General features: G+C 70.8%; 76 protein-coding genes, 4 tRNA genes and 1 pseudogene (1 of these 81 only partly in view). 18 read left to right on the top strand and 63 right to left on the bottom strand.

Going from position 1 to position 92197, the window contains the following annotated elements:
* The 9 genes from ACH4U8_RS06495 to ACH4U8_RS06535 all read right to left on the bottom strand — a co-directional run.
* Positions 1-3060 carry the 5' portion of a DNA-directed RNA polymerase subunit beta' gene (locus tag ACH4U8_RS06495; RefSeq protein WP_360308752.1) on the bottom strand. It extends 816 nt beyond the left edge of the window, so only the first 3060 of its 3876 coding nucleotides appear in the window; it begins with the start codon at positions 3058-3060; the stop codon falls past the left edge of the window.
* A 138-nt stretch (positions 3061-3198) separates the two neighbouring features.
* Positions 3199-6678 (bottom strand): DNA-directed RNA polymerase subunit beta, encoded by a 3480-nt coding sequence (rpoB, locus tag ACH4U8_RS06500; protein WP_360308749.1) that lies wholly within the window; start codon positions 6676-6678, stop codon positions 3199-3201.
* A gap of 672 nt (positions 6679-7350) precedes the next feature.
* Complete coding sequence (gene rplL, locus ACH4U8_RS06505) at positions 7351-7731, bottom strand: 50S ribosomal protein L7/L12 (protein WP_360308746.1); 381 nt, start codon at positions 7729-7731, stop codon at positions 7351-7353.
* A gap of 93 nt (positions 7732-7824) precedes the next feature.
* A complete protein-coding gene (gene rplJ / locus ACH4U8_RS06510; RefSeq protein ID WP_360308743.1) occupies positions 7825-8388 on the bottom strand; it encodes a 50S ribosomal protein L10 in 564 nt (187 codons plus the stop codon).
* A 397-nt stretch (positions 8389-8785) separates the two neighbouring features.
* Positions 8786-9502, bottom strand: a complete 717-nt coding sequence (rplA, locus tag ACH4U8_RS06515) for a 50S ribosomal protein L1 (RefSeq protein ID WP_360308740.1) — start codon at positions 9500-9502, stop codon at positions 8786-8788.
* Between the two features lie 130 nt (positions 9503-9632).
* Complete coding sequence (gene rplK, locus ACH4U8_RS06520) at positions 9633-10067, bottom strand: 50S ribosomal protein L11 (RefSeq protein ID WP_020549250.1); 435 nt, start codon at positions 10065-10067, stop codon at positions 9633-9635.
* Between the two features lie 172 nt (positions 10068-10239).
* The gene (gene nusG / locus ACH4U8_RS06525) at positions 10240-11097 is read right to left on the bottom strand and encodes a transcription termination/antitermination protein NusG (protein WP_395775951.1); all 858 of its coding nucleotides are present in this window, start codon (positions 11095-11097) and stop codon (positions 10240-10242) included.
* Positions 11098-11164: 67 nt separating this feature from the next.
* On the bottom strand, positions 11165-11575 hold the full coding sequence (gene secE / locus ACH4U8_RS06530) for a preprotein translocase subunit SecE (protein ID WP_380017837.1): 411 nt from the start codon (positions 11573-11575) through the stop codon (positions 11165-11167).
* 35 nt (positions 11576-11610) lie between these two features.
* Positions 11611-11683: transfer RNA gene (locus tag ACH4U8_RS06535), tRNA-Trp, on the bottom strand.
* 205 nt (positions 11684-11888) lie between these two features.
* Between ACH4U8_RS06535 and ACH4U8_RS06540 the strand changes: the two genes are divergently transcribed.
* Together ACH4U8_RS06540 and ACH4U8_RS06545 are read left to right on the top strand one after the other, a co-directional pair.
* The gene (locus ACH4U8_RS06540; RefSeq protein WP_360308734.1) at positions 11889-13133 is read left to right on the top strand and encodes a pyridoxal phosphate-dependent aminotransferase; all 1245 of its coding nucleotides are present in this window, start codon (positions 11889-11891) and stop codon (positions 13131-13133) included.
* Between the two features lie 113 nt (positions 13134-13246).
* Positions 13247-14320 (top strand): adenosine deaminase, encoded by a 1074-nt coding sequence (locus ACH4U8_RS06545; protein ID WP_360308731.1) that lies wholly within the window; start codon positions 13247-13249, stop codon positions 14318-14320.
* 24 nt (positions 14321-14344) lie between these two features.
* Here the strand turns inward: ACH4U8_RS06545 and ACH4U8_RS06550 are convergent, their stop codons facing one another.
* The 11 genes from ACH4U8_RS06550 to ACH4U8_RS06600 all read right to left on the bottom strand — a co-directional run bounded on the left by ACH4U8_RS06550 (position 14345) and on the right by ACH4U8_RS06600 (position 29365).
* On the bottom strand, positions 14345-15397 hold the full coding sequence (locus tag ACH4U8_RS06550) for a UDP-N-acetylmuramate dehydrogenase (protein ID WP_395775952.1): 1053 nt from the start codon (positions 15395-15397) through the stop codon (positions 14345-14347).
* Positions 15398-15430: 33 nt separating this feature from the next.
* Positions 15431-15859 (bottom strand): MaoC family dehydratase, encoded by a 429-nt coding sequence (locus ACH4U8_RS06555; protein ID WP_360308725.1) that lies wholly within the window; start codon positions 15857-15859, stop codon positions 15431-15433.
* Between the two features lie 2 nt (positions 15860-15861).
* Positions 15862-16323 (bottom strand): MaoC family dehydratase N-terminal domain-containing protein, encoded by a 462-nt coding sequence (locus ACH4U8_RS06560; protein WP_360308722.1) that lies wholly within the window; start codon positions 16321-16323, stop codon positions 15862-15864.
* A 115-nt stretch (positions 16324-16438) separates the two neighbouring features.
* Positions 16439-16603, bottom strand: coding sequence for a 50S ribosomal protein L33 (rpmG, locus tag ACH4U8_RS06565; RefSeq protein WP_004571794.1), 165 nt, complete (start codon positions 16601-16603; stop codon positions 16439-16441).
* Between the two features lie 76 nt (positions 16604-16679).
* Positions 16680-16755 (bottom strand) — tRNA-Met (locus ACH4U8_RS06570).
* Between the two features lie 45 nt (positions 16756-16800).
* Positions 16801-16873, bottom strand: a tRNA-Thr gene (locus ACH4U8_RS06575).
* Positions 16874-16938: 65 nt separating this feature from the next.
* Positions 16939-18795, bottom strand: a complete 1857-nt coding sequence (locus tag ACH4U8_RS06580; RefSeq protein WP_395775953.1) for a hypothetical protein — start codon at positions 18793-18795, stop codon at positions 16939-16941.
* Positions 18792-22460, bottom strand: coding sequence for a DUF5682 family protein (locus ACH4U8_RS06585; protein ID WP_395775954.1), 3669 nt, complete (start codon positions 22458-22460; stop codon positions 18792-18794). Before ACH4U8_RS06585 ends, ACH4U8_RS06580 begins: the two co-directional genes overlap by 4 nt.
* 4 nt (positions 22461-22464) lie before the next feature.
* Positions 22465-23625, bottom strand: a complete 1161-nt coding sequence (locus ACH4U8_RS06590; RefSeq protein ID WP_360308716.1) for an AAA family ATPase — start codon at positions 23623-23625, stop codon at positions 22465-22467.
* Positions 23625-28517 (bottom strand): hypothetical protein, encoded by a 4893-nt coding sequence (locus ACH4U8_RS06595; protein ID WP_395775955.1) that lies wholly within the window; start codon positions 28515-28517, stop codon positions 23625-23627. Before ACH4U8_RS06595 ends, ACH4U8_RS06590 begins: the two co-directional genes overlap by 1 nt.
* A complete protein-coding gene (locus ACH4U8_RS06600) occupies positions 28514-29365 on the bottom strand; it encodes a DUF4132 domain-containing protein (RefSeq protein ID WP_395775956.1) in 852 nt (283 codons plus the stop codon). Before ACH4U8_RS06600 ends, ACH4U8_RS06595 begins: the two co-directional genes overlap by 4 nt.
* A gap of 224 nt (positions 29366-29589) precedes the next feature.
* On the opposite strand from ACH4U8_RS06600, the gene ACH4U8_RS06605 reads away from it, so the two are divergent.
* The 3 genes from ACH4U8_RS06605 to ACH4U8_RS06615 all read left to right on the top strand — a co-directional run bounded on the left by ACH4U8_RS06605 (position 29590) and on the right by ACH4U8_RS06615 (position 30740).
* Positions 29590-29886: a hypothetical protein gene (locus tag ACH4U8_RS06605; RefSeq protein ID WP_360308707.1), complete on the top strand. Its 297-nt coding sequence runs from the start codon at positions 29590-29592 to the stop codon at positions 29884-29886.
* Positions 29887-30002: 116 nt separating this feature from the next.
* Entirely contained in the window at positions 30003-30245 is a 243-nt protein-coding gene (locus ACH4U8_RS06610) for a chaplin (protein ID WP_360308705.1), read from the top strand.
* A 132-nt stretch (positions 30246-30377) separates the two neighbouring features.
* Positions 30378-30740 carry a VOC family protein gene (locus ACH4U8_RS06615; protein ID WP_360308702.1) on the top strand — a complete coding sequence of 121 codons (363 nt, stop codon included), beginning with the start codon at positions 30378-30380 and terminating at the stop codon, positions 30738-30740.
* Positions 30741-30828: 88 nt separating this feature from the next.
* Here ACH4U8_RS06615 and ACH4U8_RS06620 read toward each other — a convergent pair whose 3' ends face one another.
* From ACH4U8_RS06620 to ACH4U8_RS06630, 3 genes are all read right to left on the bottom strand, one after another.
* Complete coding sequence (locus ACH4U8_RS06620) at positions 30829-31803, bottom strand: sugar kinase (protein ID WP_395775957.1); 975 nt, start codon at positions 31801-31803, stop codon at positions 30829-30831.
* 124 nt (positions 31804-31927) lie between these two features.
* On the bottom strand, positions 31928-33124 hold the full coding sequence (locus ACH4U8_RS06625) for an alanine racemase (RefSeq protein WP_360308696.1): 1197 nt from the start codon (positions 33122-33124) through the stop codon (positions 31928-31930).
* Entirely contained in the window at positions 33121-33978 is an 858-nt protein-coding gene (locus ACH4U8_RS06630; RefSeq protein WP_395775958.1) for an IclR family transcriptional regulator, read from the bottom strand. The genes ACH4U8_RS06625 and ACH4U8_RS06630 overlap by 4 nt, the downstream gene beginning before the upstream one ends.
* A gap of 511 nt (positions 33979-34489) precedes the next feature.
* Between ACH4U8_RS06630 and ACH4U8_RS06635 the strand changes: the two genes are divergently transcribed.
* The 5 genes from ACH4U8_RS06635 (at position 34490) to ACH4U8_RS06655 (ending at position 39803) form a co-directional block, all read left to right on the top strand.
* Positions 34490-35782 carry an extracellular solute-binding protein gene (locus ACH4U8_RS06635; RefSeq protein ID WP_360308690.1) on the top strand — a complete coding sequence of 431 codons (1293 nt, stop codon included), beginning with the start codon at positions 34490-34492 and terminating at the stop codon, positions 35780-35782.
* A 4-nt stretch (positions 35783-35786) separates the two neighbouring features.
* The gene (locus ACH4U8_RS06640) at positions 35787-36752 is read left to right on the top strand and encodes a sugar ABC transporter permease (RefSeq protein WP_360308687.1); all 966 of its coding nucleotides are present in this window, start codon (positions 35787-35789) and stop codon (positions 36750-36752) included.
* A gap of 56 nt (positions 36753-36808) precedes the next feature.
* Positions 36809-37639 (top strand): carbohydrate ABC transporter permease, encoded by an 831-nt coding sequence (locus tag ACH4U8_RS06645; protein ID WP_360308896.1) that lies wholly within the window; start codon positions 36809-36811, stop codon positions 37637-37639.
* A 4-nt stretch (positions 37640-37643) separates the two neighbouring features.
* Complete coding sequence (locus ACH4U8_RS06650; RefSeq protein WP_395775959.1) at positions 37644-39254, top strand: beta-N-acetylhexosaminidase; 1611 nt, start codon at positions 37644-37646, stop codon at positions 39252-39254.
* A 105-nt stretch (positions 39255-39359) separates the two neighbouring features.
* Complete coding sequence (locus ACH4U8_RS06655) at positions 39360-39803, top strand: nuclear transport factor 2 family protein (protein ID WP_395775960.1); 444 nt, start codon at positions 39360-39362, stop codon at positions 39801-39803.
* 98 nt (positions 39804-39901) lie between these two features.
* On the opposite strand, the gene ACH4U8_RS06660 is transcribed toward ACH4U8_RS06655, so the two are convergent.
* Positions 39902-40918: an NUDIX domain-containing protein gene (locus ACH4U8_RS06660; protein WP_380021155.1), complete on the bottom strand. Its 1017-nt coding sequence runs from the start codon at positions 40916-40918 to the stop codon at positions 39902-39904.
* A 308-nt stretch (positions 40919-41226) separates the two neighbouring features.
* Positions 41227-41309 (bottom strand) — tRNA-Tyr (locus tag ACH4U8_RS06665).
* Positions 41310-41482: 173 nt separating this feature from the next.
* On the opposite strand from ACH4U8_RS06665, the gene ACH4U8_RS06670 reads away from it, so the two are divergent.
* Entirely contained in the window at positions 41483-41971 is a 489-nt protein-coding gene (locus ACH4U8_RS06670; protein WP_360308675.1) for a YajQ family cyclic di-GMP-binding protein, read from the top strand.
* A 161-nt stretch (positions 41972-42132) separates the two neighbouring features.
* On the opposite strand, the gene ACH4U8_RS06675 is transcribed toward ACH4U8_RS06670, so the two are convergent.
* The 13 genes from ACH4U8_RS06675 to ACH4U8_RS06735 form a co-directional block, all read right to left on the bottom strand.
* Positions 42133-43113 (bottom strand): glycosyltransferase family A protein, encoded by a 981-nt coding sequence (locus ACH4U8_RS06675; RefSeq protein WP_360308671.1) that lies wholly within the window; start codon positions 43111-43113, stop codon positions 42133-42135.
* 282 nt (positions 43114-43395) lie between these two features.
* Positions 43396-43800, bottom strand: a complete 405-nt coding sequence (locus tag ACH4U8_RS06680; RefSeq protein WP_360308668.1) for a YccF domain-containing protein — start codon at positions 43798-43800, stop codon at positions 43396-43398.
* A 123-nt stretch (positions 43801-43923) separates the two neighbouring features.
* Positions 43924-44784 carry a zinc metalloprotease HtpX gene (gene htpX / locus ACH4U8_RS06685; protein ID WP_360308665.1) on the bottom strand — a complete coding sequence of 287 codons (861 nt, stop codon included), beginning with the start codon at positions 44782-44784 and terminating at the stop codon, positions 43924-43926.
* Positions 44785-44952: 168 nt separating this feature from the next.
* A complete protein-coding gene (locus tag ACH4U8_RS06690; RefSeq protein WP_395775961.1) occupies positions 44953-46491 on the bottom strand; it encodes an NADH-quinone oxidoreductase subunit N in 1539 nt (512 codons plus the stop codon).
* A gap of 1 nt (position 46492) precedes the next feature.
* Positions 46493-48004, bottom strand: coding sequence for a NuoM family protein (locus tag ACH4U8_RS06695; RefSeq protein ID WP_395775962.1), 1512 nt, complete (start codon positions 48002-48004; stop codon positions 46493-46495).
* Between the two features lie 52 nt (positions 48005-48056).
* Positions 48057-49949, bottom strand: a complete 1893-nt coding sequence (locus ACH4U8_RS06700) for an NADH-quinone oxidoreductase subunit L (RefSeq protein WP_395775963.1) — start codon at positions 49947-49949, stop codon at positions 48057-48059.
* Complete coding sequence (nuoK, locus tag ACH4U8_RS06705; RefSeq protein ID WP_360308653.1) at positions 49946-50269, bottom strand: NADH-quinone oxidoreductase subunit NuoK; 324 nt, start codon at positions 50267-50269, stop codon at positions 49946-49948. Before nuoK (ACH4U8_RS06705) ends, ACH4U8_RS06700 begins: the two co-directional genes overlap by 4 nt.
* A 7-nt stretch (positions 50270-50276) precedes the next feature.
* Entirely contained in the window at positions 50277-50837 is a 561-nt protein-coding gene (locus tag ACH4U8_RS06710; RefSeq protein ID WP_360308650.1) for an NADH-quinone oxidoreductase subunit J, read from the bottom strand.
* A complete protein-coding gene (locus tag ACH4U8_RS06715) occupies positions 50834-51388 on the bottom strand; it encodes an NADH-quinone oxidoreductase subunit I (protein WP_360308647.1) in 555 nt (184 codons plus the stop codon). Before ACH4U8_RS06715 ends, ACH4U8_RS06710 begins: the two co-directional genes overlap by 4 nt.
* Positions 51388-52344: an NADH-quinone oxidoreductase subunit H gene (locus tag ACH4U8_RS06720; RefSeq protein ID WP_395775964.1), complete on the bottom strand. Its 957-nt coding sequence runs from the start codon at positions 52342-52344 to the stop codon at positions 51388-51390. The genes ACH4U8_RS06715 and ACH4U8_RS06720 overlap by 1 nt, the downstream gene beginning before the upstream one ends.
* Entirely contained in the window at positions 52341-53186 is an 846-nt protein-coding gene (locus ACH4U8_RS06725; RefSeq protein WP_395775965.1) for an NADH-quinone oxidoreductase subunit C, read from the bottom strand. The genes ACH4U8_RS06720 and ACH4U8_RS06725 overlap by 4 nt, the downstream gene beginning before the upstream one ends.
* Positions 53183-53785 (bottom strand): NADH-quinone oxidoreductase subunit B, encoded by a 603-nt coding sequence (locus ACH4U8_RS06730; RefSeq protein ID WP_395775966.1) that lies wholly within the window; start codon positions 53783-53785, stop codon positions 53183-53185. Before ACH4U8_RS06730 ends, ACH4U8_RS06725 begins: the two co-directional genes overlap by 4 nt.
* The gene (locus ACH4U8_RS06735) at positions 53776-54147 is read right to left on the bottom strand and encodes an NADH-quinone oxidoreductase subunit A (protein ID WP_360308635.1); all 372 of its coding nucleotides are present in this window, start codon (positions 54145-54147) and stop codon (positions 53776-53778) included. The genes ACH4U8_RS06730 and ACH4U8_RS06735 overlap by 10 nt, the downstream gene beginning before the upstream one ends.
* A gap of 269 nt (positions 54148-54416) precedes the next feature.
* Between ACH4U8_RS06735 and ACH4U8_RS06740 the strand changes: the two genes are divergently transcribed.
* The 5 genes and pseudogenes from ACH4U8_RS06740 to ACH4U8_RS06760 form a co-directional block, all read left to right on the top strand.
* Complete coding sequence (locus tag ACH4U8_RS06740; protein ID WP_395776002.1) at positions 54417-55751, top strand: sensor histidine kinase; 1335 nt, start codon at positions 54417-54419, stop codon at positions 55749-55751.
* Positions 55752-55869: 118 nt separating this feature from the next.
* Entirely contained in the window at positions 55870-56514 is a 645-nt protein-coding gene (locus tag ACH4U8_RS06745; protein WP_395775967.1) for a response regulator, read from the top strand.
* Between the two features lie 279 nt (positions 56515-56793).
* A complete protein-coding gene (locus ACH4U8_RS06750; RefSeq protein WP_360308626.1) occupies positions 56794-58656 on the top strand; it encodes a 2-oxoacid:acceptor oxidoreductase subunit alpha in 1863 nt (620 codons plus the stop codon).
* Complete coding sequence (locus ACH4U8_RS06755) at positions 58649-59719, top strand: 2-oxoacid:ferredoxin oxidoreductase subunit beta (protein ID WP_360308623.1); 1071 nt, start codon at positions 58649-58651, stop codon at positions 59717-59719. Before ACH4U8_RS06750 ends, ACH4U8_RS06755 begins: the two co-directional genes overlap by 8 nt.
* Positions 59720-59849: 130 nt before the next feature.
* Positions 59850-61805 (top strand): annotated as a pseudogene (locus ACH4U8_RS06760) (APC family permease); the annotation flags it as partial.
* Between the two features lie 350 nt (positions 61806-62155).
* Here the strand turns inward: ACH4U8_RS06760 and zapE are convergent.
* The 3 genes from zapE to ACH4U8_RS06775 form a co-directional block, all read right to left on the bottom strand.
* Positions 62156-63295, bottom strand: a complete 1140-nt coding sequence (gene zapE / locus ACH4U8_RS06765; RefSeq protein ID WP_395775968.1) for a cell division protein ZapE — start codon at positions 63293-63295, stop codon at positions 62156-62158.
* 86 nt (positions 63296-63381) lie between these two features.
* Positions 63382-63654, bottom strand: a complete 273-nt coding sequence (locus ACH4U8_RS06770) for a hypothetical protein (RefSeq protein WP_360308617.1) — start codon at positions 63652-63654, stop codon at positions 63382-63384.
* Positions 63655-63896: 242 nt separating this feature from the next.
* Positions 63897-64445: a Uma2 family endonuclease gene (locus ACH4U8_RS06775; protein WP_395775969.1), complete on the bottom strand. Its 549-nt coding sequence runs from the start codon at positions 64443-64445 to the stop codon at positions 63897-63899.
* A 153-nt stretch (positions 64446-64598) separates the two neighbouring features.
* On the opposite strand from ACH4U8_RS06775, the gene ACH4U8_RS06780 reads away from it, so the two are divergent.
* Complete coding sequence (locus tag ACH4U8_RS06780; RefSeq protein WP_360308611.1) at positions 64599-64940, top strand: VOC family protein; 342 nt, start codon at positions 64599-64601, stop codon at positions 64938-64940.
* A 103-nt stretch (positions 64941-65043) separates the two neighbouring features.
* Here ACH4U8_RS06780 and ACH4U8_RS06785 read toward each other — a convergent pair whose 3' ends face one another.
* On the bottom strand, positions 65044-65526 hold the full coding sequence (locus ACH4U8_RS06785; protein WP_395775970.1) for a hypothetical protein: 483 nt from the start codon (positions 65524-65526) through the stop codon (positions 65044-65046).
* 124 nt (positions 65527-65650) lie between these two features.
* Positions 65651-66157 carry a hypothetical protein gene (locus ACH4U8_RS06790; protein ID WP_395775971.1) on the bottom strand — a complete coding sequence of 169 codons (507 nt, stop codon included), beginning with the start codon at positions 66155-66157 and terminating at the stop codon, positions 65651-65653.
* Positions 66158-66353: 196 nt separating this feature from the next.
* Here ACH4U8_RS06790 and ACH4U8_RS06795 point away from each other — a divergent pair, with 196 nt between their 5' ends.
* A complete protein-coding gene (locus ACH4U8_RS06795) occupies positions 66354-66896 on the top strand; it encodes a DUF6058 family natural product biosynthesis protein (protein ID WP_395775972.1) in 543 nt (180 codons plus the stop codon).
* Here the strand turns inward: ACH4U8_RS06795 and ACH4U8_RS06800 are convergent.
* The 20 genes from ACH4U8_RS06800 to ACH4U8_RS06895 all read right to left on the bottom strand — a co-directional run bounded on the left by ACH4U8_RS06800 (position 66883) and on the right by ACH4U8_RS06895 (position 89846).
* Positions 66883-67605 (bottom strand): signal protein, encoded by a 723-nt coding sequence (locus ACH4U8_RS06800; protein WP_395775973.1) that lies wholly within the window; start codon positions 67603-67605, stop codon positions 66883-66885. The two genes, ACH4U8_RS06795 and ACH4U8_RS06800, sit on opposite strands and share 14 nt — an antisense overlap.
* A gap of 24 nt (positions 67606-67629) precedes the next feature.
* The gene (locus ACH4U8_RS06805; protein WP_395775974.1) at positions 67630-69072 is read right to left on the bottom strand and encodes a S8 family peptidase; all 1443 of its coding nucleotides are present in this window, start codon (positions 69070-69072) and stop codon (positions 67630-67632) included.
* Between the two features lie 95 nt (positions 69073-69167).
* A complete protein-coding gene (locus ACH4U8_RS06810) occupies positions 69168-70091 on the bottom strand; it encodes an ABC transporter permease (protein ID WP_379988516.1) in 924 nt (307 codons plus the stop codon).
* On the bottom strand, positions 70078-71031 hold the full coding sequence (locus ACH4U8_RS06815) for an ATP-binding cassette domain-containing protein (RefSeq protein WP_395775975.1): 954 nt from the start codon (positions 71029-71031) through the stop codon (positions 70078-70080). The genes ACH4U8_RS06810 and ACH4U8_RS06815 overlap by 14 nt, the downstream gene beginning before the upstream one ends.
* On the bottom strand, positions 71028-72107 hold the full coding sequence (locus ACH4U8_RS06820) for an outer membrane lipoprotein carrier protein LolA (RefSeq protein ID WP_395775976.1): 1080 nt from the start codon (positions 72105-72107) through the stop codon (positions 71028-71030). Before ACH4U8_RS06820 ends, ACH4U8_RS06815 begins: the two co-directional genes overlap by 4 nt.
* Before the next feature lie 241 nt (positions 72108-72348).
* The gene (locus ACH4U8_RS06825; protein WP_360308584.1) at positions 72349-73359 is read right to left on the bottom strand and encodes a polyprenyl synthetase family protein; all 1011 of its coding nucleotides are present in this window, start codon (positions 73357-73359) and stop codon (positions 72349-72351) included.
* A 43-nt stretch (positions 73360-73402) separates the two neighbouring features.
* Positions 73403-74989, bottom strand: a complete 1587-nt coding sequence (gene nuoN, locus ACH4U8_RS06830; protein ID WP_360308581.1) for an NADH-quinone oxidoreductase subunit NuoN — start codon at positions 74987-74989, stop codon at positions 73403-73405.
* 2 nt (positions 74990-74991) lie between these two features.
* On the bottom strand, positions 74992-76629 hold the full coding sequence (locus ACH4U8_RS06835; protein ID WP_360308578.1) for an NADH-quinone oxidoreductase subunit M: 1638 nt from the start codon (positions 76627-76629) through the stop codon (positions 74992-74994).
* Between the two features lie 64 nt (positions 76630-76693).
* Positions 76694-78592 carry an NADH-quinone oxidoreductase subunit L gene (nuoL, locus tag ACH4U8_RS06840; RefSeq protein WP_395776003.1) on the bottom strand — a complete coding sequence of 633 codons (1899 nt, stop codon included), beginning with the start codon at positions 78590-78592 and terminating at the stop codon, positions 76694-76696.
* A gap of 106 nt (positions 78593-78698) precedes the next feature.
* Positions 78699-78998 carry an NADH-quinone oxidoreductase subunit NuoK gene (nuoK, locus tag ACH4U8_RS06845; protein WP_020549317.1) on the bottom strand — a complete coding sequence of 100 codons (300 nt, stop codon included), beginning with the start codon at positions 78996-78998 and terminating at the stop codon, positions 78699-78701.
* Positions 78995-79999 carry an NADH-quinone oxidoreductase subunit J gene (locus ACH4U8_RS06850; protein WP_360308575.1) on the bottom strand — a complete coding sequence of 335 codons (1005 nt, stop codon included), beginning with the start codon at positions 79997-79999 and terminating at the stop codon, positions 78995-78997. Before ACH4U8_RS06850 ends, nuoK (ACH4U8_RS06845) begins: the two co-directional genes overlap by 4 nt.
* Positions 79996-80577: an NADH-quinone oxidoreductase subunit NuoI gene (gene nuoI, locus ACH4U8_RS06855; RefSeq protein ID WP_360308572.1), complete on the bottom strand. Its 582-nt coding sequence runs from the start codon at positions 80575-80577 to the stop codon at positions 79996-79998. The genes ACH4U8_RS06850 and nuoI overlap by 4 nt, the downstream gene beginning before the upstream one ends.
* Positions 80578-80581: 4 nt before the next feature.
* The gene (gene nuoH / locus ACH4U8_RS06860) at positions 80582-81910 is read right to left on the bottom strand and encodes an NADH-quinone oxidoreductase subunit NuoH (RefSeq protein WP_360308890.1); all 1329 of its coding nucleotides are present in this window, start codon (positions 81908-81910) and stop codon (positions 80582-80584) included.
* Between the two features lie 11 nt (positions 81911-81921).
* On the bottom strand, positions 81922-84477 hold the full coding sequence (locus ACH4U8_RS06865; protein WP_360308569.1) for an NADH-quinone oxidoreductase subunit G: 2556 nt from the start codon (positions 84475-84477) through the stop codon (positions 81922-81924).
* Between the two features lies 1 nt (position 84478).
* Positions 84479-85816: an NADH-quinone oxidoreductase subunit NuoF gene (nuoF, locus tag ACH4U8_RS06870; protein ID WP_360308566.1), complete on the bottom strand. Its 1338-nt coding sequence runs from the start codon at positions 85814-85816 to the stop codon at positions 84479-84481.
* Complete coding sequence (nuoE, locus tag ACH4U8_RS06875) at positions 85813-86688, bottom strand: NADH-quinone oxidoreductase subunit NuoE (RefSeq protein WP_360308563.1); 876 nt, start codon at positions 86686-86688, stop codon at positions 85813-85815. The genes nuoF and nuoE overlap by 4 nt, the downstream gene beginning before the upstream one ends.
* The gene (locus tag ACH4U8_RS06880) at positions 86685-88022 is read right to left on the bottom strand and encodes an NADH-quinone oxidoreductase subunit D (protein ID WP_360308560.1); all 1338 of its coding nucleotides are present in this window, start codon (positions 88020-88022) and stop codon (positions 86685-86687) included. Before ACH4U8_RS06880 ends, nuoE begins: the two co-directional genes overlap by 4 nt.
* Entirely contained in the window at positions 88022-88786 is a 765-nt protein-coding gene (locus ACH4U8_RS06885; RefSeq protein WP_379988518.1) for an NADH-quinone oxidoreductase subunit C, read from the bottom strand. Before ACH4U8_RS06885 ends, ACH4U8_RS06880 begins: the two co-directional genes overlap by 1 nt.
* Positions 88783-89403, bottom strand: coding sequence for an NADH-quinone oxidoreductase subunit B family protein (locus tag ACH4U8_RS06890; RefSeq protein ID WP_360308557.1), 621 nt, complete (start codon positions 89401-89403; stop codon positions 88783-88785). The genes ACH4U8_RS06885 and ACH4U8_RS06890 overlap by 4 nt, the downstream gene beginning before the upstream one ends.
* A gap of 83 nt (positions 89404-89486) precedes the next feature.
* A complete protein-coding gene (locus ACH4U8_RS06895) occupies positions 89487-89846 on the bottom strand; it encodes an NADH-quinone oxidoreductase subunit A (RefSeq protein ID WP_360308554.1) in 360 nt (119 codons plus the stop codon).
* Positions 89847-92197: the final 2351 nt, after the last annotated feature.

A 92197-nucleotide genomic window follows, 5' to 3' on the forward strand; every position in this document is an offset into this window, starting at 1 on the left:
CTCGACGACACGCGGCAGACCCTGCGTGATGTCGTCACCCGCCACACCACCGGTGTGGAAGGTACGCATCGTGAGCTGGGTGCCGGGCTCACCGATCGACTGGGCGGCGATGATGCCGACCGCCTCGCCGATGTCCACGAGCTTGCCGGTCGCCAGGGAGCGGCCGTAGCACATGGCGCAGGTGCCGACCTTGGACTCACAGGTCAGGACCGAACGCGTCTTCACCGACTCGACGCCTTCGGCGACGAGGTGGTTGATGATCACGTCGCCGAGGTCGGCGTTGGCCGGGGCCAGCACCTTGCCGTCGACGACGACGTCCTCGGCCAGGTTGCGGGCGTACACGCTGGTCTCGACGTCGTCGTCCTTGCGGAGCACGCCGTCGGCGCCGCGGGTGGCGATCGACAGGACGAGGCCGCGGTCGGTGCCGCAGTCCTCCTCGCGCACGATCACGTCCTGCGACACGTCCACCAGACGACGGGTCAGGTAACCCGAGTCGGCGGTACGCAGCGCGGTGTCGGCCAGACCCTTACGGGCACCGTGCGTCGAGATGAAGTACTCGAGGACGGACAGACCCTCACGGAAGGACGCCTTGATGGGACGGGGAATCGTCTCGTTCTTGGCGTTCGACACCAGACCACGCATACCCGCGATCTGACGCATCTGCATCATGTTTCCGCGGGCACCCGAGTCGACCATCATGAAGATGGGGTTCGTCTTGGGGAAGTTCAGGTTCATCGCCTCGGCAACCTCGTTGGTCGCCTTGGTCCAGATCTGAATCTGCTCCTGCTGACGCTCGTCCTTGGTGATCAGGCCACGCTCGTACTGCTTCTGCACCTTCTCGGCCTGGGCCTCGAAGCGCTCCAGGATCTCCTTCTTCGCCGGCGGCACGACGACGTCGGAGATGGAGACGGTGACACCGGAACGGGTGGCCCAGTGGAAGCCGGCCTCCTTCAGGTTGTCCAGCGTTGCCGCCACGACCACCTTCGGGTACCGCTCCGCCAGGTCGTTCACGATGATCGACAGCGTCTTCTTGCCGATCTCCTCGTCGACGAACGGGTAGTCCGCCGGCAGGAGCTCGTTGAACAACGCGCGACCGAGCGAGGTGCGCACGCGCAGCGGCGAACCGGGCTCCCAGCCCTCGGGCGCGACCCAGCCGCGCGACGGGACGGTACCCGCCGGCAGCCGCAGCTCGATCTTCGCCTGCAGGTCGAGCTCACGGGCGTCGAACGCCATGATCGCCTCGGCCGTGGACGCGAAGACGCGCCCGTCGCCCTTGGTGATCTCCCGCTCGGAGGTCAGGAAGAACAGCCCGAGCACCATGTCCTGGGTCGGCATGGTGACGGGGCGACCGTCGGCCGGCTTCAGGATGTTGTTGCTGGACAGCATGAGGATGCGGGCCTCGGCCTGCGCCTCCGCGGAGAGCGGCAGGTGAACGGCCATCTGGTCACCGTCGAAGTCCGCGTTGAACGCGGTGCACACGAGCGGGTGGATCTGGATGGCCTTGCCCTCGACGAGCTGCGGCTCGAACGCCTGGATGCCCAGACGGTGCAGCGTCGGTGCCCGGTTGAGCAGCACCGGGTGCTCGGCGATGACCTCTTCGAGCACGTCCCACACCACGGGGCGGGCGCGCTCGACCATGCGCTTGGCCGACTTGATGTTCTGCGCGTGGTTGAGGTCCACCAGGCGCTTCATCACGAACGGCTTGAACAGCTCGAGCGCCATGGCCTTCGGCAGACCGCACTGGTGCAGCTTGAGCTGCGGGCCGACGACGATGACCGAACGCGCGGAGTAGTCCACGCGCTTGCCGAGCAGGTTCTGACGGAAACGACCCTGCTTGCCCTTGAGCATGTCGGACAGCGACTTGAGCGGCCGGTTGCCCGGGCCGGTCACCGGACGACCGCGGCGGCCGTTGTCGAACAGCGCGTCGACGGCCTCCTGGAGCATCCGCTTCTCGTTGTTCACGATGATCTCGGGGGCACCGAGGTCGAGCAGACGCTTCAACCGGTTGTTGCGGTTGATCACGCGGCGGTACAGGTCGTTCAGGTCGGAGGTCGCGAAGCGGCCACCGTCCAGCTGCACCATCGGACGCAGGTCCGGCGGGATCACCGGGACGCAGTCCAGGACCATGCCGTTGGGGCTGTTCCGGGTCTGCTGGAACGCGGAGACGACCTTGAGGCGCTTGAGCGCGCGGGTCTTCTTCTGGCCCTTGCCGGTGCGGATGATCTCGCGCAGCTTCTCGGCCTCGGCGTCGAGGTCGAACGACTCCAGCCGACGCTGGAGCGCCTGCGCGCCCATGCCGCCCATGAAGTACGTGCCGAAACGGTCACGCATCTCACGGAAGAGGATCTCGTCGCCTTCGAGGTCCTGGACCTTGAGGTTCTTGAACCGGGTCCAGACGTCGTCGAGACGGTCGAGCTCGCGCTGGTTGCGGTCGCGAAGCTGCTTCATCTCACGCTCGGCACCTTCGCGCACCTTGCGGCGGACGTCGGACTTGGCGCCCTCGGCCTCCAGCTCGGCGAGGTCGGTCTCGAGCTTCTTCTGGCGCTCTTCGACGCTGGCGTCACGACGCTGCTCGATCTGCTGACGCTCGACCGAGATCTTGGCGTCGAGGGACGGCAGGTCGCGCTGGCGACGCTCGTCGTCGACGTACGTGATCATGTACGCCGCGAAGTAGATGACCTTTTCGAGGTCCTTCGGGGCGAGGTCGAGCAGGTAGCCGAGGCGGCTGGGCACGCCCTTGAAGTACCAGATGTGCGTGACGGGCGCGGCGAGCTCGATGTGGCCCATGCGCTCACGACGCACCTTGGCGCGAGTGACCTCGACGCCGCAGCGCTCACAAATGATGCCCTTGAAGCGGACGCGCTTGTACTTGCCGCAGTAGCACTCCCAGTCCCGGGTCGGACCGAAGATCTTCTCGCAGAAGAGCCCGTCCTTTTCCGGCTTCAGGGTGCGGTAGTTGATGGTCTCGGGCTTCTTGACTTCACCGTGCGACCACTGGCGGATGTCGTCTGCGGTAGCGAGGCCGATACGCAGCTCGTCGAAGAAGTTGACGTCGAGCACTGTTTCGTCAATCCCTCTTTCGGGGTTTGGTCCCGGCGGTCACGGCTGGGGCTGTGCCGTGCTCACCAGTGTGTGTCTTCATCAGGACTGGGGTCGAAATCCCGGGGCCGGCCTCACGGCCGGACCCGGGAGGGAGCCTCAGACCTCTTCGACGCTGCTCGGCTCACGCCGCGACAGGTCGATACCAAGCTCCTCCGCAGCGCGGAAGACGTCCTCGTCGGTGTCGCGCATCTCGATCGACATACCGTCGCTGGAGAGGACCTCCACGTTGAGGCAGAGCGACTGCATCTCCTTGATGAGCACCTTGAAGGACTCGGGGATGCCCGGCTCCGGGATGTTCTCGCCCTTGACGATCGCCTCGTAGACCTTGACTCGGCCGAGGACGTCGTCGGACTTGATGGTCAGCAGCTCCTGGAGCGCGTAGGCGGCACCGTATGCCTCGAGTGCCCACACCTCCATCTCACCGAAGCGCTGGCCACCGAACTGGGCCTTACCACCCAGCGGCTGCTGGGTGATCATCGAGTAGGGACCGGTCGACCGGGCGTGCAGCTTGTCGTCGACCAGGTGGTGCAGCTTGAGGATGTACATGTACCCGACCGACACCGGGTGCGGGAACGGCTCGCCGGAGCGGCCGTCGTACATCTTCGCCTTGCCGGTGCCGTCGATCAGACGGACGCCGTCGCGGGTCTTGTTGGTCGAGTCGAGGAGACCGGTGATCTCCTCCTCGCGCGCACCGTCGAAGACCGGGGTGGCGACGTTGGTGCCGGGGGCACCCTGGTCGGCCGCGATCGCCCGGAGGCGACCCTTCCAGTCCTCGTCGTCGCCCTCGACGCTCCAGCCGGTCTTGGCGATCCAGCCGAGGTGCGTCTCCAGGACCTGACCCGGGTTCATGCGGGACGGGACACCGAGCGGGTTGAGGATGATGTCGACCGGGGTGCCGTCCTCCAGGAACGGCATGTCCTCGACCGGCAGGATCTTCGAGATGACGCCCTTGTTGCCGTGTCGACCGGCGAGCTTGTCACCGTCGGTGATCTTGCGCTTCTGCGCGACGTAGACGCGGACCAGCTGGTTCACGCCCGGCGGCAGCTCGTCGCCGGCCTCGCGGTCGAAGACGCGCACGCCGATGACCTTGCCGGACTCGCCGTGCGGGACCTTGAGCGAGGTGTCGCGCACCTCGCGCGCCTTCTCGCCGAAGATCGCACGGAGCAGACGCTCCTCCGGGGTCAGCTCGGTCTCACCCTTGGGCGTGACCTTGCCGACCAGGATGTCGCCGGGTACGACGTCGGCGCCGATCCGGATGATGCCGCGCTCGTCCAGGTCCGCGAGGACCTCTTCGGAGACGTTCGGGATGTCCCGGGTGATCTCCTCCGGGCCGAGCTTGGTGTCCCGGGCGTCGACCTCGTGCTCCTCGATGTGAATCGAGGAGAGCACGTCGTCCTGCACCAGACGCTGCGACAGGATGATCGCGTCTTCGTAGTTGTGACCCTCCCACGGCATGAACGCCACGAGCAGGTTCTTGCCGAGGGCCATCTCGCCCTCTTCGGTGCACGGACCGTCGGCCAGCACCTGGCCGGCCTCGACCCGCGCGCCCTCGTCGACGACGACCTTCTGGTTGAAGGACGTGCCCTGGTTCGAGCGCATGAACTTCTGCACGCGGTACGTGGTGTACGTCGCGTCGTCGTTCATCACGGTGATGTAGTCGGCCGAGACGTCCTGGACCACACCCGGCTTCTCGGCGGTGATCACGTCGGCGGCGTCGACCGCGGCGCGGTACTCCATGCCGGTGCCCACCAGCGGGGACTCCGCCTTCAGCAGCGGCACGGCCTGGCGCATCATGTTCGAGCCCATGAGCGCGCGGTTCGCGTCGTCGTGCTCGAGGAAGGGGATCATCGCGGTCGCGACCGACACCATCTGGCGCGGCGAGACGTCCATGTAGTCGACTTCGTCGCCGGGGATGTAGTCGATCTCGCCGCCGCGGCGACGCACGAGCACACGGGCCTCGGCGAAGACGTCGTCTTCCTTGAGCGGCGCGTTCGCCTGGGCGATGACGAAGCGGTCTTCCTCGTCGGCCGTCAGGTAGTCGATGCCGTCGGTGACCCGGCCCTCGATCACCTTGCGGTACGGGGTTTCCACGAAGCCGAACGCGTTGACCCGACCGTAGGACGCGAGCGAGCCGATCAGGCCGATGTTCGGGCCTTCGGGGGTCTCGATCGGGCACATCCGGCCGTAGTGCGAGGGGTGCACGTCACGGACCTCGAAGCCGGCCCGCTCACGCGAGAGGCCACCGGGGCCCAGGGCGGAGAGACGACGCTTGTGGGTCAGGCCCGACAGCGGGTTCGTCTGGTCCATGAACTGGGACAACTGGCTGGTGCCGAAGAACTCCTTGATGGAGGCGACGACCGGCCGGATGTTGATCAGGGTCTGCGGCGTGATCGCCTCGACGTCCTGGGTGGTCATCCGCTCGCGGACGACGCGCTCCATCCGGGCCAGGCCGGTACGGACCTGGTTCTGGATGAGCTCGCCGACGTTGCGCAGGCGACGGTTGCCGAAGTGGTCGATGTCGTCGACCTCGACCACGATCTCCTGGCCCGACGCGCCTTCCATGGCCTCTTCGCCGGCGTGCAGCTTGACCAGGTACTTGATGGTCGCGATGACGTCTTCGACGGTCATGACGCCGGCGTCCAGCGCCTGCTCGACCCCGAGCTTCTTGTTCACCTTGTAGCGGCCGACCTTGGCGAGGTCGTAACGCTTCGGGTTGAAGTAGAGGTTCTCGAGCAGGGTCTGCGCGGCCTCGCGGGTCGGCGGCTCCCCCGGACGCAGCTTGCGGTAGATGTCCAGCAGCGCGTCGTCCTGGCCCTGGGTGTGGTCCTTCTCCAGGGTCTGCCGCATCGACTCGTACTGGCCGAACTCCTCGAGGATCTGGGAGTCGGTCCAGCCGAGCGCCTTCAGCAGCACGGTGACGCTCTGCTTGCGCTTGCGGTCGATGCGGACACCGACGGTGTCGCGCTTGTCGATCTCCAGCTCCAGCCAGGCACCACGCGAGGGGATGACCTTCGCGCTGAAGATGTCCTTGTCGGACGTCTTGTCGACCTGGCTGTCGAAGTAGACACCCGGGGAGCGCACGAGCTGGGACACCACGACACGCTCGGTGCCGTTGATGATGAAGGTGCCCTTGTTCGTCATGAGCGGGAAGTCGCCCATGAAGACCGTCTGGCTCTTGATCTCGCCGGTCTCGTTGTTGGTGAACTCGGCCGTGACGAACAGCGGCGCCGAGTACGTGAAGTCGCGCTCCTTGCACTCCTCGATGGAGTTCTTCGGAGGCTCGAACCGGTGGTCCCGGAACGTCAGGGACATCGAACCGGAGAAGTCCTCGATCGGAGAGATCTCTTCGAAGATCTCTTCGAGGCCGGACTTGGTGGGCACATCCTGTCCGCCCGCGAGGGCGGCCTCGACCCGTGCCTTCCACGCACTGTTGCCGAGCAGCCAGTCGAAGCTCTCGGTCTGCAACGCGAGAAGGTTCGGAACCTCCAGGGGTTCCCTGATCTTGGCGAAGGAGATGCGGAGCGGGGCAGTGGCGGCGCCGGGGTTGGTAGCGGAGGCGGTGCGCGAGGCGGCCAAGAGGGGTCCTTCCGAGGGCTCGGACTCACTATGCGCATACAAGACGGCCCGGGTTCATACACCGGGAGAAGTCGATAGGCAGCGCAAAGGGTCAGTGTAGCCACAAGGCACACCGCTGTCCAGCCCCTACGAAGGGCCGGTCCACCACCCGGATTCAGAAACCATCCGGCAACCGTGCTTCAGGGGTGCGTCCGAAGAATTGCGCGCCCCGATCCGTTCGTCAAGGGGTTGCTTTCCCCCTCAGAGCCGACGGAACCCTTCCGCGCCCCGGGAAAACCGGACGGAGGTCCCGATCCTGCGGCCTGCGACGAGAGTCTCGTCACATCGGCCGACCGGGTTCGCGAGGAGCCTCGGGAAGCCTGGAAAACACGGTAGACCGCCCGTCCGACAACGACCGGATCCGGCGGCTCACGAGAGGGTCCGCGCGCCCTGGCGCGCGCCCTCGGCGAGGCGCGACGGGCCTGGTACGAGCGGGTTCGGCGGACGCCGAGAGTGTTGGGAGTATCACCCTTTCGAGCGAGGCCGAGAGAGGTATGTCCGACTCTGGGCGGCTCGCCGCGGGGGTCGCCCGGCGCCGTCGAACGGTCCGTGATCCGGTCCGGAAAAGCCCGAAGGCGATCGCCCTGACGGACGATCGCCTTCGGTGATGCCGCCCGAAGGGGCGGCGTCGAATTACTTGACCTCGACCGAGGCGCCGGCGCCTTCGAGGGCAGCCTTCGCCTTCTCGGCGGCCTCCTTCGAGACCTTCTCCAGGAGCGCCTTGGGGGCGGAGTCCACGAGGTCCTTGGCCTCCTTCAGACCGAGGCTCGTGAGCGCGCGCACCTCCTTGATGACCTGGATCTTCTTCTCGCCGGCACCCGTGAGGATGACGTCGAACTCGTCCTGCTCCTCGGGCGCGTCCGCGACGGCGACCGGGCCACCGACGGCGACGGCGGCCGGGGCGGCAGCCTTGACGTCGAAGGTCTCCTCGAAGAGCTTCACGAAGTCCGAGAGCTCGATGAGGGTCATTTCCTTGAACGACGCAAGCAGCTCGTCGTTGCTGAGCTTCGCCATGATCGGCGGTCCTTCCTGATCAATTCGGCTGGTGCCGGGTGGTGTGGGATGGCGGGGGCGCTGCCCCCGGCGACCAAGGTCGCGACTGCCGAACTACTCGGCGGTCTCGGCCTCGGCGGCGGGAGCCGGCTCGCCGGCACCGCCCTGCTCGACCTTCGCGCGCAGCGCGTCCGCGGTGCGGACGAACTCCGTGAGCGGAGCCTGGAAGGTCGCCGCGGCCTTGGCCATGGTTCCCTTCATGGCGCCCGCCAGCTTGGACAGCAGCACCTCGCGGGACTCGAGGTCCGCGAGCTTCTTGATCTCGTCGGCGCTGAGCGCCTTGCCCTCAAGGACGCCGCCCTTGATGACGAGAAGGGGGTTCGCCTTGGCGAAGTCACGCAGGCTCTTCGCGGCCTCCACGGGGTCACCCGTGACGAACGCGATCGCGGACGGGCCTTCGAAGAGGTCGTCCAACTGAGCGATGCCCGCCTGGTTGGCGGCGATCTTGGTCAGCGTGTTCTTCACCACGGCGTACTGCGCGTTCTCACCGAGCGAACGACGCAGCTCCTTGAGCTGCGCGACGGTGAGTCCGCGGTACTCGGTCAGCACTGCGGCGTTCGAGTCACGGAACTGCTCCGTGAGCTCGGCGACCGCGGCCGCCTTGTCGGGCCTCGCCATAGGGCTGGCCTCCTTCCGCGATGCGATTGCCGATCGACCGTGGCGGTCGATCGTGTGCCGGATGAATACGCCGGTCCGCAGGGCGGAAGGGGTCCACATACAAAAACGCCCCGGCGCAGGCGCACGGGGCGTACATCCTCGAAACACGCGGAGTCCGCGGGTCTCGGGGGCAACGTCTCACGTTCACACCTGCGCAGGCCGTCCGCGATGCGGAACCTTCGTTTGCCGACCCTGCCTTACGGCACGACGACAACGACCGACGGTCTTTGGCTCGGTGCCAAGGTACGCGATGGCACTCGTTCGGAGCAAATCGGTTCGCGGCGGGCGGGCCGACGGCGAACGTGCCGAGGCCCGGCACACCGCGGGGTGTGCCGGGCCTCGTTCGCGTGCGGGCGGATCAGACCGCCTCTTCCTCCACCAGGAGGTTGCGGACGCGGTTCGGGTCGACCTGGATGCCGGGGCCCATCGTGGTCGAGACGCCGACCTTCTTGATGTAGCGACCCTTGGCGGCCGACGGCTTCGCGCGGAGCACCTCTTCGAGGGCGGCGGCGTAGTTCTCGACGAGCTGGGTGTCGTCGAACGTCGTCTTGCCGATGATGAAGTGCAGGTTCGAGTGCTTGTCGACGCGGAACTCGATCTTGCCGCCCTTGATCTCGTTCACGGCCTTCGCCACGTCGGGCGTGACCGTGCCGGTCTTCGGGTTGGGCATGAGGCCACGCGGGCCGAGCACACGGCCCAGGCGGCCGACCTTGCCCATCAGGTCCGGGGTGGCGACGACGGCGTCGAAGTCGAGCCGACCCTTCGCGACCTCGTCGATCAGCTCGTCGGAGCCGACGATGTCGGCGCCGGCGGCCTTGGCAGCCTCGGCACGGTCACCGGTCGCGAAGACCAGGACCCGGGCGGTCTTGCCGGTGCCGTGCGGGAGGATGACGGTGCTGCGGACCATCTGGTCGGCCTTGCGCGGGTCGACGCCCAGGCGCATGGCCACCTCGACGGTGCCGGCGAACTTGGAGGGCGAGGTCTCCTTGGCCAGGCGAACGGCCTCGAGCGGCGAGTAGAGCCGGTCGTGGTCGACCTTGGTGTCGGCCTCGCGGTAGGACTTGCTGCGCTTCACTGAAAGCTCCTGAAATTCCGAAAGGAGTTGTGGTGGGAGCGGGTCGCGCGGACCCTTCCACTCCGCCAGGTCGTGGGCTTTCGCGCACGTCCTCGCGTCGGTTCTGGTACTGCCGGACTGCGGGGCTCGATCAGCCCTCGACCGTGATGCCCATCGAACGCGCGGTGCCGGAGATGATCTTCTCCGCGGCGTCGATGTCGTTGGCGTTCAGGTCGGCCATCTTGGTCTGCGCGATGCCGCGGATCTGCTCGCGGGTGACCTTGGCGACCTTGGTCTTGTGCGGCTCGCCCGAGCCCTTCTCGACACCGGCGGCCTTGAGGATCAGGCGCGCGGCCGGCGGCGTCTTCGTCACGAAGGTGAAGGAACGGTCTTCGTAGACCGAGATCTCCACCGGGACGATGTCGCCACGCTGCGACTCGGTCGCCGCGTTGTACGCCTTGCAGAACTCCATGATGTTGACGCCGTGCTGGCCCAGAGCGGGACCGACCGGCGGGGCCGGCGTGGCTGCGCCGGCCTTGATCTGCAGCTTGATGATCGCTGACAGCTTCTTCTTCTTGGGAGGCATTTTTTCCGGGTCCTTCGACGAGATGTACGTCCCGATCACCACGCGGAGCGCGGACGTGTTCGGGCCCGCCACGCGGTGCGGCGCCCCCTCAACGATAACCACCGTTGTGAGGGCGCCTTGTCCACCACCCGGATGCGACCCCGGCGAAACGGGGTCCCACCTGGGGGAAGTATCAGTTCTTCTGGATCTGGCTGAACGAGAGCTCGACCGGCGTCTCGCGCCCGAAGATCTCCACCAGACCCTTGACCTTCTGCGAGTCGGCGTTGATCTCGTTGATCGTCGCCTGCAGCGTCGCGAAGGGACCGTCGATGACGGTGACCGAGTCGCCGACCTCGAAGTCGAGCACCTTGACCTCGGTCGTGCTCTTGGCACCGCTGCCGCCGCCGGCCGCCTTCTCCTCCTCGGGGGCGAGGATCTTGACGACCTCGTCGAGGGTGAGCGGGAAGGGCTCGTGCGCGTTGCCGACGAAGCCGGTCACCCCGGGGGTGTTCCGGACCGCGCCCCACGACTCGTTCGTCAGGTCCATCCGGACCAGCACGTAGCCGGGGAACTTGTTGCGCTTGACGGTCTTGCGCTGGCCGTTCTTGATCTCGACGACCTCTTCCTGCGGCACCTCGACCTGGAAGATGTACTCCTCCATGTTGAGCGAGGTGGTGCGGGACTCGAGGTTGGCCTTCACGCGGTTCTCGTAGCCCGCGTACGAGTGGATGACGTACCACTCGCCCGGGGCGCGGCGGAGCGCGTCCTTGAAGTCCTCGACCGGGTCGCCCTCGGGGGCGTCCTCGAGCTCGGCGTCGTCGTCCTCGGCCTCGGCGGCTTCGGCGTCGTCGTCCTCGAACTCGTCGTCCGCGTCCTCGGCGTCGTCGTCCTCGGTGGCCTCGGTGTCTTCCACTTCGTCATCGGTGGAGACGGCCGGGGCCTCGGCCGCGTCTTCGAGGTCTGCGTCCTCGAAAGCTGCGGCCTCCGCCTGCTCCGACAGGGCCACCGTCTCGTCGGCGGAGTTGTCGGCGGACAGGTTCGGGTCAGACACGTTGGGTACTTCTTCCTGGCTGGGGGTCGAACGGTCGTTGCAGGCGCGCTGCGAAAAGGGGTGAGGCTCAGCCGAAGATGGCGAGCGCGGCCTTCGCGAAGCCGAGGTCGAGTCCGTAGACGATGCCGATGATCATCAGGCAGAACACGATGACCACCGTGGTGTACGTGCTCAGCTCGTTGCGGGTCGGCCAAACGACCTTGCGCAGCTCGGCGATGATTTGCCGGTAGAAAAGAGCCGCCCGCGCGAACAGGTTCTTCTTCTTCTGCTCCGGCTTGCCCGAAGAACCCTTCGGGCGGTTCGCCCGGCGACCGCCGGGGGGCTCGTCGTCGGAGCCGCGGCCATCAGAGCTGCTGTGCTCAGGCGTAGCCGTGGAGCCGTGGGCCTCCGTCAACTCGTCCTCACCTGATCCGGTCCGACCGTGATCACCGACGGGGTTGTCGGCGCCGACAGTTTGCGCTGACTGCGTACGAGCCACGGTCGATCCGAGGATCGACAGCGGTTCGCACATCGCAGGGCACGAGGGACTTGAACCCCCAACCCCCGGTTTTGGAGACCGGTGCTCTGCCAATTGAGCTAGTGCCCTTCACGTGGTCATCAACCTAGCGGAGACACCGACCCGAGAACACAACATTTTCGGGCGCGGCAGCATGCAGGTTGGGACCGCCAAGCGTCGAGTGTACGGGGTCCGGTGCGTCAGGTCGAACCCGTGCCGCGCGGGTCCGCCGGATCGACGCGCCGGCGCGAAATCGACAGGCCCGCGCCGAGGCGGAAATGCGACCATGGCCGGCATGACGGCTCCCACCCCCAGCTCCCCGTCCGGGCCCACCGCCAAGCGCCGGGTCTCGGCCCTCGTCGGTGCCATCGCCGAGTCCGCGACGCTCGCGGTCGACGCCAAGGCCAAGGCGCTCAAGGCCGCCGGTCGACCCGTGGTCGGCTTCGGCGCGGGCGAGCCGGATTTCCCCACGCCCGAGCACATCGTGGAGGCGGCGGTCGCGGCCTGTCGCGAGCCGAGGTTCCACCGCTACACGCCGGCCGGCGGGCTGCCCGAGCTGAAGGCCGCGATCGTGGCCAAGACGCTGCGTGACTCGGGCCTGGTGGTGGACCCGGCCCGGGTCCTGGTGACCAACGGCGGCAAGCAGGCGATCCACGAGGCGTTCGCGGCCGTCCTGGACCCGGGCGACGAGGTGCTCGTGCCGGCGCCGTACTGGACCACCTACCCGGAGTCGATCAAGCTCGCGGGCGGGGTCCCGGTGGCCGTGGTCGCCGACGAGGGCACCGACTACCTGGTGTCCGTCGAGCAGTTGGAGGCGGCGCGCACCGAGCGCACCAAGGTGCTGGTGTTCGTCTCGCCGTCGAACCCGACCGGCGCGGTGTACTCGCGGGAGCAGACCGAGGCGATCGGGCGCTGGGCCCTCGAACACGGGCTGTGGGTGTTGACCGACGAGATCTACGAGCACCTGGTCTACGACGACGCCGAATTCGTGTCGATGCCGGTGCTGGTGCCCGAGCTCGCGGACCGCTGCGTGATCGTCAACGGGGTCGCCAAGACGTATGCGATGACCGGCTGGCGGGTCGGTTGGATCATCGCTCCCGAGGACGTGATCAAGGCGGCCACCAACTTCCAGTCGCACGCCACCTCGAACGTGTGCAACGTCGCGCAGGCCGCCGCGCTCGCCGCGCTGACCGGCGATCCGGCCGCGGTGGAGACGATGAAGGTCGCCTTCGACCGGCGCCGGCGCACGATCGTGCGGATGCTGAACGAGATCCCGGGCGTGCGGTGCCCCGAGCCCAAGGGCGCGTTCTACGTCTACCCGTCGGTCAAGGGGGTGCTGGGCAAGGAGATCCGGGGGGTGCGGCCGGCGACCTCGGCCGAGTTGGCGGCCCTGATCCTGGACGAGGTCGAGGTGGCCGTGGTGCCGGGCGAGGCGTTCGGCACCCAGGGCTATCTGCGGCTGTCCTACGCGCTCGGGGACGAGGACCTGGTCGAGGGGATCGAGCGGATCGCCCGGCTGCTGGGCGAGGCGAAGCGGTAGGCGCGGCGCCAGCGCGGTCGTTCACGTGCCGGCCGCCGAAGTTTCGGCTCTCCTTCAGGGGATCATCCGCAGTACCCCTCACGTGCGAGGGGCCGGTGGTCCATGATCTGTGGATGGATCGTCCCGCACGCGATGTCCGCACCCTCCCGAAGGCTCATCTCCACCTGCACTTCACGGGATCCATGCGGTCGCAAACCCTGTTGGAACTGGCGGATCTGCACGGAGTGCGGCTGCCCGACTCGCTGACCTCGGGTCGACCACCACGATTGCGGGCCACCGACGAGCGGGGCTGGTTCCGGTTCCAGCGGCTGTACGACATCGCCCGCTCGTGTGTGCGCACGCCGGACGACATGCACCGGCTGGTCCGCGAGGCGGCGGAGGACGACCGGTCCGAGGGTTCGGGCTGGTTGGAGATCCAGGTGGATCCGACCTCGTACGCGCCGCGCCTGGGCGGGTTGACGCCGGCGGTCGAGATCGTGCTGGACGCGGTGGAGGCCGCCCGGGAGGCGACCGGGATCGGGATCGCCGTGGTGATCGCGGCGAATCGCACCAAGCACCAGTTGGAGGCGCGCACGCTGGCCCGGCTCGCCGCGCAGTACACCGACCGGGGTGTGGTCGGCTTCGGGCTGTCCAACGACGAGCGGCGGGGGCGGGCGCCCGCGTTCGAGCGGGCCTTCGAGATCGCCCGGCACGCCGGGCTGTTCGCGAACCCGCACGGCGGCGAGTTGGACGGGCCGCGCAGCATCCGCGAATGCGTGGACATATTGGGCGCGCGCCGGCTCGGGCACGGGATCCGGGTGGTGGAGGATCCCGAATTGATGGCGCTGCTCGCGCGGCGGCGGATCGTGTGCGAGGTGTGCCCGGCGTCCAACGTCGCGCTCGGCGTCTACGACAAGGCCGCGGATGTGCCGCTGCGGAGGTTGTTCGACGCGGGGGTGCCGATCGCGTTGGGCGCCGACGATCCGTTGTTGTTCGGTTCGCGGTTGGCCGCGCAGTACGAGTCGGCTCGCGACGATCACGGTTTCGACGACGCGGAGTTGGCCGAGCTGGCCCGGCAGTCGATCCTGGGCTCGGTGGCGCCGGCGCACGTACAGCGCGCGCTGCTGGACGGGGTGGACGGGTGGCTGGCGGCGCCCGGTGTCGCGGCGCGGGCGGATCTGCTGCCCGCCCGGCCGCCGGCTCGGTGACCGAAGGGCGCGGCCGGCCCCGGGTCAGAGCTCGGCGTTGATCAGGACCGGTTCGTTGATCAGGGTCACGCCGAACACCTCGTGCACGCCGTCGCGCACCTCGCGGGCCAGGGTGAGCAGGTCCTCGGTGCTGGCCTCGCCGCGGTTGGTCAGGGCCAGCGTGTGCTTGGTGGAGATGCGCGCCCGGCCCTGTCCGTAGCCCTTGGTGAAGCCGGCCCGCTCGATCAGCCAGGCCGCGGAGGTCTTCACGTGGTCGGCGCCGGAGGGGTAGCGCGGCGGGGTGACGTCGGGGCCCAGGTGCCGCGAGGTTCGGGCGGTCAGCTCGGCGAAGGCGTCGTGGGTGAGGATCGGGTTGGTGAAGAACGAGCCCGCGCTCCAGGTGTCGTGGTCGGCCGGGTCCAGCACCATGCCCTTGCCGCGCCGCAGGCTCAGCACCGCCGTCCGGGCCGCCTCGACCGGGACCTGCTCGCCCGGCTCGACGCCGAGCGTACGAGCCAGTTCGGCGTACCGGATCGGCGCCGAGCGGCCCGCGTCGTCGCGCAGCCGGAAGCGCACTCGCAACACCACGAAGCGGTCGTCGCCCTTGAAGACGCTGTGCCGGTAGGTGAAGCGGCATTCGGCGGCGGTCAACGTGCGCAGGGCGCGCTCGGTCCGGTCGTAGACCTCGACCGCGGTGATCGTCTCGGCGACCTCCTGGCCGTACGCCCCGACGTTCTGCACCGGCGTCGCGCCGGCACTGCCCGGGATGCCCGCGAGGCATTCGATGCCGGACAGGCCCGCGGCGACGGCGGCGGTGACCACGTCGTCCCACGGCACGCCGGCCTCGACGCTCAGGTCGGTGCCGTCCAGGTGCAGCCCGGTGGTGGCGATCCGCAGTACGTCCCCCGGGAATCCGTCGTCGCCGACGACCAGGTTGCTGCCGCCGCCGAGCACGAGCAACGCGATGCCCTGCTCGTCGGCGGCACGAACGATCGCCGGCACCGCGTCGGTGGTCGTGGCCGTGTGGAGCCGACGGGCCGGACCGCCGAGGCGGAGGGTGGTCAGGGAGGCGAGAGGCGCGTCGGTTTCAGGCTGCACCGTTGGATTCTCGCATCCCGACCGGGGCGGGACTCAGGCGAGCTGGACCACGGCCCTGGGCACACCCAGGACCTTGGCACCGCCGGCGGTGACCACCAGGTCCACCCGGGCCCGGCGATCGTCCAGGAGCACCGCGACCTTGCCGGTGACCTCGATGGTCGCGCCCTCGACGGTGTCCGCGACCACGACCGGCTTGGTGAAGCGCACGCCGAACTCGATCAGCGCGCCCGGGTCGCCGAGCCACTCGGTGACCACCCGCGCGGCCTCTGCCATGGTGAACATGCCGTGCGCGATCACGTCCGGCAGGCCGACCTCGGTGGCGAACCGGCCGTTCCAGTGGATCGGGTTGAAGTCGCCCGAGGCGCCCGCGTAGCGGACCAGGGTCTCCCGGGTGACCGGGAAACTGCGGGCGGGCAGTTCGGTGCCGACCGCGACGTCGTCGAAGGAGATCTTGGCGGTCATGGTCAGCCCTCCGAGTCGTCGGCCGCGGCGCGGGCCACCAGGGTCGAGAGCGCGGTGACGATGTGCTCGCCCTCCACGGTGGTCACCTCGGCGCGCGTGGTGAGGATGTCGTTGCCCGCGAGGGACTTGATGTTGTCCACGGTGGTCACCACGGTCAGCCGGTCGCCGGCGCGGACCGGGCGGGTGTAGGTGAACTTCTGGTCGCCGTGCACGACGCGCGAGTAGTCCAGGCCCAGCTCGGGGTCGTAGACCACCTGGTCCGCGGCGCGCATGGTGACCACGATCGCGAAGGTCGGCGGCGCGATCACGTCCGGGTGGCCGAGCGCCTTGGCCGCCTCGGGGTCGTTGTACGCGGGATCGGGGTCGCCGATCGCGGCGGCGAACTCGCGGATCTTCTCCCGACCCACCTCGTACGGCTCGGTGGGCGGATACGTCCGCCCGATGAACTTCGCGTCCAGCGGCATGTAGCGGTTCTCCCTGGTGGGTGGCGGGCCGGTGCGGGCAACGCTGCGGAGAATACGACAACGAGGCCACCCCCCTGATGGGGAGTGGCCTCGTCGGTGTCGTGGTGCGAACCGCCTAGCGGGTTTCGCGGTGCGCGGTGTGCGCGTTGCAGCGGGGGCAGTGCTTCTTCATCTCAAGACGGTCCGGGTCGTTACGCCGGTTCTTCTTGGTGATGTAGTTCCGCTCCTTGCACTCCACGCAGGCCAGCGTGATCTTCGGGCGGACGTCGGTGGCAGCCACTGGAGTGCCTTCCTTGCGGTCAGGGGTGAATACAGCAAAAGCAGCCGATGCGGAGTCTCCCCCGAATCGGCTCGCTTGGTAGCGGCGACCGGACTTGAACCGGTGACACAGCGATTATGAGCCGCTTGCTCTACCGTCTGAGCTACGCCGCCTCAACGAGGCCCCCGCCTGTTTCCAGGCGGGGATCCCATCGTCTGAGCCCCAATACGGAATCGAACCGTAGACCTTCTCCTTACCATGGAGACGCTCTACCGACTGAGCTATTGGGGCGAGCAGGAAAACCATACACGCTGCCCGTCACCGATCGGAAATCGATTGGCGCAACGCCCCCGGCTCTACTGCTCGGCGGACCAAACAGCCCTGGTCAGAGCACCTTCGACGGTTTGCGCGTAGACGGCGGCGGCCAGCCACGCGGCGGACAAAAGGTCGTTGTCGCCCGCGCGAAGACGCCCGAAAACATCCCGTTCGCGGCCCGCCGCGACCTGCCCGAGGCGCTCGACCAGGGTCGCTCCCGTGGCCAGCCCGACCCGGCGCAGTCGAGCGGTGTCGGCGGCGGTGGAACCGGCCAGCGCGAGCACCGGCCGACCGCCGCTGATCGCTCGCTCTACGTGACGGTGCATCAGGTACAGCGGGCCGGCCGGGAGTTCCTCGGCCGCGACGGTCACGGCGGGGGTCGACGCGGCGGCCGGGAGGTCGGCGCGGTGCAGCCGGTCCAGGCCCAGGTCGACCCGGCCCAGCCGGTCCTCGGCCAGTCGCAGTGTCGGTCCGTCGCCCGGCGGGACGCCGACCGCGAGCACCCGCACGGCACGGTCGGCGCCGGGTTCGAGGCGGCCGATCAGCCGCAAGCGCAGGCCCGGACAGGTCGCCAGCAGGCGCAGGTTGTCGCGGTAGGCGAAGGCGGGGTCGGCGTGCGCGACGAGCAGGTGCACATCGAGTCCGGCGCAGACGGCGTGGACCCGGTCCCGGGCGCCGGGGGTCGGGCCGAGCACGGTGACGTCGAGGAAGACCAGGTCGGCGCCTGCGGGGCGGTCGTCGGCGGGCCGATCGCGGTGGCCGACGACGCTGTCGACCTGGGTGGCCGGCGGCACGTCCCACAGCGCGCCGAGCGGCTCGTCGGTCCAGGCCGCGCCACCGGCCCGGGCCGCGCGGACCCCCTGGCCGGCGCCGAGCCGGCCGCCGGCGGACACGGTGGCGCCGGAGACGACCAGGCCGGCGCGGGTGAGCGCGACCGGGTCGATGGAGGTGTCGCCGACCCGGATCGCGCGGGTCGCGGCGCCGACCGCGCGGTCGGCGCCGCCGGGGGCGACGTCGCCGATGGTGCGCAGGGTGCCGGTCGGGTCGACGGTGGTGGTCACCGCGCCCGCGAAGCCGCGGGCGGTCAGTACGGGTTCGGTGAACAGCCCGTACAGCCGCAACGACCCGGCCGGTGCGTAGGCCCGGCGGGAGGTGCCGCGCAACGCGTCGAGGGCCGGGGCGGTCTCCCCCGTCGAGGTGCGCAGGAGGTGCGCCACGTCGAGCAGTTCGCGCAGCGCGGCGACCAGGTCGGTGAGCCGGTACGCGGGATCGCCGGCCCGGGCGGTGCGCAGGCCGGTGGCCACCGCGACGGCGGCGGCGGACGCCCGGTGCAGTCCGGCCAGGCGTGCGGTGTGCGCGGCGCGCAGCAGGCCGGCCTGGAGGACGGCGCCGGCGGTGTCGACGCCGGCGTCCACGATCGCGGCGCCGGCCGTCCACAACGCGTCGGCGGCGGCGCGTTCGGCACCGGTGGGCTCGGTGCCGGCGCCGGGCTCCGTGCTTGCGGCGGCTTGGTGCGGTGTTGTGGCGGTGTTCGGGTCGGGGGTCTCGGTGGTGCTCGAAGTGCCTTGGGGGTCGGGGGTGTTCGAGGTTTCCGGGGTGGGTTCGGCATCGGCGACCGGGGCCGAGGCGGCGGCTGCGGCGCGGTGTACACAGGCCGGAGCGAGCAGGCACGAGCAGTGCAGGTCCTCGGCGCGGGTGACCGATCCGGTGGGGATGGACAGGGTCAGCTCGGCGTCCTCGCCGACGGTGATCCGTACGGTGTCGCCGTCGCGGGAGACCGGGTACGCGGCGAGCTTGTCGATCGCGGCGTCCAGGCGTTTGCGCAGGCGCGGGGTGAGCGCCTCGATGATGCCGGCGGTGACGTCCGGCGCGACCGGTGGCAGGCCCTGGGTGCTCATCGGACCTTCTCTCCGACCCAGCGGGCCAGTTCGGTGGGGCTCAGGGCGGCGACCGGCATGCCGGCGGCGACGAGGCTGCCGGCGACGGCGGCGGAGTAGCGCGGGCGACCCGCGTCGTCCAGGCTCGCGCAACCCAGGATGTGGCAGCCGGAGGAGGCCAGGGTGCGTACCTCGGCGAGCAGGCCGCCCAGGGGGTAGCCCTCCTCGAAGTCGCTGATCACGGTGATCAGCGTGCGGGAGGGCACGGTGACCAGTTCGCGGGCGGCGCGCAGGCCGGCGGCGATGTGCGTGCCGCCGCCGACCTCGACCTCCAGGAGCAGGCCGAGCGGGTCGTGCACGTGCTCGGTGAGGTCGATCACCTCGGTGGAGAAGGCCAGGAAGTGGGTGCTCAGCGACGGGACGCCGGCCAGGATCGACGCGGTGAGCGCGGACCAGATGGTCGATGCCTCCATCGAGCCGGACACGTCCACGACCAGGATCAGCCGCCAGTCGTTGCTGCGGCTCGACCGGGTGCGGAAGATCGGCCGCTCCGGGACCACGACCACGGTTCCGTCGGCCGTGCGGCGGGCGGTGCCGAGGTTGGCGCGCAGGGTGCGCGGCAGGTCCAGGGCGCCGCCGGGACGGCGGGTGGGGCGTGGGGTGGTGATGCCGGTGAGGGCAGGTCGCAGCCGGGTGGCGAGTTCGCGGGTGAGTTCGGCGACGATCCGGGAGATCAGCGGGCGCAGCAGCGCGAGTTTGGCCTCGGGGAGGCCGCCGGCGTGGGCCAGCACGGTTTTGAGCAGGTCCACCGAGGGGCGGGCCGCGGCGGGGTCGAGGTGGGTGAGGACGTCGGTACGGCCGGCTGCCGCGGCGGCGGCCAGGACCTCCTCGCGGATGTCGGAGCCGAAGAGGGCGATCAGGTCCTCGGACCATTCCCGGACGCCGGGGTAGGGGGCCTGTCGGCCGCCTCGGTCGCCGTTGCCGAGGTCGCTGCGGGAGCCTTCGCCTCGGCCGGTGCCGTAGAGCTCGTCGAGCGCGGTGGCCATCTGCCGGGCGTTGCCCTGGAGGTGGTCGGAGCGGCGGCCGAGGATCAGTTTCCAGCGCTGTTGTGGGGGGATGGCCGCAGGGGCGTCCTGGTGGGGTCGGGATTGCGCCCACCCGCTCACCGGGCCGGCGGCGGGAGTTGCCGCGGGCGCGGGGGCGGCGGCCGGCTCGGCAGCGTTCGTGGGGGTGGGCGGGGGAAGCAGGGATCGGTGGGCCAGGGCCTGGTGGGCGGTCAGGTCGGCGGAGGTCCAGTGGGCCAGGGCGATCGGGTCGGCGTCGGTGTCCACCCGGTCGCCGAGGTGGTCGGCCACCGCGTCGAGGACGCGGTCGCGGGCGGCGGGGCTGAGTGTGTCGAAGCCGCCGCGCAGGGCCGGCAGCCGGTCCAGGAACGGGCGGTCGGCGAGGGTGTCGACGCGGTCCAGGAGAGCCGCCAGGACCGGGCCGCCGGTCTGCAGGAGCGGGCCGGCCGCGGTGAGCAAGCCGGTGAGCCGGCGGGTCAGGTCGGCCCGGGCGGCCGGGGTGGTCGCGGTGTCGAGCCACGAGCCGATCCGGTCGCCGAGGTCGGCCGGGTCCTCGTGGCCGAGCAGGACGCGCACGGCGCCGGCCGCGGCGGACATCAGCGGCGAGCCGTCGGCGGCCAGTCGGGCCAGTCCCGTGGTCAACCGGATCCCGCCGAACGTGTCGGCGCGCTCGGCCAGATCGGCCAGGGCCCGGGCGTCGGCGGGGTCGTCGGATCCGGTCAGACCGTCGAGGTGGCGGACGGCGGCGGTGAGCAGGGTCTGGGTGACGTCCTCACCGGCACCGGGACGCGTGTCCGAGTCGGTGCGGGCCGGGTCGAGGGTGCCGGGGGTGGCGGCGGACACGGCGTCGGGGCGCGTCGTCGACTTCGGGTCGGGGGGCGCGGTGGCGGTGGGTGGGGTGGGGGGTGTCGGGTCGGGGGTTCGGGGGGTGGCGCCCAGGTGGCCGGCGTGGATGCGGTCGGTCAGGGTCAGGGCGGTGAGCAGGTTCGGCAGGGTGGCGATGGTGGGCAGGGTCTGGCCGGTCTCGTTCAGTCGGGTGGCGGTCAGGTCGGACAGGCCGCACGCGGCGGCGCGTTCCAGGCCGGTGAGGATCTGTTCCGCCGTGGGGCCGCCCTCGTCGAGTTCGGCTCGGTGTTGTGCGCGCAGGGTGCCCTCGGCGGCCTGTTCCGGGGTCACGCCCCGGACGCCGGCCGCGTCCAACAGGGCCGCCACGGACGGGGTCCAGCGCACCCGCCAGCGGGTGGTGACCGCGTCCGCGCCGCCGGCGCCGACCACCGCGACCGGTTCGGCGTACGGGATCCGACAGGTCGTCAGTTGTTGCAGGAGCAGTTCGCGCCGCCGGTCCAGGTCGCTGCGCAGCGGGTCCAGGCGCAGGTCGCGTTCGGCCGGGTCGGCGGGGCCGGGCAGGCCGAGTTCGGTGATCCGGCGCTCCACCTCGGGGCCCAGGCCGCTGCGCGGTGCGGCCGGCGCCGGGCGGCCGGCTCGTTTGCCGACCAGGACACGTTCGAGTGCGCGGGCCACCGATCGGCCCCGGCCCAGCGGCTCGCCGTGGGTGAGCACGGTCTGTACCGCTTCGAGCAGTTCGCCGCGGCCCGCCGCGGGCAGTCCGCGCAGGTTGGCCAGGTCGCCGGCGAGCCGGACGATCTCGCGGGCGTCGGCCGGTCCGCTGGGGTGGCCCTGGCCGCGCAGGTCGGTGCAGATCCGCACGGCCGCGGCGATCAGCGCCTCGTGCAGCGCGGCCGGGTCGCCGCCGGATTCCAGTACGCGTTGCTGCCATTCCGGGTCGCGGATGCCGGCCGGGTAGCCGGAGCGGGCGTCCAGGAGCGGGTAGGTGTACGGGATCAGCGACATCGTGACGTCGGCGATCTCGGCGGCGGGTGTGGTGGTGTCCGGTTCGGACGGGGCCGGTTCGAGCAGCGCCGGTGCGTGGAACGCGCCGAGCACCACCGCGGCGCGCGCGCCGATGGTGGTCGCCTCGTGGAGCGTGGCGCGCATCCACGCCTCGCGGCGCAGGTCGACCGGGTCCACGGTGCCCGCGTCCCGGCGCAGGGCCCAGCCGACGGTGAGCGCCGCCCGGCGGATCGCCTCGGCGGTCGAGCCGGGTGCGGTGGCCTCGACCAGCCGGTCCCACAGGTCGTCGCCGGCCCGGCCGGTGAGCCGGTCGCGCAACGCGGCGTGCAGGCCGCCCGCACCGGTCTCCGCTCCGGCCTCCGCGCCCTCGCCGTCGGGCGCGCGGTCGGTGCGGTCCCATCCGGGGTGGCCCAGCGGAAGGTCGCACGGGATCGCCGGGACACCGTTGCGGGCGGCCCAGCGCAGCGCGGCCAACTCCGGCGAGAAGTCGGCGAACGGGTAGAAGCCGAGGCCGCCCCGGCCGGTGCCGGCCAGGGCGATCGGCGCGCGAGTGTCCTCGTGTGCGAGCCATTGCAGCCAGGGCGCGGCCTCGTGCGGCAGTTCGACAAGGAGCACGTCGGGGCGGGCCGCGTCCAGCAGGGCCGGGACGGCGGCGGCGAGCGAGGGGGCGTGGTGGCGCACCCCGATCAGGTAGGGCTGCCGGGACGCCGCCAGGCGCTCGGCAGCCGGACGGGCCTCGTCGATGGGCCCGTCCGTACGTGTGGTCGACACCTCGTCAGCCCTCCAGGACTCCGCGCAGGTCCCACAGGGTGCGCCAGGTGGCCGAGCCGTGTTCCGCGCGGCGGCGCACCGCGGCGTCCCAGTAGGACAGGAGCCGGGCGGCGTCGGCCGGGTCGTCCTTCTTCGCGACCCCGAGCAGGTGGCCCGGGAGCAGGCTCAGCACGTCCCGGTCGCCCGGGAAGTAGGCCGCGGCCAGTGCGAGCGAGGACGCCACCGAGACCGCCTCGGCGGTGCTCAGGACGGTGGAGGGGCGTTCGATCTCCCATCCCTCGGCGGAGCGGCCGGTGCGCAGGTCACGGAACGCGGTGACCAGTACCTCCAGCACCGTGTCGTCGACGGCGTAGGCCGTCCCGGTGCGTTCCACCGCGGCCCGGGCCTGCCGGCGGACCAGCGCGATCTCCGCGTCGTGGTCGCCGATCGGGCCGACCGTCTCGAAGTTGAACCGGCGCTTGAGCGCGGCGGACATCTCCGAGACGCCCCGGTCGCGCAGGTTCGCGGTGGCGATCAGGGTGAACCCGGGTGCGGCGTGCACCTGGGCGTCGGCGCCGCCCGCGAGTTCGGGGACGGCGATCCGGCGCTCGGACAACAGCGAGACCAGCGCGTCCTGCACCTCGGGCAGGCAGCGGGTGACCTCTTCGATCCGGGCCACCGCGCCGGTGGTCATCGCGGTGAGCACCGGCGAGGGCACCAGGGCACCCCGGCTGGGGCCCTGGGCGAGCAGCAGCGCGTAGTTCCAGCCGTACTTGAGCTGGTCCTCGGTGGTGCCGGCGGTGCCCTGCACGGTGAGTCCGCTGGTGCCGCACACGGCGGCGGCCAGCAGTTCGGACAACATCGACTTGGCGGTGCCGGGCTCGCCGACCAGGAGCAGGCCGCGTTCGCCGGCGAGGGTGACCACGCAGCGCTCGACGAGGGCACGTTCGCCGACGAACTTGGCGCCGATGGTCAGGGCCCGCGGCAGGCCCTCGACCGGTTCGGGCAGCTTGAGTTCGTCGCCGCTGCCCATCACGAAGATGACCACCGCGCGCGGGGTCAGTCGCCAGGCGGGCGGGCGCGGGCCGCGGTCGTAGGCGGCCAGGAAGGCGAGTTCCTGGGCGTACAGGTCCTCGGGGGGTTGTATCTGGCGCGCGCTCGTGGCGGGTTCGGTTGCGGTTGCCATCAGCGGCGGCCCTTCCGGGTGGTGCGGGTGACGAGTTGTTCGAAGCCTGGCGCATCGCCGTCGAGCACACGTTGCCAGGCCCGGCGGAACAGTTCGGGGACCGGGCGGTCGGGCACGATCACGGTGTGCGTGGGCTGCGGGTACAGCCCTTCCTTCCAGGTCTCCAGGGGCAGCGCCGGGTTCTTCAGCGCGCTCCAGCCACCGGGCACGAACAACGTGCGTCCGGCGCGCGAGCGCTTGGCCTCGACGACCAGGTCGGTGGCCGCGAGTTCGGCGCGGGCCTTCTTCAGCCGTGCGGGCTTCCAGCCGGTCCAGCGGGCCACCTGACGGTCCGTGGGGTCCGGCAGGGCGAGCAACTGGAGGTAGAGGATCGCCGCGTCCTCGCCGAGGCCGTGCGTCTTGGTCACCTCGGCGACCAGGTCGGGCACCGCGTACGCCGGGTCCTGCGGGATGCCGGGCGGGCCGTCGGCGCGCAGGAGTTCCTCGAAGGCCGGGTCCAGGATCCGGCGGAACGCCTTCAGGCTCGCGGAGTTCGCGGCGCCGCGGAGCGCGATCAGCCGGTCGAACCACGGGTCGTCGGCGCCGGTGAAGCCGGCGGGTCGCACCTCGGCGAACTCGCTGTCGCCGTACCAGGGCCGGAGCCAGAAGCGGTCCTCGATGCGCAGCACGCCGTCCGGGTCCGCGCCGCCGGTGGCGGGCAGGCCGACCGCCTCGCGCAGCAGGGTGGCGGTGGAGCCGCGCTCGGCGTACTCGATGTCCAGGTCGAAGACCAGGCCCGGGTCGGCCAGCCGGGTGCGCAGCATGCCGAGCGCGTGCGGCAGTTGGGCGCGCAACGGGTCGCCGTAGGGCAGTCGGTAGGCGAGCCAGACGAGGGCGGACACCATGTGGTTCAGGACGTTGCCGCTGGGCACCGCCTGTGGGTCGGAGGCGAGCAGCCGGCCGTCCTTGTCCACCGTGTGGGTGGAGGTGCCGGTGATCCACCGGAACGATTCCGGCGTGAGCACGTACTCGAACGAGGCCGAGGGGATGCCCCGGGCGTCCGCCGCGACCTCCTCGGACAAGCGCAGCACCCGGCCGAACGCGGCGTCCCACGCCCGGCAGCCGGCCGCGAGGTCGGGGCCCGTCGTCCACAGGGTGGGGATGTCCGACACCTGCTCGGGAATCAGCGCGCCCAGGACGCCGGCCCGCGCGCCGGCGTCGAGCCGGTCCAACTGCTCGCGGGCGTTGGTCGCCTCGGCGGCCTTGAGTCCGAGCACCGCTCGCCGGTCCTTGTCCAGGTCGTCCGCGACCATGCCGGCCAGCAGCACGCTCGCCTCGGCCCGGCCCAGGCCGGTGCCCTCGACCAGGGCCGGCACCGCCTCGGGCCGCCACGGGACGGGCCCGTTCGTGCGGATCCCGTCCAGCACGGCGGCGACCCGCTCGGCGGACATCGGCTCGACGTAGCGGTGTTCCTCGTGGGTGGTGAAGCCGTCGATCGCGTCGAATCGGCCCGAGGGGTCGTGGTCGAGCGCGACCCAGTGGTCCTTGTCGTTGCCGTAGGTGTACTGGCTGTCCAGGATGAACACCGTACGGTCGCCGCGCCGGATGGTGCGGCCCTGCCGCTTGTGCTCCTTGTTCTTCTTCTTGGGGGAGGGCTCGCACAGGACGACCGTGCGCAGCGTCCCGGCGGGAGTGCCCAGCGGCCCGGCGGTGAGCGCCTGCAGGACCACGAGCAACGACGCGCGGTGCTCCTCGGAGGTGAACGGGGACAGGGCGCGGGCGAGCAGCGCGGCGCGGCGGTCGAGCAGTTCGTGCCAGCCGAGCTGCGGATGGGTGAGCCGGACGTCCTCGACGGTCCACTCGGCCGGGCCGTCGGTGCGGGTCAGCGCCTCGGCCACGGCGGTGATGTGGTTCACCGTGGTCCACATGGTCCCGCCCGAGCCGTAGTAGCCGGAGCGGCCGATGCCCGCGGTCCCGGCGAGCGCCGAGCGCAACTCGTCGTCCCTGCCGTGCTCGGGGCCGGTGGGCACCTCGCGGGTCTTCTGCTCCTTGACGGTGATCCTGCCGAAATCGCGCAGCCGGCCGGCGAGGCGGGCGGTGGTCGAGGCCAGGGTGGCGACGCTGCGGACCAGTCCGGCGTGGCCGAGCTCGGGCAGCAGCAGGCGCACCGGGGCGATCCGCACCGAGTCGGGCCGGTTGGCCTTGGACTTGTCCCCGGACTTCTTGGCGATGGCGTACTCGGCCTGCGCCCGCTCGTGGTCCGCGTGCACCTCGGCGACCAGTGCGGCGGCGCGCTCGGGGGTGAGCGCGCGCAGGGCCAGCGAGCCGGCCTCGTCGCGAGGTCGCAGCGCGTGCCAGAACGCGACCTCGGGGACGATCCGGCTGCCGGTGGCCAGCTCGATGCCGCCCTGGTTGCCGATGCAGTAGCCGAGCAGCACGTCACCGGACCACAGCGACACGTTGCCGTTCTCGAAGACCACCGTCGGGGCGGCGCCGCCGGGCAGGCGCAGCGTGCCGATGGGCACCTCCTGCGGCATGCCGTCGCCGTGCCGCCGGTTGCGCACGGGGGTGCCGACGGTGCGCCCGTCCACCGATCCGGCGGTGACCGTGTCGCCGTCCACCCGGACCCAGTGGCCGAGCAGCGTGCCGTCGGTGCCCAGCGGGCTGTTCTCCAGGCCGGGCAGCAGCGGCAGCAGTTCGCACCGGTCGACCACGAGCGTGCCGCCGTCGGCGACTGCGGCGGCGAACGGGGCGGGCAGCGAGGCGCGGCCGTGGATGCCGGTGGCCGGGTCGTACTCGGTCCACTTGCGGTCGCCGCGGTCGAAGTCGAGGGACCAGTGCGTGGTGCCGTCGGTGAGCACGCCGCGACGCGGCGGCACCTTGGTGTCACCGGCGTACAGCGGGCGGCCACCGGTGGTCCGGCCGCCGTCGGGCAGTTCGAGGGAGAGCCGGGTGTCGCTGTCCGAGCGGCCGAAGCCCTCGCCGGCGAGCAGGAACGTCTCGGTCGGGCGTCCGGACCAGTAGCCCTCCCAGTCGTATTCCTTGTTGTACCAGGCGACCAGGAGTTGTCCGTCGACGTAGCGGTACTGGACCCGCTGCCAGGTCACGCGTTCCTTGGGCAGGCGCGGCTCGTGCACGAGCAGGATGCCCTCGGGACCGACCACGACCGCGCGCTTCTCGGTGGAGAGCACGAGCGCGGGCCACGCCTCGTCGACGACGATCTTGTGCTTGTGGCCGAACATCCCGGCGGCCTCCTCCAGGGCCGGCCAGCCGAGTTCGTCGTAGACGCCGGCCCGCAGCGTGTTCCTCAGCAGGGCGACCGGGTCGAACGCGCGGACCCGGGCGACCACGTCCGGGGTGACCTCCTCGGCCACCGAACGGAACCCGTTGAGCACCGAGAATTCGCGCTCGGCGGCGGGCAGGCCGGCCGCCGAGGTGACCTTGGCGCCCTGCTCGGTCAGCCAGTTCGCGAGCACCCCGCGCAACACCGGATGCTCGGCGGTGGCCCTGTGGTGGTTGCTCTTGAGGTTGCCGATCGCCCGATACAGCAGCGGAAGGTGGCGTTCGTCGGCGGCGATCGCGGCCAGCTCGCGGCGGCCCGCGGCCTGGTCGCTCCACCACTCGTCGAGGTCGAACGAGCCGTTGGGCTTCGGGTCGGCCAGCGGTATGCCCTCGGTCAGGGCCACGTCCAGCAGGTCGATGTCGACGCCGGCGCGCCAACCGTTGCCGTTGAACAGGTCGACCGGCACCGCCTCGGCGCGCAGCGCGCCCGCCATCCGGACCATCAGTTTCGCGGTGCGCTCGTTGCGCGGGCTGTAGCGCCAGCCGCGTCGGGAGTGCGCGGCCCAGCGGGCGAGCCACTGGGCGCGGGCGCCGGGCGCGAGGTCGCCGTCGGCCAGCAGGTCCAGGGTGCCCGCCTCGGCGAGCAGGTCGAGCCAGAATCCGTCGAGGTCGGCGTCCTCGACCGTGCCGCCGGGGGTGGGCAGGATCTCCAGCAGGCGGGCCCGCACCTCGGGCTCGGCGGCGGCCAGCGTCGCCAGCGGCTTGCGGTTGACCTTCCAGAAGGACAGCGGCGCCCGGCCGATCGCCGGTGTGGCGAGCAGTTCGCGCAGCAGGGCGAACTCCTCGACGGTGTGGTCGCCGCCGGCCGCCCGGATCAGCGCACGGGCGTCCTCGGCCAGGCCGGCGTACGGCGGCATGCCCGCGGTGCAGCGTTCCACCGCGAGTTGGCGGAACTGCACCCACGCCTGGGCCGGACCCAGGCGCACGGCCAGCGCCTTGGCGTGTTCCTTGAGCGCCTTGGCGGTCAGCGCGCCGGCGAAGGCGAACTCCAGGAAGACCGCGCGCAGCCGCTCCTCCTCGATCGGCAGGTTGTGCACCCGCTCGGCCTCGCGGGCCTTGCCGAAGAAGGCGGACGCGTAGGTCTTGTTGTCGTGCTTGAGGAAGATCCGCGCGGCCTGCTCGTGGAAGGTGGGCAGGAAGTGCGGTACGGCCCGGCCCAGCCGCACCGCCAGTTGGTCGAAGCCGTCCTTGGCCGCGCCGGGCTTGGTCTTGGCCTGGCGGTCCAGCCGCTCGATGTCGCGGACCAGGGCCAGCGCGTGGTGTCCGTTGGCCGGGTCGTTGACCAGGGCCCAGGCCGGGAAGCCGAGTGCCTCGCGGCGGACCTGGCCGACCTCGGGGGCGTCCGGCTCGCGGGCCAGGCCCAGGAAGCCGAGGGCCAGGTCCTCCGCCTCGCCCAGCGTCCCCGGGACCAGCCGGACGATCGGGCGGTCCGCGAACGCGGCGTGCAGGTAGGTGCGCACGGTGAGCGTGTCGATGTCGTCGCCGGTCAGGGTGCCGACCGGCAGGATGCCGCCCGCGTCCAGCAGGCCGCGCGCGTTGTCGGGGGTGGTGCTCGTGCCGGTGGTGTTCATGCCGCGTCCTCCGTGGTCTCGATCGTGCGGCCCGCGTACAGCGCGGCGCCCATGCGCATGCCTTCCGACCAGGCCACCGGCGGGACCCGGTCCAGGGTCAGCGTGCCGCCGCCCTCGGTCCAGGAGACCGAGCCGGTCTCGGTCTCCTCGTAGCCGTCGTAGTCGCCCAGCCACATCCGGGCCTCGATCTCGCGACCTCCGTCGAGCACCGTGCACACGGCCTGGCCGCCACGCACCTGGTAACCCGACTGGGTGGCCCGGCCGATCAGGAAGCGCAACTGGTCGTAGCGCCCGCCGGAGAACTCCTCGACGGCGCTGCGGCTGCCGTCCAGGTCCGCGGGTCGGTGCCACACCTCGCGGTAGAGCTGCTGTACGCGCTGCTCGACCCCCAGTTCGACGGCGAACTCGCGCAGGTCCTCCAGGTCCTCCAGCAACACCGGGTGCGGGATCCGGATGGTCTGTGCGTCGAGGTAGACGGTGTCGCCGTCGGGGTCGACGATGCCGACGCCGCGCTCGGGGTCCGCACCGCGCAGGAATCCGGCCACGTCGGCGCCGTCTGCGGTGACCACCAGGTCGCGCAGGACGCGCTGCCAGGAGGGATCCGGCCACACTCGGGAGAGCACCGCGACCGGGACCGGGAGCGAGCCGATCATCCAGCGCTCGACCGCGTCCAGGCAGGTGCGGTCGTGGCGTTCCAGCCACTCGACGAGTTGACGCAGGCCCACCACGGCCGGGTCCTCGGCGAGCTTCCCGGGCACCGACTTCAGTTGCCGCCCCTTGGCATTGCGGCACACCACCTTGCCGTCCTGCAGGGCGACCTCATAGTCGCCCGCCGGGATCCATCCCACGATCGTTCCCTCCACTGCCGTCCGAGAAAGTCGGTGACAACCCGTCAAATGCCAAGCGGCACAAGGCGCCTTGCGCCGGTGACCAGGTTGGCGGGAACGTTAGCCGCCGAATCCGACAGCGCCGTCACCCGACAGGATGAAACCCTGAGGGAAACTGCGGGCGATGGCCGAATATCGCGCCTGCCGGGGAAACTCGCGACGGCGGTTGCACTAACTTCGGTGGAATGACAGTGCCCGCCGTGCCCAGAGGTCTGCGCAGCCTGATTCCCGGCCCCGGGCCGGACGGGGATCCGCTCGGCCCGGCCGGGCCGGCCACTCCCCCGGCGGCCTTCGAACCGGTGCCGGTCGCGGCGCGGACCCGTTCGGTGCTGGACGGACTGGCCCCGGTGGCGGTGCCGCGCGCGGTCGTCGAGGCGACGGCGGAGGTGCTCGGCGCACTGTCCGCGACGGCACCCGCGGAACTCGCCCAGGTCGCGCACGAACTGGCCCTGCGGCTCCGGGCCGCCGCCCATCCGGGGTAATTTGCCCGCCACAACCGCTCGTTCGGCGGTGTCGCCGTATCCGAGAGCCGCCTGGCGCGTTGTGCAGGATCCACCCGCCGCGGGTGGACTGTACGAACCGAAAGGACCGACACAAGATGTCGCGTATCGCCAAGGCCGCCGTCCTGACCGCCACTGTGGGCGCCGCTCTCGCGGGCGCTGCCGGCCCCGCCCTGGCCGGCTCCGACGCGGACGGCGCGGCCGTGGGTTCGCCCGGTGTGATCTCCGGCAACAACATCCAGGTTCCGGTTCACGTCCCGATCAACCTGTGCGGCAACACCGTCAACATCGTCGGGCTGCTCAACCCGGCGATCGGCAACGTCTGCGTCAACCAGGGCTGACCAGGCACCTCGGCCCCGCTCGGTGCGTTCTTCCACGCATCGGGCGGGGCCGTCCCATGCGCCGGGCGGATCGGGTCGGCGCCCGGCCGGAGGGGATTGGCGGCGGCGCGGCGATGGAGTAGGCATGCGCGCATGACAACCTTCGCCCTGCACCACGTACAGCTCGCCATTCCGGCCGGCAGCGAGGACGCGTGCCGCGCCTTCTACCTCGGCGTCCTGGGCATGACCGAGGTCGCCAAGCCGCCGGTGTTGGCCGCGCGCGGCGGCCTGTGGGTGCGCGCCGGCACGCTGGAGATCCATCTCGGCGTCGAGGCCGACTTCCGACCCGCGCGCAAGGCGCATCCCGGCATCCTGGTCTCCGACCTGGACGAGGTGATCGCCCGGCTCACCGCGAACGGCACCGAGGTCGTCCCCGACGGCGAGTTCCCCGGCCATCGCCGGTGCTACGCGCAGGACGCGGTGGGCAACCGGCTGGAGTTCCTCCAACCGCTGTGACCGACGCGGCCGTCGGTGCGGATCCGCTTGTGGACCGCGGTGGTTCGCACCCCCGATCGACCTCTGGGCGGGCCGGCGGGCCGGCGGTTCAGCGGGCGACCGCGTCGTCGCGTCGGAGCAGTCGCAGTTCGTCCCGGCGGGGCAGTCCCTCCCAGTCGCCGGGCACGGTGACCGCGAACGCGCCGGCCGCGGCGGCGGTGGCCAACCGGGCCGCCACCGTTCCGCCCTCGACCAGTTCGGCGAGATAACCGGCGGCGAACGCGTCGCCCGCGCCCACCGGGTCGACCTCGTCGACCCGGTGCGGCGGCACGTCGTGCACGTGGCCGTCCACGATCGCGACGGCGCCGCGCGCACCCTGCTTGAGCAATACCTGGCCGGGGCCGAGCGCGCCGAGTTCGCGGGCGAGGTCGAGCAGCGGGGTGTGCGCCGGCGCCTTGAGCACGAGGCGGGCCTCCTCCTCGGTGGCGAACACGATGTCCGCGGCGGCGGCCAGTGCCCGCAGTTCGGCCGCGGCGTCCTCGACCGACCACAGCGCCCGTCGATAGTTGACATCGAGCGAGACCGGTACGCCGGCCGCGTTCGCCTCGGCCACGGCCGCGCGCACCGCCGCCCGCGCGGTCGCGGACAGTGCGGGCGTGATGCCGGTGACGTGCAGGATCCGGGCGGAACGCACCAGCGCGGGATCCACATCCTCGGGACACAGCCGCGAACCGGCGCTGCCCGCACGGTAGTAGCGCACGTCGGTGACCGCGCTGGTCCGCCGGGCCTTGACCATCAACCCGGTGGGCGCGTCCGGGTCGACCACCGCGCCGCGCGTGTCCAGCCCTTCGCCGCCGAGCACGCTCAGCACCAGCCGGCCGAACTCGTCGTCGCCGACCCGACCGATCCAGGCGGCCCGCCCGCCGAGTCGGGTGACCCCGATCGCCAGGTTGCTCTCGGCCCCGCCGGTGGCGACGTCGAGCGTGCGGGCGTGCCGCAGCGGGCCGATCCGCGGCGCGGTGAGCAGCACCATGGTCTCGCCGAGCGTGACCACGTCCGGGACTTCCCGGGGTTCGGCGCTCATGATGTCCTCTCGCCGGATGCGCGTCGTCGGTGGCATCGGATTCGGGATCGACGCATCGATCCGGGGTGGGTTCGGTCCGGCGCCGAAACGGTGCCGGGGGTCGGCGCCGGTTCCGGCGGCCGGGTCAGAAGTGGGTGTTCAGCACGTCCACGACGCGGTGGTCGTCGTCCACCACCGGCACCGCGCGCCACTTGTCGAAGGCCGTACAGGGGTGCGAGATCCCCAGGCAGACCAGCTCGCCCGGGGCCATCGTGCTGTCGCCGAGGTCGACGTAGGCGTGCTGGTCGTCGAGCCTGACCACACGCGCCGGCCCCGCGTCGCGCAGTGTCCCGTCCAGCGCGCGCACCCGCAACGGGATCGGCAGGTCCTGGTCGAAGGGCACGTCGCGCCGACCCGCGCCGAGTACGGCAAGGCCCGGCTCGGGCGCGGAGACCACCTGGGCCCACACCTCCAGGGCGCCCGCGAGCGAGCCCTCCTCGGGGTGCCGCACGAACGGCGTCACGCGGGCGTACAGGCCGTCGTCGTGCGAGACGTAGGCGCCGCTGCGCAGGATGATCGTGCGGTCGGCGAGCGGCTCGCCGTCCGGCGCGAGCACGTCCACGACCGCGTCGAACCACGCGCTGCCGCCCGCCGAGACGATCGGCGTGCCGGGCACCAGCTCGGCGATCCCGTCGGCCAGGGCCGCCAGTTCGCGCAACCAGCCGGACACCGCGGCGGCGTCCGGCAGGCCACCCTCGTAGCCGGCCACGCCCGCCACGGTCAGCCCCGGCACCGCGGCGGCGACCCGGGCCAGTTCGACGCCCTCGGCGATGCTCCGGCAGCCGGTCCGCCCACCCGGGCGACCCAGCTCGATCAGTACCGACAACTTCCCGCCGGGCACCGCCGCCAGCGCCCGGCCGGCCACCTCCACGCCGGCCCGCGAGTCCACGTAGAACAGCAGGTCGGGCCGGGTCGCGGCCCAGCGCAGCACCTTCTCGTCCAGCACCTCGTTGGCCAGGATGATCCGCGGCACCCGGAACCGGTGCGCGGCCAGCGCCTGGTTCGCGGTCGCCACGGTGATCCCCCAGGCACCCGCGGCCAATTGCTCGGCGAACAGCTCGGGCGACATGGTCGTCTTGCCGTGCGGTGCGAACAACACGCCGTGGCGCACGGTGTACTCGGCCATCGTGGCCACGTTCGCGAGCAGCGCGGACTTGCGCGCGACCATCACCGGCCAGGTGAACGGACCGTCGAACAGGCTGTGTTCGGCGGCCCCGAGTTCGTCGTCGGTGAGTTCCTCATACGGCAGCCAGGTGCCTTTGGTGTACGAGTCGAGGGTCATCGGGTCGCTCCCAGGGTGCGCGATACACGGAGGGCCGCCGCCGCGACCGCGGGTCCCAGTTCACGAACCCGCGCGGCGGTGACGCGGGACGTCAGACCGGAGACCGACAGCGCTCCGACCACGACGTCGTTGTGATCGAAGATAGGCGCTGCCACACAGCGCACCTCGGGCTCGTTCTCCCGATCGTCGACCGAGTAGCCCCGGTTGCGGATCCGGGCCAGTTCGGTGCGCAACAGCGTGGGATCGGTCAGGGTGCGTGCGGTGACGGTGGGCAGGCCCGCGTCGACCACCTGGGTGAAGATCTCCTCGGGCAACCAGGCGAGCATCGCCTTGCCGACGGCCGTGCAGTACATCGGCGCTCGGCTGCCGATCCGCGAGGCCATCCGCACGGCGGTCTCGTTCTCGACCTTGTCGATGTAGACGATGTGCGGCGCGTCCGGGACGCACAGGTGCACGGTGCCGCCGGCCTCGCGCATCAGCCGGTGCGCCTCCTCGGCGGCGGCGGTGCGCAGGTCGATGCCGGCCAGGTACGCCTGGCCGAGTGCGAGCGCGCCGGGGCCGAGGCGGAAGTGGCCGTGCCGGCGGTCGCGGGCGAGCAGTCCGGTGTCCAGGAGCGGCTGGGCCAGCCGCAACACGGTGCTCTTGGACAGACCGAGCGCGTCGGCGAGTTCGGTCAGGCTCAGGCCCTCGGCGCCGGCGTGGTCGCGGACCTGCTCCAGGACGGCGAGGGCGCGGCGCAACGACGCGGACTGGTTGCGCGGCGGCGGCGACTCGGGGCGCGCTCCGCCTCGGGTCTCGCCGCGCGATTCGCTCGATGCGTCGTCGGTGCCGCGCTGGTGCTCGTGGATGCTCACTGGCATGTCCTCAGGACGACCCGACAAGGCGTCCGGGCGTGTGACCCGTCGGGGCTCCGGACGAGAGTACGGGGGCGGCGGCCGCCGATCCGTCGGTGCCGCCGAGCACCTGCCCGCCGCGCGGCCGTACGTCGTACATGGCGCGCCCTCCCTGTCCTGGTGTCGTTCGTGTCGTTCGCGTCACGTCCCGCGCGTCCCGCGCCTTCGAGCGAGTCGCAAACGTTCGGTGTCGAGCGGATGGCCGTCGGATCGACCGAGCAGGGACGTTACGTGTCCGTGAGCACCCGGTACCACTTTCGCAGCACACAGTTTTGCAGTGCACAACGTTCGCCGGGACGCCTTGTCGGAACGCGGCGTCGCTTTCTAACGTCCCGCTCACGCCGCACCGGACTGTTTCCCCTTGCGGCCCGTTCGTGTCGATTGATGCAGACGTCCAGACGTACAGGCCGACCCTCGGGTCGCGGCATCGCCCGCGGTCGCTCCGGCCTGCCTCGCCGCAGGAGGAATTGTCGTGAAGATCCGGAGTTTGGCCGCCGTCGCAGTGGCCGGCATCGCGCTGGCGGCGTGCGCGCCGGGCACGGCGTCCAAGTCGAAGTCCGCCGACGAACAGACCGGCACGCTCAAGGTGTGGCTGTACGACGAGGCGAACCGCGCACCGAAGGAGAAGGTGGTCAACGCGGCGGTCGCCGACTTCAAGACCGCGCACCCCAAGGTGAACGTCGAGATCGGCTACATACCCACCGACGCGGGTCCGCGTGCGGAGAAGATGAAGGGCGCGTTCAACGACCCGAACAGCGCGCCGGACGTGGTCGAATTCGGCAACACCGACCTGTTCGGTTACGTCGCTGCCGGCGGCCTCGCGGACATCTCCGCCGACCTGGGCAACTGGTCGGAGGCGGGCGACCTGCCCAAGGACCTCAAGGACACCACGCTGGTCGACGGCAAGACCTACGGTCTGCCGTGGTGGCTGGGCCTGCGCTCGCTGTACTACCGCACCGACGTGTTCACCGAGCTCGGCCTCAAGCCCCCGACCTCGTACGCCGAGCTGGTCGAGGCCGCGAAGAAGGTGCGCCAGGCCAAGCCGGACATGCTCGGCATCGCGGTCGGCGGCAAGTACACCTTCGGCGGCCTGCCCTTCCTGTGGGCCAACGGCGGCGAGATCGCCACCCAGCAGGGCGGCAAGTACGCCGCCGCGATCGACTCGCCGCAGTCGCAGGCCGGCGTCAAGGCGTACACCGACCTGTTCGGCAAGGACATCTGTCCGCCGCAGCAGTGCGCCGACCTGACCGGCGGCAAGACGGTGGAAGCCTTCGCGGCCGGCACCGCGGGCATGGCGATCCTGCCCAACTCCTCGCGCAGCGCGGTCGAGGCGGGCGTGGCCAAGGGCAAGTACGCGGTCGTCCCGCTGCCGGGCACCACCCCGGGCTCGATCGCGCCGGCCTTCTCCGGCGGCAACGACCTCGGCGTGATGAAGTCCTCGCAGCACCGTTCGCTCGCGGTCGACTTCATGAAGATCCTGGGCGGCAAGAAGTACCAGCTCCAGATGTTCGACGCGATGGGCAACCTGCCCACGCTCGCCTCGGCGCGCGGTGACGTGGTGGCCAAGGACCCGTGGCTCAAGCCGTTCATCGACACCCTGAACGCGGGCACCAAGTTCGTGCCCAAGGACGCCGCGTGGGCCAAGATCGACTCGCAGTCGGTGGTGCCGACCATGTTCCAGAAGGTGGTCACCGGCAAGTCCGACGTCCCGGGCGCGACGGGCGAGGCCAAGACCGCGATCGACAACGCGTTCGCCGGGAAGTAGCACGGTGACCACGACCACCACGCCCGCGCGGGCGGACCGGCCGGCCTCGGCCCCGGTCCGCCCGCGCGGCGGCGCGAAGAAGACCACGGCCGGGCGGCGTCGTTCGTGGATGCCGTTCTGGCTGCTGCTGCCGGCCGCGGCCATCCTGATCCCGCTGTTCGGCTACCCGCTCTACCAGCTCGGGCTGCTGTCCTTCCTCGACTTCGGCCAGCCGCAGGCGTCGGCGGGCGAGGTCGCCGAGTTCGTCGGCTTCGACAATTACTCGACCCTGCTGGGCGACGACCAGTTCTGGGACGTGTTGGTCCAGACGGTGATCTTCGCGGCGGCCTGCGTGGTGGCCACCCTCGTGGTGGGCGCGGCGCTCGCGGTGCTGCTGACCCGGATCGGCAAGTGGCCGCGGCTGCTGCTGCTGTTCGCCGCGCTCGGCGCGTGGGCGGCACCGGCGATGACCGGCTCGACGGTGTGGATGTTCCTGTTCGACACCAACCTGGGCCTGGTCAACGAGGTCCTGGGCATGCAGGGCCACAACTGGTTCTACGAGAAGTGGTCCGCGTTCGCGCTGGTCGGCGTCGTGGTCGTGTGGCACTCGTTCCCGTTCGTGATGATCTCGCTGTACGCGGGCATCGAGTCGATCCCGGTCTCCGTCCTGGAGGCGGCCCGGCTGGACGGCGCGTCCACGTGGACCACCTTCCGGCACGTGATGTTGCCGATCCTGCGGCCGATCCTGACCATCGTGGTGATCCAGTCGATCATCTGGGACTTCAAGGTCTTCACCCAGATCTACGTGATGACCGGGGGCGGCGGCATCGCCGGCCAGAACCTGGTGCTCAACGTGTACGCGTACCAGAAGGCGTTCGCGTCCTCGGACTACAGCCTGGGCGCGGCGATCGGCGTGTTGATGACGCTGATCCTGCTCGTGGTCACGATCTTCTACATCCGCGCGCTGCGTCGCTCTGGGGAGGAGCTGTGAACAGTACGTCCGCCGTACGCCCGCTCGGGCCGCGTCGCGTCAGGGGCGACCGCAAGGTGTCCCGGCGCATCGCCAACATCACCGCGATCGTGATCGCGCTGGTCACCGTGTTCCCGCTGTACTGGATGGTGCTCTCCGCGCTCAAGCCGGACGGCGAGATCAACTCGGTCGACCCGCGGCCGTGGACGTGGCATCCGACGCTGGACAACTTCCGCGACGCGTTCGGGGTCAGCGGCTTCGGCGGCTACTTCCTCAACAGCCTGATCGTGGCCACCGTGGTGGTCGTGCTCTCCGGCCTGGTGTCGTTCCTGGCCGCGGTGGCGCTGACCCGGTTCCATTTCAAGTTCCGCACCACGATCCTGGTGATGTTCCTGGTCGCCCAGATGGTGCCGGTCGAGGCGCTGACCATCCCGCTGTTCTTCCTGGTCCGCGACATCGGCACGGTCGCGCCCGGGTTCGGGCTCAGCACGCTCGGCTCGCTGATGCTGGTCAACCTGGCCTTCTCGCTGCCGTTCGCGATCTGGATGTTGCGCGGCTTCGTCAAGGCGATCCCCGAATCGCTGGAGGAAGCCGCCCGGATCGACGGCGCGAACCGGTTCACCATCCTGTGGCGGATCCTGTTCCCCCTGGTGGCGCCCGGGCTCGCGGCCACGTCGGTGTTCTCGTTCATCACCGCGTGGAACGACTTCGTCTTCGCCAAGACGTTCATCCTGGACACCGACCACCAGACGCTGCCGGCGGCGCTGATGGTGTTCTTCAAGCCGGACGAGAACGACTGGGGCGGCATCATGGCCGCGTCCACCCTGATGACCATTCCGGTCCTGATCTTCTTCGTGCTGGTACAGCGGCACCTGGTCTCGGGGCTCGGCGGAGCGGTGAAGGACTGATCCGGTGACGACGTTCCCTGCGAACCTGTCCGTGGTGCCCCGGCCCGTTCGGGTCGTGCCCGGGGCCGGCGCCTTCGTGTTGACGGAGACCACCGGGCTGACCCATCCACCCGAGCTGGCCGCCGAGGCGGCCTGGTTGCGCGGTGCGCTCGGCCCGGCGACCGGGTGCCTCCTGGCGTCCGGTCCGGGTATCGCCCTGGTCCTGGACCCGGCGGGGCTGCCGGCCGAGGGATACCGGCTGGAGGTCACCACGTCGGCGGTCGAGCTGCGCGGCGGCTCGGCGGCCGGGGTGTTCGCGGGCCTGCAGACGCTGCGCCAACTGCTGCCGGCGAACGTGTTCCGGCGCGCCCGGGTGGGCACCGACCGATGGGCGCTGCCGGTGGGCGTGATCGAGGACGAGCCGGCCTTCGCCTGGCGTGGGGTGATGCTGGACGTGGCCCGGCACTTCCTGCCCAAGCAGGACGTGCTGCGCTTCGTGGACCTGATGGCGGTGCACCGGTTGAACGTGCTGCACCTGCATCTGACCGACGACCAGGGCTGGCGGATCGAGGTGCCGCGGTGGCCCCGGCTGACCTCGGTGGGCGCGTGGCGCACCGGCAGCATGCGGGGGGCGCGGCAGCACGAGACGTTCGACCGGCGACCGCACGGCGGCTACTACACGGGCGAGGACCTGCGCGAGATCGTCGCGTACGCGGCCGATCGGCACATCACCGTGGTGCCCGAGATCGACCTGCCGGGGCATACGCAGGCGGCGGTGGCGGCCTATCCGTCGCTCGGCGCGGTACCGGTGGAGGGGGTGCGCACCCGGTGGGGCGGAGTGTCCGACGGGGTGCTCGCGCCGACCGAGGAGGCGCTGGGCTTCTGCCGCGACGTGCTGGCGGAGGTGTGCGCGATCTTCCCGTCCCGGTATGTGTGCGTGGGCGGCGACGAGGTGCCGACCGAGCCGTGGGAGCGGATGGGGCATGCCGACCCGGGCTCGCTCGGCGGCTGGTTCGTGGGCGAGTTGGCCGTGATGCTGGCCGCGCACGGGCGGCGACTGTTCGGCTGGGACGAGGTGCTGGGGGGCGGGGCGGCGGTGCCCTCGGACGCGCTGATCGGCGGCTGGCGCGGCGAGCACGGCACGATCGCGGCGGCCCGGGCCGGATTCGACGTGGTGGCGTGCCCGGACACCTCGGTGTACTTCGACTACCGCCAGGGCGAGGACGTGGACGAGCCGATTCCGGTGGGGCCGCTGTTGACGCTGGCGGACGCGTACGCCTTCCGGCCGGTGCCCGCGGCGTTGTCCGCCGAGGAGGGCGCGCGGGTGTTGGGTGGGCAGGCGCAGATCTGGACCGAGCACATGGACTCGGTGCGGCGGATCGACTACATGGCCTTCCCGCGGTTGTGCGCGTTCGCCGAGGCGGTGTGGTCGGGTCCCGGCGACTTCGCCGAGTTCGCCGGGCGGTTGACGTCGGCCCACCTGGCCCGGCTGGACGCGCTGGGGGTGGAGTACCGGCCGTCGGAGGGGCCGCATCCGTGGCAGACCCGACCGGACGCCCCGGGGTGGCCTCGGGAGCGGGCGGATCGCGAGGCGGAGTTGCTGGAACTGACGAAAAACATCCGGGCAGACATCTGACGCCATGTCAGTTACCGTCGGCCGGTCCTGCTTTGGTCGTGCCGCGGGCATCGCCGGTCGGCGGTGCCCGCGGCACGACGCGTCGAAGGTCGGGAGGCCGCCGTCATGTCGTCCGGATACCACGCGATTCCGAATCTGATCGGGCTGTACGCCGAGCGCGTCGACGCCGGCGACTACGCGGGCGTGGGCGAGTTGTTCGCGCACGCGGTGATCACCTCCGAGGGCCGGGAACTGGAGGTCGCGGGCGCGGCGGGGGCGCGGGCGATGTTCGAGGCGTGGACCCGCTGCTACCCCGACAACGGCACACCGCACACCCGGCACGTGACCACGAACCTGGTCCTGGACGTGGACGACGAGGCGGGCACCGGGACGTGCCGCAGCTACGTCACGGTCTTCCAGTCCCTGCCCGACTTCCCCCTGCAACCGATCTTCACCGGCCGCTACCACGACACCTTCGAACGGGCCGACGGGAGCTGGCGGTTCACTCGCCGCCACATGATCACCGACTACGTGGGGGACTTGACCCACCACTTGAACCGGGCGCTTTAGGGCGGGCACGGGTGGCGGGCGCCGGTGGGCATGGTGGCCTGCCGGCGCCGAGCGGGCACGAGTGGCGGGCGTGGGCGGGCGGGCGGCATCCGCGGTGGCTATTCGAAGGTGACGCCGGCCGGGGGGACGTCGACTCGGCTGTCGTCGTCCAGGATCGGGACGCCGAGGCGTTCGTGGGCGATGCGCTGGGCGGCGAGGGCCTGGGGCAGGCGGGCGTCGTAGCCGCCGCTGAGGAGCGCGGCGGCACGGCGCGGGGTGACCAGGGCGCGGCTCCACGACCAGCCGGTCGCCGGGTCGGGGGCGAGCGGGCCGAGCGCGACGATCCGGGCGGCGCTGCGGGACCTGACGTCGCTGCCGTCCGGATCGGACAGGTAGCCCACGTGGGTGATCTTCCCGAGCACCGCGTTGGCCTCCTCGGCGACCTCGCGCGTCAGCGTCGCCAGTACGTCCGCGTCCTCGGGCTCGGCACCGCCGCCGGGCAGCGCGTACCCGCCGTCCGGGTCACCGACCAGCAGGACCCGGCCCTCGGGGTCGAACAACCACCCCGCCGCCCGGCCGACCGCGGTGCCGGCCGGGATCGGCTCGTCCTCGTGCCACACCCGCTCCTTGGCCGGCCGGTACTCGCGCCCGTCGACCATGTACAGACAGGCCCCCGACGCGTACGCCTCCAACGCCACCGACACCCGCCGCCGGGTCCGCCCGGGAAAGCGCGGCAGCGCCTGGTCGGGGGTGAGCACGTACACCGCGTCCAGTTCGTCGTCCGCCGGGGCCAGCGCCGCGACCTGCTCGTCGGTCAGCGTCGGCCCGTCGAAGAGGAAGTCGAGCACGACCCGCCCGAACGTCCCGGCCGAGGTCGCGGACACCGCGAGCAACCGGCCGACGGTGATGTCCAGACCCAGTTCCTCGCGCACCTCGCGGGCGGCGGCCTCGTGCGGGGCCTCCCCCTCCTCGGCCATCCCGCCGGGCAGATCCAAACCGGGCTTGTAGTTGGGCTCCACCACCACGAGCCCGCCGTGGCGATCGCGCAGCAGCACCGAGGCGCCCACGGGCGCTCCCGGCAGGGTCGCGCAGTAGTCGACCAGTTCCCGCGACACCGATTCGTCGTTGCCGTTCACGCTCATCCGCTCCCCCGTGGCGTCCGCCCGTAGTCGTCGTGCTCCCATCCTGGCCGACCCGTCGGACGCCCGCGCGAAGGCGAATCGCAACCCGTCGGGCCCGTCGCCGGATATCCGAGACGCCGAACCCACCCGAGCACCCTCGCCGTCATCCATCCACGTCGACTTGCCCTCGGCGCCCTGCTCACCCCATCGGCGGCATCCCCCGCCGTCCACCAGGCTCCACCCGGACGGCCGCCCCTACGCCCCCGGACAACAAAAAACGGCCCCTGACCAAAACCTCTGGTCAGAAGCCGTCTTTCACGGTGTGGCGGGTGTTGGGTTCGAACCAACGTAGGCATACACCGGCAGATTTACAGTCTGCTCCCTTTGGCCGCTCGGGCAACCCGCCGTGTGCGCCTTGCGGCGCGACGGGACAACAATAGCGGACCACCCGGGGTGGTTCGCCACTCGGTATCGGATCGGGTGGGGGTGTGCGGTCGGGGTCGGGGTCGTGGGGGACGCTCTAGGGTGGTGGGGTTGCCTTTTTTCCCACTCAGATCCCACAGAAAGCGATTCCGAGCCTTGGCTGACTCCTCTTTCGACATCGTGTCCAAGGTCGACCGTCAGGAGGTCGACAACGCGCTGAACCAGACCTCGAAGGAGATCGCGCAGCGGTTCGACTTCAAGAACGTCGGCGCGCACATCGGCTGGACCGGCGAGCAGATCGAGTTGCGCGCCAACTCCGAGGAGCGTGTGAACGCGATCCTCGACGTGTTCCAGGGCAAGCTGATCAAGCGCAGCATCTCGCTCAAGTCGCTCGACGCCGGTGAGCCGAAGGCGTCCGGCAAGGAGTACAAGATCTTCGCGTCGATCCAGGAGGGCATCTCCCAGGAGAACGCGAAGAAGGTCTCCAAGATCATCCGCGACGAGGGCCCCAAGGGCGTCAAGGCGCAGATCCAGGGCGAGGAGCTGCGGGTGTCGTCCAAGAACCGGGACGACCTCCAGGAGGTCATCGCGCTGCTCAAGGGCAAGGACCTGGACTTCGCGTTGCAGTTCGTGAACTACCGCTGACCGAGGCCGTCGGCCTGCGGTGACGTGCGGCGGCGCGGTGGCGGCGGGCCCGGTGGTACCCGGGTCGAGGGCACAGCGAGGACGGATCGCCGGGGACGGTGGGTCCACGGTCCTCGCTGTGCCCTTTGTGGTCGGCCCGGCCGGGCCGACCCCGCCACGCCCTATTGCTGCACGCGTTCCACCAGGGGGCCGCAGGCGTCGATGGTGTGGGCGTCGGTGCCGGTCAGGACGGTGGACAGGCGGGTGGGGACGGTGTCCTCCTCCAGACGGCCGGTGAAGCCCGCGTGCAGGACGCGGAGGGCGTCCTCGTAGGCGAACGGGGCCAGGTGCGCGCCGGTGGAGAGTTGCTCCCGGGCGATCGCGAACATGGTCAGCGCGTGCCGGCGGAAGCGGGCGACGCGGCCGGTGGGCGGCACGGGCCAGCGGGCGACGATCGTGCGGTAGGTGTCCTCGTACCGGTCCAGCGAGTCGAGTTGGGCCGCCGCGCCGCCGGACAGGCTCGAATCGACCGGTTCCCGGTGATAGACCACACCCGGCTCGGACAACCGGGCGAACGACCAGCCCCGGTCGTGCACCAGCCGCAGCCACAACGACCAGTCGACCAGGAGCGGCAGTTCGGGGTCGAAGCGGAACCAGGACGCGGGCGCGGTGTGCGCGGGATTGCGCGCGACCACGGCGGTGGTCGGCACGAAGTTGGCCACCGAGAGCATGTCCGGGTCGTACGGGAAGTCGTAGTGGTACGCGCTGCCCGGCGTCTCGCCCGGCATCGTCCGGTCGCCGCTGAGGATGCAGTCCGCGTAGATCGCGTCCGAGCCGGTGCTCTCCAGCGCGGCCAGGGCCCGGTCCAGGTGGCCCGGCAGGTACATGTCGTCGTCGTCGAGGAAGGCGACGAAGCGCCCGGTGGCGATCTCCAGACCGGCGTTGCGGGCCGCGGCCGGGCCGCGTGAGCGGGGGAAGGAGAGCAGTCGTACGGTCATCCCCCGGACGCCCAGCGGCAGCACCCCCGCGACGTCCGCGCCGCCGTCGTTGACCACGACGACCTCGATGTCCCGCATGCCCTGGAGGGCCACGCTGCGCAGGGCATCGGCCAGCAGGGCCGTGCGGTCGCGGGTCGGAACGATGACACTGACCGTCGCCGCCACGGCAACCTCCGCGCTTCCCGATGGGGTTCGTTTCCCGGTGGGGTCCATTCCCGGTGCAGTGCGTCTACCCGGGCCTACCGGGACATATCGACACACCGGGAGCGCGGCTACAGCGGTTGCCGCGGGTCTCCCTCGTACGAGATCACGCGATTGGCCTGTCCGGGCCCAGCGCCGGCCGGTCGACCAAGGGCCGCCCGGACGGCCGTCCGTACGGCCGGCCGGGCTCGGACGGCGGGGTCGCCCGGTGGGCGCCGGGCCCGGACGGCGGGTGCGGTGGTCCGGTCAGACGCCCACGTGCATCGGGTCGTCGGTCGAGACGATCTCGCGGCCCAGCGGGGTGAGCGAAACCGGGATGAGCTTGAAGTTGGCCAACCCGAGCGGGATGCCGATCACCGTGATGCACAGGATGACGCCGGTGACCAGGTGGGCGAGCGCCAGCCACCAGCCGAACAGCACGATCCACAGGATGTTGCCGAGCAGCGACCCGGCGCCGGCGTCGCGCCGCCACTCCACCCGACGACCGAACGGCCACAGCGCGTAGGCCGCGATCCGGAAGGAGGCGATGCCCAGTGGGATGGTCACGACGAGGAAGAACAGCAGAAAGCAGACAATGCCGGCGATGGCGTAGCCGATGGCCAGCCACAGGCCGGAGAACACGAGCCAAATGATGTTCAGGACAGTTTTCACGGACTTGTTCTACCCCGCCCCGCGTCCGCTGACGTCCCCCGCAGGACTGACGGTCGGGGCCGAGGGTCGGGACGGACGGCCCACGACCCACCCGAGCCCGAACCCGTCGAGCGGCGGCGCGGGTCAGTGCCCCGCCATCGCCTCGAGCCGGGCGATCCGGTCCGCCATCGGCGGGTGCGTCGAGAACAGCTTGCTCATCCCGCCCGCGCCGCGCCGGAACGGGTTGGCGATCATCAGCGAGCTGGTGGTCTGCAACTTCGGCTCCGGCGGCAGCGGCAGCGCCTGGGTGCCCGCGTCCAGCTTGCGCAGCGCGCTCGCCAGCGCCATCGGGTCGCCGGTGAGCCGGGCCCCTGAGGCGTCCGCCTGATATTCACGCGAACGACTGACCGCCAACTGGATGACACTCGCCGCGAGCGGGCCCAGGATCATGATCGCCAGCATCCCGAACAGGCCCGGACCGTCGTCGTCGTTGCTGCGGCCGATCGGGATCAGCCACGCGAAGTTGACCAGGAACATGATCACGCTGGCCAGCGCACCGGCCACCGACGAGATCAGGATGTCCCGGTTGTAGACGTGCGACAGCTCGTGCCCGATCACCCCGCGCAACTCGCGCGCGTCCAGGATGCGCAGGATGCCGGTCGTACAACACACCGCCGCGTTGCGCGGGTTGCGGCCGGTGGCGAAGGCGTTCGGGGCCTCGGTGGGCGAGATGTACAGCCGCGGCATCGGCTGCCGGGCGTCGTTGGAGAGCTCGCGCACGATCCGGTACAGCTCGGGGTTCTCCGCCTCGCTGACCGGGCGCGCGCGCATCGAGCGCAGTGCGATCTTGTCGCTGTTGAAGTAGGCGTAGCCGTTCGTGGCCAGGGCCACGAACAGGGCGATGATCAACCCGGTCCGACCGAAGAAGCTGCCGACGACCAGGATGAGCGCCGACATGCCGCCGAGCAGTACGGCGGTCTTCAGTCCGTTGTGCTGGCCGTGCACGGCAGAGTCCTCTCGCAAGCGTCCCAGGGGTGACAATGCGGGTCCTTGCGGAATATCCGCCGGCTTGTCGCCCTCTGCCCGTTGTCTCTTCTTTCGCAACGGGACAACGCCTCGCAGAGTTCCCTCCCGGAGCGGGCATAACCCCCGCTCCGGGGCCGGAACCGCAGGTCAGCCCAGTAGACCCGGCACGGTGAGCACGTGCAGCACCACCTGTGGCGCGACCGAGAGCAGCACCCCGAGCGCCCCGGTGACCACCAGTGCGGCGACCAACGGGGCCGGCGTGCGAACCGCGCCGTCGACCGCGCCGGACCGGCCGCCCGCGGGGCTCGGCGGCCCCGGTAGGGCGGGCGCGAACAACTGCGCGGTCCACACCAGGTAGTAGTACAGCCCGATCACCACGTTGACCGCCATCACCACCGCGAGCCAGCCGGTGCCGGAGTCGATCACCGCCTGGAACACGGTCACCTTCGCGAACAGCCCGGCCAGCCCCGGCGGGATGCCGGCCAGGCACAGCAGGAAGAACGCCATCGCCGCGGCGCCGACCGGACGCGAGCGGAACAGCGCGCGGTGATCGGAGACCAGGCCGCCGCGCTCGCGCGCCACCAGGGTCACCACCGCGAACGCGCCCAGGTTCATCACCGCGTACACCGCGAGGTAGGCGACGGCCGCGGGCAGCGTGTCGGCCAGGTCCTCGCCGTGCCCGGCGGCGGTTCCGAACGGGACCAGCACGTAGCCCGACTGGGCGATCGAGGACCACGCCAACAGCCGCACCGCGTCCGTCTGGCGCAGTGCGGCCACATTGCCCGCGGTCATCGTCGCCGCGGCGAGCACCGCGAGCGCCGGACCCCAGATGTGCGCGTACGGCCGGAAGGCGATGCCGGCGACCAGGAGCAGTCCGGCGAAGCCGGCGGTCTTGGAGACCACGGACAGGTAGGCGGCGACCGGGATCGGCGCGCCGCGATAGGTGTCCGGCACCCAGAAGTGGAACGGCACCGCCGCGACCTTGAAGGCGAACCCGACCATGGTCAACATCGCGCCGGTCGCGGCCACCGCGGTCAACCGCGGATCCAGCCGCTCCAGGTCGGCCGCGATCCTGGCCAGGTGCACGCTGCCGGTGCTCCCGTAGACCAGGCTCACGCCGAACAACATCACCGCCGTCGCGGCCACGGACAGCAGGAAGAACTTCAGGGCCGCCTCGCCGCCCGGGCCGTCCCGGCGCAGGCCCACCAGCGCGAACGCGGGCAGCGACAACGTCTCCAGGGCGACCACCAGGGTCAGCAGGTCGCGCGCGCCGGCCAGCGCGACCGCGCCGGTCACCGAGGACAGCAGCAGGAAGTGGTACTCGCCGCCGGGCACCTCGCCCTCGGTCTCCCCCGTCCTGGGCACCGAGGACATCGGCATCGACAGCAGCACCACCACGACCGCCGAGCCGAGCAGCACCAGTTGCAGCACCAGGGTCAGGTCGGTGACCACGTACGAGCAGCCCGACGGCGAGCAGAAGGTGCCGCGCGCAGTGGAGTCGTCCCTGTGCAGCGGCAGCAAGGACACCAGCGCCGCGCCGAGTCCGGCCAGGGTCAGCCAGGGCAGCACGGCCTTGCGCGCACCCTCCAGGAACAGGTCCGCGAGCAGCACCACGAGGGCCGCGACCGCGACCGCGACCACCGGCCCGATCGCGAGCCAGTCGATCGACTGGACGTCGAACGGCATGTCAACTGCCTCCCATGAGGGCGCGCACGGCCGGGTCGGTGATCGCGAGCACTGTGGCCGGCCACAGGCCGGCGAGCAGGGTCAGCGCGACGAGCGGGGTCCACACCACGACCTCGCGGCCGGTCACGTCGACCTCCGGCCGGCCCGTCGGGGCCTCGCCCGCCGGGCCCATGCACAACCGGCGGACCAGACCGAGCATGTAGGCCGCGGTCAGCACGGTGCCCAGGCCGGCCAGGACCAGGAAGGTCCGGTAGCCGCCGGTGGACAACCCGGCCGCGGGCTCGTACGCGCCGTACATCGCGAGCAGTTCGCCCCAGAACCCGGCCAGCCCGGGCAGCCCGAGGCCGGCCACCGCGCCGAACGCGACGAGCGCGCCGAGCCGGGGGGTGCGGCCGTACATCCCGCCGCCGAGTCGGCCCAACAGCGCGGTGCCGTGCCGGTCCTTGACCGCGCCGGCCAAAAAGAACAGCAGGCCGGTGACCAGGCCGTGGCCGATGTTGACGAACAGCGCGCCATTGACGCCCTGCGGGGTGAGGGTGGCGATGCCGAGCAGCGCGAAGCCCATGTGGCCCACCGACGAGTAGGCGATGATGCGCTTGAGGTCGCCGTCCGGGTCACGCAGCAGCGCCAGGCACACCAGCGAGCCGTACACGATGCCGACCACGCCGAACGCGGCCAGATACGGCGCGAACGTCTCGGCGCCCTCCGGCAACATCGGCACCGCGATCCGGATCAGGCCGTAGGTACCCATCTTGAGCAGCACGCCGGCCAGCAGCACGGAACCGGCCGTCGGTGCGGCGGTGTGCGCGTCGGGCAGCCAGGTGTGCAGCGGCCACATCGGCACCTTGACCGCCAGGCCCAGACCGATCGCCAGGAACGCCAGCACCTGGACGCCGTGCGACATGCCCGCGCCGTGCCGCTCGGCGAGTTCGACCATGTCGAAGGTGCCGGTCTTCGCCTGGATCAGCAGGAAGCCGAGCAGCATCACGGCCGAGCCGAGCAGCGTGTACAGGATGAACTTGTACGAGGCCGGGCCGCGTTCGCCCGGACTTCCCCAGCGGTTGATGAGGAAGTACATCGGGACCAGGACGACCTCGAAGAAGAGGAAGAACAGGATCAGGTCGAGCGCCGCGAAGGTGCCCAGCGTGCCGGTCTCCAGGAGCAGGAACAGCGCGACGAACGCGCGGGCGTCGCCTCCGGGCGGAATGTTCCACAGGCTGTGGACGGCGACCAGCAACGTGAGCAGCGCGGTGAGCAGCAGCAGCGGCAGCGAGATGCCGTCGATGCCCAGGTGGAAGCGCAGGCCCAGCGAGGGCGCCCAGGACACGTCGGTCTCGAACTGCATCCCGCGCCCGCGGTCGAAGTCGCACGCGAGCAGCACGGCCCCGACCAGGGTCGCCGCACTCGCGCCGACGCCGACCAGTCGGGCCGCGCGATCTCCGACCCCGGGCAGGGCGAGCAGGGCGGCGCCGAGCAACGGCACGGCCACGACGAGGATCAGCACGACGCTCACCGCGAGGTCTCCTGGGCATGAGAGGGCGTCGGGGGCAACGATCGCGCGCGGGTCACGAACCCACCGCCACGGCGACGGCGAGCACGACCACGCCCGCGAACAGGCCGGTCAGGTAGAGCCGGGCGTTGCCGTTCTGGCCCCGGCGAATCCCGCCGCCGAGCAGCCACGCGCTCTGCGCGGCGCCCTCGACGTAGGTGTCGACGACGGCCGTGTCCGCGAACCGGGCCGCCCTGGCGGCGAGTCGGACCGGGGTCAGAACCAGCGCCGCGTACAACCGGTCCACGTCGAACCCGCGCAGCGCCGGACCGCGCAGCCGACCCGGCATCCGGGCCGGATCGGCGGCCGGGTCGCGCCGCCACGACGCGGCGACCGCGCCGGCGCCCAGGACCAGGGCGAGCAGCGCGAGCACGGTCGTCCACAGGTGCGGGGCCAGGTCGGGATAGCCCAGGTCGCTGCCGAAGGACGGCAGGCCCGGGAACGCCACGAAGCCGAACAGCACGGTGGGCACCGCGAGCACGATCAGCGGCCACACCATCGCGGCGGGCGCCTCACCCGCCTGCGCGGTCCTGCCGTAGTCCGCCGCGTCCGCGTGCGCGGGCACCTCCGCGCCGGCCGCGCCCTCGCGGGTCGGCCCGAAGAACACCCGCAACCACACCCGGGTCGCGTAGGCCGCGGTCAACACGGCGGTGAGCAGCCCGGCCACCAGGACCAGCCAACCGGCCACCGTCGGGACGGAACCGTGCCCGGCGGCGGTGTGCTCGGCCGCGCCGAGCACCGCCTCCTTGCTGAAGAAGCCGGCGAACGGCGGCACGCCCGCGAGTGCGGCGAGCCCGGCGGTCATGGTCCAGAACGCGATCGGTGCCCGGCGTCGCAGCCCGCCCATGCCGGCCAGCGCGCCGGTCCCGGCGACGTGGACGGCCACCCCGGCGCCGAGGAAGAGCAGCGCCTTGAACGCGCCGTGCGAGAGCAGGTGGAACACCGCCGCGTCGCGTCCGCCGACGGCGAGCCCGCCGGTCATGTAGGCGAGTTGGCCGACCGTCGACCAGGCGAGCACCCGCTTGAGGTCCTCCTGGGCGAGCGCGGCCAGGGCCGAGCCGATCATGGTCACCGCGGCCAGCACCGCGAGCACGATCAGCGTCGCGTGCGCGGCCAGGAAGGCCGGGTACAGGCGGGCCACCAGGTAGGCGCCGGCGGCGACCATGGTGGCCGCGTGGATCAGCGCGGACACCGGGGTCGGGCCGGCCATCGCGTCCGGCAACCAGGTCTGCAGGGGCACCTGGGCGGACTTGCCCGCGACGCCGCCGAGCATCAGCAGGGTGCCCGCGGTGACCCAGCCCGCGCCGCCCTCGGGCACCGCGGCGAGCACGTCGCGGATCCGGAACGAGTCGGCGCCCGCGGCGAGCACCAGGATGCCGATCAGGAACGGCACGTCGCCGAGCTTGGTGACCACGAACGCCTTGATCGAGGCCGAGCGGGCCGCTTCGGTCTCCCAGTGGTGACCGATCAGGAAGTACGAGCAGACGCCCATCACCTCCCAGCCGACCAGGAGCACGATCAGGTCGCCGGTGTACACGACGAGCAACATCGCGGCGGTGAACAACGACACCAGCGCGGCGTAGGACGAGTAGCGCGGGTCCCGACGCAGGTAGGCGGCCGAGTAGACCTGGACCAGCAGCGCGACCGCGGTGACCAGCACCGCGGACAGCGCCGCGAGTCCGTCCACACGCAGCCCCAGGGTGATGTCCAGGGCGCCGGTGGGGGTCAGCCGCACCGCCGAATCGCGCACGTCGTCGCCGATGCCGGCGGCCACCGCGATCGCGAGGCCGCAGGCGACCAGGGCGGCGGGTACCGCGATCAGGACCGGGCGCACCCGGCGGCCGAGGAACAGCCCGAGCAGGGCGGCGAGCGCGGGCAGGCCGGTGGCCGTCGCGGCGGCGACCGTCATACCGATCCCTCCTTGTGCTCGGCGAGCTCGCGCAGTTCGGGAATGTCGGTGGTGGCCCGGTTGCGGTAGACCAGCAGCACGATCGCCAGGCCCAGGCCGATCTCGGCGGCGGCGATGGTGATCACGAACAGGGTCAGCGCCTGACCGGCGTGCAGCGTGTCGCGCAGGTACATGTCGAACGCGACCAGGTTGACGTTGACCGCGTTGAGCATCAGCTCGATCGACATCAGGACGAGGATCGCGTTGCGGCGCGCGATCACCCCGTAGAGCCCGATGCCGAACAGCAGGACGGCGAGGACGAGCGGGTAGACCAGATGCATCGCGGGGTCAGTCCTTCCGGCCCGAGTGCACGCGCGAGCGGGAACGGGAGAGCACGATGGCGCCGATCAGCGCGGCCAGCAGCAACACGGACAACACCTCGAACGGCAACACCCACACCTTGAACAGGCTCTGTCCGGTGACCTCGGTGCTGCCCACGGTGTCCTCGCCCAGGTGCAGGTAGGCGGTGCGGAACGCGTCCACGATCACGGTGAGCAGGGTCGCGGTGGCGCCCAGCGCGACCGCGGCGGCCGGGATCCGGGCGATCGGGTCGACCGGTTCGGAGTAGCCGATCGGCGCCTTGGTGAGCATCAGGCCGAACAGCAGCAACACCACGACCGCGCCGACGTAGATCAGCACCTGGACCCAGGCGATGAACTCGGCGGTGAGCAGCAGGTACTCGGCGGCCAGGCCGCCGAGCGTGACCACCAGCCACAATGCGGCGTGCACCACCTGACGGGTGCTCACCACGAGCAGCGCGGAGCCGAGCACGACCAGGCCGATCAGCACGAAGGCGATCTCGGCGCCGGTGGGCGAGAGGAAACCGTGCTCGGTGGCGGCGAGGTTCACGGGGTCTCCTCCGGTTTCGACGCGGCGGCCGCGGCCGCCGCCGCGGCCTTCTCCGCCTTCTCGACGGCCTTGCGGGCCTGGATCAGTTCCTTGGGGTCCTCGGCGTGCTCGTCCAGTGCGGGTGGCGGCGGGACGGTCCACATCCACGCGCGCAGCTTGTCCTTCTCGTGGGTGAGTTCGTGGATGTCGCCGGTCGCGTACTCGAACTCCGGCGACCAGAACAGCGCGTCGAACGGGCACACCTCGACGCAGATCCCGCAGTACATGCACAGCGCGAAGTCGATCGCGAAGCGGTCGAGCACGTTGCGGGTGCGGTCGCGCGCGCCGGGTTCGCGGGCGGGCACGACCTCCTTGTGCGAGTCGATGTAGATGCACCAGTCCGGGCATTCGCGTGCGCACAACATGCAGACCGTGCAGTTCTCCTCGAACAGCGCGATCACCCCGCGCGAGCGGGGCGGCAGTTCCGGCATGACCTCCGGATAGGACTGGGTGACGGACCTCTTGGTGAGGGTCTTGAGGGTCACCGCCAGGCCCTTGGCCAGGCCCTTCATCAGGTCGCCACCTTTACCACGCCGGTCAGGACGAGTTGGCCGAGCGCGAGCGGGACGAACACCGTCCACGCGAGCTTTTGCAGTTGGTCCTCGCGCAGTCGCGGATAGCTGACCCGCAGCCAGATCACCACGAACGCGAGCAGCCCGGTCTTGAGCAGGGTCCACAACCAGCCGACCGAGTCCGACCACGGTCCGTGCCAACCGCCCAGGAACAGCACGGTGGTCAGCGCGCAGACGATCAGGATCCCGGCGTACTCGGACAGCAGGAACAGCGCGAAGCGCAGGCCGGAGTACTCGGTGTAGGCGCCGAAGATGATCTCCGAGTCGGCGACCGGCATGTCGAACGGCGGGCGCTGGATCTCGGCCAGGCCGGCGGTGAAGAAGACCACGCCGCCGATCGCCTGCCAGGGCAGCCACCACCACTCGAAGCCCTCGACGATGCCGGGCAGCGACACGGTCCCGGCGGCCATCGCGACCGAGGCCGCGGCCAGCAACATCGGCAGTTCGTAGGCCATGAGTTGGGCGGCCGAGCGAATGCCGCCGAGCAGCGAGTACTTGTTGGCCGAGGCCCAGCCGCCCATCAGCGAACCGAGCACGCCGACGCCCATCACCGCGAGCACGAACACGATGCCGGCGTCGACGGTGCGGCCGACCAGGCCGTGCGGCCCGATCGGGATGGCGATCAGCACCACGAAGTAGGGGATCAGCGCGACGGCCGGCGCGAGCTTGAACACTCTGCGGTCGGCGCCGGCCGGGACGATGTCCTCCTTCTGGGCGAACTTGACGCCGTCGGCGACCAATTGGGCCCAGCCGTGGAAGGCGCCCGCGTAGATCGGGCCGACCCGGGCCTGCATGTGCGCCATCACCTTGTGCTCGGTCTGGCCGATCAGCAGGGGCAGCACCAGGAACGCCCCGAGCACGAGGGCGAGCCGCAGGCACACGTCGAGGAGACTCACGGGGCGTCCCCTTCGGTGGACGCGCCGCTGTCCGGGGGTTCGGCCGCGGGTGTCGGCGGCGCCTGGCTCGCCGAACCGTCGGCCGCGCTGCGCGAACGGCGCGCGGGCGGCGGCGGGGTCTCGTCGGCCTGGCTCGCCGAACCCTGCGCGGCGCTGCGGGTGCGACGTGCGGGTGGTGCGCCCTCGCCGGCCCGGCTCGCCGAACCGGCCGCGGCGCTGCGGGCGCGGCGCGGGCGTTCCTCGGCGGCGGCAGCGGCCTCGGCCGCCGCCTCCTCCTTGTGCGGACCCCAGGTCGCCGGGTCGGGCACGCCCGGCGGCAGCGTGCGGCGACGGCCCGGCGAGCGGCCCGGTCCACCGCCGTGATCGGACTCGCCCGGCTCCTTGGCGCCCGGCCATGCCTTGGCCACCCGAGCGGCCAGGACGAATTCCTTGCGCAGCGGGTGTCCCTCGAAGCCGTCCGGCAACAACAGCGGGTCCAGCCCCGGGTGGTCGGTGAAGTCGATGCCGAACATCTCGTGCGTCTCGCGCTCGTGCCAGCGGGCCCCGGCGTACACCCCGGACGCGGTCGCCAGCACCGCGGCCTCGCGCGGCACGCGCGTGCGCAGCAACAACCTGGGCCCGGTCGGGATCGCGCACACGTGCGCGACCACGTCGAAGCCGTCGGCGAGTTCGTCCACCGCGGTGAGCCAGTCGAAGAACGCGCAGCCGAGCCCGTCCCGCGCCGCGGTCAGCGCGGCGACCCAGTGTTTCGGGGCGACATCGACAGTGTGCAGCCCGTATGCGTCCGAGACGGCGAGCACCAGGTCCGTGCCCAGTGCCGCGCCGAGCTCCTCCGGCGTCATCGGGCGTCCCCCCGCGGCGGCGCCGGCGGTGCGACCAGCGGGCGGCCGAGCGCGGCGGCCGGCAGCTTGCGCCCGTATCGCTCGGCCGGGTTCTCCACCGCGATCCGCTCCTGGAGCTTGAGGATGCCCTGGAGCAGCGCCTCCGGCCGAGGCGGGCAGCCGGGCACGTAGACGTCCACCGGCACCATCTGGTCCACGCCCTTGGTCACGCAGTACGAATCCCAGTACGGCCCGCCGCAGTTCGCGCAGGATCCGAACGAGATCACGTACTTGGGCTCGGGCATCTGCTCGTACAGCCGCTTGATCGCGGGCGCCATCTTGTCGCTGACCGTCCCCGACACGACCATCAGGTCGGCCTGGCGGGGGCCCGGCGCGAACGGGATCACGCCGAGCCGGATGAAGTCGTGCCGGGCCATCGAGGACGCGATGAACTCGATCGCGCAGCAGGCCAGGCCGAAGTTGAACACCCAGAGGGAGTAGCGCCGTCCCCAGTTCAGCACCAGCCGCACCGGGTCCGGCGCGAGCCGGGAGAGCACCCCGAGCCGAGGCGGCGGCAGGTCGACCGGTGTGCGCTCCACCGGTGCAGGTGTCAGGTCCATGCGAGCACGCCCTTCCGCCACGCGTACAGCAGTCCGGTGGCCAGGAAGCCGACGAACACGAACATCTCCACCAGGGTGGTGGCGCCGAAGCCGGGCGCGTCGAACACCGTCGCCCAGGGAAACAGGTAGATCACGTCGACCGCGAAGATGACGTACAGATAGGCGTAGAGGTAGTAGCGGATGTGGACCTGCGCCCACCCCGCGCCCACCGGGTCGACGCCGCACTCGTAGGTCGTGAGCTTCTCGTGCGTGGGTACGCTCGGTCGCAGCAGTCGCCCGCCGGCGAACGCCACCGCGACGAAGGCCGACGCGACGAGCAGCACCAGACCCACGAGCGCGTACGTTCCGTAGTAGCCCTCCACCCGGCGTCCGCCTCCCGATCGACATTGCCCGAACGTTGCGTGTTCGTTGCGTACGTTTGTGGCACGGGAGTCTATGGGGGTTGCGCCGGACCTGTCCCCGGTGTCCAGTGCGGCCGACCGGCCGGATCGGCGATACCGCCCCCGAGCCGAAGGTGGTAGGGACAACCCCACCCCCAAGACACCGACCCGCGCCATGGGCCCCGCCCGGAGCAACCGGCAGAGTTGACCCAACGGATCGGCTTCTCTCCCAGCGAGGCAACTCCATGTCCATGCCCTCACCCGCGACTGCCTACGACGGGTCCACAGGTGATGTCCCGGCCCGAGCGCGGCCGGGCATCCTGCGCGCGCCGTTCACGGTGCGCACGTGGACCGACACGATCCATCTGGCGCTGAATCTGCCCGTCGGCATCATCGGTTTCACCTACGCCGTGGTGTTCATCATGCTCGGCATCGGCCTCACCCCCCTGTTCCTGCTGGGCCTGCCGCTGTTGGCGCTGACCCTGCTGGGCAGCAGGGCGTTCGGCCGTCTGGAGCGGGCTCGGGCGAGCGCGCTGCTGGACGAGCACGTCCGGGCGCCGGCGCCGGTGCAGCGCCGCCCCGGGCCCACCGGGTGGATCCGATCCGGGCTGACCGACCGGGCCGGGTGGCGGGCCAGTCTCTATCTGTTCCTGCAACTGCCCTGGGGTGTTTTCACCTTCGCCGTGACCACGGCGTTGTGGGCGACCTCGCTGAGCGCGATCGCCTATCCGCTGATCCAGCCGCTGTATCGCCGGGCCGACATGCCGGGCGCGCTGCTGCGGGGCGACGGGCCGCACGCGCCGGGCGCCGATCACTACCTGGCCGGGCCGGGCCCGGTGTCGCTGACCGTGGTGGCGGGCGTGGTGCTGTTCTTCGCGACCCCGTGGCTGGTGCGCGGCATGGCCAACGTGGATCGGGCGATGGTGCGTGGGTTGCTCGGCACGGCCTTCCTGTCCGAGCAGGTGCGCGATCTGACCGTGTCCCGGGGGGCCGCGGTCGACACCGCCGCGTCGGACCTGCGCCGGATCGAGCGCGACCTGCACGACGGTGCGCAGGCCCGACTGGTGGCGCTGGCGATGGACCTGGGCATGGCGAAGGAGAACCTGAGCACGAGTCAGGACACCGAGACCGCGCGGATGGTCTCCTCCGCCCACGACGAGGTCAAGCTCGCCCTCCAGGAGTTGCGCGATCTGGCCCGGGGCATCCACCCGGCGGTGCTCACCGACCGGGGGCTGGACGCGGCGCTGTCCTCGATCGCGGCCCGCTGCACGGTTCCGGTCCGAGTCGAGGTGGACCTGCCCGACCGACCGCCCGCCCCGATCGAGTCGGTCGCCTACTTCTGCGCGTCGGAACTGCTGACCAACGTCTCCAAGCACGCGCGCGCCACGCACGCGTGGGTGACGGTGGGCCACCGGGACGGCCGGATGTATCTGATCGTCGCCGACGACGGCGCGGGCGGCGCCGCGACGGGCAAGGGATCCGGCCTGGCCGGCCTGACCGAGCGGGTGCGCGGCGTGGACGGCACGCTCAGTGTGGACAGCCCCGAGGGCGGTCCCACCCGGATCACCGTGTGGCTGCCGCTGTGAGGGTGCGCCCGGCCTGAGATCCGACTCCCCCAGGGCCACCGCACCGACTCGAATCCGGAAGACTGTAGCCGCACCCGCTCTCCGGGTGCGGCTACCGGATTTGGGGGATGTGAACGCTGTGCGCGTCGTCATCGCTGAGGATTCCGTACTACTTAGAGACGGTTTGTCCCGCTTGTTGACCGCTCGCGGTCACGAGGTCGTGGGCGAGGTCGGGGACGCCGAGCAACTGGTCGCCATCGCGGGGAAACTGCGGCCCGACGTGTGCGTCGTGGACGTGCGGATGCCGCCCACCCACACCGACGAGGGCATTCGGGCGGCGGTACGGATGCGGGCGACGCTGCCGGAGGTCGGCGTGCTTGTCCTGTCACAGTACGTCGAGGAGCAGTACGCGACGGAACTGCTCGCGGGCAACACCAGTGGCGTCGGCTATCTGCTCAAGGACCGGGTCGCCGACGTCGGCGACTTCGTCGCGGCGGTCGAGCGGGTCGCGAGCGGCGGCACCGCGCTCGACCCCGAGGTGGTCTCCCAGTTGCTCGGCCGCTCCCGCAAGCGCGACGTGGTGGAAAGGCTCACACCGCGCGAGCGCGAGGTGCTCGGTCTGATGGCCGAGGGACGCACCAACGCGGCGGTGGCACAGGCCCTGGTGGTGTCCGACGGCGCGGTGGAGAAACACGTCAGCAACATCTTCGGCAAGCTCGGTCTCGCACCCAGTGACACCGATCACAGACGGGTCCTCGCGGTACTCGCGTATCTCGGATCCTGACATCGTAGGGATCGAATTACTGGACCCATGCAATCATCCGGTCGATCGGAGCAGCCGCCCCAGAGCGGGGCGGACTCTTTGTTTGTCCGGAATTAGACGGATATGAACCCCCCTGCGGGCCATGTCCGAAGCGTGACGCCGCTCACGTCGCGCGCCAGGGCGGATCCTCGCCCGCTCCGGGGGGCGCCACGGCCCCCATCTGTACCGCCGTACGATGAAAACTGCGACATCCGCGCGGTGCGCGGACCAACCGCCGCAGCGCCGAGGAGGTCCATCCCCGTGACCAAGCAGGTCAAGCAGCTCGACCGGGTAGTGATCCGGTTCGCAGGCGATTCCGGTGACGGAATGCAGCTCACAGGCGACCGTTTCACGTCCGAAACGGCGACGTTCGGAAACGATCTGTCGACCCTTCCCAATTTCCCCGCCGAGATTCGGGCACCCGCGGGCACCCTGCCGGGTGTATCGAGTTTCCAGCTCCACTTCGCCGACCACGACATCCTGACGCCGGGCGACGCCCCGACCGTCCTGGTCGCGATGAACCCGGCAGCGCTCAAGGCCAACATCCGCGACCTGCCCCGCGGGGCCGAGATCATCGTCAACACCGACGAGTTCTCCAAGCGCGCGATGGCCAAGGTCGGCTATGCGAACAGTCCGCTGGAGGACGGCTCGCTGGACGCCTACAACGTGCACGCGATCCCGCTGACCACGTTGACGGTCGGCTCGCTGGCCGAGTTCGAGATCTCCAAGAAGGACGCCGAACGAGCGAAGAACATGTTCGCGCTCGGTCTGCTGTCCTGGCTGTACCACCGGCCGACCGAGGCGACCATCGCCTTCCTGCGCAAGAAGTTCGCCAAGCTGCCGGTGATCGCCGAGGCGAACGTGGCCGCCTTCAAGGCGGGTTGGAACTTCGGCGAGACCACGGACGACTTCGCGGTCTCCTACGAGGTGGCCCCGGCCAAGCTGCCCGCCGGGACGTACCGCAACATCACCGGCAACCTCGCGCTGTCCTACGGCCTGGTGGCCGCCGGGCAACTGTCCGAGCTGCCGATCTACCTCGGTTCGTACCCGATCACCCCGGCCTCGGACATCCTGCACGAGCTGGCCAAGCACAAGAACTTCGGCGTGCGCACGTTCCAGGCCGAGGACGAGATCGCGGGCATCGGCGCCGCGCTCGGTGCCTCCTTCGGCGGTGCGCTCGGCGTGACCACCACCTCCGGTCCGGGTGTCGCGCTCAAGTCCGAGACGATCGGCCTCGCGGTCTCCCTGGAGCTGCCGCTGCTGATCATCGACGTGCAGCGCGGCGGGCCCTCGACCGGTCTGCCGACCAAGACCGAGCAGTCCGACCTGCTCCAGGCCATGTTCGGCCGCAACGGCGAGGCGCCGGTGCCGATCGTCGCCCCGCAGACCCCGTCCGACTGCTTCGCGGCCACCATCGAGGCGGCCCGGATCGCGCTGAAGTACCGCACCCCGGTCTTCCTGCTCTCCGACGGCTACCTGGCCAACGGCTCGGAGCCCTGGCGACTGCCGGAGACGTCCGAACTGCCGGACCTGCGGGTCGAGTTCGCGACCGAGCCGAACCAGGAGATGCCGGACGGAACCAAGGAGTTCTGGCCGTACAAGCGTGACCCCGAGACGCTGGCCCGCCCGTGGGCGGTCCCCGGCACGCCGGGTCTGGAGCACCGCATCGGCGGGATCGAGAAGGCCGACGGGATCGGTTCGATCTCCTACGACCCGGCCAACCACGACCTGATGGTGCGCACCCGGCAGGCCAAGGTGGACGGCATCGCGCAGGACATCGAGCCGCTGTGGGTCGACGACGCGACCGGCGACGCCAAGGTGCTCGTGATCGGGTGGGGCTCCACCTACGGCCCGATCGCCGCCGGCGTCCGTCGGGTACGGGCCGCGGGCGGCAAGGTCGCGCAGGCCCACCTGCGCCACCTCAACCCGTTCCCGGCCAACACGGCCGAGGTCCTCAAGTCGTACGACAAGGTGATCGTCCCGGAGATGAACCTGGGTCAGCTCGCCCTGCTCCTGCGCGGCAAATTCCTCGTGGACGCCATGTCGTACAACCAGGTCCGCGGCCTGCCGTTCAAGTCCGAGGAACTGGCTCACGTGATCCAGGAAGTGATCGAGAGTGTCTGAGTCTGCGAACGGCGCTGGCGGCTTCCCTTCGCTGTCGCTGATCCCGAAGGCCGACGGCAAGCAGTCCATGAAGGACTTCAAGTCGGACCAGGAGGTGCGCTGGTGCCCGGGTTGCGGGGACTACGCGATCCTGGCGGCGGTGCAGGGCTTCATGCCCGAGCTCGGTCTCCGCAAGGAGAACATCGTGTGGGTCTCGGGCATCGGCTGCTCCAGCCGCTTCCCGTACTACATGAACACGTACGGCATGCACTCGATCCACGGCCGCGCCCCGGCCATCGCCACCGGCCTGTCCACCTCGCGCGAGGACCTCTCGGTCTGGGTGGTCACCGGTGACGGCGACGCGCTCTCGATCGGCGGCAACCACCTGATCCACGCGCTGCGGCGCAACGTCAACCTGAAGATCCTGCTGTTCAACAACCGGATCTACGGCCTGACCAAGGGTCAGTACTCGCCGACCTCCGAGACCGGCAAGATCACCAAGTCCACCCCGATGGGCTCGCTCGACCACCCGTTCAACCCGTTGTCGGTGGCCATCGGCGCCGAGGCGTCGTTCGTGGCCCGGTCGATCGACTCCGACCGCAAGCACCTGACCTCGGTGCTGCGCGCGGCGGCGGCCCACGAGGGCACCGCGCTGGTGGAGATCTACCAGAACTGCAACATCTTCAACGACGGCGCGTTCGAGCAGCTCAAGGACCCCGCGCAGCGCGACGACGTGACCATTCGGCTGGAGCACGGGCAGCCGATCCGGTTCGGCGCCGACGGCCAGTTCGGCGTCATCCGCGGCGCGGGCGGTTCGCTGGACGTGGCCGAGGTGGCCAAGGTCGGCGAGGACGCGCTGATGGTGCACGACGCGCACGCGGACAACCCGGAGTTGGCCTTCGCGCTGACCCGACTCGGTGACCTGACCAGCAACACGCACACCCCCATCGGCGTCTTCCGCGACATCCGGCGGCCGGTCTACGACCGACTGATGTCCGCCCAGATGGCCGAGGCGGCGAGCGCTGGGGGCCCCGGTGACCTGTCCTCGCTGATCCGCGGCAACGACACCTGGACGATCGACTAGCGGGACCTCGACGCCCGGACGCGTCGCCACCGAGCGGGGCCCGCGGATCTTCCGCGGGCCCCGCTCGCGTACCGCCCCTGTTCGGCCGAGCGTGGGCATGTGCGGCACGACGCCCGGGCAGCCGAGGGGCATGCAGTCACCCACCGGCCCGCCCGCTCCGCTCAGCGTGGATGTCCGGATTCCCGAGACGGTCGGCTATCGCGTCAAGAAACGACTGCTCGGCCCGCCCCTGGTCAGCTCGCGACTGCGCGGCGAGAAGTTGTCCAACCCGACCGCGCTCGGCGTGCTCGCCTCGGACTGCATCTCGTCCTCGGCGTACGGCACCGAGCAGATGTTGCGCGCACTGGTGCCCTACATCGGCGTCGCCGCCTTCACCCTGGTGCTGCCGGTCACCTACACGATCCTCGCGGTGCTGCTGTTGCTGACGTTGTCCTACTGGGACGTGGTCGGCCTGTACACCAAGGCCGGCGGCTCCTACATCGTGGCTCGGGACAACTTCGGACCGCGCGTCGCGCAGGTCGCCTCGGTCGCGCTGCTGATCGACTACGTGGTCACCGTCGCGGTGCAGACGGCGGCCGGCACCGACGCCATCGCGTCGTTGCTGCATCTGGTGTGGGGTACCGACATCAGCGGCTGGAAGCCGGAGATCTGCGTCGGTGTGGTCGGGGTGCTGTTCTACGGCAACCTGCGCGGGGTCAAGGAGGCCGGGCGGGCGTTCGCGCTGCCGGCGTACCTGTTCATCGGCGCGATGGCGATGGTGTTCGCGGTCGCGCTGGTGCGCTGGGCGAGCGACGGCTCGCTGCCCCAGGCAAACGTGCACGCGGCCGGCGCGGTGCCGCTGGGCACGTCGGGCAGCGGACTGCTCTACGGCGCGTCGCTGTTCGTGGTGCTGCGGGCCTTCGCCAACGGCGGGTCCTCGCTGACCGGCCTGGAGGCGCTCTCGAACAGCGTGTCCACCTTCCGCGAACCGCAGGGGCGCAACGCGCGCAAGACGCTGGTGGCGATGTCGCTGGTGCTCGCGACGCTGGTGCTGGGCATCTCGCTGCTCGCGCGCGCCACGCACGCGATCCCCTATGTGGACGGCGACCCGACGGTGATCGCGCAGGAGGCGCACCTGGTGCTGGGCGGGGGCGTATTCGGGCGGGCCGGGCTGATCTTCGTGCAACTGGCCACCGCGCTGATCCTGTACACCGGCGCGAACACGCCGTTCAACGGCTTCCCGTTCCTGGCCGACTTCGTCGCCGAGGACGCGTTCCTGCCCAAGATGTTGCGCCGGCGCGGGCACCGGCTGGCCTTCTCGAACGGGATCATCCTGCTCGCGGTGCCCGCCGTCGCGCTGCTGCTGGTGACCCAGGCGAGTGTGGACTCGCTGGTCGCGCTGTACGCGATCGGCGTGTTCACCGGGTTCATGATGGCCGGTGCCGGGCTGACGAAGCATCACTGGACCCAGCGCACCGGGCAATGGCGGGCCGGGTGCGTGGTGAACGCGCTCGCGGCGGTGGTCTCGGCCGCGGTGGTGCTGATCTTCGCGATCACCAAGTTCACCGAGGGCGCGTGGCTGGTGGTGGTGCTGTTTCCACTGGGCGTGTGGGCGTTGATCGGGGTCAACCGGCGCTACCGGGAGGAGGCGGCGGCGCTGGCGGCGGCCCCGGCCACGGCGGACTTCGGGCTGCGGGACCGGTCGGTGGTGGTGGTGCTGGTCGACTCGCTCGACGTCGCGGTGCTCCAGGCGGTGCGCTACGCCCGCGCGCTGCGGGCCGACGATCTGCGGGCGGCGCACTTCGTGTTGGACAGTCGGCATGCCAAGAAGCTGCGCAAGCGCTGGGAGGCGAGCCGGGCCGCCGACATCCCGCTGGAGCTGATCGAGTGCCCGGACCGGCGGCTCGCCCGGGCGGTGTTGGAATTGGCCGCGCGCGAGGTGGCGGACGGCGCGTCCGGGATCACCCTGCTGCTGCCTCGACACACCTATCCGCCGTTGATCGGCCGCCTGTTGCACGGCCGGACCAGCGATTCGATCGCGTCCGCGCTGACCCGGGTGCCGCACGCGATCGCCACCGTCGTGCCGTTCGACGTGGCCGCGGCGATGGCGCATCGACCGTCCGCGCCCCCGGAGGTGCCGCCGGCGAAGTGTGTGCCGCGGTTGTTGCCGGTGACGGACGCCGAACCGGAGCCGGTCCCCCGCGTGGTCGGGCCCGCCTCGGTCGCCCAGCTCAAGTGGCGGCAACGGGCCGAGGTGGTCGGCCGGGTGCGTTCGGTGTCCCCGTCGCCGGAGACCGCCCGGCCGGCCCTGGAGGTCGAGTTGTACGACCGCACCGGCGGCCTGCTGCTGCTCTTCCACGGGCGCCGGCAACTCGCCGGGGTGGAACCGGGCCGGCGGATGCGGGTCAGGGGGGTGGTCGGCGAGGCCGAGGGCCACCTGGCGATGTCCGACCCGAACTACGAACTGCTGCCGGAGGACGATTGAGCCGACGCCGAGCCGTTCTCGCGAGCGTCGGACCGGCCCACCCGGCGGAGCAGACCCAGGCGGCTGGCGGTGCGGGAGATGTCGGTCGGCAGGTCGTCGCCGGCGAGCACTTCGGCCAGGGGGCGGTCGCTGCACAGGAACAGCCGCACGTCGGCGTCGCAGCAGACGTCGATCAGATTCACGAAGCGTTGTCGGGCCTCGGCGCTCGCGGTCTTGAGCGGGGGCAGCGCGCCGATCACCCACGTCGGGTACGTCTCGGCGAGCACGAGGTAGTCCAGCGCCGAGGTCCGGCCCTCGCACAGCGCGGCGAACCCGCCCCACAACTCGCCCGGTCGGGCCGCCCGGACGGCCAGATCGCGGCGGTTCACCCGCAGTATGCGTGCCTCGTCGGGGGTCGGCGGAACCAGGCCCTGTCCGCGCAGTTGCTCGGGGTCGCCGGGCCACAACACCGCGCCTTCGCCGAACTCGCCGGCCGCGGTGCCGACCCGGGTCAGGGACCGGTAGTCCTGCGGACCGGCCACGGTGACGGTGGTCATCCGCTCCTCGATCTCGCGGATCGTCGGCTCGAACAGGTGGTGGTGGAGCGGACTGGGCAGCAGGCCGGCGGGCGGATAGTTGGACGTACAGACCAGGACGACGCCGCGCGCGTGCAACTCCCGGAGCAGCCGGGTGACCAGCATCGCATCGCCCGGGTCGTGCACGTGGAACTCGTCGAAGCACAACAGGTCGACGTCGCCCACCAGTTCGGACAGGGCCGCGTCGACGGCGCTGTGCTCGTGGCCGTGGTCGTCGCGGTGCCGGTCGACCGCCTCGTGCAGGCGGCGGAAGAACGCGTGGAAGTGCACCCTGGTGCGCCGCTCGGCGGGCAGCGGTACGGCCGCGAAGAACGTGTCGAGCAGCCAGGTCTTGCCCCGACCCACCGGGCCCCACAGATACAGCCCCGCGACCGGGCGGCGGTGGAACAGGCCGTGTCCGCGACCCCGGCTCAGCGCGGCGCCGAGTTCGGCGAGCCGCTGGACGGCCTCGTGCTGGGCCGGATCGAGCACGTAGCCGCGGGTGGTCGCGACCTCGTGAAAGTGGTTTCGCATCGTCTCGACCGTCGTTCGCCCCATGATCGAGATCCTAGTGAGCGCTTGTTCGAGCACCTCGCCGCGCCGGCGGCCACTCGACAGCGGTGCTTCGCGGTTGCGTGATCACTTCAATCCGGCGACGAGTCGTCGGCCCGGACGGGTATCGCGTGGTATTCGACCTCGACATAGAACTGCCCGTTGGGCCGCTGCAACCGCCGCACGGTCCGATGTCCCGTCGCCCCGAGTTCGCGCAGCGCCTTCTGCACCCGATACTGCCCCTCCGGCATCACATCGGCCACGTCCTTGCCGGTGAATCTGATCCCCTCCGGCACCGCCAACATGCACGCGAGCACCCGCCGGGCAAGCGGGCTCAGGCCACTGTCCGAGGCATCATCCGACACGGGATCACATCCCCACGGTTCAGTCGACGTGAAGTCGCTCGGACGGGGCGAGGAACACCTGCAGCGGATCCGGCATCGCATCGTCATCGGTTTCCACACCCGGTGTGTACACGGCATCGACGGACATCACACCCGCTCCTCCCCTCCCCACGGCAACACCCTCAGCCTAGTTTCGGGTCCCACGGCACAGTAACCTCCCGATTCCGGTTCACCCGATCGGGCAGCGGTGGTCTTCCTCCTGCTCAGTCGACCAGGTCGGCGGTGTCGATGGTCAGGGCGAACGGGGCCGGGAGGGCAAGCTTTTTGCCGAAGGCGACCTCGTTGCGGCCGGCGTACGCGTCCCGCTCCGGATCGGAGAACAGGATCACCTTGCCGTTCTGGCGATCCACCAGGAGGTAAAAGGGGATGCCGGCGAGGGCGTAGGCGCGGTACTTCTTCATTCGATCGCGGGTCGGGTCGGAGGAGGTCACCTCGACCACGAGCAGCACATCGTCCGGCGGCATCCACGAAGGCGCGTGGCGCAGTCCGCCGCGCGCCACGTAGGTCGCGTCCGGGACGACGAAGTCCCCGCCGGGCAATGCGAGTCCCTTGTTGCCGGAAGCACTCAACGCGATTGCCGAACCCAACATCTGCAACCGCAATTGATCGACGATCGTCTCGTGGTCTCCATCCGGCGGTGGTGCCACGTTGATGTTCCCGTCGATGAACTCCACACGATCGTTGGTCAGCCGCTCGGACAGCGCGAAGAACTCGGCCAGTAGCGGCGACGTCGGCTCCTCATCGGTTTCCACACGATGGGGATACACCGATCCGGCGGTCATCACACCCGGCCCTCCTCTCCCCGAGGCAACGGCATCAGCCTAGTTTTGCCGTCGATGCCGTAGTGGCACTCGCGGCCCGGTTCACCCGATCGGGCAGCGGTGGGGTCTTCTAGGCTTTCGGGTATGCGTGTCGAGTTGCATCAGATCGTGGTGGACGCCCGGGAGCCGGGGTTGTTGGTCCGGTTCTGGGCCGGGTTGTTGGGTGGGGAGCCGGTGGATCGGGCGCGGGGGTGGTCGCACGTCGAACCGCCCGGCTCGGCGCGGATGGCGTTTCAGCCGGTGCCCGAGGACAAGGCCGGGAAGAACCGGTTGCACCTGGACCTGAGGGTGGCCGATCTGGACGCGGCGGTGGCGCTGGCGATCTCGCTCGGAGCGAGTGCGCGGGGGCCTGCGGTCACCGACGAGCAGGGGTCGTTCCGGGTGATGCTCGATCCGGAGGGCAACGAGTTCTGCTTCGTCGCCTGAGACGACGTACGGGTCGGCTCGAACGGGGAGTCGGCGGGACACAGTCGCCGTTCCCCGCGAGCCGACCCGTCGGTCGTCGCGGTCGCCGTCCGGGCGCCGCCGGTCAGGCCGCCGTCGCCACCGCTTCGCGGGCGAGCACACGCGGCGTGGCCTTCGGGCCGGTCGGGCTCTTCTTCGCGAAGATCACCAGTCGCATGAAGGCGAACCGGCCGATGCCGGCCAGGCCGGAGGCGGAGAGGTAGACCGCCTGCCGCACCAGCACGCCGGCCTGCGGCTGGATCGCCTGCAGGGTCAGCATCGCGGCCGTGGTGAACAGGTAGCAGACCAGTACCGTCAGCGCCGCCTTGACGTGGTCGCTCGTGCCGGGCTTGTCCCGGCCGAAGGTGAATCGGCTGTGCAACTCGGTCGCGATCAGCGTCGAGCCGACGGTCACCAGCGCGTTGGCCGCGGCGAACGGCAGGTGGCCGCAGAGCAGGATCAGCGTCGCGCTGCTCGCGAGGCCGACACCGCCGCCGAAGACGACGAAGCGGACGAAGGAGCCGATCACTTGGGGGGTCTTGGCGGTGGTGCTGCTCGTGGTGTCCATGTCGTAGAGCATCCGCCGCACCGCCGGCAACCCCCGCACAGCGCGCTGACCACCGCCACACCCCGCTGTCAGCGCCCACCCCGACGCCCGCCGAGCTGTCAGCGCACGCCCGTGACCTGGGCGTTCACTCGAAGTTCCAATCCGCCGGCAGCTCGGCCGCACAACACGCGCACACGAAGTCGCCCTCCTTGACCACGTTGCGTTCCCCGCAATCCGGACACCGCCGGAAGACGAACTCGTGGGTGAACCCCTCGGGGCCGGCCACTCCGATCCGGGCGAGCGCCGCCGCGACCGCCGGCCACGAGCGCGGCTCCGGGCAGTAGCCGGTCGACTGGTTGCCGATCTCGACCACCGCCCACTCTCCGTCCTCGATCGCGAACGCCACCTCGCCCGCGGCGAGCACCCGCTCGCCGGCCGCGCAGGCGACATGCTCACCGCGCCGCGGCGCGAGCCGCAACACCCCGTCGAGTCCGACCACATACGTGAAGGGCTCGTCGTGTTCCTGCGCCTCGACCCAGGTCGCGAAGTCCGCCGCCGAGCGCAGCGGCCGGCCCTCGGTGTCGGCCCGCACGGCCTCGGCTCGGATGTCCGCCGGTCCGACATACCCGTAGTCGCGCAGGGGAGCAGTCATTGCGCCACCTTGGCAGGCCGGCCCCCGGTAGCACGCGGATCGTTCGGCGGGGGCCGAAAAATCGGCGGACTAGCTTCCGAGGGTGGGTGTTCGGGGACGAAGTGGAGGCGGGGCGATGGTGGAGCCAGGCGATCGGCGATCGGCGGCTGCGCGGGCCGTGGCCGTGCGGTTTCGGGAGGTCAACGGGGATCACCCGATGACGGCGGCGGACGACGCGTACGTGGATCGGCAGTTCGTCGAGTTGGGCGAGCTGTGCCGCAGACTCGGACGTGCTCCGGACGAGGTGCGCGAGCTGATGCTCGCCCGGCTGCTGCCGTTGCCCGGGTATCTGCGCTCGGACGGCGCCGAGATGGTGCCCGCCGACCTGTTCGCCCTCGCCGACGCGGCCGGCGGCACGGATCGGCTGCGGGCCTGGTTCCTCCGGCACTGGGACGATCCGGCCGAGGGCGAGGAGGAGTGGCACGCCTACCTCAGCGGCCAATACGTCTGCCTGCACGCGGTGTCGCCGACCACCATCCGCCGCAAGGGCGACCTGGTCGCCGCGATCGACGCCGCCCTGACCGCGGCCGACCGGGACTCCCCGACGTCGACCACGTCCCTGGCTGCGCTGGTCGACGAACTCGACCTACTGGAGCCGGAGTTCACCGCCTACGACCGACTCCGCTTCGGTGGCCCGGTCTCCCGTGACACGCACGTCACCGCCCTGCGCGCCCACCGACCGCCGGTCAGCGCGCCGTGACGTTCAGGGTGTAGTCCACCACGGTGGTCACCGTGCCCGCGGAGCCGCGGACGGCGAGCGTGTGGGTGCCCTCGCCGAGCGGGGCCAACTGCACCCACAGGCCGCACGCGTAGGTGTTCACCTCCTCGGCGTTGCCGGTGATCGCATTGCCCTCGACCCCGGTGAAGCGGATCGGCGCGGCGTCGAACCGGTCCGGCCGGATCTGCTTGCCGTCCAACTCGACCGAGCCCTTGGCGTCGGCCATGAACCGCGCACACTCCGCCTGGGTGCCCTTCAGGTTCACCACCGGGAACGCGACGGGTGCCCGGGTGACCATCCGGCAACGCCGAATCGCCGGGCCCTCGGAGCTGCCCGCGAGGTACCACGCGGTGGTCGCCTGGTTGCGGTCGCACTGCTCGCCGTTGCGATCGGCGAGCGGATTCGTGCCGCTCGTGCTCTTGGCCGCCCAGGCCCACCAACGTGCCTGGAGGTCGGGCAGGTTCGGCCGATTCGGGTTGTTCGGGTCGACGGCGATGATCGGCGTGGCGGACGCGGCTTCCGTCGCCTCGGCGGGGGCGGCAGGGGCGGCGGACCCGGCCGACGGCGGTGCGACCGAGGGCGGCGTGCTTTTCGGGCCGGCTGGGTTCGACGACGAGGACTTGTCCGAGGTACATGCGGTGATCAGCGTGAGCGCGCCGACCAGCAGGGCCAACGAGCGTGCGATTTTCATGGGCCGGAGTATGACCGACGGGCCTCACCCGCGCCCGGCCGGTCCGCTCGACGACCGCACCGCCCGCAACGCGTTCACCAGACCGTGGCCGTGGAACGAGTCGACGTCGCCCGCCGGGACGCACGGCGCCACGCACTCCGGCCTGCCCGCCGTCGCGTACAACCGGGCGGTGATCGCGGCCGGCCCCCACGTCGGATGCATCGAGGCGATCAGCGCGGCCACCCCGGTCACCGCCGGCGCCGCCATCGACGTGCCCTGCTTCCGCGCCCAGCCGCCGTCGCCCGACGTGGACAACACCCCCTCGCCACCCGCCGCGCCATCGCCACCGGGCCCGGCCAGATCCAGCACACCCAGGCCCGTGTTCGAGTAGCCGGCCCGTAGTCCGTTCGCACCCACCGCGGCGACCGTGATCACCCCCGGGAGCTCGGCGGGCAACTGGCGGCACTCGTCGTTCACCGGCCTCGGTCGCGCCGGCCGGGTGGCCGCGTCGTTCGGGCTGCGCGGATCCACCGTCTTGTGCGCGAGGTCGTAGGCGTCGTTGCCCGCCGCCGCGATCGACAACACGCCCCGGTCCGCCGCGTACGCCGCCGCCCGACGCACCGCCTCGTGGATCACCGCCTGGTCCTCGTCGTCCGGACACAGCAGCCACCACGGGTCGTTGTAGTAGCTGTGGTTGGCGATCCGCAGCCCCTGATCCGCGTGCTCGGCCAACCAGACGAATCCGCACACGCTCGCCTCGCCGTGGAACAGCGCGTCCGCGTCGCCCAACCGCAGCGCCGCGATCCGCACCCCCGGCGCCACCCCCAGCACCCCGTGCCCGTCGCGCGCCGCCGCGATGGTGCCGGCCACGTGGGTGCCGTGATCCGAGCGCGGCGCCCGCCACGCCGCGTCCGCCCGGATCGGCCGACCCGTCGAGCAGTCCGCGGACAGTTCGGCGGCGAAGTTCGGCGCCAGGTCCGGATGCCGGTCGTCCACGCCCGAATCGGCCACCGCGACCACCACGTCCGCGCTGCCCTCGGTGATCCGTTGCGCCTCGTACGCGTGCACCATCGCCAGATTCCACTGCGCCGCCTCGGCCGGATCCGCAACGGCCCCCCCGGACCCCACCGCCGGCAGCCCGGCCGCCCCCGCCCGCTCCGGCGCCCGCCCGCGCGCCCGCCCCCGCAACGGCACCGTGCGCGTGGCCCCCACCCGCGCCACCCCGGGCCGCCCCCGCACCGCCGCCGCGAACTCCGGCCCACCGTGCGCCACCACCACGCCGACCGGCCCGTACGCGTACACCACCACGCCGCCGGCCCGCCGCACCGCCGACTCGGCGAGCGCCGTCTGCGCCGTCCCGACCGAGGGGGTCAACACCAGGTACGAATAGAGCTCCGCCGGCGCGGCGTCGGTCGATGCCGCCCTCGCGGACACCGACCCGAACAACGCGGCCGCAGCCACCGACACCATCGCGATCGCCGCGCGCATCCTCATATCGGCGTACATGCACACCGGGCCCCCGAGGCAACCGGACATTCACCCGGACGAGTCGCCGGCCGCGACCGCGGCCGGCCCCGTCCCGCTCACGTGGTGATGTCGCGCTCGGTCATCCGCGCCCAGGCCGCCGCACCGAAGATCGCCGTATAGGCCGCCTGGATGCCGAGGTTGCGGACGATCTCGTCGGTCGGGATCGGATTGCGCAACAGGTCGCCGAAGCTCATCCAGCCGTCGGTGAACAACCACGGATGGATCGCCGACAACTGCGGGATGCCGGTCAGGATCGCGGTCACGATCACCACGCCGACCGTGGTCGCCATCGCCGCCACCGGCACCGTGGTCAGCGTCGACACGAACAGCCCGATCGCCGCGAGGCCCACCAGCGAGGCCGCCACACACAGCGCGATCAACACCGCCCGCCAGGACGCCTCGCCCATCGAGATGGTGTCGCCGGTCAACAGCGGCACATCGCCCATCGGAAACAGCGCCGCGCCCACCACCAACGCGGACAGCGCCACCGTGAGCGTCGCGGCCAGGCAGAACGCCAGCACCCCGGCGAACTTCACCGACAACAACCGGGTCCGCCCGGCCGGCGCGACCAGCAGATAGCGCAGCGTCCCGGCGTGCGCCTCGCCCGCGATCGAGTCGCCCGCCACCACGCCGACCGTCATCGGCAGGAAGAACGGCAGCGCGGCGGCCAGCGACGCGAAGACCAGGAACAGCCCGTTGCCGGTGACCTGGTTCACGAAGTCCACCGTCCCGCCACCGTTGCCGCCCGAGGAGCCGCCGTCGTGGAAGTAGCGCAGCGCGACCCCGAGCATGACCGGTACGAAGGCCAGGAAGCCCAACATCGCTGCCGTGCGCGGACGCAGGAAGACCAACCGCAGCTCGCTGCGCATCAACCCGCGCAGCCTCGGCAACCGCTCGGACCCGAACGCCTCGGTGCCCGCCGCGTACCGGAACGCGGGCGACAGGACACCCGTCTTGGGGAGTGCGTCAGTCGGTGACATCGAAGCCTTCTCCGGTCAGGGCGACGAACGCGTCCTCCAGGGACGGTCGCGCCAGAGTGAACGAACGCACCCGCACGTCGGCGCGGACCAGCGCCGCGCAGACCTCGTCCGGCTCCAACGGCGCCGGGTCGGCCTCGACACCGTCGCGAGTGGTGACGATGTCGGTCGCGCCGAGCCTGCCCAGCACCACGACCGCCGCCTCCGCGTCGGGAGTCGTGACGACCAACCGGGCCCGGGTGCCGGCGCGCAGGGATTCCACCGTGCCCTGGGTGATCAGCTTGCCGTGGCTCATCACCGCGACATCCGTGCACACCTGCTCGATCTCGTCCAGCAGGTGCGAGGACAGGAACACCGTCGTGCCGTCCGCGGCCAACCCCCGGATCAGCGTCCGGATCTCGCGCATGCCCTGCGGGTCCAGGCCGTTGGTCGGCTCGTCGAGCACCAGCAGGTCGCGCGGACGCAGCAGCGCGGACGCGATGCCCAGCCGCTGCTTCATGCCCAGCGAGTAGGCCCGCGCCTTGCGCCCGGCCACCGCCGTCAGGCCGACCTTGGCCAGTGCCTCGTCCACCCGGGCGTCGCGGGTGCGCGGGTCCGAGGTGGGGTCGGCGGCGTCCAGTCGGTCCAGGTTCTGTCGCCCCGTCAGGAAGCCGTAGTGGGCCGGGCCTTCGATCAGCGCGCCGACCCTGGGCAACACCTGCCCGACGGCCCCGGGCATGGGGCCGTCGAGCAGGGTGACCGAACCGCTGCTCGGCCGGATCAGGCCGAGCAACATCCGGATGGTCGTGGTCTTCCCGGAACCGTTGGGCCCGAGGAACCCGAAGACGGAACCGGCCGGCACGATCAGGTCGAGTCCGTCCACGGCGAGCCGGTCCCGGCCGTAGCGCTTGGACAGCCCCTCGGTACGGATCGCGGCGGTACCGACCGCCGTGGACGCGGTCATCGCTGTGCCGCGATCCGCTGCAGCGTGTCCGCGTCGACCGCGCCGGCGAAGACCCGGCCCGAGTCGGTGCGCAACACGTTCAGCAGGCGGGTGTCGATCAACGTCCCGCCCGGAACCGGCTTGCCCAGCTTGCCCATCAGCCGGGCGGCTTCCTTGGCGTCGCCGCCCGCGGGCAGCTCGACCACGGTCGACCAGCCCTCGCCCAGCAGCCCCGGCTCGACGTGCCCCCCGGTCGGCGCCGCGGACTTGCCGGGTGCGCCCGGCGTGTCCGGCAGCGCCGGCCGCACCTCGTTCGGCTTGACCTCCTCGACCCGGGCGCCGGCCGGCGGCTTGAAGTCGAAGGTGCCGGCCGCGGGCTTGTCGTACGAGACCTGCTCGAAGCCGATGTCGATCGCGGGCTTGCCGCCCTTGACGGAGTCCACGGTCACCCGCAGCGGCACCCCGGTCTTCGCGTCCACGAACACCGTCGCGGCGGCGATCAGACTGCCCTGGCTCCTGGGCGCGAAGCGCAGCTTGTACACGTCGTGCCCGGCGACCCGACCGGTCCCCTCGACCCGGACGTCGGTGGTCGGGCCGACCAGGTCGAGCAGTTGCCGGGCCGCGTCCTGCGGCGTGGTCGGCACCAGCGACGCGACGTCGGAGCGGCCCCCGTCGAAGGTGCCGTGCGTCACCGCGTGCGTGCGGCTGTCGTAGGTCCACACGTCGCGGCCGTTGTGGATGACGTTGTACTCGGCCAGATCGGACATCAGACCGATCCGCTGCCGGTCCGGGCCGTCCAGGGCCACCTGGAGCTTGTTGGTGCCGGACAACAGCGCCTGCGGGCCGTTGCCGCCGGCCTTGCCGGGCAGCGTGGGCAGGCCCAGGTCGCTGTCGATGCGGACGGTGCCGGTGAGCGCGTCGGTCCGGGCTGCGGCGACCTCGGCGACGAGTTGCTCGGCGGTCCGGTCCGGTAGTCCCGGATGCGAGTCGTCGGCGAACGCGCTCGGGCCGAACGTCACGGCACCGACGGTCGCGGCGGCGATCGCGGCCGGTACCGCGAAGCGCCACGGAACGGATCGGCGGGTGGTGCGAGTCATGGAGATTGCCCCCTGATTCGATGTCGAATGCGACACCACAAGGGGATCATCGGCACCGGGCCATCGGCGTCGGCCGTACGTCACTGCAAAACGTCACCCTCAAGACGTGCGGGACCCTCGGGCACAGGACTTGATGGTGACATGGCACCCCACGCGCTACTCCCGGGGGAGCAGCCGCCGAGCACTCCCTGGGCAGACCGCGGCCCGCCCGCGTGATCCACGGGCGGGCCGGCGGGACGAACTACGCGCTGCGCTCGACGACCAGCTCGCACAGCGACGACAGGGCCCGCTTGGCGCTGCATTCGGGCAGCGGCGCCAGCACCTCGCGCGCCGCCTCGGCATAACGCCGGGTGTCCTCACGGGCCTTCGCGAGCGCCGGGTGGGCACGCAACAGCCCGAGGGCCTCCGCGTGCTCGGCGTCGTCGGTGATCGGTCCGTCCAGCAGCGCGAGCAGGTGCCGATCGGCCGCCGGCGACGAACCGGTCACCCCCGCCCGCAGGTGCAGCACCGGCAGCGTCGGCACTCCCTCGCGCAGGTCGGTGCCCGGGGTCTTGCCCGACTCGGTCGCCTCGCTGGCGATGTCGAGCACGTCGTCCGCGAGTTGGAACGCGACGCCGAACCGCTCGCCGTACCGGGTCAGGATGTCCACCACGTGCTCGTCCGCGCCCGCGAACATCGCACCGAACTGGCCCGACGCCGCGATCAGCGAGCCGGTCTTGTCCGCCATCACCGACAGGTAGTGCTCGACCGGGTCGTCGCCCGGGCGCGGACCGACCGTCTCGCGAATCTGGCCGGTCACCAGCCGGGCGAACGCCCGCGCCTGGATCCGCACCGCCTCGTTGCCCAGGTCGGCGACGATCTCCGAGGCCCGGGCGAACAGGAAGTCGCCGGTCAGGATCGCGACCGAGTTGTCCCACCGGGAGTTGGCGCTGGGCGCGCCGCGCCGCAGCAGTGCCTCGTCCATCACGTCGTCGTGGTACAGCGTGGCCAGGTGGGTCAGTTCGCACACCACCGCCGCCGGCACCACGCCCGGCGCCTGCCAGTCGCCGAATTGGGCGGCCAGCAGCACCAGCAGCGGCCGGAACCGCTTGCCGCCCGCCTCGACCAGGTGCCGCGAGGTCTGCGTCAGGTAGGGGAACTCGCTCTTGGTGGCCGCCAGGAGCTCCTGCTCCACGGCGGCCATCCCCGCCCTGATCTCGGCATCGAGAGTCTCGTCCGTGACGCTCAGCCCGAAGGGCCCCACGATCGCCATGACGGTTCTCTCCTGTCGATCACGCAGAGTCTCTGCGTCTTGCCTAATGGACGAACAAGGCTGCCTTGTCCGCGAGGTCCAGTACGGGCTGCGGGAGGATGCCAAGGACCACGGTAACGGCTACCCCCAGCGCGATGGCAGCGGTGGTCATCACGCTCGGTACGACAACGGTCGGACCGTCGACCTTGGGCTCCGAGAAGAACATCAACACGATCACCCGTACGTAGAAGAACGCGGCAACCGCGCTGCACAGCACACCGACCACCACCAGGCTGCCCGCACCACCGCGCGCCGCCGCCTGGAAGACCGCGAACTTTCCGGCGAAACCGCTGGTCAGCGGGATGCCGGCGAAGGCGAGCAGGAACAGTGCGAACACTCCTGCGACCAGCGGGGAACGCCTGCCCAGCCCCGCCCAATGGGACAGGTGGGTCGCCTCGCCGCGCGCGTCGCGCACCAGAGTGACGACCGCGAATGCACCCAGAGTGACGAACCCATAGGCCACAAGGTAGAACATCGTGGACGACACGCCCGCGTCGTTCATCGCGATCATTCCGGTCAGGATGAAACCCGCGTGGGCGATCGAGGAGTAGGCCAGCAGTCGCTTCACGTCCGTCTGGGTGATCGCGATGATCGCGCCGGCGACCATGGTCGCGATCGCGACGCCGATCATCACCGGCCGCCAGTCCCAGCGCATGCCCGGCAGCGCGACGTAGAAGAAGCGCATCATCGCGCCGAACGCGGCCACCTTGGTGGCCGCCGCCATGAACCCGGTGATCGGGGTCGGCGCGCCCTGGTACACGTCCGGCGTCCAGGAGTGGAACGGCACCGCGCCGACCTTGAACAGCAGGCCGACCGCCACCATCGCGAGCCCGATCAGCAGCAGCGCGTCGTTGTCCATCGCGCCGGCCGAGGCCACCCCGATCTTGTCCAGCGAGACGCTGCCCGAGTAGCCGTAGAGCATGGCCACGCCGAACAGGAAGAACGCCGAGGAGAACGCGCCGAGCAGGAAGTACTTGAGCGCGGCCTCCTGGGAGAGCAGCCGGTTGCGCCGGGCCAGCCCGCACAGCAGGTAGAGCGGCAGGGACAACACCTCGAGCGCGACGAACATCATCAACAGGTCGTTCGCCGCCGGGAAGAGCAGCATGCCCACCAGCGAGAACATGGTCAGCGGGTAGACCTCGGTCTGCGTCCAGCCCGCCGCCGTCGCGTCCTTCTCCTGCTGACTGCCCGGCGCCGCCGCGGCCTGCGGGGCGAACGCGTCGCCGCCGGCCGGCTCCAGCCTGCGCTCGCCGATGAGCAGCACCGACGCGATGCCGATCAGCAGCAGCGTGCCCTGCAGGAACAACGACGGGCCGTCCACGGCGACCGCGCCCATCGCGGTGATGCTGCCCCGGTGGTCGTCCGGCAGGTCGCGGGCGAGCCAGACGACCGCGCCGAACGCGCCGATCATGCCGACCAGGGCCACCGTGAGCTGCGCGCGGTAGCGGGCCGGCCGAGGCAGGAACGCCTCGATCAGCACGCCCACCACCGCGACGCCGGCGATGATCAGGATCGGCGAGAGCTTGCCGTATTCGATGGTGGGCGCGTCCACCTTCGTCACGGCGAGCGTTGCCGTTGCGGCGGTGCTCATGCTCACTTGGAGCCTCCAGTGGTGTGCGCCTCGGTGCCCGCGGCCTGTTCGATGGGCTTGGTGGGCGCCGGGTCCTTCTGCTCCACCCGGCTGAGCGTGTGGTCCACGGCCGGGTTCACCGCGTCGAGCACCGGCTTCGGGTAGACGCCGAGCACGAGCAGGAACGCGATCAGCGGTACCACGACCGCCAGTTCGCGCGGCACCAGGTCGCGGAGCTTCTCATTGCCCGGCCGCAGTGGGCCGGTCATCGTGCGTTGGTACAGCACCAGCACGTACAGGGCGGCGAGCACGATGCCGGTGGTGGCGAAGATCGCCGCCACCTTGTACTTCGCGAACGCGCCCACCAACACCAGGAACTCGCTCACGAACGGGGCGAGTCCGGGCATCGAGAGGGTCGCGAGTCCGGCCACCAGGAACGTACCCGCGAGAATCGGGGCGACCTTTTGCACGCCACCGAAGTCGGCGATCGTCTTGCTGCCGCGGCGGGTGATCAGGAAGCCCGCGATCAGCAGCAGGGCCGCGGTGGAGAACCCGTGGTTGACCATGTACAGCGTGGCGCCCGACTGACCCTGACTGGTCATCACGAAGATGCCCAGGATGATGAAGCCGAAGTGCGAGATGGACGTGTACGCGATCAGCCGCTTGATGTCGGTCTGGCCGACCGCGAGCAGCGCGCCGTAGATGATCCCGATCACCGCGAGGGTGATCACCGCCGGGGCGAAGTACTTCGAGGCGTCGGGGAAGATCTCCAGGCAGAACCGCAACATCGCGAACGTGCCGACCTTGTCCACCATCGCGGTGACCAGCACCGCGATGCCGGGCGTGGCCTCGGTCATGGTGTCCGGCAACCAGGTGTGGAACGGCCAGAGCGGCGCCTTGACCGCGAACGCGAACATGAAGCCCAGGAACAGCGCCTTCTCCGCGGTCGGGTCGATGTCCAGTTGGCCGGTGGCCACGGCCTGCGAGATCTTCACGAAGTCGAAGGTGCCGTGCCCGTCGATGCCGATGCCCTGGTTGGCGGTGGCCACGTACAGACCGACCACGGCGGCCAGCATGACCAGGCCGCCGAGCAGGTTGTAGAGCAGGAACTTGACCGCCGCGTAAGAGCGTTGCGGGCCGCCGAAGCCACCGATCAGGAAGTACATCGGGATCAGCATGGCTTCGAAGAAGACGTAGAACATGAACACGTCGGTGGCCGCGAAGGACACCACGACCATCGCCTCGACCAGCAACATCAGCGCGAAGAACGCGTGCGTGCTGCGCGGCGCGGCCTTGCCGGTGCCGGCCGATCCGTCGGCGTTCACCGGCGCCGTGTCCGCGTCGTGCCACGAGGCCAGGATCAGCAGCGGCATCAGCACCGCGGTGAGCAGGATCAGCACCAGGCCGATCCCGTCCACGCCCAGCGACCAGCGCACGCCGAACGAGGAGATCCAGCTGTAGCTTTCGGTGACCTGGAACCGGTCGCCGTCGTTGTCGAATCTGGTCGCCACCACGATCGCGACGGCGAGGGTGAGCAGGCTGAACAACAACGCCACGTTCTTGGCGAGCTTGCGCTTGCCGGCCGGCACGGCGGCGACGCACAGCCCGCCGACGAACGGCAGCGCCGCGAGCGTCGTCAGCCAGGGAAAGTGGCCGTTCATCGAAGTCCCTCCGCCAAGGCGCCTACGGGGTGGGCGAGCTGGGGTCGTGTCCGGATGGTCATGTTCAGGCCATCCGAGCCATCAGCGTGCAGGCCACGACCAGCAGCGTGCCGCCGAACATGGACAGCGCGTACGAACGCACGAACCCGGTCTGCACCTTGCGCACGCGCGCCGAGGTGCCGCCGATGAACGCCGCGAGTCCGCCCACGAATCCGTCCACGCCGCGGTTGTCGAACCACACGAGCAGGCGGGTCAGGTACTGGCCGGGCCGCATCACCAGGCCCTCGTTGACCGCGTCCTGGTACAGGTCCCGCCGCGCCGCGACGGTGACCAGGCTCGCGGCCGGCGCCACCGCGGGCACGTCCCGACGGGCGTACTGCAGGTAGGCCACCGCCGAGCCGAGCGCGACCATCGAGAGCGCCATACCGGTGACCGCCCACTCGCTCATCGGCGGATCGCCGTGCGAGAAGCCGGTGACGGGCGTCAGCCATTTGACAAACGAATCGTTGAGTACGAACAACCCGCCCGCGAACACCGATCCGAACGCGAGCAGGATCATCGGACCGGTCATCGAGGTCGGCGACTCGTGCGGGTGCGGCTCGTGCCAGTCGGCCGGCGCGCCCGCCGGCGCCTCCTTCCAACGTTCCTTGCCGAAGAAGGTCATCAGCATCACGCGCGTCATGTAATACGCGGTGAGGCCGGCCGCCAGCAGGGTGACCGCGCCCAGGATCCAACCCGAGGTGCCGCCCTTGGCGAACGCCGCCTCGATGATCTTGTCCTTGGAGAAGAACCCGGACAGCAGCGGGAAGCCGATGATCGCCAGGTAGCCCAGGCCGAACGTGACGAAGGTGATCGGCATGTACTTGCGCAGGCCGCCGTAGCGGCGCATGTCGACCTCGTCGTTCATGCCGTGCATGACCGAACCCGCGCCCAGGAACAGCCCGGCCTTGAAGAAGCCGTGCGTGACCAGGTGCATGATCGCGAACGCGTAGCCGATCGGACCCAGGCCCGCGGCCAGGATCATGTAGCCGATCTGGCTCATCGTGGAGGCGGCCAGCGCCTTCTTGATGTCGTCCTTGGCGCAACCCACGATCGCCCCGAACAGCACGGTGATCGCACCGACGATGGTGACCGCGAGTTGGGCGTCCGGCGAGGCGTTGAAGATCTCCGCGGACCGGGTGATCAGGTACACGCCGGCGGTGACCATGGTCGCCGCGTGGATCAGCGCGGAGACCGGGGTCGGACCCTCCATCGCGTCGCCGAGCCACGCCTGGAGCGGGAATTGCGCCGACTTGCCGCACGCGGCGAGCAGCAACATCAAGCCGATCGCGGTCATCGTGCCGTCGCTCGCACTCGCACTGCCGCCGAGCACGTCGGCGAAGTCGAAGGAGCCGAACGTGGTGAACATCAGGAAGATCGCCACGGCCAGACCGAAGTCGCCGACGCGGTTCATGATGAACGCCTTCTTGGCGGCGGTCGCGGCGCTGGGCTTGTGCTGCCAGAAACCGATCAGCAGGTAGGAGGCAAGCCCCACACCCTCCCAACCGGCGTACAGCAGAAGGTAGTTGTTCGCCAGCACCAGCAGCAGCATCGCGCCGACGAACAGGTTCAGGTAGCCGAAGAAGCGCCGACGGTTCTCGTCGTGCGCCATGTAGCCGATCGAGTAGATGTGGATCAGCGAGCCCACACCGGTGATCAGCAACACGAAGACGATGGACAACTGGTCCAGGTGCAGACCGATGTCGGCCTGGAACTCGTTGACCGGCGCCCAGGTCCACAGGTGCTGGTCGACCGAGCGGTCCGCGTCGTCCTTGCCGAGCATGGTCACGAACAGGACCACGCCGACCACGAACGACCCGAGGGCCATCGCGGTGCCGAGGATGTGGCCGAAGGCGTTGGTGCGCTTGCCACCGACGAGCAACAGCAGCGCGCCCAGCAGCGGCAGGCCGACGACCAGCCACATCGCCGAATAGGCGCCGGTTGCCGCGACGGAGTGCAGCCCGCCGCCGCCCTCGTTGGCGAGCACGACGCCGGAGGCCAGGGAGGAGGTTTCGATCACCGGTTCCGACCTACCACTTCATGAGGCTGGCGTCGTCGACCGAGGCCGACCGGCGGCTGCGGAAGATGGCGATGATGATGGACAGTCCGACCACGACCTCGCACGCGGCGACGACCATCGTGAAGAACGCGATGATCTGGCCGTCGAGGTTGTCGTGCATGCGGCCGAACGTGACGAACGCGAGGTTGCACGCGTTCAGCATCAGTTCGACGCACATGAACACGACGATCGCGTTGCGCCGGAGCAGGACCCCGGCCGCGCCGATGGTGAACAACAGCGCGGACAGGTACAGGTAGTTCACCGGGTTCACGGGCGCCCCTCCTTGGAGCCTGCGCCGGCGGCAACCTCGTTGCCCGAGCCGTCGCCCGCCGAAGAGTCGGCGTCGTCGTGTTCCTGCCGGGCGGTGGGCACCGGTGCGGACGAGCGAGCGTCCGACTCGTCCGGCCACGCCTCGTCGTCGGCGTCGCTACCGGCGCTCTCCAGTTCGGCGACGCTGTGCACCGCCTCGGCGCTGACGTCGCGGATCTGGCCGCGGGCGCGCAGGGTGCCGTTGATCGACAGTTGCGAGATGCTGCCGTCCGGCAGCAGCGCGGGCACGTCCACGGCGTTGTGCCGGGCGTACACCCCGGGCGTGGGCAGCGGCGTGACCTGCTTGTTCTCGCGCACCCGCTGCTCGGACAACTCGCGCTGGGTCTTGCGCGCCACCAGGCGTTCGCGGTGCGCGAGCACCATCGCGCCGACCGCCGCGGTGATCAGCAGTGCGCTGGTCATCTCGAAGGCCCAGATGTACTTGGTGAAGATCTGGTGTGCCAGACCCTGCACGTTGCCCTGGGACGCCGCGGCCAACGCCTCGTCGTTCGTCTCCGCCGGGTAGACCGGGCGGTTGCCCGGCGCCTTGGTGGCGAGCGCGGTGAAGTGTGTGATCGACGCGTTGGCGATGCCCGCCACGAGCAGGATGCCGAAGCCCAGGCCCAGCCCGACCGCGGCGATCCGCTGGCCCTTCAGCGTCTCCTTGAGCGAGTCCACCGAGGTCACGCCGACCAGCATCAGCACGAACAGGAACAACATCATGATCGCGCCGGTGTAGACCACGATCTGCACGATGCCCAGGAACACCGCGCCCTGGGCCAGGTAGAAGATCGCCAGGCACATCATCGTGGTCACCAGCGCGAGCGCGCTGTGCACCGCCTTCTTCATGAAGACGGTGGCCAGGGCACCGATCAGCGCGACGACCGCGAGCACCCAGAACTGCAGCGCCTCACCGGTGGAGGTCTTGGTGACCTCGGCCGCGAAGTCGATTCCGGGACTCATCGGCCCGCCTCCGTCCGCTGCTTGTGCTCCTCGGCCGACTCCCGGGGCTCCTGGGTCACCGTGCCGGGCGCGGCCGCGGTGACCTTGCCCAGGTAGTAGTCGGTGTCGGTGGTGCCCGGGTACATCTCGTGCGGCGCCGGGACCATGCCCTCGTACAGCGGTGCGAGGAGCTGTTCCTTGGTGAAGATCAGGCTCGCCCGGCTGGTGTCGGCGAGCTCGAACTCGTTGGTCATGGTCAGCGCCCGGGTCGGGCACGCCTCGATGCACAGGCCGCAGAAAATGCAGCGCAGGTAGTTGATCTGGTAGTTGCGGCCGTACCGCTCACCGGGCGAGAAACGCTCCTCGTCGGTGTTGTCGGCACCCTCCACGAAGATCGCGTCGGCGGGACACGCCCACGCGCACAGTTCGCAGCCGATGCACTTCTCCAGCCCGTCGGCGTACCGGTTGAGCTGGTGCCGGCCGTGGAATCGCGGTGCGGTGACCTTCTTCTCGTACGGGTAGTACTCGGTGTTCGCCTTCTTGAACATCGTCGCGAAGGTGACACCGAACCCCGCGACCGGTCCGAGGAACTTGGGCACGGGTCTATGCCTCTCCTTCAGTGCGGTCGGCCGGGGGCTCCGCCGCGGCCGGCGCACCGACCGGCTCGGGTTTGCGCACGTTGCGGCGCGGCACCGGCGGAAGTTGTTGTCCCGGCATCGGCGGTACGGGGAACCCGCCCGCCATCGGGTCGAACGGTTCGGGTCCGGCCGCCTTCGCGTCCGCCTCCTCGTCCCGGTCGGGGGTGATCGCGTCCCACAGGATCGACAGCAGGAGCAGGGCGACCACGCCGCCCGCGACCCACAACACGATCCGGGACTGCTCGTAGCCCTCGTTCTTGAGCGCACGCACGGTGGCCACCAGCATCAGCCACACCAACGAGAGCGGGATCAGCACCTTCCAGCCGATCTTCATGAACTGGTCGTAGCGGAACCGCGGCAGCGTGCCGCGCAGCCAGATGAACACGAAGATGAAGGCCTGGACCTTGAGGAAGTACCAGAGGAAGGGCCACCAACCGGAGTTGGCGCCGTCCCAGACCGCGGTGATCGGCCACGGCGCGAGGTAGCCGCCGAGGAACAGGGTGGTCGCCAGCGAGCTGACCACCACCATGTTCACGTACTCGGCGAGGAAGAACAGCGCGAACTTCAGCGACGAGTACTCGGTGTGGAATCCGCCGACCAGCTCGCCCTCGGCCTCGGGAAGGTCGAACGGCGCCCGGTTGGTCTCACCGATCATCGCGACGACGTAGATGATGAACGAGACCGGCAGCAGCACCGCGTACCAGGTGTCCTGCTGGGCGGCGACGATCTCCGAGGTGGACATCGAGCCGGCGTAGAGGAACACCGCCGCGAACGACAGGCCCATCGCGATCTCGTAGGAGATCATCTGCGCCGAGCTGCGCAGCCCGCCGAGCAGCGGGTAGGTCGAGCCGGAGGACCAGCCCGCGAGCACGATGCCGTAGATGCCCACGGACGCGACCGCGAGGATGTAGAGGACCGCGACCGGCAGGTCGGTCAGTTGCAGATTGGTGCGGTGCCCGAACATCGAGACCTCGGGCCCGAAGGGGATCACCGCGAACGCCATGAACGCCGGGACCATCGCCACGATCGGGGCGATGATGTAGACGGCCTTGTCGGCGCCCTTGACGGTGATGTCCTCCTTGAGCGCGAGCTTCACGCCGTCCGCGAGGGACTGGAGCAGGCCCTGTGGGCCGGTGTACTTGGGCCCGATGCGCATCTGCATCCAGGCCACGACCTTGCGTTCCCACCAGATCGCGAACAGCGTCATGACGACGCAGAACGCGAAGATGAGCACCGCCTTGAGCAGGATCAGCCACCAGACGTCGGTACCGAACCCGACCGCGGCGAGCTGCATGCCGCTGTCCGTCACCGCTCCTCCTCATGAACGTGTGCGGTCCGACCGTTGCGGCCGGTTCCGTTGGGGGGACCTTCGGCGTTGGCCAGGTCCACGACCGCCGGCCGAATCCGAACCAGTTCGCCGGCGCCGACGCCCAGTGCGCGACGCACCGAGGAGCCGGGCGAGTTCGCGGGCAGGAAGACCACCCGCTCGGTCATGTCGGTGATGCGCAGCGGCAACGTGATCTCCCCGTGCAACGAGGTCACGGTGACGCCGCTCCCGTCCTCGGCGCCGATCTCGGCGGCCGTGGAGGCACAGAGCCGGACCACCGGCGTGCGCCGGGTGCCCGCCAGATGGGGTTCGCCGTCCTGGCCCCGGCCCTCGTCCAGGAGCAGCCGCCAGGTGGCCAGTACGGCTTCGCCCGCGCCGGGGCGCGGGAGTTCGCGGGCGGTGCCCTCGGGGGCCGGTCCCCGGTCGCCGCCCCACCGGCCGAGCCGGCGCAGTTCGCGGCGGGCGGCGGTGAGCGAGGGCAGGTCGATCGGGGTGCCCTCGCACTGCTCGGCCATCGCCTCGGCGATCGCGTCGAGCACGCGCAGGTCGGACATCACCGCGGCCAGGTCGCCGGTGAGCTGGTCCTTCTTCAGCACGGTGGCGAACGGGCGCTCGCGGCCCTCCCAGTCGACGAAGGTGCCGGGCTTCTCGGCGGGTGCGGCGACCGGGAAGACCACGTCGGCGCGTTCGGTGACCGCGCTGTGCCGCAGCTCCAGGCTGACCACGAAGCGGGCCGCGTCCAGCGCGGCGATCGCGCCGGCCGGGTCGGGCAGGTCGTCCACCTCGACACCGCCGACCACCAGGGCCCCCAGGCGTTGTTCGCGGACCGCGGTGAGCATCGAGGTGGTGTCCAGGCCGTAGCCGCCGGGCAGGTCGGCGACCGCCCAGGCGGCGGCCGTCTCGGCTCGGGCCGCCGGGTCGCCGACCGGTCGCCCGCCGGGAAGCAGGTTGTACAGCGCGCCCGCGTCCAGCGCGCCGCGCTCGCCGGCCCGGCGCGGGATCCAGGCGAGTCGGGCGCCGGTGGCCGCGGCCAGCGCGGTGACCTCGGCCAATGCGCCGGGCACGCCCGCCAGGCGCTCGCCGACGAGCACGATGGTGCCCGGGGTGCGCAGCAGTTCGGCGGCGGCGCGCGGGAGTTCGCCCTCGACCGCCGGGTCGCCGAGCGCACAGAGCCACTCGGTCTCGGTGCCGGGGGCCGCCCGCAACAGCGTGCCCTTCATCCGGACCAGGCCGGCCGAGGCGAACGGCGCGATGCCGTAGACCTTCAGGCCCTTGCGGGCGGCCTTGCGCAGCCGCAGGAACACGATCGGCGATTCGTCCTCGGGCTCGAACCCGACCAGGAGTACGCCGGGGGCCTTCTCCAGGTCGGCGTAGGTCACCCCGAGCCCGCTGCCGGCCACCCGGGCGGCGAGGAAGTCGGCCTCCTCGGCCGAGTGTTCGCGGGCCCGGAAGTCGATGTCGTTGCTGTCCAGCGCGACTCGGGCGAACTTGCCGTACGCGTAGGCGTCCTCCAGCGTGGCCCGCCCGCCGACCAGGACGCCGGCCGAGCCGCGTGCGGCGGCGAGCCCGCGCGCGGCCACACTCAGCGCCTCGGACCAGGACGCGGGAACCAGTTCGCCGCTCTCCTCGTCCCGGATCAGTGGGGAGGTGAGCCGGTCCTGTCGGGTGGCGTAGCGGAACGCGAAGCGGCCCTTGTCGCAGTTCCATTCCTCGTTGACCTCGGGCTCGTCGCCGGCGAGCCGGCGCAGCACCTTGCCCCGTCGGTGGTCGGCGCGCAGCGAGCACCCGGACGCGCAGTGCTCGCACGTGGTCGGGGAGGACACCAGGTCGAACGGCCGGGCGCGGAAGCGGTACGCGGCCGAGGTGAGGGCGCCGACCGGGCAGATCTGGATGGTGTTGCCGGAGAAGTAGGACTCGAAGGGCTGCTTCTCGTAGATCCCGACCTGTTGCAGTGCGCCGCGTTCGATCAGCGCGATGAACGGGTCGCCCGCGACCTGTTCGGAGAAGCGGGTGCAGCGTGCGCACAACACGCAGCGCTCGCGGTCCAGCAGCACTTCGGAGGAGATCCGCAGCGGCTTGGGGAAGGTCCGCTTGACCTCGGCGAAACGCGAGGCGGAACGACCCGCGCCCATCGCCTGGTTCTGCAGCGGGCACTCGCCGCCCTTGTCGCAGACGGGGCAGTCCAGGGGGTGGTTGATCAGCAGCAGCTCCATCACCCCGTCCTGCGACTTCTTCGCGACGGGCGAGGTGAGTTGGGTGCGCACCACCATGCCGTCGGTGACGGTGGTGGTGCACGAGGCGAGCGGTTTGCGCTGGCCCTCGACGTCGACCAGGCACTGCCGGCACGCGCCGACCGGGTCGAGCAGCGGGTGGTCGCAGAACCGGGGGATCTGGATGCCGATCAGCTCGGCCGCCCGGATCACCAGGGTGCCCTTGGGCACGGAGACGTCGATCCCGTCCACCGAGATGGTGACGAGGTCCTCCGGCTTGGGTGCCGGCGGCCCACCCGCTGGGGTGTTGGTCGTGACGGTCATGTCAGCTCTGCGCTCCTGCCCCGATGGAAGCGGGGGCTGTGCTCGCCCACGCGGTGGATGCCGCGGTGTCGAACGGACAGCCGCCGTGCTCGAAGTGCGCCAGATATTCGTCGCGGAAGTACTTGAGCGAGGACTGGATCGGGCTCGCGGCACCGTCGCCCAGCGCGCAGAACGACTTGCCGAGGATGTTGTCGGCGACGTCGAGCAACGTCTCCAGGTCCGCTTCGGTGCCCTCGCCGCGTTCCAGGCGGGTGAGCAACTGGGTGAGCCAATAGGTGCCTTCGCGACACGGCGTGCACTTGCCGCAGGACTCGTGCTCGTAGAACTCGGTCCAGCGCAACACCGCGCGCACCACGCACACGGTCTCGTCGAAGATCTGCAGCGCCTTGGTGCCGAGCATGGATCCGGCGGCGCCGACGCCCTCGTAGTCCAGCGGTACGTCCAGGTGCTCGTCGGTGAACATCGGCGTGGACGAGCCGCCCGGCGTCCAGAACTTGATCCGGTGTCCCTCGCGCACCCCGCCCGCCAGGTCGAGCAGTTGGCGCAGGGTCACCCCGAGCGGGGCCTCGTACTGGCCGGGCCGCTTGACGTGTCCGGACAGCGAGTACAGCGTGAAGCCGGGCGACTTCTCCGAGCCCATCGAGCGGAACCACTCGACGCCCTTGTTCAGGATCGGCGGCACCGAGGCGATCGACTCGACGTTGTTCACGCAGGTCGGGGACGCGTACAGGCCGGCCACCGCCGGGAACGGCGGGCGCAGTCGGGGCTGACCGCGGCGGCCCTCCAGCGAGTCGAGCAGCGCGGTCTCCTCGCCGCAGATGTAGGCGCCGGCGCCCGCGTGCACGGTGAGTTCGAGGTCGAAGCCCGAGCCCTGCACGTTCTTGCCGAGGTAGCCGGCGGCGTACGCCTCACGGACCGCGTTGTGCAGTCGGCGCAGCACCGGGACCACTTCGCCGCGCACGTAGATGAACGCGTGCTCGGAGCGGATCGCGTAGGACGCGATGATCACGCCCTCGATCAGCACGTGCGGGTTGGCGTACATGAGCGGGATGTCCTTGCAGGTTCCCGGCTCGGATTCGTCGGCGTTGACCACGAGGTAGTGCGGCTTGCCGTCGTTTTGCGGGATGAAGCCCCACTTCATGCCGGTGGGGAAGCCCGCGCCGCCGCGACCGCGCAGGCCGGAGTCCTTGACGGTCTGGATCACCTCGTCGGGGTGCATCGCCAGCGCCTTGCGCAGGCCGTCGTAGCCGCCGTCGCGCCGGTAGGTGTCCAGCGACCACGGCCGGTGCTCGTCCCAGTTCGCGGAGAGCACGGGGGTGAGGAGGGAGGGGTCGGTCACGGCGCTTGGTCCCCGTCCTGGTCGGTCGCGGCCCCGGTGGGCGGCGCGGGGTGGGCCGGGTCGGACTCGGCGGTGGGCGCCGGGGCGTCGTGCGAACTCGGCGCGGGGGGCTGCTCGTTCGCGGCCTGCTCGGCCGCGCTGCGCGGGCTGCCCACGATCTTGGGGCGGCGGGTCGGCTCGTCGGTGTTCGTGCCGTTGGCGATGCGCAGGCCGACCAGGCTGGCGGCACCGCCCGCGCCGCCCTCGTCGACCGCGCCGGGGCGCTCGTCGGGGAAGCCGGCCAGGATCCGCGAGGTGTCCCGGAAGGTGCACAGGCGCGCGCCGCGGGTGGGCACCGCGTCCTTGCCCGCGCGCAGGTCGTCCACGAGTTCCTTGGCCGACTGCGGGGTCGCGTCGTCGAAGAACTCCCAGTTGACCATCACCACGGGCGCGTAGTCGCAGGCGGCGTTGCACTCGATGTGCTCCAGGGTGACCACGCCGTCGGCGGTGGTCTCCTTGTTGCCGATCCCGAGGTGGTCCTTCAGGCTCGCGAAGATCTCGTCGCCGCCCATCACCGCGCACAGCGTGTTGGTACAGACGCCGACGTGGAAGTCGCCGCCCTGGCGACGTCGGTACATCGTGTAGAAGGTCGAGACCGCGGAGACCTCCGCCGTGGTCAGGCCCAGGATGTCGGCGCAGAACTCGATGCCGGTGCCGGTCACGTAGCCCTCTTCGGCCTGCACCAGGTGCAGCAGCGGCAGCAGCGCCGAACGGGCCTGTGGGTAGCGCCCGATCACCTCTTTCGCGTCCACCTCCAGGCGGGCCCGCACCTCGGGCGGAAACGGCGGAGCCGGCTTGGCCGGGGGCATCGGCATGCCCAGGTCCGTACTCATCGGTCGACACCTCCCATGACGGGGTCGAGGCCCGCCACTGCGACGATCACGTCGGCCACCTGACCGCCTTCGCACATCGCGGCCATGGCCTGCAGGTTGTTGAACGAGGGGTCGCGGAAGTGCACGCGGTAGGGGCGGGTGCCACCGTCGCTGACCGCGTGTACGCCCAGTTCGCCGCGCGGCGACTCGATCGCGCTGTAGACCTGGCCGGGCGGTACCCGAAAGCCCTCGGTGACCAGCTTGAAGTGGTGGATCAGGGACTCCATCGAGGTGCCCATGATGTTCGCGATGTGCACGGGCGAGTTGCCCAGACCGTCGGCGCCGAGCGCGAGTTGCGCGGGCCAGGCGATCTTCTTGTCGCCGACCATGACCGGTCCGGGAGCGAGTCGGTCCAGGCACTGTTCGACGATCCGCAGCGACTGCTTCATCTCCTCGATGCGGATCAGGTACCGCCCCCAGGAGTCGCACGAGTCGGCGGTGGCCACGTCGAACTCGTAGTTCTCGTAGCCGCAGTAGGGCTGTGTCTTGCGCAGGTCGTGCGGCAGGCCGGTGGAGCGCAGCACCGGGCCGGTCAGACCCAGCGCCATGCAGCCGGCCAGGTCGAGGTAGCCGATGCCCTGGGTGCGGCCCTTGAAGATCGCGTTGTCGTTGAGCAGCAGTTCGTACTCGCGGATCCGGCCGGGCAGGATGTTCACCAGCTCGCGGACCTTGTCCACGGCGCCGGGCGGGAGGTCCTGGGCGAGGCCACCCGGGCGGATGTAGGCGTGGTTCATCCGGAGCCCGGTGATCATCTCGAACACGTCGAGGATCAGTTCGCGGTCGCGGAACCCGAAGGTCATCACGGTGAGCGCGCCGATCTCCATGCCGCCGGTGGCCAGGCAGACCATGTGCGAGGAGATCCGGTTGAGCTCCATGAGCAGGACCCGGATCACCTGCGCGCGCTCGGGGATGTCGTCGGTGATGCCGAGCAGCTTCTCCACCGCGAGGCAGTAAGCGGTCTCGTTGTGCAGCGGCATCAGGTAGTCCATGCGCGTCACGAAGGTGACGCCCTGGGTCCAGTTGCGGAACTCCAGGTTCTTCTCGATGCCGGTGTGCAGGTAACCGATTCCGCACCGGGCCTCGGTGACGCTCTCCCCGTCGATCTCCAGGATCAGTCGCAACACGCCGTGGGTGGACGGGTGTTGCGGGCCCATGTTGACGACGATGCGCTCGTCGGCGTCGGCCGCGGCCTGGACCACTTCGTCCCAGTCGGAGCCGGTGACCGTGTAGACCCGGCCCTCGGTGGTCTCCCGCGCGTGCGCGGCGGATGGGGGTGTCGTTGTCTGATCGCTCATCAGTTGTACGACCTCCGCTGGTCGGGCGGCGGGATCTGGGCGCCCTTGTACTCGACGGGCACGCCGCCGAGCGGGTAGTCCTTCCGCTGCGGGTGGCCGGGCCAGTCGTCCGGCATGAGGATGCGCGTGAGCGCGGGGTGGCCGTCGAAGACGAGGCCGAAGAAGTCGTAGGTCTCCCGCTCGTGCCAGTCCAGCGCGGGATACACGCTCACCAGGGACGGCAGGTGCGGGTCGGCGTCGGGCACGCTCACTTCCAGGCGGACCGCCCGATTGTGGGTGATCGAGCGCAGGTGGTAGACCGCGTGCAGCTCGCGGCCGGTCTCCTGCGGGTAGTGCGTGCCGGACACGCCGGTGCACAACTCGAAGCGCAGGGCCGGGTCGTTGCGCAGGGTCAGCGCGATCCGGGGCAACGACTCGCGACGCACGTGGAAGGTGAGTTCGCCGCGGTCGACGACGACCTTCTCGACCGCCTCGTCGAACTCGATGCCGGCTTCCGCGAGGGCGCCGGAGAGTTCGTCGGCGACCAGGTCGAACTCGCCCTCGCCGGCCGCGGTTCCGCGCGGGCCGCCGTAGGGGCGGGCGGCGGCGCCGGGGAAGGCGACGGTACGGACCAGCTTGCCGTAGCCGGAGGTGTCGCCCGATCCGCTCGCGCCGAACATGCCGTGCCGGACCTCGACGGGTTCGCCGGTCGGTTCGCCGTGGATGTCGCGGGGGGCGGGGAGCTGGGCCTTCTCCTCGGGCGTGGGGTTCGGGGGTGTACTCACCGGGTGCCCCCCTCGGGTGCGTGGCCGACCGGAATGCCGGGGTTGAGCTCGTGCGCGCCGCGGCGGGCGCTCGCGGGCAACATCTCGATGGTGGGCAGCGCCTTCATGGCGGCCTGCTCGGCGGCGCGGGCCGCCTTCTCGCGGTTGACGCCCAGCGGCATCGCCTGGATCTCCTCGCGGAGCTTGATGATCGCGTCCATCAGCATCTCCGGCCGCGGCGGGCAACCGGGGAGGTAGATGTCCACCGGCACCACGTGGTCGACGCCCTGGACGATCGCGTAGTTGTTGAACATGCCGCCCGAGGACGCGCACACGCCCATCGACAACACCCACTTGGGGTTGGGCATCTGGTCGTAGATCTGCCGCAGGACCGGCGCCATCTTCTGGCTGACCCGGCCGGCGACGATCATCAGGTCGGCCTGGCGGGGCGAGGCCCGGAAGACCTCCATGCCGAACCGGGCCAGGTCGTAGCGGCCGGCGCCGGTCGCCATCATCTCGATCGCGCAGCACGCGAGTCCGAACGTGGCCGGCCAGAAGGATCCCTTGCGGAAGTAGCCGGCCAGCCCTTCCACGGTGCTCAACAGGAAGCCGCTGGGCAGCTTCTCCTCGATACCCACGCGGATGCCCTCTCTCGGTCAGTCGTTGGGGGAAGCCTGGGCGTGTCGGCTCGTCCGGGCGTCGTGGTTCACGGGCCGCATGGTCAGTCCCACTCCAGGCCGCCGCGACGCCACAGGTAGGCGTAGGCGACGAAGACCGCGGCGACGAACAGGACCATCTCGACCAGACCGAACATCCCGAGAGAGTCGAAGTAGACGGCCCACGGGTAGAGGAAGACGATCTCGATGTCGAAGACGATGAAGAGCATCGCCGTCAGGTAGTACTTGACCGGGAATCGCCCGCCGCCGACCGGCTGCGGGGTCGGCTCGATGCCACATTCGTAGGCTTCGAGCTTGGCCCGGTTGTAGCGCTTGGGCCCGGTGAGCGCCCCCATCACGAGGGAGACCAGTCCGAAGGCCAGGGCAATGCCCCCGAGCACGAGGATCGGCGCGTACAGGTTCACCGCGCTCCCATCTCCCTTCTCAGTCCCCCGATGTCACGCATGTGACCGGGTTCACAAGCTGCCGGAACGGCGCCCATCCTAGGCCCCTTGCGATGTGATCTGCGACACGGGTAGGGAACGATCATGGTGTGATCTTCCCCACCTGATGATCGATCAGAAACGGTTGCGTGCAGGCAAAAATCACACAGGGTGAGAAATAGGGGAGCCTAAACGGTTCGCCACTCACGGACGATGTTGATCATGAGATGCCCCTATACCACCCGTTCACAAGCGCATCAAATTTGGCCGATCATGATCGGTTGTGATAATCGCTCGCGCCGGGCGCACACACAGCGTCACGGATTGGACCGCGCTCCGCGCGGGGCGGCGGGCTCGGCGGGGGCTCGTGACGGGGGTGGGGGGGTGGGGGTCGGCGGTCGGCGGTCGGCGGTCGGCGGTCACTATCACCGGGCGACGGGCGACGGGCAAGTCGTGGGCGCTGACGCGCCGGGGGTCGAGTTCGCGGTAGCGCCGGGGGTGCCGCGGGCCCGAGTCGCGGCAGGTGCCGTCGGGCCTTGCCCCATCCGGACCGGCTTCCCTGCCCGCCACATCAGTGTGTTCGTCGTTTCGGTCGGTTCACCCGACTTTTACTCGGCCCCAGTGCGTGGCCGGAGTCCGCGCGCCGCGCGCGCCGCGCCACGCGCCACCGCCTGAGCCGCCCTCGCCGTCGAAGGGGACGGTTTCGCGGGTTCGCCGAGGGGCCTTTCCGGGTGGGTTGGGTGCTTTGTGGCCGGCGGTCGCGTGTTGGTCGGCAGCGGATGGCCTTGTGCTAAACGGTCGGCGTGGGCTGGCGGAGATGGGCCCGGTCCCACCGTCACCGGCGGCCGGGAGCCCTGGGTTCCCCGGCGAGATGCGCGCGTTGCTCGCCGGAAAGGCGCTGGCAACGGCGGAGCGGGTGGGTGCTTTCGTCGGGTCCGCCGGGGAGCCTTCCCGGGTTGGTCGGGTGTTCGCGGCCGGCGGTTGCGCCTTGGTCGGCAGCGGATGGCTCAGTGCTAAACGGTCGGCGTGGATCCGCGGAGATGGGCCCGGTCCCACGGTCACCGGCGGCCGGGAGCCCTGGGCACCCCGGCGAGACGCGGGTGTTGCTCGCCGGAAAGGCGCTGGCAACGGCGGAGCGGGTGGGTGCTTTCGTCGGGTCCGCCGGGGAGCCTTCCCGGGTTGGTCGGGTGTTCGCGGCCGGCGGTCGCGTCTTGGTCGGCGGCGGATGGCCTTGTGCTAAACGGTCGGCGTGGGCTGGCGGAGATGGGCCCGGTCCCACGGTCACCGGCGGTCAGGAGCGCTGGGTTCCCCGGCGAGACGCGGGCATTGCTTGCCGGAAAGGCGCTGGCAACGGCGCGGAGGGAGGGCGGTCCGGTCGGGTCCGCCGGGGAGCCTTTCCGAATGGGTCGGGGCGTTTCGGCGGGGGTTTCGGGGTGGGTGCGCAGTGTGGAAGGGCTGCCAGTGGGTTGGGCAGGTCTCGATCCGGATGGCGGGACGCCTTCGGGCCCGCTGTTTAGCGCTGACCTGCGGTTTTGTGGGAGCGGTCGGTGAGAGTGGGTGCCGAGGGCCGGGGTGTGCACCCCGGCGGCGGATTCCGCGTGGGTCATGACTCTCGGTGGGCGTTTCCGGTCGGAGCCGCCGGGCGGAGAGCCGCCCGCGAGCCTCAAGGGTCACGAGCCGGACCCCGAGACGGCTCCCCGCACCCGAGGGTCCGCTGACCTGCGGTTTTGTGGGAGCGGTCGGTGAGAGTGGGTGCCGAGGGCCGGGGTGTGCACCCCGGCGGCGGATTTCGCGTGGGTCATGACTCTCGGTGGGCGTTTCCGGTCGGCGCGCCCGGGCGGAGAGCCGTCCGCGAGCCTGAAAAGTCACGACCAGGATCCCGAGACGGCTTCCCGGCCCCGGGGGTCCACTGACCTGGGGTTTTACGTGACCGGGCGGCGAGAGCGCGTGCCGGGGGCCGGGTTGCGCACTCCGACGACCGGAACCGCCCACTCACGGCCCGCTCTTCTCCTCACCCTCCCGCCACCACACACCCACCGCCCGCCGAAACGGCCCGACCGACTCGGGAAGGCTCCCCGGCGGACCTGACCGGGCCGCCCTCCCGCTCCGCCGTTGCCAGCGCCTTTCCGGCGAGCAACGCCTGCGTCTCGCCGGGGTGCCCAGGGCTCCTGACCGCCGGTGACGGTGGGACCGGGCTGATCTCCGCCGGTCCACGTCGACCGTTTAGCACTGGGCCTCCCGCTGCCGACCAAGACGCGACCGCCGGCCGCGAACACCCGGCCCACTCGGGAAGGCTCCCCGGCGGACCCGACGAAAGCACCCACCCGCTCCGC

Origin of the sequence: Embleya sp. NPDC020886, assembly GCF_044333915.1 — a bacterium.
Classification (GTDB): Bacteria; Actinomycetota; Actinomycetes; order Streptomycetales; family Streptomycetaceae; genus Embleya.

Bases quoted from the DNA above. Each gene is read 5' to 3' on its own strand.
- rplL (WP_360308746.1), bottom strand. From the start codon at position 7,731: ATGGCGAAGCTCAGCAACGACGAGCTGCTTGCGTCGTTCAAGGAAATG.
- rplJ (WP_360308743.1), bottom strand. From the start codon at position 8,388: ATGGCGAGGCCCGACAAGGCGGCCGCGGTCGCCGAGCTCACGGAGCAG.
- rplK (WP_020549250.1), bottom strand. From the start codon at position 10,067: ATGCCTCCCAAGAAGAAGAAGCTGTCAGCGATCATCAAGCTGCAGATC.
- ACH4U8_RS06540 (WP_360308734.1), top strand. From the start codon at position 11,889: ATGACGGCTCCCACCCCCAGCTCCCCGTCCGGGCCCACCGCCAAGCGC.
- ACH4U8_RS06545 (WP_360308731.1), top strand. From the start codon at position 13,247: ATGGATCGTCCCGCACGCGATGTCCGCACCCTCCCGAAGGCTCATCTC.
- ACH4U8_RS06555 (WP_360308725.1), bottom strand. From the start codon at position 15,859: ATGACCGCCAAGATCTCCTTCGACGACGTCGCGGTCGGCACCGAACTG.
- ACH4U8_RS06560 (WP_360308722.1), bottom strand. From the start codon at position 16,323: ATGCCGCTGGACGCGAAGTTCATCGGGCGGACGTATCCGCCCACCGAG.
- ACH4U8_RS06580 (WP_395775953.1), bottom strand. From the start codon at position 18,795: ATGAGCACCCAGGGCCTGCCACCGGTCGCGCCGGACGTCACCGCCGGC.
- ACH4U8_RS06590 (WP_360308716.1), bottom strand. From the start codon at position 23,625: ATGGCAACCGCAACCGAACCCGCCACGAGCGCGCGCCAGATACAACCC.
- ACH4U8_RS06595 (WP_395775955.1), bottom strand. From the start codon at position 28,517: ATGAACACCACCGGCACGAGCACCACCCCCGACAACGCGCGCGGCCTG.
- ACH4U8_RS06605 (WP_360308707.1), top strand. From the start codon at position 29,590: ATGACAGTGCCCGCCGTGCCCAGAGGTCTGCGCAGCCTGATTCCCGGC.
- ACH4U8_RS06610 (WP_360308705.1), top strand. From the start codon at position 30,003: ATGTCGCGTATCGCCAAGGCCGCCGTCCTGACCGCCACTGTGGGCGCC.
- ACH4U8_RS06615 (WP_360308702.1), top strand. From the start codon at position 30,378: ATGACAACCTTCGCCCTGCACCACGTACAGCTCGCCATTCCGGCCGGC.
- ACH4U8_RS06620 (WP_395775957.1), bottom strand. From the start codon at position 31,803: ATGAGCGCCGAACCCCGGGAAGTCCCGGACGTGGTCACGCTCGGCGAG.
- ACH4U8_RS06625 (WP_360308696.1), bottom strand. From the start codon at position 33,124: ATGACCCTCGACTCGTACACCAAAGGCACCTGGCTGCCGTATGAGGAA.
- ACH4U8_RS06655 (WP_395775960.1), top strand. From the start codon at position 39,360: ATGTCGTCCGGATACCACGCGATTCCGAATCTGATCGGGCTGTACGCC.
- ACH4U8_RS06690 (WP_395775961.1), bottom strand. From the start codon at position 46,491: ATGCCGTTCGACGTCCAGTCGATCGACTGGCTCGCGATCGGGCCGGTG.
- ACH4U8_RS06700 (WP_395775963.1), bottom strand. From the start codon at position 49,949: ATGACGGTCGCCGCCGCGACGGCCACCGGCCTGCCCGCGCTCGCCGCC.
- nuoK (WP_360308653.1), bottom strand. From the start codon at position 50,269: ATGCATCTGGTCTACCCGCTCGTCCTCGCCGTCCTGCTGTTCGGCATC.
- ACH4U8_RS06715 (WP_360308647.1), bottom strand. From the start codon at position 51,388: ATGAAGGGCCTGGCCAAGGGCCTGGCGGTGACCCTCAAGACCCTCACC.
- ACH4U8_RS06725 (WP_395775965.1), bottom strand. From the start codon at position 53,186: ATGACGCCGGAGGAGCTCGGCGCGGCACTGGGCACGGACCTGGTGCTC.
- ACH4U8_RS06730 (WP_395775966.1), bottom strand. From the start codon at position 53,785: ATGGACCTGACACCTGCACCGGTGGAGCGCACACCGGTCGACCTGCCG.
- ACH4U8_RS06740 (WP_395776002.1), top strand. From the start codon at position 54,417: ATGCCCTCACCCGCGACTGCCTACGACGGGTCCACAGGTGATGTCCCG.
- zapE (WP_395775968.1), bottom strand. From the start codon at position 63,295: ATGGGGCGAACGACGGTCGAGACGATGCGAAACCACTTTCACGAGGTC.
- ACH4U8_RS06780 (WP_360308611.1), top strand. From the start codon at position 64,599: ATGCGTGTCGAGTTGCATCAGATCGTGGTGGACGCCCGGGAGCCGGGG.
- ACH4U8_RS06785 (WP_395775970.1), bottom strand. From the start codon at position 65,526: ATGGACACCACGAGCAGCACCACCGCCAAGACCCCCCAAGTGATCGGC.
- ACH4U8_RS06790 (WP_395775971.1), bottom strand. From the start codon at position 66,157: ATGACTGCTCCCCTGCGCGACTACGGGTATGTCGGACCGGCGGACATC.
- ACH4U8_RS06795 (WP_395775972.1), top strand. From the start codon at position 66,354: ATGACGGCGGCGGACGACGCGTACGTGGATCGGCAGTTCGTCGAGTTG.
- ACH4U8_RS06800 (WP_395775973.1), bottom strand. From the start codon at position 67,605: ATGAAAATCGCACGCTCGTTGGCCCTGCTGGTCGGCGCGCTCACGCTG.
- ACH4U8_RS06805 (WP_395775974.1), bottom strand. From the start codon at position 69,072: ATGCGCGCGGCGATCGCGATGGTGTCGGTGGCTGCGGCCGCGTTGTTC.
- ACH4U8_RS06810 (WP_379988516.1), bottom strand. From the start codon at position 70,091: ATGTCACCGACTGACGCACTCCCCAAGACGGGTGTCCTGTCGCCCGCG.
- ACH4U8_RS06815 (WP_395775975.1), bottom strand. From the start codon at position 71,031: ATGACCGCGTCCACGGCGGTCGGTACCGCCGCGATCCGTACCGAGGGG.
- ACH4U8_RS06820 (WP_395775976.1), bottom strand. From the start codon at position 72,107: ATGACTCGCACCACCCGCCGATCCGTTCCGTGGCGCTTCGCGGTACCG.
- ACH4U8_RS06825 (WP_360308584.1), bottom strand. From the start codon at position 73,359: ATGGCGATCGTGGGGCCCTTCGGGCTGAGCGTCACGGACGAGACTCTC.
- nuoN (WP_360308581.1), bottom strand. From the start codon at position 74,989: ATGAGCACCGCCGCAACGGCAACGCTCGCCGTGACGAAGGTGGACGCG.
- ACH4U8_RS06835 (WP_360308578.1), bottom strand. From the start codon at position 76,629: ATGAACGGCCACTTTCCCTGGCTGACGACGCTCGCGGCGCTGCCGTTC.
- nuoL (WP_395776003.1), bottom strand. From the start codon at position 78,592: ATGTGGCTGGTCGTCGGCCTGCCGCTGCTGGGCGCGCTGCTGTTGCTC.
- ACH4U8_RS06850 (WP_360308575.1), bottom strand. From the start codon at position 79,999: ATGAGTCCCGGAATCGACTTCGCGGCCGAGGTCACCAAGACCTCCACC.
- nuoH (WP_360308890.1), bottom strand. From the start codon at position 81,910: ATGCAGCTCGCCGCGGTCGGGTTCGGTACCGACGTCTGGTGGCTGATC.
- ACH4U8_RS06865 (WP_360308569.1), bottom strand. From the start codon at position 84,477: ATGACCGTCACGACCAACACCCCAGCGGGTGGGCCGCCGGCACCCAAG.
- nuoE (WP_360308563.1), bottom strand. From the start codon at position 86,688: ATGAGTACGGACCTGGGCATGCCGATGCCCCCGGCCAAGCCGGCTCCG.
- ACH4U8_RS06880 (WP_360308560.1), bottom strand. From the start codon at position 88,022: ATGAGCGATCAGACAACGACACCCCCATCCGCCGCGCACGCGCGGGAG.